Here is a 115343-nt window from a genome sequence, read left to right on the forward strand (position 1 = left end):
ATTTCCCGCCAGGCGACGCCGCGATTGGCCACGTCCATGACGCTTTGGGCCGAAGTCGCGTTTAGCGCATCCTTGGCTACGCGACCCGGTTTGGTGGAGTTTGCGCCGGGGCGCGAATTGTCTTTGTTTCGGAAGCCGCCGATCAGCTTCCGATTGGGGTTATCGATCGCGCGATCGACAATCAGATTGGCCAGCGGTGATAGTTCTTTCAGTTCGGGCTGCATATTGCTTCTGTAAAGCCAACTAAATTACAAAGACATTAATTGTAACATTTAGATGACTTTTGCTCCATGCGCGATGGGTACATGCATGCATCGGTACCGTCCGGTCATAGCCGGATGCGGCCGTTGATTACCGTCCGCATTCGGCCCGAATGACGCGAGGGCAACTCCGAGGGATAAACTGGTGATCCGTGCCCGAAGCTCCCTATCTGAAAACGCCAAACCTCTCAGATTCGGCGGGCCGCGGAAATCACTTGGGAGCGGCCGAGTCCATCAACCCCAGATCCCCAAACACAGCGCGCACGATCTTCATGCGCGCAGCGGCATCCTGTTTTTTCTTGACGTCCACGTTAAGCGCGAAATAGAAAACTTTGCCCTCCCGCTCCAGGTAGCCCACCAGCCATCCCGTCTGCTGCGCACCAGGTTCGCCAAGTCCGGCCCAACCCGTTTTGCCGCTCAGACGGTAGTCAGGCGTCTCTTCCAGGACGAGGATGTCCTTGGTCATCTGCACCGTCCGCTCGGACAGGCCGAATTGATTGACATAGAACCGGCGCAGGAATTCCACCTGCTCGTTCGCGGAGATTCTGAGCCCACCGGTTAGCCAGAATTGATCGATGCCACCAGAAATGTCTCGATTTCCGTAGTTGAACCGGTCGACATAAGCCTGCATTCGTTCGGCGCCGATGCGTCTGGCGATTTCCTGGTAATACCAGACGGCGGAGTTTTGAAGCGCCGATTCAAGCGTATGGTTTTGCGCCCATGCCGCCGGCCACCATGGCTGGCGAGGGTTGCGCTTGCTGTCCCACTCGATTTCGAAGTCCTTGCCTTTCGCGACGCCTGTTTCCAGCGCGATAAGCGAGTTGGGAATCTTGTAGGTGGATGCGGGCAGATACCGCTTGTCGGCCCTGGCCTCGTCGTAGCGCTGAAATGCGCCGGTCTGTCCGTCAAGCAGGACGAACGTGCCCTCAACTTGTTCCTCACGGAATCTCGCGCCGATATCGACCTGCGGTAATTCGGCGTGCGCGTCGGCGGACGCGAGCAACGTCATCAGCAGCGGAAAGGCGGCTTTGGCAAACCGACGAAATTTCGAATTCATGTTATCTCCGTGATTGTCATGCGGGATGCATGCGGCCGCCAGAATATGCGTGGGGTCCATGAGCGCCAATCAAGGTGCCGTAACGCCTGTAACATGGCGGCATGACTCAGAACATCCAAATCGATTTGGACCGTCCACTGCTTGTGGACGGCAAGCCTGCGCGGTATCAGTCGGTTTGGCTGCTGCTAAGGGTCTGGTACGCGCAGCAGACGGGTGAGGGGGCTGTGCCCGGGTCGTCATTGCAGGCCCGATACCCGGGGAACGCCAACTTGCGCATGTTTGTTTCCCGCGCATTTCGGGATTTCGCGGCGTGGGGCGTGGAGGTGGGGTGGGGAAGCGCCATTGACCTGCCGCCTGCGCTGCTCAATGCGTCACGGCGCAGCCAGGGACCCTTCTGGATGACGCAAGCGCAGGCAGACAGGGTGCTGTGCCGTCATGGTGCGGCGCCGGCAAGCCTGGACCTCGTGGCGAACTTTCTCGGATTGAGCGGGCAGGTGCCCCCGCGCGCAGATCTGCTGCAATATGTGACCCAGGAGGGGGATTACTGGAATCACCTTACCCAGGCCATGCGGCTGGCGCGAGATGGCATGGCGACAACGGGTATGAATTGGGCGGCGAGTTATCGGGCCGCCGACCGTACGGCGCTGGACGACTTTCAGCGAGCGTTGGCCATACTGAAGGAGAGTCTGGCATGGCGTCGTCACGGTAACGTAAGGCGTAGCGAGGCGGCGTTAAACAGGCTGGGAAAGATTCTCCAGTCGGAAGCCGTCGGTCCATCCATGCCGACCTTGGCGGCAATGGCGTCGGTTGCCACAGCCTGGAATAGCTATGCGCGCGGGGATATCAGGCAATCCCATGCCGGGCTGGACCGTCTGGCGGCAGACCAGTTTCTGGCGCCGGTCATTCGCTATAACCCCCGCGTACGATTTGAGTATCTGAATCTGCGTGCGCTGCTGCACAAAGGCAGCGCGCTTGAAGACAAAAGCGCGGATCGAGTTTTGAGAATGAACGAGGCGGAGAAGGCGATTAGCGCCTTGTCGGAAGCGCTGCAGGCCGCTTACGAGGCGGACTCTGTCGAGGCGGCTCAGGATGTGGCGGCAAACATCGGATGGACGTTGTGGCTGTTCTGGCAGCAGCGATTGCTGGCTGTCATCAACGACCAGGACGTTCATTCGGTACAAGGAACGTCGCTACGCTGGCTGGGGCTGTCGGAATGGATATGCGACCGCTTCGGCGTGGGCGGCAGTTCTGCCTGGAATACGGTATTCGTGCTCCGCATCGCGCGTGGCGGTTGCGACGACAGGAGCGGGGACGTAAAGCGCTTTCAATCGCAATCGCCCCTTCCGGTAGAAAAAATGCTGGAGGCGGTCAAGCCGTTTGAAGCCGCCTTTTCGCGTGCCAAGGGCTACGCGGACTGGTCGAATGTCGCGGCGTTTACGCTTGAGGAAAATGATGCGGGCCGGGTTTTCTATGGGGCTCATCAGGTGGCCAACCTGCTGCTTGAATTTGTGTGGTTTCGCACGCACAGCAAGGGGCTGAGTCGTGAGGTGTTTGCGGCGGTGGAGCGGCTGGCGCACATCGTCCAAGGGTTGGGTCCCGGCCAACGACGCTTTTTCAGGGAAAGCCTCAAGGCATTGCCGGAGCCGCTGCAGATCGCCGCAAAGGATGCGGCGGCTTCGCGCAACGGCAAGAAGCTGGCGTGATTGGCGTTCCTCGCGTTATACCTCGCGCAGGCACCCCAGAAATGCGGCCGTCAAACTTGACTCGGCCTGTTGCTGCGCGGCAAGGATATAGCGCGAGAACACGATCGTCGGCGAAAACGGCAAGCTGGTGACGCCGGGAATCTTCAAGGTTCGCATCACAAGCGGATTGACCACGCTTACCCCAAGCCCCATCGCCACCATGCGGCAGATCGTGGCCGCGTAGGGCGTATCCAGGATGAGCTTGCGGCGATCGGGCGCAAATGCGGCATCGATCGCGGCACGCGTGCCGTCGCCCTGGGTAAGCGAGACAAACGGTTCATCATCAAGGTCGCCGGCATTTACCCGTCGCTTGCGCGCGAGGCGATGCCCATTGGGAACGATGCACACCCCTTCATCCTCCGCCCAGAGATTCACGGCGACCCCGGGCGTATCGGCCAGATATGAGACCAGGCCCACGTCGCAATAGCGCGTTGCGGTCCACTTGGCGACGGTGGGCGAGTCGCCCGTGTGAATCGAGACCGGCACGTCGGGGTAGTGTTGCCGGAACTTGCGCATCACTTCCGGCATGACGCTCATGGCGATGGAAGGCACGGCGCCGATACGCAGCGTGCCGGGGCCCACTTGCCGAATCAGGCGCGCAGCATCGGCCAACGCATCCATGCCAAGAAATGCGCGTTGCACTTCCCGGTAGAACGCTTCGGCTTCCGGCGTGGGAATCAGTCCGCCCGGCCGGCGTTCAAACAATCGAAATCCGGTAGCCGTTTCCAGTTGCCCGATGACCCGGCTGATATTGGACTGCGAGGTGTGGAGCTCACCCGCAGCCAGCGTCATGGAACGCGTCAGCATCACCACGCGAAACGTCTCGATGTGCTTGAACTTCATTCGTGAATCCCCCGTATGTGAGTCGCAGCATATCAAAACTGCATGCGTAAGCCGAATACTGTCATTTGACGTAATGCCGGTCGATTTTCATACTCCAGCCATACATCGGATCGGGCGCCTTGCACGGGCAACAGGAGCAGGAAGATCATGGAATCGAAGGTCAGTCGCAGATTGCAGCAAGCCACCGCGCAGGAAGTCTGCGACCACATATATCTGCCGCGGTTGAATCGCGAGTTCGGTAGTGGCTTTGACTACCTGTCGGATATCAATCAAGCGCATCTGCTGATGCTGTTGCGGGCAGGCCTGATGCCGCGAGAGCCGGCCATCAGTCTTGCCCGCGCGCTGCAGCGAATGGAGCGTGATGGCGCCGCTGCGGTGCCGCTGGACCCGCAGCGGGAAGACGCGTACTTCAATTACGAAGCCCACCTCATGGGCTTGGCGGGATCGGAAGTGGGCGGCCGCCTGCATGTGGCGCGCAGCCGCAATGACATCCTTGCCACGCATGACCGGTTGCGGGCGCGCGACGCCGGTTTGAACGTGCTTGACGCGCTCAATGCAGTGCGAGAGGTAGCGATATCCCGCGCCGAGCAGTATGCCGGCGTGGTCATGCCCGGCTACACCCATCTGCAATCCGCGCAACCCATCACCTACGGCCACTATTTGGCCGCCGCGGCCGATGCCCTCGCCCGCGATGCGGCCCGCATCGAACAGGCGTTGGCGCATATCGATGCATGTCCGCTGGGCGCGGGCGCGCTGGCGGGAACAACGTTTCCCATCCAGCGCGAAGAGACGGCGCGTCTGCTGGGCTTTGACCGCTGCGTCGACAACTCACTGGATGCCGTGGCATCGCGGGATTTTGCCTGGGAACTGATGTCGGCGATGACCATCGCCTCGTTGACCTGGGGAAGAATCGCGCAGGACTTCTATGTGTGGGCCACCCCTGAGTTCGGGCTCATCAATTTTCCCGATCGCGTGGCCGGCACGTCCAGCATCATGCCGCAGAAGAAAAACCCGGTGGTGGTCGAGTATCTGAAAGGTAAAACCAGCCACCTGATCGCCCTGTTCACCGCGTCGATGACCGCGGTGAAGGGCACGCACTTCACGCATAGCGGCGATGGCAACAGGGAGAGCATGCGCAGCTTCTGGGAATCGGCCGACGAGTGCGTTCGCTGCCTGGCGCTTTTCCGGCTGGTGCTGGACGCCGCAGAGCCCGTCGAACAGACCATGCTGCGCAGAGCGAAGACCGACTTTTCCACGGCGACCGATCTGGCGGATGCGCTGGTGCGTGAATCGGGGCTGTCGTTCCGGGAAGCGCATCACGCGGTGGGCGCCGTGGTGTACCAAGCCATTGAAGCCAAGCTGTGTGCCGATGAGATTACCGTCGAGATGGTGAACGCCGCGGCGTCGGAACAGACCGGACGCGACATCCATCTTGATGCGGCAACCGTTCAACGTTGTCTGGATCCGCAGGCGAGCGTGCAGGCCCGTTCCGCCTATGGCGGCCCCGCGCCTGCGCAAGTGACAAAGCGTATTGAAGACCTGCGCCGCGCGCTGGCTGGCTCCCGGTCCCTGGCGGCATCCCGGCGCGAGGCGATTGCCGCGGCAAGGTCCACGTTGAAGAAAGAGATCGCGGTGCTGGCGATGGCGCCGCTGGACTAAGGCCGAGTCGGGATTACGGCTTTCCTATTCTTATTACACAAGGGGTTCCACCATGAAGCTTGCCATCACGATTGCCGCCGCCTCGGCGCTGGCATTTTCTTCTGCTGCGATTGCGGATGCCTATCCGACAAAGCCGATTCGGCTGATCATTCCATTCGCCGTGGGCGGCAGCACCGACAACCTGGGCCGCGTGCTGGCGGCGCGCCTGTCGGAGAAGCTTGGCCAGCAAGTGGTGGCCGACAACCGTCCGGGCGCGGGCGGCAACATTGGCACGGACCTGGTCGCCAAAGCGCCCGCCGACGGATACACGCTGTTGTTCGCCACCGAGGGCACGTTGGGGATCAATCCTTCCCTCTACAAGAAGCTGCCGTTCGACCCGGAGAAGGACTTCACGCCGATCGCGCAATTTGCCAGTGTGCCCAACATCCTGGTCGTCAATCCCAAGGTGCAGGCCAAGACAGTGCAAGAGCTTGCGGCCTACGCCAAGAGCAAGCCGGCCAGTCTGAACATGGGCTCGGCTGGCAACGGTACGACCAACCATCTGTCGGGTGAACTCTTCCAGTCGATGACGGGCACGTCCTTCACGCATGTGCCGTACAAAGGAAGCGGCCCCGCGATGGCGGACTTGTTGGCCGATCAGATCCAGTTGATGTTTGACAATCTGCCCGGCTCGTTGCCGCACGTGAAGGCCGGCAGCCTGCGAGCGTTGGCCGTGACCAGCGCCAAGCGCTCGCCGCTGCTGCCGGACGTGCCGACCATGGCCGAGGCGGGCGTGCCGGGCTATGACGTGGAAGTGTGGTTCGGCGTGGCAGCGCCCAAAGGCCTGCCGGCGCAGACGTTGGCGACGCTCTCCAAGGCCATCACCGAGATCTCGCAGGAGCCGGCGACGATAGAAAAGATCCTGAACATTGGCGCCACGCCGCTTACGTCCACGCCCGCTGAGTTCGGCAGCCGGATCCAGGAGGCCCGGCTCAAATGGGAGCCGATCGTGGCGCACTCTGGCGCCAAGATCGACTAGGACCCCTTGGCTACATCACCTTTACCGCCCGGCCGATGAACTGGATCGGACCGGTCGGCTTGCCGGTGGGCGAGCCATTGGGCGGTTCCAGCGTCAGTTCAAACAACTGGTTCGCCTCCAGCGGGGGCAGCTTGTCCAGGGGGATGCGCACCGGCTCGCCGGGTTTGATCAGGCCCAGCGACACCGGGCCGGCCCAGCCGTCCGCCTTGGTCCAGAATTCCAGCGCGCGGTCGGCCGGCACCTGCATGGCCGCAATCGGCACCAGTTGCACCTCGCGTTGACCCGCGCTGGCCTGCACCACCCAGCCTGGCGTCTGCGATTGGGGCGCTACCAGCACCACCATGTACTGCACGGGACCTGGCGTTTGCGCTGGCCGTAGCGCCAGCGTGCCGGTCAGCTTGGAGCCGTCCGCGGCCTCCCAGGTGGCGGACGGGCCGTAATAGGTGCCGACCTGCTTGCTTTGGCGGCGATCAAGTCCGGATCGCCCAACACGGCCGACCCGGCGCCCGGACTAGCGATCAGCAGCGCCCGGTATTCAAGTCTGAAATCAGGTTGTTGAAATCCTGGCGCAGGCTGTTGGCGTCGTTTTCGATCGTCGGGCGCATCATCTTGAACGCGCCGGTGCGGGCGGCGTCTTCCTTGTAGCGGCCGTTGTTGGTGTGCTCAAGAATCTGGCGGCCGGAGGCGAGGAAGCTGTTGACGTTCATCATCATGCCGCTGCAGCCCTTGGGGTCGGCTTCGCGCGTTTTCTTGTCAAAGCCCAGCGCCATTTCGTTCATCTTGTCCAACTGCTGCTTGAACGCTTCCTGGTCGGCGCCCAGCCCCTGGCCGTCGAACACGCCCGAGGCCTTGTCCATCGTGGCCTTGCCGTAATACACCATGCCGGCGCGGTAGTAGGCGACCGTGTCTTTCTTGGCCTTTTCGAAGGCTTCCTTGGTGTTCGCGGTGTCCTTGATCGAGATGCCGCGGTAGAAAATGTTTTCGGCTTTTGCGACGTCCGTCAGCGCGGCGACATAGGCCGGGCTTTTCTCGCGGGCCAGCGCGCCGTTGTCCGACAGGAAGGTCTTGGCTGCCGAATAGTTTTGCAGTTCGGTGCTCAGCGGCGCCAGCTTGCCCAGCGCGTCCGAGAACGCCTTGGCCGGTGCGTCGATTTCGGCGATGGGCGTCGGCATTGCCAGCGCGCGGTCGAGTTTTTCTTTGGTGCGCAGGATTGCCGTGTCGTTGCTGATGACAAAGTCCTTGAGCGGCTTGCCGCTCTTGAGGGCCGGGACGGCATGGGTCTCGTAGCGGTCCAGCGCCTGCGCGAACGTCGTGGAGAGGCTGTTCGCGGTATCGACGTACAGGTTGTACTTGATGATCTCTGCCTGAGCGGTGGTCGCCTCGGGCGCCTTGGCTTCCTGTTTGGCGCTATCGTCGCCGCACGCGGCAAGCGCCAGCGTGAAGATCAGAACTGCGGACATGCGCAAGGGGCGCGGCATAAACATCTTTGTTTCCTGTTGGGGGTGATTGTGAAGGGGACGGATGATATTCCCTTCGATTTCCCAACGGGCTACAAAGTCATTCAAAGCTGTCACAAGATTTTGCAGGGTTTGGCCATCGTCCGGATTCAACGCCGCCACCTCAGCGCAGATGCCCCTGCCCCTTCAGCGGCTGAACCGTTCGGCCGCTTCCACGATGCGTTGCGCGAGCAGCGCGGCCACGGGCTGGCGGATGTCGGAAGGACGTTCAACCAGTCCGATCTCGCGAAAGAAGGTAGCGTCGCCCAGCGTCTTGACGACGACTCCCCGTGGCAGCGAAAGCGCTTTGCTTAGCGGAAGCAGCGCAACGCCCACGCCCTTGCGCACGAGTTGCGCGATGGCCTGCAGCTCGTCCAGTTCAATGGCTTCCTTCGGCGTGATGCGCGAGTGCCGCAGGAACTGATCGACGAGTCTGCCGCCGAAGGAACCGCGGTCGTACCGAATGAAGGGCTCGTTTTCCAGCAGATCGAGCCACTCGCGCTGCCCGTGCTTGCGGGGGGCCAGCAGCACGAACGGCTCGCTGAACAGCACGCGCCAGCGCAAGTCGGCGGGTAGGGCGAAGGGGGGCTTGATCATCACCGCAATGTCCACTTCGCCCGAGTCGACCTGTCCCAGCAGGTTCAGCGACAGGCCCGGGACCAGCCGGATGCGATAGCCGGGGTTGATGCGCCAGAACTCGGTCAGGGCATCGGTCAAAAACGTTGTTTGCGCCGACGCGATGGAGCCGACCCGGATCAGGCCGGTCTTGGGGCTGCTTACGTTCTTGCCGAACTTGGCGTAGACGGCCATCACCTCTTCGGCAATGGCCAAGGCTTCGCGGCCATTGCTGTTCAGGTTTGCCGAACGTCCCGTGCGGTCAAAGAGCGGATAGCCCAGTTCTTCTTCCAGGCGCTGGATCTGCGCGCTGACGGCGGACTGCGTCAGACCGATGTGAGCCGCCGCATTGGCGAATGTGCCGTAACGCACAACGGCCATGAAAGTCTGGAGTTCTCGCCGCATGGTGGCCCTTGGTCGCTGGGGTTGCCCCGATCAGCGCAGGTTGTCAGGACGCTGAATCGTCTGGACGAAGGCGCGTGCGATCCGGGCGCCCGCCGCATCGGCGTCGTCCGCGTGCAGGGCGCGGTCGGCATCGGCCTGGGATTCAAGCCAGCCGGGCGCGATGCGATCGACGCGTTCCTTGTTGCTGCGGGTCCAGCGCTGTACCACATCGCCGCTGGCTTCGAAGTGAAACTGCATGCCATACGCGGCGCGGCCCACGCGAAAGCATTGATTCTTGACCAGGCGGCTCTCGGCAAGCAGCGCGGCGGAATCCGGCAGCGTGTAGGTGTCCACATGCCATTGAAAGCTGACGAAACCCGGATGCAACTCGGCAAACAACGGGTCCTTGCGCCCATCTTCCGTCACGGTAAGCGGCGTCCAGGAAAACTCCCGGGCCACCCCGAGCAGGTTGTCGGCCCCGTAAGCGCGGGCCAGCACCTGCGCCCCGAGGCAGATGCCCAGCACGGATTTGCCGGCATCGCCAAACTTGCGCATCAGCGCCACCAGTTTGGGCAGGTAGGGGTGAAGTTCGTCGTCTCGCGCGCTTGGCCAGCCGCCCGGCACGATCAACGCATCGAAGTCGTCCAGGCAGATGTCGCCCAGTCCATCGCGGTGCGCGCGGAACCAGGTGATTTCGGCATGGGCGCTTTGCAGCGCGCTCAACAGCAGCCCAAGCTGCGTGTCGTCCATGGTCTCGATGATTGCAACGCGTGGCGCCATAAGGGGGATCGAACGGTAGAGGTTGGACGCAAGGCGCCGGCAGCCCTTGCAGGTCAGACCGGCGAAAAGGGGGATAGTAACGGCACGCCTTGATATCGGGGAGGCCGCGCTGAATGGCTCAAGCCCCGCTTCGGCTCATTTCAGCGCGCTTTCTACGCATGGCAACGCCAAGGGCGGCGACGGACAGCGCCAGCGGAATGAATGACACCCACAGCACGGTGTTCCAACCGAACGCCGACAGCAGGCCCCCGGACGAGAACGAGCCGATCGCCATCAAGCCGAAGACGATGAAGTCGTTCAGGGACTGGACACGCGTTCTCTCCTCGGGACGATGGCATTCCAGCACCAGCGCGGACGCGCCCAGAAACCCGAAGTTCCATCCCACGCCGAGCAGGACCAGTGACCACCAGAAGTGCGCGACATCGATACCGCCCAGGCCCACCGCGGCCGCGACCCCAATCAACATCAGGCCCATGGTCGCGACCCGTCCCGCACCAAAGCGCGATATCAGTCTGCCGGTGAAAAAGCTTGGCGCGTACATGGCAATGACATGCCACTGCAGTCCGAGGTTGGCGGACTCCTGCGAGTGGCCGCAGAGGTGCATTGCCAGCGGTGCGGCCGTCATGAGGAAGTTCATGAGCATGTAGGAGACGGCGCCGGCGATCACTGCGGCGATGAAGCGCGGCTGCAGCGCAATCTCGGAAAGCGGCCGCCCGCCTGCGACCTCCGCGGCAGTGGGGGCGGGCAACCTGACACCGATAAGAATGAACGCCGAAATTGCTGCAACCGCCGCTTGCGCCAGAAAGGTGGCGGCAAACATGTGCGGCGGCCATAGGTTCATCGTGCCGTTGACGAGCTGTGGCCCGACGATCCCGGCCGCGACGCCGCCCGCCATGACCAGGGATAGCGCGCGCGCCCGTCGCTTGGGCTCCACGCCGTCCGCGGCGGCGAAGCGGAACGACAGGACGACCGCAGCATAGACACCGCCGAAGAACGTAGCCAGGCTGAACAGCCAGAAGCTTCCGATCAAGACCGCCAGCATCGCCAGCAGGCCGGTGAGCACGCCAGCGCCGGTGCCCAGCAGAAAGGCCGCGCGCCTGCCGTGGCGCCTGGCGACGGCGCCCATGGGCAGCGTGCACGTCGCCATGCCCACCACAAAGATGGAAATCGGCAGCGTCGCGAGCATGGGCGTCGGGGCAAGCGTATTGCCGATGATGGAGCCCGTTGCATAGACGACCACCGAATTCGCGCCCGCCAGGGCTTGGGCTGCGGTCAGTCGCCAGATGTTGCCTTGTTGAACACCCTCGGGCAGAACAGCGGGGCGGTCATGCGCGGAAGCGGCGCTATTTTTTGTCATTATGGTCAATGGCGTTACGTTGAGGTGGCATTACAACTCAAAGTTACGAAGGCGATCTATCGACAGTCTGCCAAGTTATATAGAATCGGCGACATATGAAAGCGCTCGTGCCGTGGGAAGCCATTACCGCGCCGCCAGATGTCCTGCCGCCTTTGCCAATGACCATGAGGGTGCAGTCCATCGGCGCGCGGAATTATTTCGCCATATCTCCGAATCAGGCTGCGTGGATTCCGTCAGGAACCTTGCATAGCGTTGGGACCTTCCTTGGCGCCGAATATCGCAGTGTTTGGCTTGCCTGCGCCTTCGCCCTTCAAGGTTCCGTTCCCTCTCCTGGACTTGAACCGACTTAGAATCGGTCACCAACTTTCGACTGAGGGGAGCCAGCCATGGTGGGTAGTGCCAAAAAAGCCTTGCTTGCAGGCATCTCATGTGTGTTTATCGCGGCCAGCGCATTGGCGGCGCCGCCAGAGGGAAAGGGCAAACCCGATAACGCTGGCCAGGGGCAAGGGCAGAGCAAGGGACGCGGACAGGGCAGCAACGGAAATGCTTCCGGAAAGGGCAACGCCGGTCACGGAGATGCGCCTTCCAAGTCCAACGATGCCAGCGTCACGCTGCGTTATGCGGGCATAACCGTCTCCACCGCCAGATCGTACGCGCAGGAGTATGGCCTGTCGGGCTACGGTCAGCTGCCGCCGGGTGTCCGCAAGAACCTCGCCCGTGGCAAGCCGCTGCCTCCCGGAATTGCGAAGAAAATGGTCCCCGGTCCGATGTTGGCCCGGCTCCCCGCCTATCCCGGGTATGAGTGGAGGGTGGCCGGATCGGATCTCGTCCTGGTCGCGGTTGCAACCGCCGTGGTCGCCGATATCCTGATCGACGTGTTCGATTGAGGGGCCACATGCGCCGTTGCGGCGGGCCGGTGTCCACCACGCCCGCGCCCCGGACTTGCCTGTATCATCCGCTGCAAGACATCCGTCCCCCGAGCGCCGTATACCGCCGCGCGGCCTGATTGCCAGTGACCCCGGATAGCCGCCATGCCCGACCCGCTACGTCTGCAGGCTTTGATACAGGAGTGCGCCCGCGGCCAGGAGTCCGCGCTGGCGGAACTCTATCGTCAGACCTCCCCGCATCTGTTTGCGCTTGCCGTACGTATATTGCGGCGAAGCGACTGGGCGGAAGAAGTCCTCCAGGACAGCTTCATCAATATCTGGCGCAATGCCGCCCGCTATTCCTCGGAGCAGAGCCAAGTCATGACCTGGATGACGCGCATCGTGCGCAACCGCTGCATCGACCTGCTACGCAGGCCGGACCTGGAACGCCCCGACGCCGACGGCGCGTTGACGCAGGCCTGGGCCGATGACGCGCCCGGCCCGTTCGAGCGGCTGCAACGCGACCAGGACGGCCAGCGCCTGGCGGACTGCCTGAAACAGCTCGAGGGGCAGCAACGCACCGCCATTGCGCTGTCCTTTTTCGACGACCTCAGCCACAGCGAGATCGCCCGGCGCCTCCAGGCGCCGCTGGGCACGATCAAGAGCTGGGTGCGGCGCGGCATGGACCGGCTCAAGAGGTGCCTGTCATGAACTACAGCAATCCTCAACTGCGCGAGCGGCTTGCCGCCGACTACGTGGCCGGCGCCATGCGCGGTGGCGCGCGCCGCCGTTTCGAGGGCCTGATGGCCGCCGACGCCAACCTGCGCCGCCAGGTGCGCGACTGGGAAAACGATATCTATCCGCTGTTATGGTCGCTGCCGCCGCGGGTTCCCCCGCGCCGCGTGTGGCGCGCCATCGAAGCGCGCCTGAAACCCGGCGGCAGCCACGGCTGGCAGGGCCTGACGTTCTGGCGCGTGCTTAGCGGCGCGCTGGCGGCCATGCTGGTGGCCGGCATGGTGGTCTACCCAATGCAGGTCGACCGCGCCGCGCGCACTCAATTGATGGCGGTGCTGCAAAGCCCCGAGGCGCAGGCCATGCTGGTGGTGCGCGCCGACGAGCGCGGCGGCCTGCACGTGCATACCTTGCAGGATCTGGCCTCGCGCGCCGACGGCAAGGCGCTGGAGCTCTGGGTGATTCCCCCGGGTCAGGCGCCGATATCCGTCGGGGTGGTGGCGCCCGATGGCCAGACGGCGCTGCCGCGCGCTCAAGGGCTGGAAGGGGTGCAGACCCTGGCCATCACCCTGGAGCCGCCGGGCGGCTCGCCCTCGGGCAAGCCCACCGGACCGGTCATCATGAAGGGCGACGTGCTCAAGATCTGAGCTGCATCCAAACCGGGCCTGCCCGCGTATAGAGGGTGTTCCGTTGCGGAGTGCCCCATGTCTTCCTGGATTGCCGCTGGCCCGCGTGGCCTGCTTGCCATCGTGGCCGTGGCCGCGCTGGCCCTGGGCCTGCTGGCCGCCTGTTCGCCATTGACGCTGCTAAACGGTGCGGTGCCCGAGGACGGCAGCGACGTCACGGCGGGGCTGGCTTACGGCACCTTGCCGCGTCAGCACCTGGACGTCTACCGGCCGACGGACGCCACGGGGGCGCCCGTGGTGGTTTTTTTCTACGGTGGCGGCTGGCGCAGCGGGGAACGCGCCGACTACCGGTTCGTGGGCGACGCGCTGGCGGCGCGTGGCATGGTGGCGGTTGTCGCCGACTACCGTCTTTATCCCGAAGCCGGCTTTCCGGCTTTTTTGCGCGACGCCGCCCTGGCGGTGGCGTGGACCCAACGCCATATCGGCGACTACGGCGGCGACCCGGCGCGTGTCTTCGTCGCCGGCCACAGCGCCGGCGGCTACATCGCGGCCATGCTGGCGCTGGACAAGCGCTGGCTTGCCGCCGCCGGTTCCAGCCCGGCGTCGCTGGCCGGCTGGATCGGGCTGGCCGGCCCCTATGACTTCCTGCCCATCGAGGCGCGCGGCGTGCGGCCGGTGTTCGGCTATCCGGACACGCCCGCCGATTCCCAACCCATCCATCACGTCAGCCGCCACGCGCCGCCGGGCCTGCTGCTGACGGGCGCCGCCGACACCACGGTCGACCCGCGCCGCAACAGCGTCGGCCTGGCGGACGCCTTGCGGGAGGCGGGAGCGTGCGCGCGGCTGGTGCAGTACCCCGACCTGGGTCACAAGCTGCTGGTGGGCGCGCTGTCGCGGCCGCTGCGCTGGCGTGCGCCCGTGCTCGACGACGTCAGCGCGTTCGTCAGCCGTCCGTGCCCCTCCGCCGAAGGAGAGTGACCCTGCGATCGCTGGCGATGGCAACGCCGTCGGTCGCGTGTTGCGAATAAGGGTTTCCACCTATGCATCCGATGCCGCGCCGCGCCCGTATATCCCCACACGTTTCACACAGGACAGCATGATGCGCTCCGTTCTTACCGGCTGGACCGCCTCGATACGACGCTGGGTCGATACGCAGGCGCAGGATGCGCCAGGCGGCGACCCCGATCGCATCGACTGGACCCGCGCCTTGCCTTTCGCCTTGTTGCACGCCGGCTGCCTGGGCGTGCTGTGGACCGGCGTGTCCCCGGCCGCGCTGGCGCTTGCGGCGGCGTTGTATGCCGTGCGCATGTTCGCCCTGACCGGCTTCTACCACCGCTACTTCTCGCATCGCACGTTCCGTACCTCGCGCGGCATGCAATTGGTCTTCGCCGTGCTGGGGGCGTCGTGCGCGCAGCGTGGACCGTTGTGGTGGGCGGCCCACCATCGTCATCACCATCGTCATGCCGACGACGCCCAGGACCTGCATTCGCCGCGCCGCCATGGCTTCTGGTGGAGCCACATGGGCTGGTTCCTGACCCGCCGCGCCTTCGCCACCGACATGGCGCGGGTGCCCGACCTGCGCGGCTACCCCGAACTGCGCTGGCTCGACCGCTTCGACGCGGCGGTGCCGCTGGCGCTGGCGTTGGGGTGCTACGGGCTGGGCGCGCTGCTGGCGCGCGTGGCGCCGGGCCTGGGCACCGATGGGCCGCAGATGCTGGTGTGGGGCTTTTTCATTTCCACCGTGGCGCTGTTTCACGCCACCGTCACCATCAATTCGCTGGCGCACCGGTACGGCAGGCGGCGCTACGACACCGCCGACGACAGCCGCAATAACGCCTGGCTTGCGCTGCTGACGTTCGGCGAGGGTTGGCACAACAACCATCACTTTTATCCGGGCTCGGCGCGCCAGGGCTTTCGCGCCCGCGAGATCGACATCACCTGGTACGGCCTGCGCCTGCTGGCCGCCGCCGGCCTCATCTGGGATTTGAAGGGCGTACCGGCCTGGGCGCTGGCCGCCGCCAAGGAGTGAACATGCGCATCGCCATCATCGGTTCGGGCATCTCGGGACTGGTCTGCGCCTGGAAGCTGGGCCGCGATCACGAGGTCACGCTGTACGAGGCCAACGACTACCTGGGCGGGCACACGCATACGCACACGGTCGAACAGGACGGGCAACAGTACGCGGTTGATAGCGGATTCATCGTCCATAACCCGCTCAATTACCCGCATTTCACGGCGTTGCTGACGGAACTGGGCGTGGCGTCGCAGCCCACCACCATGAGCTTTTCGGTGCACAAGGAGGCCAATGACCTGGCCTACAACGCCACCTCGCTGGACACGCTGTTCTGCCAGCGGCGCAACCTGGTATCTCCACGCTTCCTGGGCATGGTGCGCGACCTGATGCGCTTTTACCGGGAGTCGCCCGCGCTGTTGCGCGCGCCGGAGCCAGGCCCCACGCTGGGCGAATACCTGGCGCAGCACCGCTATGGCGACGCCTTTCGCACCGATCACCTGATTCCGATGGCCTCGGCGCTGTGGTCGTCGCCGGCCTCGCGCATCCTGGAATTTCCGGCGCGCTACCTGGTGCGGTTCATGGCCAACCACCAGATGCTGCGCATCAGCGGCCGTCCGCAATGGCGCGTGGTGCAGGGCGGGTCGCGATCCTATATTGACGCGATGCGCCAGCGGTGGACGGTGCGCGAGCGGCTGAACTGCGCCGTGCGCGCCGTCAGGCGTCTGCCGGGCGGCGTGCAGGTGGCGACGCGCGAGGGCCTGGAACATCACGACGAAGTGATCTTCGCCTGCCACAGCGACCAGGCGCTGTCGCTGCTGGCCGACCCGACGCCGCAGGAACGCGAGGTTCTGGGCGCGATCACCTACCAGGACAACGACGTGGTGCTGCACACCGACGCGCGCCTCCTGCCGCGCCAGCGCAAGGCGTGGGCCGCCTGGAACGCCTACGTGCCGGCCGACCCCGAGGCACCTTGTTCGGTCAGCTACTGCATGAATCTGCTGCAGGGCATCACGTCGCCGCGGCCCTTTATCGTGACGCTGAACCGCAGCGATGCGATCGATCCCGCGGCGGTGCTGGCGCGCATGCGTTATCACCACCCTGTGTACACCCACGAATCGGTGGCCGCGCAGGCGCGCCGCGCCGAGATCTCGGGACAGCGGCGCAGCTGGTATGCGGGCGCCTATTGGGGATGGGGCTTTCACGAAGACGGGGTGGCGAGCGCGCTGGACGTGGTGCGCGGCATCCAGGAACAGCCGGGGGTCTGGGCGCGGGAGGCGGCATGAACCTGCAAAGCGCCGTCTACGAAGGCCGGGTCACCCACCGGCGCCACCACCCGCATGCGCACGGCTTCGGCTACCGCATGGCGCAGCTATACCTGGACCTGGACGAGATCGGCCAGGTGTTCCAGGACCGCTGGCTGTGGTCGGTGGAGCGGCCCAATCTGGCGCAGTGGCGCCGGGCCGATTATCTTGACGCCGCCGAGGGCCTGCCGCTGGCGCAGGCGGTGCGGCAGCGCCTGCGCACGCAGTTGGGCGACGTGCCGGCCGGGCCCATCCGCCTGCTCGCGCATCCGCGCTATGCCGGCTACGTCTTCAACCCCGTGAGCTTTTATTACTGCTTTGAAGCCGACGGCCGCACGCTGGCGGCGATCGTGGCGGAGATCACCAATACCCCTTGGAAGCAGCGCCATTGCGTGGTGCTGCCCGCCGCCGCCGCCGAGCGCGAGGGCGGCGTGCTGGCCTGGCGCTTTGACAAGCGCTTTCACGTGTCGCCCTTCATGCCCATGGACTGCGCCTACGACTGGCGCTTCAACCTGCCCGCCGACGACCTGCGTGTGCATATGCAGGTCAGCCGGGAAGGCGTGACGCAGTTCGACGCGCACCTGAGCCTGCAGCGCCGCGCGCTGGACGGCGCGGCGCTGGCGCGCGTGCTGTGGCGCTATCCGCTGATGACGCTGCAGGTCGTCGGCGCGATCCATTGGCAGGCGCTGCGCCTGTGGCTCAAGCGCAATCCCGTCTACGACCATCCCCGCACGCCCAACGGAGAACCGCAATGAAACCCATGACGTCCTCGGAACATGCCTCGATCGCGGCCAGCCGCCCCGCCACGGCGCTCGACCGCCTGTTGCGCCAGCGTCTGTTCGCCAGCCTGGCGGCGCTGGACCACGGTCAACTGCTGATCGAGGACTGCCTGGGCAGCGCCACGCTGGGCCGCGGCGAGCCGCTGGTGCGCCTGACCGTCAGCGACCTGGGGTTCTACCGGCTGGTGGCCGCGCAAGGCAGCGTGGGCGCGGGCGAGGCCTATGGCGATGGCCTGTGGCGCTGCGACGACCTGGTCGGGCTGGTGCGGCTGCTGGTGCGCAACCGCGACACGCTGGACGCCATGGAGTCGGGACTGGCGCGGCTGGCCGGCTGGGCGCTTCGGCGCTGGCATGCGCGCAATGCCAACACCCGCGAGGGCAGCCGCCGCAACATCGCCGCGCATTACGACCTGGGCAATCCGTTTTTCTCGCTGTTTCTTTCCGGCGACCTGATGTATTCGTCGGCACTGTGGGCCGACGGCGACGACACGCTGGAGGCGGCGTCCCATCGCAAGCTGGACGCAATCTGCCGCAAGCTGGCGTTGCAGCCGTCGGACCGCGTGGTCGAGATTGGCAGCGGCTGGGGCGGCCTGGCCATCCACGCCGCCCGTCATTACGGCTGCCATGTCACCACCGCCACGCTGTCGCGCGAGCAGCATGACCTGGCGGTCGAGCGGGTGCGGGCCGCCGGGCTGCAGGACCGCGTCAGCGTCGTGCTGCGGGACTATCGCGACCTGCAGGGCCAGTACGACAAGGTGGTGTCGGTGGAAATGATCGAGGCTGTCGGCGCGAATTTCCTGGAAGCGTATTTCGCCAAGGTCGCCAGCCTGCTCAGTCCGCATGGCCGCGCGCTGATCCAGGCCATCACCATCGAAGACCACCGCTACGAGCAGGCGCTGGGCTCGGTGGATTTCATCAAGCGCCACATCTTTCCGGGCAGCTTCATTCCGTCCATCGAGGCGATGCTGCGCGCCAAGACCCGCGCCTGCGACCTGGCGCTGGTGCACCTGGAGGACTTCGGCCTGTCGTACGCGCGCACGCTGCAAGCCTGGCGCGAGCGCTTCCTGGCGCGGCAGCCCGAGGTGCGGGCGCAAGGTTTCGATGCGCGCTTTTGCCGCTTGTGGGAGTTCTACCTGGCGTACTGCGAAGGCGGTTTTCGCGAGCGCTCCATCGGCGTCGCGCACCTGCTGCTGACGCATCCGCAGGCGCGCCCCGAGGGCGAACGCTGGCTGCGGGAGGATGCATGATGCGCTTCTGGGCCAACCTGATCGGCTACCAGCTCGTCTGGTTCAGCGCCGTCATCGGCGCCGGCCGCGGGCTGGCCTGGCCGGGCGTGGCCGCCGCCGTGGTGTTCGTCGCGGCGCAACTGGCGGTCTCGGCGACGGCGCGTGCCGACTTCAGACTGGCGGCCGCCGCCGTGCTGTGCGGCCTGGTGCTGGAGGGCACGCTGTCCGCGTTGGAATGGGCGCGGTACGCGGCCGACGCCTGGCCCGCGCCGCTGTGGATCCTGGCGTTGTGGGCCGCCTTTGCGCTGACGCTGAACCACTCGCTCGTTTACCTGCGTTCCCGGCCGTGGCTGGCCTGCGTGTTCGGCGCGGTGGGCGCGCCGCTCGCCTATTGGGGCGCCGCCCGCGGCTGGCAATCGGTGCAATTTGAACCGCCCGCCTGGCGCGCCACCGCCGCGCTGGCGGCGGGCTGGGCGCTGGCGTTGCCCGCGCTGACGGCAGGAGCGAGGCGATGGACCCGGGAGGCATCATGACGATCTGGCAACAATGGTCCACCATCGCGATCGTGATGATCGCCGCCATGGCGCTGGCTTGGGGCTGGCAGCGCCGCCATGCCAACGCGGGCATCGTGGACGTGGTGTGGGCGCTGGGCATGGGCGCTTCGGCCTGGCTGATCGCGGCCACCGGCGAGGGCAGCGGTGCCGCGAGGCTGGCCCTTGCCGTGATGGCGGGCGTGTGGTCGCTGCGGCTGGCGTGGCACCTGTGGCGCCGCGTGCGCGAAGGCGAAGACGGCCGCTATCGCGCCTTGCGCGAACACTGGGACGGCCATCAGGGCAAGTTCTTTGGCCTCTTCATGTTCCAGGCCGGGCTGGTGATGATGTTCTGCCTGCCGTTCCTCGCGGTGGGCGTCAGTCCCGCGCAGGGCTGGCCCGTGGCGCTGGGGCTGCTGATCTGGCTGGCCGCGCTGTCGGGCGAGGTGATCGCCGACCGCCAGCTCGACCGCTTCCGCGATAACCCCGCGAATCGCGGCAACACTTGCAGGCGGGGCCTGTGGCGCTACTCGCGGCATCCGAACTACTTCTTCGAGTGGTGCCATTGGTTCGGCTACGTCGCCCTGGCGTGGGGTTCTCCGCTGGCATGGCTGTCGTGGCTGGGGCCGGTGCTGATGTTTGTGTTCCTGCGCTGGATCAGCGGCATTCCGTTCACCGAGCAACAGGCGCTGCGCACGCGCGGCGACGACTATCGCGACTATCAACGCCGCACGCCGGCGTTCTTTCCCTGGTTTCCGAAACGCTGACGAGGCATACCATGACGACCGCCATCCTGAACGACTCTCCCTTGGCCTCCGACCGTCCGGCGCCAGGCCTGCTTGGCCTGGCCGAGCGAGGCCTGCTGCCCGATGCGCTCCTGCGCCTGGGCATGCGGCGCCTGTGCGCCCAGCGCCTGGCGCAGGAATACGCCGGCGGCATCGAGGCCTGGACCGAACGCGACCGCCAGCTGATCGCCAGCCTGCGCGCCAGCGCCGTCGCCATCCATACCGACGCCGCCAACGCGCAGCACTATGAGTTGCCCACTGCGTTCTTCCAGCTGTGCCTGGGCGCGCGCATGAAGTATTCGAGTTGCTATTACCCGACGGGCCGCGAAACGCTGGACCAGGCCGAAGACGCGATGCTGCGCCTGTATGGCGAGCGCGCCGGGCTGGCCGACGGCCAGGACATCCTGGAGCTGGGTTGCGGCTGGGGCTCGTTGACGCTGTGGATGGCCGAACAGTATCCCAACGCGCGCATCACCGCGGTGTCCAATTCGGCCACGCAACGCCAGCACATCGAGGCGCAGTGCCGCGCGCGCGGCTGGAACCACGTGCGCGTGGTGACCTGCGACGTCAATGTCCTGTCACTGCCCGGCGCCGCCTTCGACCGGTGCGTCTCGGTGGAAATGTTCGAGCACATGCGCAACTACCAGGACCTGCTGGCGCGCATCTCGCAGTGGCTGCGGCCCGGCGGCAAGCTCTTCGTGCACATCTTCGCGCACCGCGAGCGCGCCTATCCGTTCGAGACCGATGGGGCCGGCAACTGGATGGGACGGCACTTCTTCACGGGCGGCATCATGCCGTCGGCCGATACGCTGCTGCATTTCCAGCAAGACCTGACGCTTGAGGAACGCTGGTTTCTCGACGGCACGCATTACGCCCGCACCGCCAATCACTGGCTGGCTAACCAGGACGCCCGTGCGGAACCCGCGCGGGCGGCGTTGGCGCAGGCTTACGGCGCACCCTTGGCCGGCTTGTGGCATCAGCGCTGGCGCATGTTCTGGATGGCGTGCGCCGAACTCTTCGGCTACGACGACGGACAGCAATGGGGCGTGGCGCACTATCGATACACGCGGCCCTGAGGAGAAACGATCATGTTGCGAACCCTGTGTATCGGCGTGACGGCCCTCTTGGCCGGCTGCGCGTCGCCGCCGCCCATGCCGCCGGTGGCGCAGGTGGACCTGGACCGTTTCATGGGCGACTGGTATGTGATCGCGCACATTCCCAGCTGGCCTGAGCGCAACGCCTATGACGCCGTGGAAAGCTACCGGCTGTTGCCGGACGGCCGGGTGCAGACGGATTTCCGCTATCGCGATGGCAGCTTCGATGCGCCCATCGACACCATGCACCCCGTGGCGACGGTGCGGCCCGGCACCGGCAACGCGGTGTGGGGCATGCAGTTCATCTGGCCCATCAAGGCCGAGTACGTGATCGCCTATCTGGACGAGTCATACCAGACCACCATCATTGGCCGGTCCAAGCGCGACTACGTCTGGATCATGGCCAGGGTGCCATGCCTGGACGACGCGGTGTACGCCGACCTGCTGCGCAGGGTGACGGCGCTGGGCTATACGGAAGCGCCGCGCAAGGTGCCGCAGCGCTGCGACCGGTGAGGTGTCCTGCGCGGGGTCAACCGTATTCCAGCTGATAGAAACTCTGGCTGGCGATGAGCGTGGCGCCGCAGGATGTGCGCATGCCTTCCAGGGCGGTCAGGCGGTCGGAGCCGACGTTCTGCACGCCTTCCACGATGGTGTGGTTGTCGCCGCATTTGGGGCAGGTGACGCGGTCGCCGACCCGTGCCATCGGTTGGCCAAAGATCACGACGGTTTCGTCGCCGGTGACGACGACGCCGCCGTGCGAGGTTTTATCGCCCTTGCGGATGACGGAACGTTGGGACATGGTGCGCGAGAGTCAGGTTTATAGATACGTGCCATCCGGCGCGAGCCGCGCGGGGCCGGCCACGAAGGTGCCGTCCGGCGCCATGCGCACCGGCCCGCCGCCGCCCTTGTAGCTGCCGTCGGGCGCGCGTTGGGGCTTGCCGGCCACATAGGTCCCGTCGGGCGCGCGGGTGATGGGGCCTTCTCCGCCCACGTACGATCCATCGGGCGCGCGGCGCGGCGTGCCGGCGATGAAGTGTCCGTCGGGCAACATACGAATGGTCTTCGACGTCATGAATGCTCCTTGGGGATGAGGGCAAATCATAACGAAGCATCGTGATGCGCCTTGTAATAGGACGTGTCATCTTTGAACGTTACACGTAAGCGGATGTGGCATGATTTGCGCCTACAACAGCCCTGACGCCTATGACCGACATCAACGCCCTGTTGCAACCCATTCCCGGCGACACGCCTTGCGGCGTGGACCTGGTGTTCTCGCCCGAGTTCGACGCGATACGCGAGGCCCGCCGGCATGACGACCCCCAGCTCGACCAAGGCGACTGGGTCATCGACCTGAAAGAGGCCGATTGGCCCGAGGTGACGCGCATCTGCACCACCGTGCTGCGCGACCGCAGCAAAGACATCCGCATCGCATCGTGGCTTGCCGAATCCTGGGCCAAGACCCGCGGCTTCGCGGGGCTGCGCGACGGCTACCTGCTGATCGACGGCCTGTGCCGCAACTATTGGGACGGGCTGCACCCGGTGCCCGAAGATGGCGATGTGCAGCAGCGCGTGGGCAATCTGGCGTGGCTGTTGTCGCGGTCGCAGCAACTGATTGGCGAGATCCCGCTGACGCAAGCCGACGGCGCCCGCTATGGCGCGGTGCTCTGGGAGGCGGCAAGCCAATTGGCCAATGCGGTCAAGCGCACGCCCGACAACGCCCACGAACTAACACGCGGCAAGCTCACGCTGGACCGCTTCGATGCCGCGCGGCGCGACACGCCGCCTTCTTTCTATTCGGAGCTGGACGCGCAGCTGCAAGGCTGCGCGCAGGCGCTGGATCAACTGGAACGCACCCTGGATGCGCAACTGGGCGATGAAAGCCCGGCGTTCTCCCGGGTGCGCGAGGCGCTGCGCAACGTGACCGAACTGGTGCACCGATTTGCGCGCGATGCGGGCCTTCTGGTCCGTAAGGACCTTGCCGCCGCACCGGCGCCGGCCGCGCCCGCCGCCCCTGTTCGTGTGGAGCCCACATTGACTGCCGCCGATCACTTCGATGACGCCGCTGCGTCGGGCGCTCCGGGCGCTGCCGCGCCGCTGCACGCCGTACCGACCGCCACCGCCCGCGGGCCCATCCAGACCCGCGAACAGGCGCTGGCGCAGTTGCGGGACGTGGCCGAGTTCTTCCGCCGCACCGAGCCGCACAGCCCGGTGGCCTACCTGGCCGACAAGGCGGCAAGCTGGGGCGAGATGTCGTTGCACCTGTGGCTGCGCACGGTGGTCAAGAACGACGAGACGCTGTCGGGCCTGGAAGAATTGCTGGGCATCAAGAAGGCCGGCGACGGCAACTGAGCGCACCGCCGCCACCCCTGACTACCGCGCCGCCCGGAACTCGATACGCCGGTTCTTGGCGCGGCCTTCCGCCGTGGCGTTCGTGGCCACCGGCTGATCCGGGCCCGCTCCCATCGCTTCGAAGCGCGACGCAGGCAACCCCTTGTCCACCAGATAGTCCCGAACCGCGTCCGCACGCGCCTGGCTGAGCGCCAGGTTGGTGCTGCGGCTGCCGGAGCTGTCGGTGTGGCCGATGATCTGGATCTTGTCGGCGCGCAGCTTGGGCACGGTGTCGGCCACGCGATCCAGCAATTCCCGGCCGCGCGTCGTCAAGCGGGTGCTGCCGGTCTCAAACTCCACCACGCGGTTGGTCAACAGGTTGTCCAGCACATCCTGCTCATCCTTGCCGGCCGACACGCGCAAGCCGTTGACGATCTTGTACGTCGGGTTCAGCGACGTGGCAAAGTTGCTGGCGATCTGTTGGCGCGAGGCTTCGTTGTCGACCTCGCCCCGCAGGCGGATCTGCGTGCCGTCGATTTCCAGCTGGCCGCGGTTGATCTGCTTGAGCGGGCTGTCCAGCAGCTTGCCCACGTGTTGGGACCAGTTCGGGGGGGCCACCACGCCGCCCACGTCGATGCGGTCGATGACGTTGCCCACGCCATAGACCTTTTGCAGCCGCGCCAGCACATCGGCCTTGGTGGCCTCGTCGGGCACCGCGCCGCTGGCCACCACCTGGCCGGGTTGGGGAATGACGTTGGCGGGCACGACCGTGGCGGCGTCCTGGGCGTGGGCCGAGAATGCCAGCGAGGCGGCCAGGACCAGAGTAAGCGTACGCATGTCCTAGGCTCCGATGAAAACTTCGCGGAACGTCTCCAGCGCCTGGCGCAAGGAGAGCCGCGGTTGATCCAGATAGCTCGCCAGCTTGGCCAGCCCGTGGCTGGCGCTGACGTGATCGCGCACCCACGGCGCGTCTTCCAGCACGATGTAATGCTGCGACAGCGCCTGCGGGGTGGATAGCAGCGTTGCCAGCGTGCGCGGCGAGGCGCCGCGAAAGCCCACCACCAGCCGATGCTTGCCGGCGATGCGCCCGATGAAAATGGCGATCTCGAAATCGGCGCGTGTCAGGAATGGCGCGATCAAGGTCATCCAGTAGCTGGCGACCAGATTGATGTAGAGCGGATCGTCCGGCAGCGGCAGCGCAAGCCCGGTGTCCAGCTGCGATGAGCCGCTGGACATCACGGGCGTGAGCAGGATGCCCAGCGCCAGGACGATGTCGTGCATGCTGGCCGCGTGTCCGTTGCCGCGCAGCATGGCCTCGACGCGTTCGATCGTCTGAAGGTCGATGAAGGCATCGAAGCCGTCGTCGGCGGCGGTGCGGATCTCGCCTTCCAGGTCGTTCAGCGTTTGCAGCGCGGGCGCGGGGTCGCCGTCGTGCATGAGCTGCGCCGCCGCCGTGCCCATGCGATTCCACATGCGGCTGAAGGCGAGCGGGCTGCGCGCGATGAAGTCCAGCGGACGGGTCACTTCCACCGACGTGGCGGTAATGAACGGAAAGCGCCGGCCCGATTGGTCGCGGCTGGGCTGCAGATGGCCGGCGATGGCCAGCTTGCCGCGCGAGCCCAGCACGGCAAAGGGAACGGGCTGCGCTTCGTCGTACAGCGTCTTCCAGTGCGGGTCCTGCGCCAGCACCTCCATGGTGTTGGCCACCCACGCATCCAGCGTCGCCATCAGCTGCGGGTGCGAGGTATTCTTGACGAAATCACCCCGGGACGGAATCTTGCCAAAGTAAGCCGTACGGAACATGGGAGACTGCGGATTGCTCATTGCTGCGCTCCGGCAGGCGTCGGGGCGACGGAGGGTTGAGGGGACGTGCCGGCCACCGTGGCGGGCAGGCGCAGGTTGCGCAGGCCCTGGCTGCCGGGCTCGGCGCCGCCGGCGCTGGCGGCTTGCGCGTTGCTGATGATGCGCAGACGGACGGGCACGGTGATGTTGGATTTGCTCCAGCTCATCTCGAAGCTGCCGTCCGGGTTGGGCTTGCGCTGCGCGCCCGAGATCAGGCGTTCCAGGCCGAAGCGGCCGGGTTCGTTGACCACTTCCACCACGGTGCCGTCAAAGGCGGTGGCCGTGATGCGCGCGCCCGGCGCGCCCTGCGCGTTGGGCCATACGAAGTTCACCCATTGCGCCGGCGTGTTGCGGTAGCGCAGCTGCTGGCCGTCGATCTCGATGGTGTATTCGGTCACGCCGCCGGCGGGCCTGGGCTGGATCTGGAACAGCGTCTGCGGCTGGCTTGCCGCGCCCGATCCGGCTGCGCCGCCGGACAGCGGCGCCACCCACTGGGCAAAGTTCGCCGTGAAGGACGGTTGCAGCTCGATGCCCATGTCGCCCCAGGTGCGCGCAGTCAGGATGTCGCCGCGACGCACGGTCAGCGGACCCAACGTCTCGTTGACGTACTTGGCGATGCTGCCCTGCGGGCCGAAGATCTGCCCGATTTCTTCACCGCTGGCCTCGATGCCGGCCTTGGTCGAGAACGGATACTTGTCGGCCAGCGTCTGCGTGAAGGGCTGGTACACCTGCGCGTTCCAGACCTTGTTCAACTCGGTCTGGGCAGGTTGCATCGCGACGGCGTAACCCTGGATCAGCGGGCGCACCAGCAGCGGACGGAGCGTCTCGCGCTGCGCGGGCGTCAATCCCGCCAGCATCTGCTCATCCACCAGCTTCAGCGCATCGGCCAGTTCCGAATCCTTGCCTTCCAGCGTCTGGCGCATCAGGAGCAGCGCGCCGGGGCCCGGATCGCCCTGGTTGTTGATGAGGTTAAAGCGCGTGCGGATCTTGGACAGCGCATTCATGTAGTTGCCCAGCAGCGACTGGTTGTCGCGCGTGACAACCAGTCGCGCCACGTCGGAGAACTCGCGGCCCACCGGTCCCATCGGCATCTGTTCGCCACCCGGCGCGACTTCCGTGGGCTTGGGCTGGCCCTGGCGCAGGATCACTCGCTTGAACCACGCGACCACGCCGGTCTGCGCCTGCGAAAGGCCGGTGTTGATCAGCGACGGGTTGTCCCAGGAGGTCTGCTCGTACGTCGTGTTGATGAGCTTGACCAGCGGCGAGTTCTGCGGATCGCCAAGGCGGTTCATGCCTTGCACCGCCTGTTCGAAGCTTGAGAAAGGCTTGATCGTGACGCCGCGCAGCATCTTCTGCCACTCCTGCGCGTACTCCGTCTTGTACATCGTGGCCAGGCTTTTCTGGATCTGCTCGGGGCTGCCTTCCAGCGTGAGGTCGTCGCGCGCGTTCACGCCCAGCACCCAATCGCTGGTCTGGACTTCCTTGCGGGCGGCTTCGCCGATGGCCGGTTCAATGTATTGCTCCCAGGCTTCCCGCGTGAACGTGCCCGGCACCGCGTAGCTGCCCGCGACCACGGCGGCGTCGGCCTCGCCCATGATGCGCGCCACCGTCATCGCGGGGAAGCGGGTCGCGGCGCGCGCCTTGAGCGTGGCGTAGGCGCGTTCGCGCGCCGGCATGCCCTGCATCACGCTGCGCAGGTTGCCGCGCGTGCGCTCGACCATGGCCAGGTTGGTTTCGATCTGCGGCCAGTCGCTGTCTGCCGCGCGCGCAACGTAGAACGAGATCAGCCGTTCGGCGCTGCGGATGAGCTGGTCGCGCGGCATCGCGCCCCGGTTGGTTTCCAGCCAGCCGCGCCAGAAACGCGTGATCTGATCCGACAGGTGCGTCGGGTCCACGTGTTCGCGGTTGGCCATCATCAGGTACGTCTTGAGCGCGTTGTAGGCGTCGTCGACGTTGGTGGGCGAGGCGTCCTGGAACAGCGTGTCGCCCGCGTTCGCGCGCACGGGTTGCGCCTGCGCGGGTGCGGTGGCGGGGCGCTCGCCGGAAGCGGCCGCCTGCGATACGTCCACGCGTCCCAGATAGTCCTCCAGGCTGGCCTTGACGGGCGCCAGCATGAATTGACGCAGGCCGTTGTAGTACTCGGCAAGCAGGCGCTGCTTGAGCACATCGCCTTGATACAGCCCCAGGCCCAGCGACAGCGGCCGGCTGGCGGCGTAGCGGTCCAGCTGTTCGATGCGGTCCTGCAGGATCTCCATCGCTTCCAGGCGGCTTTGCAGGTCCGTGCGCTCGCTCTGCAGGCGAACGACCTTGTCCAGGTCGGCCTGCACGTTGGTGGCCAGTTGCCGGTTGCCCAGGTAAGACCAGCTCCATCCGCCCAGCACCAGGCCCAGCGCCAGCACCAACCCGAAGAAGGTCAGGTAACGCATGCGGACCTTGTTCGGACTGGCGTGCTGGCGCACCAGCTTCTTGTCCGCAAAGATCACGTTGGAGAACAGGTCGCGCAGGAAGAAACCGTTGTGCGAACTGACGCCGCGCGCGGGCTCGCGGTTGGCCGGGCGCAGCGTGAAGCGTTCGGCCAGCTTGTCGGTGGACGTGCTGCGCGATGCGCCTTCCTGCAGCGCGCTGGTGAAGTAAAAGCCGCGGAACACGGGCTTGTACTGAAACGGATTGGTCTCGAACAGCGTCGACAGAAACGTGCGCAGCGCCGGCTTGATGCCCGCGAATTCCAGCGGGAACGTCAGCAGGCCCGGGGGCAGGGCGGCGCTGCGGCGCAGCGACATCTGCGCCGTGCCCATTTCCTTGAGCCCTTCGTACAGTTCGTCGAAGCGCTCGTCGAACAGCGTCAGGACGTCGCGGCTTTCATCGGCGCCATAGGGCAACGTGGCGCCCCAGACTCGATCGCGCTCGCGCGCATCCGCGTCGGCAAAGAACTCCGAAAAGCCGGCGATCAGGTCGGCCTTGGTGAAGATCACATATACCGGGGCAAACACTTCCAGCCGGTCGGTCAGTTCCTGAACGCGCTGGCGCAGATTCTTGGCCAGGTTGATCGCGAACTCGGGGCCGGCATCCGTCAGTTCACTGATGCTGGCGGCCACGATGATGCCGTTGATGGGCGCCTTGGGGCGATGGCGCTTGAGCAGGTCCAGAAAGCTCATCCATTCGTTGCGGTCTTCTTCGTGCACCGAGTAGCGGCCCGCGGTGTCCAGCAGGATGCCTTCCGTGGTGAAGAACCAGTCGCAGTTGCGCGTGCCGCCCACGCCGCGCACCGCTGCGCCGTTCTTGTCTGCAAAGGGGAACTGCAAGCCGGAATTGATCACGGCGCTGCTCTTGCCGGCGGCAGGGTTGCCGATGACGATGTACCAGGGCAGCTCGTACAGCGCTTCGTTGCCGGAGGTCTGGCCGATCTTCGATGTCTTGATGGTGCGCACGGCATGCGTCAGCCGGGTGCGCAGCGCCTCGATCTCATTGCGGTTGGCGGCGGGGCTGGCGGCCGCGCCCGTCTGCACCTGCTGTTCCAGCATGTCGCCCAGCTTCTGGTTGGCGCGCCGCGCCTTGCGGCGGCGCCACAGGTAGGTGCACAACCACAGAAACAGCAGCACGCCCAGCAAGGCCCCGGCCCACACCATGGCGATCTGCATCGTGTCGGCAAACAGGAACAGGAACACGATCAGCGCAATCAGGCCAATGGCCATGAAGGTGCGCGGGTTGGCGAACACGCGAGCGCTCCAGTAGCGGAAGTCGCTCATGGCGCTGGAAAATCGAGAAAACAATCCTGATGGGCTACGCATGGTTTTCGCTGTTGTTATGGGGTCAGGCGGTAGCGCTGGCGGCGGGCAGGGAAACCAGTGCCGCCGAGCGCAATACGGGGTCTTGCAGGGTAAGGGTCAGTACCGGCTGGGCGTACTGCATGCAGGCTTGCCCGGCCACGGCCAGCGTCAGCAGAGAGGCGGCCACGCCGGTATGGCCACAGGCAACGCCAACCGACTGGCAGTCCTTGGCGGCGTCCAGGTGACTGAAAAGTTGTGACGCGATGTTGATCGGTTCTAGCGGGCGGCTGCCCCGGTGGTCGGCATCGCTGATGACGTGGATGACGCTGTCGGGCGCGACGTCCGCGCGTTGCAGCAGGTCTTGCACGGTCTGCGCCAGCGGGGCTTCGGCCTGCGCGCCGCGCGCGTCGGCCTGCTTCTGGCGGCGCAGCACGGGCGACAGGGCCACGCGCAGTGGGGCATCGGTGCCGGCCGGGCCCAGCAGCAGGCCGGCGGCCGCTTCGCCCGGCACGCGGCCTTGCGGATTGGCGGGGGTCAGCAGTGTCGACATGCCATCCCACATTGCCACTTGCTCGGGATCGATATAGCCGTCGCCAGCCAGCACGATGCGCCAGGGCTCGGGCGTCTGCGCGTCGTGCGGGGCCGTCGCCAGGTCGCGCAGCAGGCCGTCGGCTGCCATGGTGTCGCGCGCCTGGTGTTGCGCGACGCTGATGCGGCTATCAGGCCAGACGCCGGCCGCGGCCTGAATCTCCTGGCACGCGCGTTCTCGCGCCGCGTCCGGCCAATCGGCCGGCAGGACGAGCTCCACGCGCAGCAGGGGCCAGTCCTCATCGCGGGCGGGCACATCCAGCGCGGTGACGTGGCGATGCGCCTCGTGGGTGAGCGTGCGGGCGACGTCGGCCAGCAGGGACGTCACGCGCAGGGTTGCCGTGCCCGTCGCCTCGGGCGGCGCGCCGCGCTCGCGGGCGGCGGCGTACAGCGCAAGGTCGTTCACGCCCGGCACGCGCGCGGCGAAGATTGGATAGCCCTGCGGCGTTTTCAGTTCGGCATCCAGCTCGGGACGCTTTTGTGCCGCCAGCGCCTCGGCGATGGCGGCGGTGTCGTCGCCGGCGGCGGCACGCGCCGCCACGGCGGCCACGCGCAACTGGACAAGCTGCGCGGGCGCGTGCGCCGGCATTTGCGCCGCCGGCGTGGCGGCGTCCGCGCCAGGCTTGGGCGCGCGTGCGGCACGCAACGCGCGCGCCCCGAGCCACAGGGCCGCCAGCATCGCCAGGGGCAGCGCGAAGAGATACAGCCCGATGTCCACGCCGGTCGGCAGCGTGCGGGATTCCTGCCACCAGATGATGACGGCCAGCCACACCACGGCGAACAGCACCAGGACCAACAGGCCTTTCTTGACGACGCGGGCCATCACTTGGCGCCCTCGCGAGCGCGTTGCATGACCCCGGGACGGCGCAGCTCGACGTGGCCGAAGTCCATCATCTTCCAGCGGCCGCCCCACGTCAGGCCGACCAGTTCGGCGGTTTCGCCAAAGAGTTCATAGCCGCGCATGGCCCAGGGGTCTTTTTCAGAGATGACGATCTTGCCGTCGCGGAAGAATGCGCTGTCGGCGGCCAGGCCATATTGGTGATAGCTCTGGAACGCGCCCGCGTTCGTCACGTGCGTGCCCATGCCCGCCAGCTCTTCCTGCCGCTCGGGGCTGCGATAGCCCTCGATCAGCGCCATTTCGTACCCATGCTGTTCACGCATGATGCGATACGCCAAGAGCAGGCGCTGGCGGAAATCCGCATCCAGCAGATCCCAGTTGCGGCTTGCGCCGCCCAGCTTCGGACGCACCAATTCCACTTCGCGGGTGGTGAATGCGTCGGGGGGCAGCGGGGCGGGCGGCGCCAGCCTTTCGCCCTCCAGCAAAGCCTGTATCCGGCGGTCCGGACCGGCCGTTTGGGTGCTGTAAACGAATGTGTGATTGTGTCGCATGAAGAAAGCAAAAAGTGACGGAAGCATTACAACTGTCAGCCCGATTGCAACTTGCCAGCGATACCTTCCGACCCAATCCTTCGACGCGTTCATGCTGCTGCGCAGCACGCCCGCCGTCCCGCCAACTGCCCCGCCCGCGTGGGTCGCGCCACGCGTCGCACCCCGCGCCACGCCTTGTACGCAGGCGCGCAGACCCCGGGCTGCGCCGTGGCGCAACGCGGGAAAAAAAAGGAGAGCGGAGACGCCCACCGCCAGTAAAAAATACAGGGGCAGTAGCAGCAACAAAATAGGTCCCTCATGTGAAGGCGTAATCTTTTGTTCTATTCGCGCACGAGGCAAGTGCTCGGGCGTTGCAAGTAGCGTCCGACCCTTAGGAATCGTAACAAGGAGCGATGATCGAAACGGATCGATCGGGTATTCTCGGCGGGCTTGGTTACAGGGGGGCTGCACACGCCTCCTGCTGACACGGGAATCCGCATGGCAGAAGACAAACAAGAATCTCGCCCTACGAAGACCGCGCCGAGTTTGCTCAGCGCCACGGCGTCCTCGTCACGCGAGATCGAATCGGCGCGCATTCTTGCGGCGCTAGAGGGGCGCGTACCGCAAGCCGAGGTCAAACATCTTGCGCCGCCGCGCCGCCGCGCGGGGCGGTGGCTGGCGCTGGCGCTGTTGCTGGCCTTGCTGGCTGGCGGCGTCACCTGGTTCATTCATGAAGAGGGCGCGGCGCCCATGACGGCGCAAGCGCCGGCGCCCGCCGTGGCGTCGGCCGAGCGCCCCGTCTCCGCGCCGCCGCAAGCGTCTGGCGCGGCCTCCGCGGCAGAGACGTCGCTACCCTCTGTGTTGGACACGCCGCCGGCGGTCGCCGCCATCGTTGACGAAGCGCCGCCCGCGCGCGATGCGAACATCGGCCGAGGCGACCCGGACCCGCTGGGCGAACCGACTAATCCGCTGTCTGTCCTGGCCATGACGCCGCCGCCAGCGGCCGCGCCTGCGCCTGGACCCACGCGTCAGGCAGCCGAACAGCAACGCGCGCGCCAGTCTGGCGCGCCGCAAGCGGCCAAGCCCGCCAGCAACACGCCGCGCACTGCCGCCAAGCAGTCGGATACCGACGCCGCCTTGCTCTCGGCATTGATGAGCTACGGGCTGCCGCCCGCGTCTCCGCCGGGCACGCGCGTCTACAAGTCCGACGGCGTATTCATCCGCGAGATGCCCGGCTCGCCGCTGGCCGACCGGCTGAAGGCGTGCCGCAAACTCAGTTTCATCGAAGGCGAGCAATGCCGCCTGCGCGTGTGCGCGGGGCAGTGGGGCACGGCCCCGGAATGCCCAACGCCGCAAGCCAACGTCGAACCCTGAATTCGCATCGCCCGGAGCGGGCGAGTGTCGTCAACGTCTTCCAAGAGGTTTTTGTTCCATGGCTGTCAACGCAAGCAGCGGCAGTTTCAGCGCCGAGACCCGCCTTTTCCGGCTGGACGGCGAAGGGGCGATGTCGTCCTTGCAGGTGGAAGGCTGGGCCGCGCGCGAGGGGCTGTCGACGATTGGTCAGATGCGCGTGGTGGCGCTGGCCGAAGATGCCGGGCTGGACCTGAACGACATGATCTCGCGCCCGGCCACCTTGTGGACCACGTGTGCGGACGGCACCGAAACCGGGCGCAGCGGCGTCGTGCGCGAGGCCGAGATGCTGGGCGGCAATCCGGGCATGGCGCGGTATCGCCTGACCTTGGCGCCGTGGCTGTGGCTGGCGACGCAGCGGCGCGAAAGCCGCATCTATGAAAGCCAGCCCGTATTGGACATCGTGCGGCACGTGCTGGATACCTACCCGGGCTACACATACAAGGTGTCCGCCGAGGTAGAGACGCATCTGGCCGATCTGCCCGCGCGTCCCTACACCACGCAGTATCGCGAAACCGATTACGACTTCCTGTCGCGGCTGTTGGCCGAGTCCGGCCTGGGCTGGACCACCGTCGAAGACGACAGCGCGCCTGCGCGCCACGCGGTGCTGATCTTTGCCGACAGCCGCACGCTGGCCGAGGACGCCCAGTCCGCCGGCGTGGGCGTGCGCTTTCAGCGCGCGCACGCCACCGAATCGCAGGACGGCGTGCAGGTATTCGCGCGGCGGCAACGCCGGGGCGTGGAACGCGTCACCGTGCTGGGATGGCATGCCAGCGGCAAGCATGCCATTTCGGGCCAGGCCCTGGCGGGCCCGGCCAGCGGGTCCGATGACGAGAGCGCCGGGCTGGAATGGTTCGAGCCGCTGGGCCACGGCGCCTTGCTGAATCAGGCGCATGCGCAGTTTCAGGCCACGCTGATGATGCAGGCGGTGCAGGCAAGCGCGGAAACGTTCGTGGGGCGCGGCAATGTGCGCACTTTCCGGTCGGGAACGCGGTTCACGCTGCAGGACATGTCGCCATTGGGTCCGTCCGGCGAGGCGGGTTTCGAACCGGTCTTCGTGCTGGATCTGCTGGAGCAGGTGGGCGTGAACAATCTGCCTGGCCAGGCTGATGCCGGCATGGCGGGAATGCGGGGCGCGCTGGATGATTTTCTGCGCTTTGACGACGAGACCGTCGCGCACGCCGCGGACGGGGATGCGCCTGCGCGCAGCGACGCATTCCTTGACCAGGCGCAGCCCGATGCCGCCGTGCTGGCGCGCGCGCACGACGTCGGCTATGCAAACCGGTTCCGCGCCGTGCGTTGCGACCGGCCCTGGCGCGCCGCCTTCGCCGCGGGGCGCGGCGCACGGCTGGCGGGCGCGCCGTCGGTGGTGGGCGTGCACACGGCCATCGTCACCAACGCCGAAGGTTCCACCGAGGCCCGTGGCGAGGACGAGATCTACCGCAATGCACGCGGCGATGTCCGCGTGCGCTTTCATTGGCAGGCGGACGGCGCGGGCCTGGCAAAAAGCCGATGGGCGCGCGTGGCGCAGCGCCAGGCAGGCGCGGGGATGGGCATGAGCTTCGTGCCGCGCGTCGGCCAGGAAGTGCTGGTGCGGTTTCTGGATGAAGACATCGACCAGCCCCTGGTGGTGGGCGCGCTGTACAACGGACGCGGCGAGGGCGGCATTCCCTCCACGCCCGGCGGCAGGGCCGGCGAACCGATGAACACCGACGTGTACGCCGCCGCCTTGGACGGCAAGCCCAGTGCGCAGGCCAACCTGGCCAGCGGCAATGCGCCTGCCTGGCATGGCGCGGCCGGTGGCGACGAACAGCATCGCAACGCGGCCGCGCTGAGCGGCTTCAAGAGCAAGGAATTCGGCGGCGACGGCTACAACCAGATCGTGTTCGACGACAGCGATGGCCAGCTGCGCATGCAGATCAAGACGACACAGGCCGCCACGGAGTTGAACCTGGGCCACTTGATTCACCAAAGCGGCAACTATCGCGGCAACGTGCGCGGCGTGGGCGCAGAGCTGCGCACGGATGCGTTCGGCGCGGTGCGCGGCGCAGGCGGCGTGTTGCTCACGACCTATAACGCGGGCGGCAGCGAGCCGGCGGGCGAGGCCGCGGCGCCTTTGACGCTGGCCGGGCAGGCCGACATCATGGCGCAGTCGTTCGATGGCGTGGTCGGCGCCCACCAGGGCGTGCGGCTGGCGTCCGCGCGCGGCACGACGTCCGAAGGCGCCAGCCGCCTGGATGGCGAACGCGCGCCGCTGGCCGCCATGACGCACGCCGTGTCCGGCACCGTGGCCGGCGAGGTGCTGGGCGGCGCGGCGGGCGATGCCTCGGCAAAACATACGGACGTGGTGGACGGCAAGGTGCCCCACCTGACGGACCCGCTGGTGCTGATGGCGGGCCGCGCGGGCCTGACGCAAGCGGCCGGACGCAACCTGCAGGTGGCGGCGGGCGAACTGGTGCATTGGTCTTCCGGGCAGGACCACAACCTGGCCGTCATCGGGTCGTTGCGCGTGCATACCGGGCAGGCGCTGGGAATCGTGGCCGGAGTGCAGCAGGGCGGCGCGGAATCGGGCCTGGATCTGATTGCGGGCACGGGCGATGTGGAGGTGCTGTCGCAGCACGATGTGCTGACAGTGCAGGCGCAGCAGGACCTGCGCATGGTGAGCGCCAACGCGGGCATTGAGTACGCGTCGCCCACACGAATCCGCATCGCCAACGCGGCGGGCGCCAGCATCGTGATCGAAGGCGGCAACATCACCGTCACCGCCCCGGGCCGTATCGACGTCAAGACCGGCAACAAGCAATTTGCCGGCCCGACGCAGATGCCGTATCCGCTCCCCCAATTCACCGTCTGCAAGACCTGCGTCCTGGACGCCCTGGAGAGCGTGCAGTCCATCACCGACAAGGCATGACGGCGATGCACTATTCCTGGCAGGACGCGCTGCTGTCCACATTCGCAGAATTGCCCCATCACCGGGGCCCGTATGGCGAGGCCGCGCGCGCGTATGTGATCGTCGACTTCCGCGGCCATCCGGATCTGCTGGCGCGGCTGACCGCGACCGAGGACCTGAGCTTCGGCTCGGTGTGGGCGCAGACCGGGCTGGACATATACGGCGACGTGGCGCCGCTGCTGATCGAAGTGGACGGCGCCTCGCAAGGCGTGCTGCGCGGACCGCGTCACGGGGATTTCAGCACCGTGCTTGTGCGCGTGCTGGAAGCGCTGCACGAGCGCGCCGCAGGCCGCTACGCGATGATGAGCTTCGCGTCGGCGGTGCCGCTGGAGAAGCTGATCGCGCACTTTGGCGCGTTCTGCGACTACGCCTTGCCGGATGCCAGCGAGTTCTTCCTGCATTGGTACGACAGCCGCATCCTCGCGCGCGTGGTCCAGGTCTGGACACCCGAGCAGCGCGCGCGTTTCGCGGCGCCGTTGATCACGTTGCGTTATGCGCTGCGAGATGGTTCGCAGGGCGAGCTGGCTGGCACGGGCCGGCTACCCGCGGCGCGGCCGGACGGCATCGAACGCTTCACGCCCGAGCAGCACCAGATGCTGTTCGATCTGGACTACCCGGACAAGCTGGCGGTGCAGTTGCGCCGGCTTTATCCGAACCTGCTGCCCGGCAACCCCGATCAGGACGCCCTGGTGCCGCGCGTGCAGGCGCAATTGGAACGCGCGCGCGCTCACGGCGTGGCGGGGGATAAGGACACGTTCGACTATGTTGCGTGGGGCGTGGCGATCTCGCCGCGCTTCGATGAGCATCCGGCGATCGCCGACGGGCTGCGTGCGTATCGGGCAAACGCAGAAGGCGGGCTGTCGAAAGCGCTGGAAGGCGTGCCGGACGCGGTGTGGGATGCGGTGCAGGCACGGCATCGGGCGGGCCGGGATGGCGGCGATGCGTAAAGCATTGGTCGGCATGCTGCTTTGGCTTGGCCTGTTGAGCGGGTGTAGCGCCGAACCGACTTATCGGGGGGTGAGCGTGATCACCTACAACTACACGCCCTGGGATCTGGAATCCGTTCAGATCGCTGATGCGTTTGGCGGGATGGCCGCGAGCGGGATGATTCCATCAGGTGGTGGCGAGGGAAGTGTCTCGTGTTGCTACTCGCTGAAAGGTACTGACTTCACGATCAAGTGGAAAGGTGGCGACGCAGATTTGATGCGCAAGCACATGTACGACGGAAGATTCGATGACGTGATCTTTACCAAAGAGACGCAGGCGCGCCTGCAAGATCAGGAGCTTCCTCCCGGCGATGGGCCCGTCATATTGGAATTGCACATCTATCCGGACGAGCACATGGAGTTGGCCCTCAGCCGTCAATTGTTGGGGCAAGTCAGAATTCCCATCGTTGAAACCGCGCGCTGGCTATACAAGCATCACAAAGAGGAACTGGAGAATTACAGAAGCATTCACGAGCTGAGATACGTGCTTGCGAAGGTGACAAAACAGGCTTGGATGCGTTATCGGATTGAAGACGAAGGGGACATGCGCGGCTATATGTATATGTACTTCGTCGTCGCTTCGGACTTCGACAAGGATTCGAAGCTTGCAGCGTTGTTGATGGATCCGAACAGAAAGCCGGGCGATCTGGGGCGGGCGGTGTCCAAGCTAACCATGGACAGGCTCGCGCAGATCAAGGCGGCGGGAACAGCGCCCGGAGGCAAGGGTGTCTGATGACAATTTGGGAGCAAGGAATGCGTAAGGGCTTGATCGGGGTACTGCTGTGGCTGGGCCTGTTGGCGGGGTGCAATGGCGAACCCACGTACCAGGGTGTCAGCTTCATCGCGTACAACTACACGCCCTGGAATCTGGAGCCGGTTAGGCTGAGTGACGCATCGGGCAACGTAGTCAGTTCAAGTACGTTGGTGCCGGGCGGAGGCGAGGGACGGGTTTCCTGCTGCTACACATTTAAGGGGACTGACTTTACGGTGAAGTGGAGCGGGGGGGACCCTGATTTGCTTCGCAAACATCTGTTCGACGACAAGTTCGACGATCTGTTGTTCAGGAAGGAAACAAAGGTGCATTTTCCCGCTACCAAGGCGCCCGACGGAGATGGCACGCTTTATCTCGAATTGCATATCTATCCTGACGAGCATATGGAGCTCGCGCTGAGTCGCAATCTGACCGGTCAAGTCAGAATTCCAATCGTGGAAACCACGCGATGGCTGTACGGGAAGTACGGCGCCGAGTTGACCGGCTACGAAAACGCGACCCAGTTGAAGCATGTTCTCGCAAAGGTCACCCGGCAGGCCTGGACGCGGTATCGCATTGAAGAGGCCGAGGACATGCGCGGCTACATGTATCTCTACTTTGTCGTGGCCTCGGATTTTGACAAGCAGGCCGAGATCGCGAAACTCTTGAAAGATCCGAATCGCAAACCGGGTGATTTTGGCCGTGCCGTGTTTGCCCTGCCGAGCGAAAAGATTGCACAGATCAAGGCGTCCGGCACGCCTCCTGGAGAGAAGAATGTCCAGTGATCAAATTCCTGAAGTCGACAGAACGCCCGCTTCAGTCTTGAAGGCCATGGCGGCTAATGAGGCCGCCTATCCCAAGGATTCCTGCACCGAGTGCGGTATCACTTTGCGGATGGGCTTCTTTTTCGATGGCTTCGGGCGGAACAAGGATATCGATAAGGAGAATCCGACGTTCCTGTCGAATGTGAGCAGGCTGTGGATGGCCCACTTCAGCGAAGACGACGAAAACAGGCCGAACAAGCAGCACTGGTTTCCGTTCTACTACTCGGGCCTTGGCGTCGAGCTGAACGAGAGCGCAAAGGCTGACGTCGTTGTCCGCGCGCTGACGATTGCTGGAGGAAAAGTGGCCGACAAGGCGATCTCCAGCGCGCAGGACGCGGCAAAGAACATCACGCGTCTTGATGAAATTCCGGATGTGGATGCCACGGGACGCGCAAAGAAGGCTGTCCAGCAATCCATCAAGGATGGGTCCTTCCACCCCATGGTGAAGGCATACAAGGACGTCGTGAAAGACGTCCAGTCGCTTCCCGAGAAGACGGTAAGAATCTGGAATGCGCTGGATCCCGAGCGAATCCGCAATCGCGCACAAGCCACCTTGCGCGGCTTCTGGTCGGATTTCAAGAAGAATCCGCTGAAGGTTGCCTGGACGGCGGGAAAGAACGCTGCCAAAGCTACATTGCTGGAGGGCGTGCCGGTCGTGCGGGACAATGCCGCCGTCGCCGAATTGATGGGAACCGGTGTTGACACGCGCCTGGACGCGGCCAGGCGTCAGTTCGAGGAAGCCTATCAGAAGGCAAACGCGGGTACGGAAAAGGTCGTGCGTATCGAGATCTGCGTTTTTGGCGCGGATCGTGGCGGGGTCATCGCCAAGCAATTCGTCAACGATATCGTCAAGAAGTACAAGCGCCGCCACGACACCGACCTGGCCATCATCGGAAAAGACGGTGCCCCGGACGCGAAGATTGTCATTCGATTCCTGGGACTGTTTGACAGTGTCGCTTCCATCATGGAAGAAAACTGGTTCCTTGAGTTAATTCCCTTCACGGACCTGATCAAACAGACGCACAAGGATCGCACGCTGACCATACCCGCAGCCGTGGAGAAGGCCGTGCATTTCGCCGCGGCGCATGAATTGCGCCGCAATCAGCGGCTGGACTCCCTGGAAAAGACGCGTGGCCTGCAGTATCTCTATCCGGGCTCGAGCGGTGACGTGACCGGCGTGGCCCCAATGGGATCGCTGGGCACTCGCGCGTCGCTATCCCGGGTTCCATTGCGCGAAATGATGAACCTGGCGCTCGCGCACGGCGCTGCGATGTATAGCATGGAGAGCATTGCGTCCCGGGATCAGGTGCTGTACCGGATGCTGAGCCTGGCCGGCTCGATCGAAGATGAAGGACAGACCTATCACGTCCAGGAACTGGTCGATGCCTACCGCGAGATCGTCAAATACGAACCCGGCTGCGATTTCGCACCGCACATGGAAGTTTTCCTGCGGTGGCTGGCGGTGCGTTATCAGGACCCCGTGTTTCGCGCCGGGATGTCGGATCCCGCAGAGGCGTGGATCAAGGACCGGGACTTCTTCACCCCGGAGCAGGAGCTCATCGAAGAGCGCAGGCGATTGAGCATGCTGCCGCGGGAGGAGCTTGCCAAGCCCGAGACGACGGCGCGCGCGCGCGAACTGGAGGCGCTGGCCAATGAGCGCCGCGAACGGGCCAATGCCAGCCGGGGCGAAGCGCCGCCGCAGCGCTTCCTGCCGCTGTGGGAGCGCCTGGAAGAAGAGTACAAGGGGCTGGAAGAAGCCGAGCGCCAGGATGCGGCGACGGAGCAGCGGCGTCAGGACATGGAACGCAACCAACCCGAGCAGCTTCGGGCCATGGAAAGATGGGAGCAGGAGGCGGTCGTCATGGAAAACATGCGCCTTGGCAGAAAGCCGGGCGACCCAGATTATGTGGAGAAGCTGCCGGACCCCTTCGCCGACATGAAGGCCGATCGCGCCATGCAGCGGCGTCTGCTGACCGCATGGCGCGATGCGCGGGACGGCAAAACGCAATTGCCGCCCAAGGTGATGACGCTGTTCGACTGGCTGGTGCACGACGCGATGCTGAGCAGCTGGCCAGACCATCTGCTGGCCAGCACCCGCATGTATTTCCGCGTGCGCGACAAGGATGTGTTCGCCAAGACCGACGCGAAGGCCGAGATGGAACAGCGCGCCAAGGATATGCGCAACGCTGAGAAAGTGGAGGCGATGGCTGCGCGCAACGAGCAGAACATCCGGCAGATGACGCCCGCGCGGCCCTGAGCGGCGGCTCGTTGTTGATGGAAAGACGGCCCTGCAGAGCAGGGCCGTCTTCATTTGACCGGTCCGTTCGTTTGGCAGCCGGAACTTCTGCTGGCCGGCGCTTTCCCTGGCCGGGTTTTACTTCTAGCCAAGTTTCACTTCTGGCCTTCTTCGACCTCGATGGTCACCGTGTTCGACTTCACGTCCTCGGCCTCGATGTAGACCTCATAGGTGGCCGGCGTGGCCGGCAGGTGCAGCACGCCGGCCATGTCGGTGGTGAAGCGCGTTTCCACGGTCATGCCCGGCGGCAGGGCGATCTTCGGGGGGCGGGGGCCGCCTTCCCGAGGGTCCACCGAGACATTGGGCAGCTTGGGACGCACGTAGTTGAACGCGACGCCGCGGTAGACCTTGCCGGTGCGCGTATCCTTCGCCACGAAGCGCGGCAGTTGCGGATTGTCGATGACGGGCAGGATGCCGCGTGCGCAGACCGGAATCGTCAGGGTGCTGCCGTCGCGGATCCTTACGCGCGAGGGCGCGGCGATGCGCATCTGCGCGTCGTAGCCTTGCAGCGGCGGCATGCAGGCGTGTTCCTGCTGCGAGTGCGTGGGCACCGAGGCAAAGGAGGCGGGCTCGATCCAGTCGGTAGTCATGATGGGCATGTCGATGTCGTTTCAGAGAGCGAAGGTGATCCGGGGCGCGTCGTCAGAATGAGGTCCAGCCTTCCGAGCAGTCCACCTTGCGCACGGCCTTGCTGCAACTCGGGCAGAAGTGGATGTTGGCGCAGGTGATGCCGTACATCACGCACTGCCCGATCTCATCGCTGTACTGGCCGTTCCGGTTGGGCAGGCCAAAGTAGCAGTGTCCTCCCATGTTGTAGTAGAAGTACTGCGGCGGATCCAGCTTGGAATCGTCGGCCGAGGAGTCTTCGTTGCGCAGGCCGGGCCAATCGGGGCCGCTGGGCACCATGCCGAGCAGGTGGCCCATTTCGTGGGCCAGCGTTTCCGTCAGGTACGCCTGCGAGTTAGGGACGTAGGGATCCAGGGTGGACACGAACAGCAGGTTGGTGCCGGTGATGGCCAGGCCAGCATAGCTGGCGGCGACCGTGTTGAACTGGATGTTGAGCACGCCGTTCAGGGGCGTGGACGAAATCTGGGTCAGGTCGACTTTCACGGAGAAGACGGCGCCGGAGCTTTCGCGCAGCGGCGTCATCAAATGGCGCGGAATGGGAATCGAACGTTCCGCGCCCGATGCGTCAGTGTAGAGGTACCGGGCGTGGACGAGCCAGTCGTCGCTGTCGTCGAACTCGTACCAGAGGCTGGCAAGGGTGCGGTCGTCGTTGACGATGGGCACCGTCATCACGCGTCCGCCCGGGCCGGCCGGCACGGGCAGGCGCATGTCGCCGCTGGTGCCGGGCGCGGCCAGCCGGTCGACGTGGCACACCACCAGCGTGTAAGGCTCGCGCTGCTTGCCGGGCGAGGTGGCGTACACGCGGCGCACGGCGTCCATGATGGCCTGCTGCGCGTCCACGTTGTCCGCCGCATCCACCGCCGAGCGGCCGCGGAATTGCAGGCGCGGCAGCTGGATCATGTCGATGCCGTGCAGCGCGAATTCCGCGGTGACCGGCGTCACGTCGGCCAGATGGTTCGCCGGGCGGGCGCTCATGCACATCACTTCCTGGATATACAGGCGGCGCGCGGTTTCGACGCGCTCCGTCTTGATGAGCTGGCCGCGTTCGTCGCGCACCTCGAACAGATAGACGTTGCGGCCGGCGGCGGGCAGGTCGATGTCATCGACGATGCGGGTGCCGTCGGCGTCCGTGACGTAGCTGCGCGGGTTGGCGTGCGGCTCCTGGTAGCTGGCGCGGCGGCCGCGCTCGCGGCTGGAGTAGGCGATGTTGCCGGCGTCGGCCTTGACGGTGATGGTGAAGCGGTGCGCGCCCGGACGGTTGAACTCCACGTGGATCCGCGGGCGGCGGGTCTGCCGCTCGGTGGTGGTCAACGCGTTGCCGTCGTTCCAGCGTTCGTCCGCGCGTTCCAGGTTGACGTATTGCAGGCGCGCGCCATCCTGGCGGCCGCGATACGTGGAGACGCTGGGCACCACACGCCCGGAGCCGGACGGGCCGGGCAGATTGGTGCCCTGCGTGCGGGCGACCGGGCCCAGTCCGATCGTGTCCAGCACGTCCCGCGCGATCTGCGGCAGCGGCGAGTCCGCCACGCCCGGGATCTTCATCAACACCTCGGCCACCTTGGGCAGCGTTTCGGTGGCGAGCGTGGGCGATTGCAGGATGGCGCCAATGACGCCCGGCACCGACGAGGACGACAGACCCGGCATGCTGAGAATGGCGCCGGCCACGGCGGGAATGTTGGCCTGCTTCACGTCGGGCAGCGAGAACAGCGTGTCCACGGCTGAACTCAGCGCTGCGGCGCGGTCGCCCGCCGCGTTCAGCGCTTGCGTCATGACGGGCACGATGGCTGCGCCAACGTTGGCGCTGACGCCGCCGCTGGCGAGCGTGCTGGCGCTAGATAGCACGGTGGAGGCGGTGCTGGCCTGCTGCGCGATGGCCCCCAGGGTGCCTCCGCCAGCCACGGCGGCAATGCCGGACGCCCCGGCGCCGCCACCTCCGCCTGCGGCAGCGCCGGCTGCACCGGCTGCACCGCCTGCGGCTGACAGGTCCGTCGCGCGGGTTGCCGGTGTGCTGTCGGCCATGCCCGCCGCGCGCGCGGTCTCGGCGCCGAGCACGGTGTCCGGCGGGGCGGTTGGGGCTGTGGTTCCGGCTGGCGCAAAGGGCGGCGTGGCGCTGGTGGCGCCGGCCGCTGCGCCGGTGGTGTTGCCGGCGGCGAGAGGAGGCGTTGGGCTGGCGCCGCCGCCAGAGATGGGGGCGGTGGTCTCGGCGGGTTGGGTCGAAGAGACGTCCGCCGGGGAGGGCGCGCCGGTAGTTTGCGTGGTGACGGTTGCCGGTGCGCTGCCATTGGCCGCTGCGGAACCGCCCGGCGCGGCCGCGCCATTCGCGCCGATGGGAGCGGAGGCCGCCGAGGCGTTCGTTGAACTTGCGGTCGCGTCGGCGCCGGGGATTGGCCCGGCGCCTGCATCTGCTGGGCCTACGCCCGCAGATGCTGTACCAGCTCCAGCACCTGTACCAGAACCTGCACCGGCACCTGTACCTGCTGCACCAGCAACTGCACCTGCATCGGCACCTGTACCTGCTACACCGGCAACTGCACCAGCACCTGCATCCGCTGAGCCTGTCTCTATTCTGGCGCCGGCCGCCGTGCCTTCGCTGACGCCGGCACCTGCCAAACCGGGGGAAGCCCCCGCGGAACCTGCAACCGCGTCTGTTCCTGCGAGAGGGCCCGCGCTGGCGATGCCGCCCGTGGCTGTGGGAAGGGTCGAGGTCGCGGCGCCGCTTGTCGCGGCCGCGTCAACCGCCGCTCCCGCGCCCGCCGCGCCGACGGCAACGGACGGGCTGGGAGAGGCTTCGATGTTCGGAAGTCCGAAAGTGCTGTCCCCGGTCGCACCGGGCAGCCCGGTTCCCTGCGGCAAGCTCTCGCCGGGCGCAGGCACGAAGCCGGGCGTTTGCGGCGCCGCGCCAGACAAGGGCGGCGTGGTGAAAACACCGGCCGATTCGGGCAGCGACGGCGCGCCGGCCAAGGCAGCACCCGGGTCCGTGGCGCCGGAGGAGACCGGCAACCCGCTTATCGCCGCGTCAGACGCGACCGGCACGCTCGGCGCCGCAACGGATGGCGCGCCAGTCGGCAACGCCAATGCATCGGGCAGACTGCCCGGCGCGGCGGTCGAGCCGGACGCCGCTTGCGTGACGCTGCTGGCCGCGGCAGAGGTGGCGCCCAACAGACTGCCCGCGCCCGCCGCAATGGACGCGAGCAGCGCGGCATTCGCAGCCGGGCTGCGCCCCTTGGTCGTGTCGTCCTGCTGCGCGGCGTCAGCCGCGTCATGAGCGGAGGCGTTCATCGACCCGCGCGCAGCGGCCGTGCCGGTGGCCAAGGGGGCATCGGCCCGCTGGCTTGCGTGTACGCCGGACGCTATGTCGCTGCCGCCTACGCGGTGGGCGGACGTGCCGCGCGCAAGCCAGTCGCGCGCGTCGCGAGCGGTGTGTTCCGCGTGGGTGGTCTGCTCGTCCCGTTCCGCCGTGTGATCGAGATGCGGGGCTGGGCCGGTCGAGCGATGCGCGTCAGGCGACGCGCCCGGTTGCAGCACTGTCGATCCTTGCGTGAACGCGGGCGCCAATCCCGCGGCGGCGGCGCCGATACGTGTCGGGTCGACCTGCGCGTGCTGCGTGGTGTCTTCGCCGTCATTGGCGTGCTGGGTGGCGTCGTCGCCGTCATGCGCGTGCTGCGTGTCGTCATCGCCGTCCTGGGCGTGCGTACGACGCGACGTCGTCGCGGTCACGGTTCCGGCGACGGCGGCGAGCAGGCCGATGGCGGCTCCCGATCCCTCTGTCTGACGGGCTTGGCCCGGCGCGGCCATGGACGCGGACGGCGCTGCATCGTGGGTCGAGCCCGGCGCCGTCCTGGCGTCCGCCTCGATGCGGCCGGGCGCTTCCGTGCCTGAGCTGGCGGACAGATGCGAGCGGGCGGCAGCGTCGGATTGCGTAGCGGACGTGGACGCGACCGATGAGGACGAGCCGAAAGCGGGCTCGCCTGCCTTGGACGCTTGCGAGTCAAACGCCGATCCGGACCCCGATCCCGACTCCGATCCCGATCCCGATTGGGTCGCGATGGGCATCGCTGCGGACGCCGAACTGCTGCGGCCCGCCAACGAGGCAGCCAGCGCGCCCGTGGCCGGGATGCCGACTCCCGTTGCGCCAGCAGCAAAAGCGGCGGCGCCGCCAGCAGCCGACGCGATGGACGGGACGGCCGTGCGGGTGCTTGAGGCGGCGATGGCAGACGCAACGCCAGCGTCCGCGCCGGCAACAGATGCCGGCGAGGCGATGTTCGCATCCGCGCCAGCGGCCGCAGCGCCAGATGCCAGAAGGTCGTCCGCGCTTGCTGGGGACGCGGCGGACCCAACACCGGCGTCTGTGTTTGCGAGGGACGTGCCGGAGGCAATACCTGCGTCCGCGCTTGTGAAGGACGTGCCGGAGGCAATGCCCGGGCTCGCATCTGCCAGGAACATGCCGGAGGCGATGCCGGTGTCCGCACTGGCGAGCGACGCATTGGACGCGATGCTTGTGCCTGCCAGGGCTGAGCCCGATGCGACACCCGCACCAGCGACTGAAGCGATGCCCGCGCCCGCGCCGGCGCTAGTTCCCACGCCGACGCTGGTGCTTGCTTGGGAAGGAATTGCAGACGCGGCGCTGCTGCCGGCCGCTGCCGTGGCAAGCGTGGGCGTTTGTGTTGCGGCGTCGGATGCGGACGGCGCTTGCAGGGTGCCGTTGGCCGGATGCGCAATGTTGTCAGCCATGGCGCCTGCGGGCGATGCCGCGGTCGCTGTGGCGGCGGGGGCCGCCGAAGACGGAGGCGCTGCGGCCGCCGTGGCCTGCGGGGCGGACGTCGCGGCGGATTCCGACGTCGCGGCCGATCCCGATCCCAACGCCGTTTCCGAGGCCGATTGCGAGGCCGGTGACGAGGCCTGTGCCGACGCGGACGCCGGAGTTCCTGAAGCGGCGGAGGGGGCCGCGGATGGCGGTGTTGCCGTGGTCGCGGAAGCCGTGGCCTGCGTCGATGCGCCTGCCGTTCCCGACGCACCTGCAGTAGCCGACGCACCTGCAGTAGCCGACGCACCAGCCGTTGCCGATGTCCCTGCCGTAGCCGATGCGCCTGCGCCTGCCGGGTCGGCGGCTGGCGACGAACTCGCCACGGTCGTCGGGCCTGATGCCGACGCTGTTGCCGATCCTGCTGCCGCCGATTGCGCAGCGCCGGTCCCCGTCGGCGCGAAGGACGGCGTCGCGGCCGCGCCCGTCAGTCCTCCGTCGGCACCAAGCCCCGCGCCCGAACCTACCTCTGCACCCTTGCCCAGTCCCGCGATCGACGCGGCGCTCGTGATCATCTTGGACGCGCCTTCGGGCGCGGCCGAGGCCAGCATGTCGGTTGCGGCGGGCAGGGCGGCGGTGGGGTCCTTGACCCATTCAGCGGCCTTGGAGACCGTGCCAACGGCTGCCGTCGCGCCGTCGATCATGCCGCCCGCGCCGGGCGCGACGGACGCCAGCATGCCGGAGGCGGCGGGCAGCGCGGACATCGGGTTGGCGATCATGGCTTGCGCCTGCGACACCATGCCCATCGTTTTCTTGGCCGTGTTCAGCAAGCCTCCCACGGCGGAGGGCGTCGAACCCATGCCGCCGAGCAAGCCCGGCGCCTGCGACAACGCGCCCATGGGATTTTTCGCCAGCCCGGCCAATGTGTTCGCCTGGCCGGCAAATTGCGAGAGCTTGGCCGCCGCGCCGGCGGCCGTCTTGCCCAGATCGCCCAAGCCGCTGGGCGCGAGGTCGCCCAATCCGCTCAGGCCCCCGCCCGCACCCGCCGCACCCGCCGCGCCGCCAAAACCGGCCATCAGGCTGGTTCCGGCCTTTTTGGCGGCCGAGGCCAGGGCGCCGTCCTTGTGGATAAGCTCTGCGCTGACGATCAGCGGGTCGTCCACCGTGGTGCTGGGCAGCGCCGGCAGCGCGGCGGCATCGCTGCCGGGGCCGACGAAGTTGTGCGTGGCGCCCTTAACCGAAAACAGCCCCGGTCCCTTGAAGACGATATCGGCGCCGTCGAGGATGACGCTGCCGCCCGCTGCCTGCAAGGTGACGCGCTGCTGCCCCAGGATCTCGATGCCTTCTGCCGATGACGTGACGGTGATGTCTTGCCCCGCCAGGGCTTCCAGAATGTCGGTGTGGGCGTGCAGCGACACGGGCGCGTGTGCCGACACCGCGCGTATCGCCCCTTGCTGCGCGAACACGCTGGCCGACCGTGCCGACACGGCCGCATAGGTTTGCGTGGCGGCCACATGCGCATCGGACTGCGCCGTGGCGTGCAGGTGTTCGCCCGCGTGCAACACGGCGCTGGCCGGCGTGGCCAGGTTCAGCGAGTTCGGCGAATCGATCAGCAGATGCGGGCCGTTGATGCGCTCGACGGCGGCCTCGCCGGTGCGTTTCCCGTCGGCGGCCTTGCCTGCGGCCTGTCCGTTCACCTGGGCGGCGTAGCGGCCTTCCAGCTTGGGGTCCAGCGCCTTGAGCAGGTCCTCGTAGCCTTCGGACGCCGCCAGCGGGCGCGCCTTGTGCTGGCCCGCGCTGTCGTTCAACCGGCGCGACGCGTCCTGCGCGCCGCGCAGCAGCAGCAAGGCTTCCTGTGCATCGGCTTGCGTCGACTTGCCTTGTTCACGCGCAGTGGCCGACAACAGCATGCCCTGACCGGAACGCACGACCGTCCACGCGTCCGAGCGCAGTTCAAAGCCGGTGCCGCGCCATTGGCCGCGGCTGGCGTCGTCCAGCTCCTGTTCCACCAGATAGCCCAGCCCAAGTTGCGTGGCCGCGGTGGAGCTGGCCAGCCGTGTGCGCAGTTTGCCCTTGGTGTCGTCGAACAGCCATTGGTTGCGGCCCGCGCCATCCAGGCCGTGGCTGTGCCACCCGCTCAACACGCCGGCGTGATTGGCGTCGCCGTCTTCGCCGGCGGACCAGGGCGGCAAATCCGCATCGTTGTAGAGCTGCCCCGCGACAACGGGCTGGTTGATGTCGCCGTCGATGAATTCAACGATGACTTCGGTGCCGGCGCGCGGCAGGTGATGCGCGCCCCAGTTTGGGCCCGCCTGCGCGCTGGCCACGCGCAGCCACGTGCCCGAGCGGTCATCGCCGGGCGCATTGCCGCTGGCATCGCCATGCGTGCGATGCGGCAGGCCGCCCGGCAGCGGCTTTTCGCCGCGCTGCCACGGAAACTGCACCTTGACGCGCAGATCGCGGTCGGCGGTGATGGGCGCATCGGCCGCGCTGACGACCACCGCAGCCAGGCTTTCCGGGGCCGTGGGGCGCGCGCGCCACGCGGGCATCAACGCTGCCGCGTCGGGCTGCGCAACGAAGACATTGCGATATGTGCCGCGCTCCATGTCCGGGGTGTTCAACACCTGCGCGGCCTGGCTGCCCAGGTTGTTCGTGGCTTCGTGCGTCACGTCCAGCACCACGTAACGGTTGCCGCCCAGTTCGTCGGCGGCCTGTCCGCCGCCGCCTTCGGCGTAGCGTGCGTGCTGGCTCAGCGCGAACACGTGCCCTGCCGCCAGCGAGCGGGCGGTGCCCGCGCCCTCAAAGCGCACCACCTCGGATTCATGGGCGCGCAGCGCCCGCGCCGCGCTCTGCTCGGCCGCGTCGTCATCGCCATAGCGGCCATGGCCGGCGTAGTCGTAGTCTTCAAGGACGGGCAGGGATTCCACCTGCACCTGCGACTGGCTCTGCGCGGCGTGCGCGTTCAGCGTGCGCTCGTTCCAGGCGGCGCGCGCCACGCGGTTGGGCCGCACGGCCTGCCGGGCGGCAAACCGGGTGATGCTGTCGCTTGTTTCGGTCGCGTCGCTACGGTGAAAGCGCAAGGGCGAGGCCGGGTCCTGCGGACGCGCGGCGTCGGCGTCGAAGATCACCACGCGGTGGCGCGCGCCGCCGCTGGCGGACTGGCCGTCGTCCTGTTGGTGTTCGAAGCGATAGCTCAACCCCGCCTCGGTCAGGATGCGTTCGACGAACGCCAGGTCCGACTCTCGATACTGCGTGCAGACGGCAAGCGGCTCCAGCGCCTGGCTCAATTCAAAGGCGAACGCGGCCTGGGGATAATCCGAAAACACCTCGCTGACGATGTCCTGCACCGACAGGTCCTGGTAGATGAAGCTGTCGCGCCGCAACGCCAGCGCGGCCATCCACGGCGCGGCATGCAGGCGGAAACGCGCCAGCCCGCCGTCGGCGCCCAGCGCGTCCACCCCTTCCACCACCGCGTGCCACCGCCGCATCGCGCCATCGGCCTGCAGCAGGCTGACGCTGATCTCCTTGCCCAGCAACGCGCCCACGTCCACTTCGGCGCTGGCCGCCAGGCAGTCCAGCGTCAGCGAGAACAGGCGCGACACGCCTTCGCGCAGGTTCAGGTGTTCGACCACGAGCTCGGCGTTCAGCGGGGTGTCCAGGCGCAGCAGGCGCGCCTGCTGCGACAGCGTGGCGATGTTCAATGACGAGTAGGCCGGGGCGTTCGAAGGCAAGGCGTTCATAGGACGTGGCGAATGTCGTTCGGCGGAGCCGGGGCGCGGGGCACGCGCCGGGAGGGGGCGGGTGAAAGCAGGGCCGGGAGCCGGCCCGGACGCTATGGCAGCGAAATCGTCAGGTGCGCGGCGCGCGGACCCAGCTTGACGATGTCGTGGTACGGCGCCATCGCCGTCTGCATCTCGGTGTTCAGGAAGTGGCGCATCCCCAGAAACGCCAGCAGGCCGAGCAGCGCAAAGACAGCCATGATCGACCACAGCGGCACGTCGCGTTTCAGCGTGTGCGCCACCTTGTCGGGCAGCGGCCAGTGCGGCGCGAAACCGGTGCGCTTGCCGCGCAGCAGCGCGATCTCGTCGCCCAGCCGCGCAGTCAGATAGCCGAGTTTTTCCTGGCCCTCGATCAGGTACTTGCCCTGAAAGCCGAGCAACAGGCACATGTAGTAGATCTCAAGCGATTGCAGGCGCGGCGCGCCTTGGGCGCGCAGGTCTTCCAGCCGGGCAAAGAAATTCTCGCCAGCCAGCTGTTCGCCGAACAAGGTGAGCTGCAGGGGTTGCAGCATCCACGCATCGCGAATGGCGAACTGCGAATTCAGCACGGTCTCGTCTACCGCGGCGCAGAATGCATACTTGGTGGCATACACGTCTTCCGCGGGAATATCCATTTTCTTGGCGGCGCGTTCGTAGTCCGCCAGAAACTGCTGCACCCGCGCCGAGAACGCCGCGGCGTCGGTGGGCTCTTGTCCGCTCTTGAGCAGGAACAGCATCAGGAAGCCGTCATACAGCAAGTCCAGCAAGGACCTGGCCGGACGGCTGGCGTGGAACTCGGCGGCCCGGGGCGGCAGCGTGGCGCCGGGCATCAGGGAGGGAGCGTCTGCGGTCATGGAAGTACGTGTCCTGTCAGCGGGTGACTGCAATCAAATCCAGCTTGAGCTCAGGGATGCCGGCGGGCGCGTAGATGGCGATGCTGCGCGCTTGCAGCATGCGGTCATAGAGCGAACCCCGCGCCTGTAGCGCGAAATACACCGCCCCGGGCTTGACGGGCACCGCCGGCGGCACCTGCGGCGTGTAGGCCAGCGGCACGCCGGGCATGGCCGACAGCACCAGCTTATCCACGTCTTCCGGCGCGCCCACCTTGAAGCGCATGGGTACGCTTTCGGAAAGTTCCGAGGCAGGCATGGCGGCCTGCACCGCCAGATACAGCGACGTGGTTTCGTCGAGCTTTTCCGAATCCAGCCTGCCCATGTGGAACGACGGCCGCAACTCTTCCAGCACGATGGAGAAGTAGCGTGTGGAGATCACCGTTTCCAGCAGGTCGCGCAGGATTTCGTCCATGCGGGCGAACGCCGGGCCGGGCGCGTCATGCCGGTAGACGGGCAGGTCGGCCAGCGTATGCAGCTTGGAGAACGTCATCAGCGCGCCCGCCAGCCGCGCCAGTTCCTGGAACAGCCGTTCCGGGTGGAGCTGCGGATGGTGAAACAGATGCGACAGCGTGGCGTAGGCCTCGTTGGCCGTGTGCAGCAGCCAGAACGAGGCGACGTCGCCCGAGCGGAACTCGATGATGTTCTTGCTGGGTTCGCGGTGAAAGCCGTACAGCGCATTCACCTTGGCCTGCAGCGCGTCCAGCAGTCGGCGCAGCTGTTCATGCAGGGCGCCAGAGGCCGTCAACGACAGGCTCGGCGCAACGAAGGTGGTGTCCAGCTCATAGCCCGCGCTGGCGGTGCGGCGCACGCGCGCCACCGGAATGGCCAGCAGCGCGTCGCGCGGTTCGAATTCCGAGATCAGGCGCACGTCTTTGCGCAGGAACGCCAGCTCAGCCGTGGTGGCGCCCGTGTACAGGTCGGGGGCCGGCGCATTGTTGTGCGTGTAGCGTGAGTCGAAGCTGGCTGCCGATTGGCCATCGCGGTAATTGCCGCCAATCGCCTTGAGCGGATGGATGGCCAGGTAAAAGACCGCTTCGGTGACGCCATCCAGCGCGGTCAGCGCAACCGGCGGCGGCAGTTCATCGCCATGGGGCGCGTTGTAGAGTTCACCGTCCGGAAACACCGCGCTCATCTCTGTGGCGCGCAACATGCCGTTGGCCAGTGCCGATGCATCGAAGCGCGCGGCGCGCAGGCCCCACGCATAGGGATGCAAGGCGCGGGCCATCTCGGCCAGCCGGTCTTCGTGATAGGCATCCTGCCGCTGAAAATGTTGCGGCCGCAGAAACAACCCTTCGCCCCAAAGGACTTTGGCTGAGTGACTCAAGTTGGCGCTCCCTTTGCTTGTCTTTCCATGTCTTCATATAGAAGGCGGGCCTACGCGCAATGCGCGTCAACCGGGACACTGCACGCCGGAAAGGCGTGCCGGGTCGTAGGCTGGCAGGCCCGCCGGCAACGTGGGTTTGCCAGTGGCGACGGTGAGCGCACACGCGTGCGCGCCCAGCACAATGCCACTGTCTTCCACGTCGTCGACCTTGAATACATACTTCCAACGCATCGGCGCGGGCGCGTAGAACAACCCGGCGATCGCGATGTAATCGGCTTGCTTGGGGACCTTTTCGACGGCTTCGAACCGTTGGCCGGGTGTGAGCGTCAGCTCACGTATTCCCAGCACGGATTCCCCGAGCGTGGCTTTCTCGGCAGCAGTGTCTATCAATTGCGTGAGCGGCGCACGTTGGAATTGCTCAGGATTCTTCAGGTAGTATATTTTTGTAACTACAGCCATCGACTGCCCGCTGCTGGCATTCAAATTTTCTCCGGCATGGATGGTCAAATTCACCTCGACAGGCGCGTTTTCGGGCTTTTTCAGGCCCGCCATCTCCATCGCATTTCCGGTCAAGCCGGCCACCGCGCCGATGGCTGATACGGCCGCACATCCAGTAATGACGGTGCTTGCAAGCGAGCAAGCCGCGACTGCGAAGAAGCGTGATAAATGGATATGTTTGGACATGGCCCTTTATACCGGAAGTGTGTGAAGCAATACAGATCGCAGCACGTTAGGCGCAATTTCGACGCAAGTAACATGAAGACACTTGCTGTAGCGCTGGGCTAACAAAAGGTTGTTGAAATACGGCCCCTAGTTACAACCCCGCTAGGTGCTTAAAAATGCGCTTTCCCCGCCTCGTCGTTCTCGCAGGTGTCGTTGCCGTTATGGCCGGCTGCGCGTCGGTAAAACCGCAGTCGGAATCCGAATACAAACAATCCATGGCCGAAGCGGAAAAGGCGCTTGAGCAAAAGAGCGCCGACCAGGCCGTCGCGCAATTCGAGGAGATTGCGGTCCGCAATCCGTCCAAGGGATTGCCGTGGTCCTACATCGCGAAGATTCGTTTCGACGAACAGAAATATGGTCAAGCCATCGTCGCGGCCGACGAGGCGCTGAGCCGCGACCCGGATGATTTCGTCGCCAAGAGCGTGCGCGCCGTGGGCGGCCTGCGCGTGGCCATGCAGTCGCTGGCGGACCTGCGCGCCGATGCGTTGCTGGCTGGCAATGCGCGCGCAGACGCCGTGGCCCTGGCCGCGGCAATGCGCGAGACGCTGGGGCAGGATGTGCTGTTCCCGGAAGGCCGCCGCCCGCCGCCGCGTCCGCGTCAGCCGCCGCGCAAGGCCGACCCCGCCCCGGCGAGTGCGTCGCCTTCCAGCGCCGCACCGACGGGCGTTGCACCGACGGGTGCGGCACCCGCCGCATCGACGCCTGCCGCACCCAAGGTCACTCCCAGCGCCGCGCCGGGGGCCGCCTCCAATGCGTCGCCCGCCGCAACCCAGCCCGCCCAGCAGCCCAACCGCGCGCCGAACCCGTTCGGCGACCTGCTTACCAAGTGATTCGCCCAGGCAGCGCCGGCTAGCCCGGCGCGCCTGACCGACCGCCACGATCCTTTGCACGGAGCCATCCATGGCCAAGAAAGAAAGCGTTCAGAAACGATTGCAGAAAGTCCGTCCGCCGCGCGTTCAGCTCACGTATGACGTGGAGAAGGGCGACGCCATCGAACAGAAGGAGCTTCCCTTCGTCGTGGGCGTGGTGGGGGACTTTTCGGCGCAATCCGAAGCCGAGCTGCCGCGTCTGAAGGACCGCAAGTTCGTCAACATCGACGTCGACAACTTCGACGACGTGATGCGTGGGCTGGAGCCGCGCGCCGCGTACCGCGTCAAGAATGCGCTGACCGAGGAAGGCGGCACGTTCGGCGTGGACCTGAAGTTCCGTTCGATCGAGGATTTCCGCCCGGAAGCCGTGGTCCAGCAGGTGGAGCCGCTGCGCGAATTGCTCGACATACGCACCAAGCTGGCGGACCTGCGCAACAAGCTGGCGGGCAACGACAAGCTGGAAGACCTGCTGGGCGAAGTGCTGTCCAGCACCGAGAAGCTGCAACAGTTGACCAGCGAGACCGACAAGGGAGGCCGCAATGAGTAATTCCGCCGCTGCACAGAACACCGCTGCCGCCCCGGCCGACGCGCAAGGCGGCCTGCTGGACCAGATCGTCGAGCAAAGCCGGGTCGCCAAGTCGACCGCCGAGCACGATCGCGCCAAAGACATCATCGGTGAGCTGGTGCGTGAAGTCATGAAGGGCACCGTGGTGGTGTCCGACAATCTTTCCGCAATGCTGGATGCGCGCGTGGCCGAGCTGGACCGCCTGATTTCCGCGCAACTGAGCGAGGTGATGCACGCGCCGGAATTCCAGAACCTGGAGAGCACGTGGCGCGGCCTGCACTACCTGTGCCAGGAGACCGACACCAGCCCGATGCTGAAGATCAAGGTGTTGAACACCACCAAGCGTGACCTGGTTCGCGACTTCCAGACCGCCATCGACTTCGACCAGAGCCTGATGTTCAAGAAGGTCTACGAAGAAGAATTCGGCACGTTCGGCGGCGCGCCGTTCGGCGCATTGCTGGGCAACTTCGAGATCACGCGCCAGCCCGAGGACATGTACTTCATCGAGCAGATGTCGCATGTGGCCGCGGCTTCGCACGCGCCCTTCATCGCCTCGGCCTCGCCCGAACTGCTGGGCCTGGACAGCTTTGCCGACCTGGGCCGCCCGCGCGACCTGGCCAAGGTGTTCGACACCGTGGAATACACCAAGTGGCGCAGCTTCCGCGATTCGGAAGACTCCCGCTATGTGGGCCTGACCATGCCGCGCTTTCTGGGCCGCCTGCCCTACGATCCGGTGGAAGGCACCACGGTCGAAGGCTTCAACTTCGTTGAGGACGTGGACGGCACCGACCACTCGAAGTACCTGTGGTGCAACGCGGCGTGGGCGTTCGGCGCCCGCCTGACGGCCGCGTTTGCCGACTTCGGCTGGTGCGCCGCGATCCGCGGCGTGGAAGGCGGCGGTCTGGTCGAGAACCTGCCGACGCACACGTTCAAGACGGACGACGGCGAAATCGCGCTCAAGTGCCCGACCGAAATCGCCATCACGGACCGCCGGGAAAAGGAACTGAGCGATCAGGGCCTGATCCCGCTGGTGCATTGCAAGAATTCGGACTACGCGGCCTTCTTCGGCGCACAGTCGGTGCAGAAGGCCAAGAAATACAACACGGACAGCGCTAACGCCAATGCGGTGTTGTCGGCGCAGCTGCAGTACATCTTCTCGGTGTCGCGCGTGGCGCATTACCTGAAGGCGATGATGCGCGACAAGATCGGCAGCTTCGCGTCGGCGCAGTCCGTTGAGAGTTTCCTGAATCGCTGGGTGTCGCAGTACGTGCTGCTGGACGACAACGCGACGCAGGAACAAAAAGCGCAGTTTCCGCTGCGCGAAGCTTCGGTGCAGGTGGCCGAGGTCCCGGGACGTCCGGGCGTCTTCCGCGCCGTGGCGTTTTTGCGGCCGCATTTCCAGCTTGACGAACTCTCGATCTCGTTGCGCCTGGTTGCCGAACTGCCGGCTCAGGCTCAGAAATCCTGATCGTCATTGCACTGACCACTCATCCATTGAAAGAGGTTATCAACAATGAAGGACATCTACGTCAAGTTCGGCAATCCGGCGCTCAAGGGCGAATCGCAAGACAAGGACCACCCGGATTGGATCGAAGTCAGCTCGTGGCGCCATGAAATCATCCAGCCGCGTTCGGCCACCGCGTCGACCTCGGGCGGCCATACCGCCGAGCGCACCGAACACGGCGAAATGGTCTTCACCAAGGATCTGGACGTGGTCAGCCCGCTGCTGTATCAGCACGCGTCCGGCGGCACGACGTTCGATGAAGTCACCATCGATTTTCTGCGCGCGGACGGTGAGGGCAATCGGGTCAAGTACCTGGAAATCAAGCTCAAGTACGTGATCATTGCGCGCGTGGCGCCGGAAGTGGTTGCCGAAGGCCTGCCGCACGAGTCGTTCTCGCTGAAGTACGCCGCCGTGCAGTGGAAGTACACGCAGCAGAAGGTCGGCGGCAACCAGGGCGGCAACGCCCAGGGCGCCTGGAGCCTGACCAAGAACGACAAGACCTACTCGGTCTGATCGCTGCCAGGTTGCCAAGAGACCGCGGCCCGAGCCGGGCCGCTGTTCTTTTTTTTGCTGTTTCCGGATTGATCAGGCCCCGATGAAAGGATTCGAACCGAGTCTGTTCGACAAGCTGTTCGAGGCGGAGGGCCAATCGCCCTATGCGCTGCGCCGCCTGTCGATCGAAGAGATGAAGGAAACGGTGGCGCGCGACATCGAGGCCTTGCTGAACACCCGCATGGTGTTCACCGAGGAAGACTTGCGGCGCTTCCCCAACTGCCAGCGGTCGGTGCTGACGTACGGCCTGTCGGACTTTTCCGGATTGAGTCTTGCCAGCCACTACGACCGCGAATTCATCTGCCGGTCGCTGGAGCAGGCGATCGCGCGCCACGAGCCTCGCCTGACGCACGTGCGGGTGATGCTCCAGGTGGACAGCCGCGCGACATCGGTGCTGTATTTCGCGATCACGGCGATGCTGGACGTGGGACCCGCCCACGAGCCCGTCACCTTCGACGCCACGTTGCAGCCCTCGACGCTGCAGTACTCCGTGACCAAGGGCTGGGCCAAGAGCCCGGCCACGGTCTGAGGCCCCCATTCGTAACGCAGGTGCATTGGCGCGCTGGAAGGAAAGACAACAATGGAAGAATTGCTGCCTTATTACGAGCGCGAACTGGGCTTTCTGCGCACGTCGTCGCGCGACTTCGCCGAACGCTACCCGAAGATCGCCGCGCGGCTCGGCCTCTCGGGCGAGACCTGCGAAGATCCGCACGTTGAACGCATGATCGAGTCGTTCGCCTTGTTGAGCGCCCGCATCAACAAGAAACTGGACGATGACTACCCGGAATTCACCGAAGCGCTGTTCGAGGTGATGTACCCGCATTACCTGCGGCCTTTTCCCTCTTGCAGCATCGCGCAGTTCGACCTTGGCGGCGCGGGCGCGCAACTGACCGCGCCGGTCCGGATTGCGCGCGGCACGGAACTGAAGTCGCACCCGGTCCGGGGCGTGTCGTGCCGCTTTCGCACCACTTATGACGTCACGCTGGCGCCCGTTGAAGTGCTGCGCGCCGACTTTGAGTCCAGCGCCAATGCGCCCGCCACGGCCAAGCTGCCGGCCGGCGTGACCGGGCGTTTTTCCGTCACGCTGGGTTGCCAGGGCGAGAATCAGCATTTCGGGGCCCTGGGCGTGGACCGGCTTCGGGTGTACCTGCACGGTGAACCGTCATTCGTGGCGGCCTTGCGCGACGCGCTGTTCCTGCGCGCCGCCGCGGCCTACGTCGAGCTGCAACCGGGGCGCTGGGATCGTCTGCCCGCCATTCCGGTCGGGCAGGTGGGACTGGCGGAAGAAGACGCGCTGATCGACTTTCCGGCCAGTTCGCACCCGGCGTATCGCCTCCTGGCCGAGTACTTCGTGTTCTCGGAAAAATTCAACTTCGTGGACATCGACCTGGCCGCGCTGCGCCCCTATCTGGGCACGGTGCGCCAGTTCACGCTGCACCTGCCGGTCAGCGGCCTGCGCGCGGATTCCAATACCGCGCGGCTGCTGGAATCGACGTCCGCCGACAATCTGCGGCTCGGCTGCACGCCGGTGTCAAACCTGTTTTCGCAGCGCGCGGATCCCATCCGCGTCACGCATGCGTCGGCGTCGTACCCGGTGGTGGCGGACGCGCGGCGGGCCTATGGTTACGAGGTCTATTCGATCGACCGCGTGCGCCAGGTGCGTCAGAACGCGCAGGGCGATGCGGTCGTGGAATTCAGGCCCTTCTATTCGCTGCACCATGGCGAATCGCCCGACAAGGCGGGCCACTACTGGACGATGCGGCGCGATGCGTCGATGGCGCAGCGCAGTCCGGGCTACGAGACGGAGATTTCGATCGTCGATATCGACTTCGACCCGTCGGTGCCGCAGACCGAAACGCTGAGCCTGGATCTGACCTGCACCAATCGGGACTTGCCGTCGCAGATTGCGGTGGGGCAGGCGGGCGGCGACCTGTTCCTGGAAGGCGGTTCGGTGGCGCGCACGATCCGCATGCTGCGCCGCCCGACGCATTCGCACCGGTTCCAGCAGGGCCGTGCGGCGCATTGGCGCCTGATCTCGCATCTGGCGTTGAACCATCTGTCCCTGGTGCAGAGCGGGTTGCCGGCGCTCAAGGAAACGCTGCGCCTGTACGACCTGTCCGGCTCGGCCGTGGCCGCGCGCCAGATCGAAGGGCTGGTGGGACTGGACTACAAGCCCGCCACGCACTGGATGCCGGGCGAACCGTTCGCCACCTTCGTGCGCGGCATCGAAATCCGGTTGACCGTCAATGAAGACCACTTCGTGGGCACCAGCCTGCACACGTTCGTGGCGGTCATCAATCGCTTCTTCGGCCTGTATGTGCACGCGAACAGTTTCGTGCAGTTGGTTGTGTTGTCGCGCCGCGGCGCGGAGGAACTTCTACGATGCCCCCCTTGCAACGGCGACGCCATCCTAGCGTGATGGACGCGCTGCTGGCCGAGCCGCAGCGCTTCAAGTTTTTCCAGGCGGTGCGCCTGCTGGAGCAATGCTTTGCCCGGCAGGAGCGGGGTGCGACGCGTCATCCGGTGCCGGTGCACCTGCGCTTTCCCAACGCGCCGGGCCTGGGCTTTCCGCCCAGCGAGATCGTGGATGCGGTGGCGTACGACAAGAACGGCGAAGTGCTGGCGGACGAGGCCGCGCGGCAGGCCGCCGTGGCCGAAGGCCGGCTGGGCCGCGTGGACGTGACGCCCGCGTTCTTTGGCCTCTTGGGCGGGCAGGGCGCATTGCCGCTGCATTACTCGGAAATGCTGGCCAACCGCGAAAGCCTGCGGCGCGATCGGGGCGCCCGCGCGTTCTTCGACATTTTTTCGAACCGGGCGGCGGCGCTGTTCTACGCGGCGTGGAAGAAGTACCGCATGCCGCTGCGGCACGAAACCGAACCGGACCATCATTACCTGCCGCTCTTGCTGGCCTTGGGCGGCATCGGCCATCCGGCGCTGCGGGACCGCCTGCACAACGGCGCGGGCCGCGTCCATGACGAATCGATCGCGCACTACGCGGCGGCGGCGCGTCAGCGTCCGGTGTCGGCGCCGTACCTGCAGCGCGTGCTGCAGGATTACTTTGGCGTGCCGCTGCGCGTGGAACAGTTTGTCGGCCGCTGGTATGACGTCCCGCCGCAGAACCGCACGCAGCTTGGGCATCCTGGCGCCGTGCTTGGCGTGTCGGCGCTTGCTGGAGACCGCATCTGGCAGCGCGACCTGCGCATCCGGCTCTGGATCGGCCCCTTGTCGGGCCAGGCGTTCACCGACTTCCTGCCTGGCGGCGAGCGCGCGCAGGCGCTGGAGAAACTCCTGACGATGTTCGGCGGGATGACGTTCGAATACGAGGTGCGGCTGGTGCTGGCGCGCGAGAGCGTCACCCCCAGCCAGTTGGGCGCAGGCGCCGAGGTGCGCCTGGGCTGGAATTCGTTCCTGTGCACCGAGCCCGCCCGGCAAGACCGCGACGACGCCAGTTACGAACTGCACACCATCCATTGACCCCATCACCCTCAGACACTTATGGCCACACCGCTGAAGACCTTGATCGGAAAGCTCAACCAGACCTGCCGCCAGGCCGCCGAACGCGCCGCCAGCCTGTGCATGGCGCAAGGCCACTACGAAGTGGATCTGGAGCATCTGTTTCTGGCCTTGCTGGAAAGGCCGGCCAGCGACGTGAGCGTCATCGCGCAGCGTTGCCACATCAAGACCGACGCGTTGGAGGCGGACCTGAATGCGGAGATCGGCCGCTTCAAGAACGGCAATACGCGCACGCCGGTGTTTTCGCCGCATCTGCCCAAGTTGTTTGAACATGCGTGGCTGATTGCGTCGCTTGATACCCAGACGACGCGCATCCGGTCCGGCCACCTGTTGCTGGCCCTGCTGACCGAGCCCGATCTGGCGCAATTGGCGCGGCGCGGCTCGACGCTGTTCGAGTCGTTCCGGCTGGATGCGTTAAAGCATGACTTTGCCGCCTTGACGGCCGGTTCGGAAGAGGCCGGGCAAGCCGTGGGTTTTGCCGATGGCGCGGGGCCGCAGGGCGACGCTGGCCAACCGGCGCCCGCGCTGTCGGCCACCCCGGCCCTGGACCAATACACCACGAACCTGACCGAACGCGCCCGCGAGGGAAAGATCGACCCGGTGATCGGACGGGACGCCGAAATCCGCCAGATGATCGACATCCTGACGCGGCGGCGGCAAAACAACCCCATCCTGACCGGCGAGGCGGGCGTGGGCAAGACGGCGGTGGTCGAGGGATTGGCGCTGCGGATTGTGTCGGGCGACGTGCCGCCCGCGCTGGCCGAGGTGACGCTGCGCACGCTGGACATGGGTCTGCTGCAGGCGGGCGCCAGCGTCAAGGGCGAGTTCGAGAACCGCTTGAAGAACGTCATCGACGAGGTCAAGAAGAGTCCTTCGCCCATCATCCTGTTCATCGACGAAGCCCACACCATGATCGGCGCGGGCGGGCAGGCGGGGCAGAACGACGCGGCCAACCTGCTCAAGCCGGCCCTGGCGCGCGGCGAACTGCGCACCATCGCCGCCACCACCTGGAGCGAATACAAAAAGTTCTTCGAGAAGGACGCCGCGCTGGCGCGCCGCTTCCAGGTGATCAAGGTGGAGGAACCCGACGAGACGCTGGCCGCATCGATGTTGCGCGGCATGGCGCCGTTGATGGAGCGCCATTTCGGTGTGCGCATCCTGGACGAAGCGATCAGCGCGGCGGCCAGGCTGTCGCATCGCTACATCACCGGCCGCCAGCTGCCCGACAAGGCGGTCAGTGTGCTGGATACGGCATGCGCGCGTGTGGCGTTGGGCCGCAGCGCCACGCCGGCCTTGATCGATGATGCGCGGCATCGCCTGACGCGCCTTGGCGCCGAACAGGCCGCGTTGCAGCGCGAAGCCGCCACGGGCGCGCCGCACGCGCGCCTGGACGAATTGCGCGACGAGATCGCGGCGGTCACGCAGACCTTGGCCGATGCCGAGTCGCGCCACGCGGCGGAAATGGACCTGGTGGCGCGGATACACGCCTTGCGTGCGGAGCTGGAAACCGCGCCGCAGGAAACGGCCGCGGAGGCGTCCGCGGAGAAGGCGCCGCCGCCGTCCTCGTCGCGCCGCAAGGCCGCGCAGGCCGTGCCGCTGACGCCCGCGCAGCAGCGTCTGGCGGGCTTGATGGACGAGCTGCGGGCGTTGCAAGGCGAACAGCCCTTGGTGCCGGCCTGCGTGGACGCGCAGATCGTGGCCGAGATCATCTCGGCATGGACCGGGATTCCGCTGGGCCGCATGGTCAACGACGAGATTCGCACGGTGCTGCAATTGCAGCCGCTGCTGGCCGAACGCGTGATCGGGCAGGACCACGCGCTGGAGGCCATCGCGCAGCGCGTTCGCACGGCGCGCGCCGGGCTGGAAGACCCGGACAAGCCCAAGGGCGTGTTCCTGTTCGTGGGCCCGTCGGGCGTGGGCAAGACCGAGACCGCGCTGGCGCTGGCCGACATTCTGTACGGCGGCGAGCGCAAGCTCGTCACGATCAACATGAGCGAGTACCAGGAGGCCCACAGCATTTCGGGCCTGAAGGGTTCGCCGCCGGGCTATGTGGGCTACGGCGAAGGCGGCGTGCTGACCGAGGCGGTGCGCCGCCAGCCCTATAGCGTGGTGTTGCTGGATGAAATCGAAAAGGCCCACCCCGATGTGCTGGAGCTGTTCTTCCAGGTCTTTGACAAGGGCGTGATGGACGACGCGGAGGGGCGCGAGATCGACTTCCGCAACACGCTGATCATCCTGACGTCGAACGTCGGCTCCAGCGCCATCATGCAGGCGTGCCTGAACAAGCCGGCTGCGGAGCGCCCGACGCCGGATGCCTTGTCCGAGCTGTTGATGCCGCAGCTGTACAAGGCCTTCAAGCCGGCCTTCCTGGGCCGCATGAAGACCATTCCTTATTTCCCCGTGGACGATGACGCGCTGGCGCACATCATCGAACTGAAGCTGGGCCGCATCGCACGCCGCGTGGCGGCCACGCACCGCGCGGTATTCGAGTGGGATGAGGCGCTGCTCGAGGCGGTGCTGGCCCGCTGCACCGAAGTGGACACGGGGGCGCGCAATGTCGATCACATCCTCAATGGAACGCTGCTGCCCGAGATTGCCGGGCAGGTCCTCAGCCGCATGGCGCAAGGTGAGGCGATCGCCAAGATCCGTGTCAGTGCGGGCAAGAACGGCGAATTTCGCTTCCGCATGAGCTGATTCAAGACAGAGAGGTTACGCCAACATGGCTCAGACACTTGCCGCCGCCAGCCCATTGAGCGCGGGCTTCACGCAGGCCGACCGCCTGCTCGACCTGTGCACGCCGTTGGGGCCGGACAAGCTGCTGGCCGAGCGTCTTCAGGGCACCGAGCAACTGAGCGATGGCGGCTTTGCGCTGATGGTCGATGCGCTGTCGGACGATGCGCACGTGCCGCTGAAGTCGCTGATCGGCCAGCCGGCGCAGGTAAAGCTGCAAACGGCCTTGGGCCGCGACGCGCCTCGCGTGTGGTGCGGCCTGGTGACGGAGGCGCGCTTTGAGGGAGCCAACGGCGGCTTCGCGCGCTACCGGCTGCGCATCGAGCCGTGGCTGGCGCTGCTGCGCCAGCGCCGCGACAGCTTCGCCTTCCAGGACTTGTCGGTGATCGACATCGTGGACAGCGTGTTCGGCGACTACAACGGGCAGGGCGCGGTGGCGGCGCAGTGGCGCTGGGAAGTGAAGGACCGGGACGCTTACGCCAAGCGCAGCCTGACGATTCAGTATCGCGAGACCGACTTTGCCTTTGTCGAGCGGCTGCTGGCCGAAGAAGGGCTCTTCTATTGGGTCGAGCACGAAGCCGGTGACGGCGCGCCGGGCGGCCATACCGTGGTCATTGCCGACCACAACGGCGCATTCAAGGCCGGGCCGCAGGACAGCATCAAATTTCAGCGCGCGGACGCGACCGAAACCGAAGACACCATCCAGGCGTGGCGCCAGCGCCGCGCGTGGCGCACCAACGCCGTGCGGCTGGCCACGTGGGATTACCGCGCGATGCAGACGCGGCGGGTCAGCGCGCAGGTCGAGGACAAACTGGCCAACGCCGTGGAACTGGCGGATTCGGACTACCCCGGCCAGTATCTGTTCGAAGACGGCGCCCAGGGCGAGCGGCTTGCGCACAACGCGCTGGCCGCGCAGCGGGTGCGCCAGTCGTTGCAGGAAGGCGAGGGCACCGCGCGCACGCTGGCGCCGGGGCAGCGTTTTACGCTGACGGGGCATTTCGGGCCGTCGCAGGGGGCGGGCGCCGAATTTGTGGTGCTGCGCATCGCGCACGAGGCCCGCAACAATTTCGATGAAAGCCTGGGCCGCGCGGTGGCCGACGCCCTGGGCGCGGCAGGGGAAAACCAGGGCCCGCGCAACGCCGAAGACGCCGAAGCGGATTTCTATCGCAACCGCTTCGAGGCGATTGCCGCCACGCTGGAGTACCGCCCCAGCACGGTGGATGGCCACGGCGCACGCCTGCATCCCCGTCCGACCGTGCACGGCGCGCAGACGGCGCTGGTGGTCGGGGCGAACGATCCGGTCCATACGGACCGCGACCACCGCATCAAGATCCAATTCCATTGGCAGCGCGGCAGCGCGTCCAGCAATCGCCAGGATCATCCCGCGGGCGAAGACAACGCGCCGGCCAGCGACGCGCTGGGCACGTGGGTGCGCGTGGCCGAACCGGTGGCGGGATCGGACTGGGGCGGTCACTTCGTGCCCCGCCTGGGACAGGAGGTGCTGGTGCAGTTCATGCACGGCGACATCGACCGGCCGGTGGTGGTGGGCGCGCTGTATAACGGCGCGGGCAGCGAGAACGCCGCCAACAACCAGGTGCAGGCCGGCGCGGCCAAGGCCACCGGCAACGCGCCGGCCTGGTTCGCGGGCAGCGAGGCCGGGCACGCGCACAACGTGGTGATGTCGGGCTTCAAGACACAGGCGCTGGCCGATAGCGGGCAGGGCATGGGCGGCTACAACCAGTTGGTGCAGGACGACACGCCGGGACAGTCCCGCCTGACGGCATCGACCACGCAGGCGGAGGCGCGGCTGAACCTGGGCCACCTGAAGCAGCAGCGCGACAACGAGCGTCTGTCGGACCTGGGACATGGCGCGGAACTGGCGACCAGCGAGGCCGTGGCGATGCGCGCGGGCGAGGGCCTGCTGATCAGCGCGGACAAGCGCGAGGGCGCGACGGGCGGCCTGCTGGATAGCGAGCCGGCCATCCAGCAGATGGAAAAGGCCATCGAGCAGGCCAAAGAGTTGTCGGCCACGGCGGCGCGCCAGGAAGCGAAGCTGGACGGCGACGGCGACAAGACGCGTCCACTGGATGAACTGGACGCCGTGCGCAAGATCATCGAAGGCACCCGCGCCAAGGAAGGCGTGCAGGTGCCGGCGTACAGCCTGCCGCACATCCAGGTGAGCGCCCCGAAGGGCATTGGCCAGTACACGCCGAAGCATGCGTTTGCCGTGGCGGGCGCGACCTTGTGCCAGGTGGCGCCGGACGTGAACTGGGCCGCCGGCGCGCACCTGTCCCTGTGCGTGGCGCAGGGCGTGGTCTTGTTCACCAAAGGCTTGGGCGGCGACGGCCGGGCCGTGCCGGAGAAAGGGATCCGGTTGCACGCGGCAGGCGGGCAGTTGCGGATGCAAAGCCAGAAGGCGCGCATGCGCCTGGCCGCCGAGAAGTCGGTGACGCTGGCCTCGGCCCAAGGCGCCGTGGACGTAAACGCATCGAAAAAGGTGCTGGCCACGGCGGCCGGCGCGTACATGCGGATCGAGGGCGGCGGGATTCAATTGCATGCGCCCGGCAAGGTGGAATTGAAGGCGGGTGTGCACAACTGGGTGGGACCGCAAAGCGGTACCGGCCCGGCTCAGCCGCCGCAGGGCGATATGGAAGGCTGCGCCGCGGCGCTCGAAGACGCGGCCGGCAGCGGCGCATTGGCGGCATGATGGCATCGTCAACGCCCCGCCTGGCGCAAGCGTCTCAAGCACGTTGGGAACCGCCGCGCGCCGAGGACTGTGTCGAACGCGCCATCGCGGGCTTGCGCGCCGTGCTGGATGGCCGCGCCAGCCGGCGCGTGCTGCTCTTGTGCGATTCCACGTTGGCCGATCCGCTGGCCGACGACATCGCGGCTGCGGGATTGGCGCGGCGCGAGGTCGAGCTGATCTCGCAGGGCGCGGCCGCGCCGCCGTTGTATCTGGCAGAGGTGCCGGACGAGATCCGCCATGAGCGGCTGATCAACGCCAGCCTCCGCGTGGCGGTGGACGAAGCCTTGCGCCCCGCGCCCGCCGTCAAGCGGCCTCGATCGATGGCGGCGTGGCTGGCCACGGACCTGCCGCTGGCCGAAGTGGCGCAGCGGCTCGCGCTGCGCGCCCGTTTGCGCGACGCGCAGGCGCGCGTGCGCATCCTGCGCTTCTGGGACCCGCGCACCACGCAATACCAGAGCGAGCTGTACGCGGGCACGGCGCCCGCCTCGTGGATTCCGGGCGTCACGTGGATGACGGTGGACGGCTTTGCGCGCTGGCAGGTGCTGCCGGATGTGCGGGGTCCGATGCAGACCGTGACGCCTGACTGGCCGCGCCTTGCGCGGCTGGGGCGTATCAACGCGGTGCTGCAGCGCTTGAACGCGAAAGGCCTGTGCGTGGGGCCGTCCGTGCTGGACGCGGTTCGTCGCGCGTTGGACGCGGCCGCGGATTGCGGGATTGACGACGATGAAGACGCGGCGCTGTTCGCCGCCTGGCGAGTGCGCCTGGACGCGCCGCTGGAACGTGCGCCGTCGTTTGCGGCCTTGCTGCGCGAGGTGCAAGAAGAAGGCGGCCGCCTGCGCGGCGCCGCGCAGGACATGGACGACGAGGATTGGCAGCGGTTTGCGCAAGAGGCGCAGGCGCGGGAGGATCTGCAAGCATGACGACTGACTACGACGCGTTGCCCTGCAAGGGCAAGTTCTGCGGCCGGCCGGGGCTGCCCATCCTGCCGATGCGAATTGCGTACGTGCCGGGCGGCAAGAACGATTTGCCCGACGGCGTGTACACGGATCCCGAGCTGTACTACGAGACCATGCGCCAGGGCGCCTACATGCTGCGCGCCATCACGGCTGGCTACGTGTACCTTTGGGATCCGCGCCGCAGCTACGGCTGGCGCGCGTTCGCGGCCACGGCAACGGGGCAGATGAAGGAAGTGCCGGTTGACGACGACAACCGTCCGTCCGAGCAACCGACGTTCACGTGCACGCGCGAAGGCCACGGCCTGGAATCCGCGTTGATCAACGTCGAGGCGCCCGCAAACGCGTCGCGCAGCGTGTGGGTCGGCTATTCGCGCGTGTGGTGGACGCAGGATATCCGCCGCGAGCTGACGCGCAATGATCGCTGGCGCAAGAAGGTCATGGTGGAGCTGGACGCCAAGGCTGTCTGGGCGGGGGGCTACCCCAAGCCCGAAACGGGCTTTCGCGTGGCGGAAGACGGCGCCAATCTGGCCAAGCATTCGATCGAGTTCCGGGACGCCGCCGGCGCGGCGACCTTGTTTGCCAACACGCTGACCCCCGGCGTCAGCCTGTTTGGCGGGCAGGCCGCGGCGATGGCCGGCAAGATGCGGCAGATGACCCCCAAGGGTGGCGTGGCGCTGGCGCTGCGCGATCCGGTGGGCGTGCTGGCCGACATTTCCACGTGGCGCAACAAGTGCATGGGCGAGCTGGCCGAGCATCATCTGGAGCCGACCCGGCTGCGCGAAGTGGCGGTGGCGCAGATCATCGACGGGCTGGAAAAGCAGATGGACTCGTCCAGTGATGAGCGCCAGCGCTTGCGCGAGCGCATCGACACCGGCAAGGTCACCAGGACGCTCAGCGAAAACAAGGCGGCCATTGCCCGCATGCGCGACAAGATCGAGGGCGCGGGCAAGGACTGGGCCTGGTGGTATGGCCGAGATACGTTCTGGCTGGCGTGCAAGGCGTATTCGCCCAAGGACGCCGCCGCCGGGGAGCGCCTGGAAGACGACATGGCGATGTGCGTCGATGGCGCGGGCGCCGTGGCCAGCGAGCACAAGGCCATCGACGACTCGCTGAAAGACGAGGACATGGTCGACGGCACCTACGAGGCGATATGGCGGTCGCTGGCGGGCAACGATGGCGACTTGCTGGCCTTCCTGAACCGGGAGGGCAAAGGCAAGGTGATCTCCAAGCAGGTGTCCAACCTGCGCAAGATGGTCAAGAGCTACAACGATTGGATCAAGTTGCGGGCGGCCGACGGCAAGCTGCCGCCCATGCGGGCGGCGGGCTCGGCGATTGGCCGCTTCATGGCCACGCAGCTTCTGCGCCTGACCCTGTCGGGCGACCCCATCGCCGAACGGGTGGCGGCGCGCGTCACGTTGTCCGTGTCGGCGCGCATGAACATCGTGGTGGCGGTGCGCACGCATACGACGACGCTGCCGCGAATGATCGCGGACATGCACCAGATCGTCTGGGAGCCGAATCTGACGTCGGTCACGGTCGGCGGCGGCGGCGGGATCTACGCGAACAAGCACATGCAGTCCGGCTGGATCGGCACGCAGGCCGAACGCTCCACCCCGCTGACGATCAACTACATCATTCCCGAGGAGGTCGATGCGCAGCTGAACGCGGCCGCCAACGCGCCGCCGCCTTCTCGCCCTGCGGCCTCGCCGCAGTTGTCCCTGCCGTCGCCGCCCAGGGTGCTGGCCTTGCCGGCGCCCACGATGTCGCCGCTGGCGGGGCTGGTCAAGTGGGCCAAGACGCGGGACGGGCAGAACGCCAGCGCGACGGGCGTGTTGACGCTGGTGGCCCTGTACACGTCTGTGTCGGACCTGAACAAGGCCGACGCCATCGGCGATGCGAAGGCGGCGCGCAAGGCCTGGTTCGGCATCACGTCCGGCGTGCTGGGCGTGGGCAGCGTGGCGATCGAAGCCACGGCGGGCGCGATCGGCGCGCGTGTGGGCACGAATACCGCGTATTCGATGAACCTGACCCTGAACATGCGTCTGGCCACTGTGCGCACGGCGGGCGCGGTGTTCGCGGCGGCGGCCACGTTTGTGGATGGCGCCAACAACGCGCTCAGCGCCGTGGACCAGTACGACGTCAAGAACTACGAGGCCGGCGGCGCGTATGCGACGTCCTCGATGTTCCTGTTGCTGTCCGGCCTGACCGGCGTGGCGACGGCGCTGGTCAGCCTGGGCGGCGCCTTCAGCGCGGCCGGCGTGGTGGCGGGGGCTGGCGGGTTTGGCAGCGCGATGGTCGGATTGACCAGCGGCGGCACGGTGCTGCTGGGGATTCCGGTCTGGGGCTGGATCGTGCTGGGCCTGTGCCTGCTCGCGGCCGGCCTGTACTTCAAGTTCTGGGGCGATAGTGCCAAGGACAGCGAACTGGAGATCTGGTTCACCCGATGCTGCATGCGCTCGGCGGCGTTTGAAAACGTGGAGGACCGCCCGCTGTACGAGAACCGCGAAGAGGAACTTTACGAGTTCAACCGCGCGGTGTTCGGCGTGCGTGTGACGCTGGACTGGAAGGGCCTGTGGCAAGGCGAAATTTTTGGCCGCGACCGGCTGGTGCTGGAAGTGGTGATGCCCGGCTATACCGAGCACAGCGACTACGCCTACAGCTTGAAGCTGGTGGGCGAGGGCGTGAGCGCCGTGGTGTCCAGCAAGGGGTCGATGCGTTCGAATGACCCCGAATTGCAGCCGCGCGGTCCCTCCAATGCGCAGCTCGTGCAAGGCCGGCCCAAGCCGGAAACGTGGGCCGACCGCATGGACAAGTACGTGGACAACATGGCCTCGCGCCCGGGGTGGGCCGATGCGTGGCGCTGGATACGCAAGGACCGGAGCCAAGCCATCGAGTTCACGAGCAAGCCGTGGGAAGAGGTCGTGAAATTCAACGTCAGCAATGGCTGCGCGGTGCTGCGCACCGAAGTGCTGGTCGATGACGACATCTTCCAGGAAGCGATCATCAAGATCGAATACTGGCCCGATCCGGACCGCATGCCCGACATTCGCTCGGTGCCGATGGGCGGCAACGGGTCCAATCTGATAAAAGCAAGCAATTGACCCGGCGATCTGCCGGATGATTTCGCAAACGACAGACCAGCATGGGCGGCAAGCATGAAAAGCAGTGAAGGGATCCAGGCGGCGGTGTACACGCGATGGCATCAGTTGTCGGTGCCGCTGGCGTTCGTGCTGGCGGCGGGCAGCTTCATGCTGGTGGTGCTGAACCGGGGGCCGATCGGGTTGGGCGCGGCGCTGGCCGTGCTGGGCCTCCTGGTGCCGCCGCTGGTGGCGTTCAAGGGCTTTCCCACGCGCAACGCCGTCAGGGTGACGCCGGACGGCCTGGAGTTTTCACGCCGGTCGCCCATCGCCTTTGCCGACCTGAGCAGTTGGGGCACGGACGACTACCTGAAACTGGTCCGTCCCGGCCTGCCCACGCTGCTGGTCAGCCCGGCGGACTTGCCCAGCCGCGAAAGGCTGCTGCGCGAATTTGAAACGGCGCTGGCTGCGTGGCAGGCGCGGCAGCCGGCGGGCACGGCCGCCGCGCGCCGCACGCATTTCTACGGATCGACGGGCGGGCGTCTGGTGGGCGGCGTGATCACGGCCTTGGGCGCCGGTTCGGCCATCATGGCCCTGAACTTGCGCGAACCGTCGATCTCGCTGGCGGTGGTGGGCGGGCTTGGCGCGGTTTTCGGCTTGGCCTTGCTGTTCGGCAAGCGGGGCTGAGGGCGGCGGCAGACCGTTACGCGACCCCATGGCAACGACATTCCAGCTGGACACGCTCAAGATTCGGATGAGCGAGGCGGCGCTCCAGCGATTGGACCTGCATCAGCGCATCCAGCGGGCGCTGCGCGCGCTGATCCTGGACGGCGCGCTGGGCCCGGGGGTCAAGCTGCCCGCGACGCGTGGCCTGGCCAAGTCGCTGGGCGTGTCGCGCGACACCGTCGAGAATGCCTATGTACAACTGCACCGCGACGGCTACATCGTGCGCCGCGAGGGCTCGGGCAGCTATGTGTCCGAGACGGTGGGCATCGAGCTGCGGGGCGCGACGCGCAAGCGGGCAACGCTTGCGCGCCAGCCGGGCGCGACGCAGCCCGGCACAGGCCTCAGCCTTCGCGGGCGAGCGATCCTGGAGAGCGGCGGCGTTTCCGACCAGCAGGTCATCAAGGCGTTCGCCACCGGACTGCCCGAGACGCGCACGTTTCCCACCGGCGTCTGGGAGCGCCTGCAGCGCCAGGTCATGAAGGACAACCGCGCCCACGTGCTGCTGCATGGCGACCCGCAGGGCGCCGAACCGCTGCGCCGTGCGATCGCGGCCTACCTGAACCTGGAGCGCGGCGCCAAGGTGTTGCCTGAGCAGGTGCTGGTGCTGAGCAGCACCCGGCAAGCGCTCTTTCTGTGCGCGCAACTGCTGGCGGACGCGGACACGCCCATCCTGATAGAGAATCCCGGCTACTTCGGCGCCCGCAAGGCGTTCGAAGCCGCCGAGACGCGGATCGTACCCATCGACGTCGATGCGCAGGGCATACGCACGGATCTTTTGCACGCGGACCGCAGCGGCGCCAGTTGCGTGTACGTGACGCCGTCGCACCAGTATCCGACCGGTGTGACGTTGTCGCTGGAACGCAGGCTGGCGCTGATCGGTTGGGCCGCAAGCCATGGCAAGTGGATCATCGAGGACGACTACGACAGCGAATTCCATTACGACGGGTTGCCGACCGCTTGCGTGCAGGGCCTGGACCGGCATCAACGCACCTTGTACCTGGGCACGTTCAGCAAGACGCTGTATCCCGGCCTCAGGATGGGATACATGGCGCTGCCGCTGGAACTGGTCGAGGCCTTTTCACGGGCGCGCAGCATCATGGACGGACACACGCCGCAGATACTGCAGCTGACGCTGGCCCGCTTCATGGAAGACGGTCATTACCACACGCACGTGCGGGCGATGCGCAAGCTGTACGCGGGACGCCGCGAGGTGCTGCTGGCGTCGCTGGTAAAGCGGCTGGACGGCGTCGTGCAGGCCGTGCGTCCGCCGGGCGGCTTGCAGATTCCATGCCTGCTTCAGCCAGGCTGGACCGAGGAAAAGACCCTCCGTCTGGCAGAGCGCGCCGGTCTGCGCCTGCCCGGGCTGAGCCGCCTGTATGCCGGCGAGTTCAAGCAGCCGGGCTGGCTGTTGGGCTACGCGTCGCTGACGGCCTACGAGATCGAGGATGCGGTTCTGCGTCTGTCGAACGCGTTGTCATGCGCCTGACCGGCCTTCACGGGGCAGCATGAAGGCCCGGCCGCCATGCATCAGCAGGTGCGCGGTCAGGCCGGCCACCAGCCCCCAGAATGCGCCGCCCACGCCCAGCAGGGTCACGTTCGCGGCGGTGGCCAGGAACGTGATGAGCGCCGTTTCCCGGGTGCGTGCGTCGGCCATGGCGTTGGCCAGGCTGCCGCCGATGGCGCCAAGCAGCGCAAGCCCGGCCAGCGTGGTCATGAAGGCCTTGGGCAGCACCATGAACAGCGTCGCCAACGTGACGCCGAATGTGCCCACCAGGATGTAGAACCCGCCGCAGGCCAGACCCGCGACGTATCGCTTGGCGGAATCCTCATGGGCATCCTTGCCGGTGCAGATGGCGGCGGTGATGGCCGCGACATTGAACGCGTGCGCGCCAAAGGGCGCCATGACGAGCGAACCCAGCCCGGTCACGGCCAGGATCGGATTCGCGCTGGTCCGGTAGCCGTCGTTGCGCAGCACCAGCATGCCGGGCATGTACTGGCCGGTGAGTGTGATGATGAAAAGGGGCAGGGCGACGCCCAGCAGCGCCTGCAACGAGAAGCTAGGCATTTCGAACACGGGCGCCGCCAGGCGCAGATGGACCGCCGAGAAGTCGATGCGGCCTTGCGCGATGAGCAGTCCCAAGCCGATGGCCAGGATGGCGACCACGGCAAAGCGCGAGGTAAAGCGTTTGAGCAGCGCGTAGGAGATCACCAGCGCGATCACCAGCAGGGGGTCGGCGCTGGCGCCGCCGAAGGCATTGACGCCGAACTGCAGCAGGATGCCCGCCAGCAGGCCGGCGGCAATGCCGCCCGGGATCCTGCGCACAAGCTTTTCAAAAGCGCCCGACAGCCCCAGCGCGACGAAGCCCAGCGCCGAAAGCATGTACGCGCCGATGACTTCGCCATAAGGCGTGAAAGGCATGACGGTTGCCAGGAACGCGACGCCAGGCGTGGACCACGCCGTGATGATCGGCGCCTTGTAGCGCCAGCTCAGCAGCGCGCCTGTCACGCCCACCCCGACGGATACCGCCCATACCCAGGAGGTGGTTTGCGCCGGCGACAACCGGGCCAGCTCGGCCGCCTGGAACACCAGGACGAAGGTGCCGCCGTAGTTCACCAGGACCGAGATCAGGGCGGCGACGGTGGGGGATAGGAAGTCGGCGGGTCTGAGACCCGCCCGAGGTGCTGTCATGAGTGGCTCCGCATTCAAGAGGCGCCCGGCCGCAGGCCGGACTTGAACGGGGAGTCTATGAGGAACGCGGTATGTTGATACCAGCCACATGCGGTAAGACGGGCAGACCGCTTTGGGCCGTTCGGTGGGGACTACGCTATTCTGCGGCCGGTCGTTCCCTTGCCGGTAGGGGCGTCGCTTCAGTAGCGCAAGGCCAGGCTGACCAACGTGGTGCGCCCATTCCCCAGCGCGACGGCGTTGCGCACGCCGCCTGCGTAATACTGTTTGTCGAACAGGTTGTTCATCGTCAGGGCCGCCCGCCAACGCCCCGCGTCATACGCCACGCCCGCATCCGCCACCAGATATCCGGGAATGTCGTAGCCGTAGGTATACCGGCTTCCTTCCGCGCGAAGGCCGCCCGTCAGCTCCCAGCCGGCCAGGCTGCCCTGCATCCGATAGCGCGCCGTCACGTTGAAGCTGTGCCGCGGCACGCTGTTGAGGCGGGTGTTGTTGGTGGAGGGCACCTGGCCGCCATCGTCCACGACCACGGCCGATAGATAGGCATAGCCGCCCATGAGGCTCAGGCCATTGCCCAGGTCCGACGCCCATCCTAGTTCCGCGCCGCGCGTGCGCTGCTTGCCGACCGCGATGCTGTAGCCGTCATTCACCGGGTCCGCCTGCAGGACGTTGCGCCGCTCCAGGTCGAACGCGGCCACCGTGATGCTGGTGGCGCCGTCGTCAAGATCGATCTTCACGCCGGCTTCCCATTGCCTGCCGCTTTCGGGCTTGAAGGTGTTGCCGTCGACGTTGGTGCCGCTGTTGGGATAGAACGACGTGGCGTAGCTGATATAGGGGCGCACGCCGGGTGCAATCTCGTACATCAGCGCGCCCGACCCGGTGATGGCGTTATCGCTGCTGTCCTCGCGGGATTGCGTGAGATGGTCGGTCGAATAGGTGCTGGCGGTGTCATGGCGCAGGCCGAACACCGCGTTCCACCGCTCGCCCAGCGCGATCTGATCGCGCGCATACACGCCGATCGCGCGCACGGTGGTGCTGCTGTCGGTGCGCGGATTGGCCGGGCAGTTGATGGGGCTGCCGTAAACCGGTTGGTAGACGTCCAGGTCCCGCACCGAGCAGTTGTACGACAGGCTGTTCTCGCGCGTGCGCAGGTAATCCACGCCGACCGTGATGTCGTGGGTGCCGAATCCCGTATCGAATCTGCGCTGCGCGTTGGTGTCCAGCGTGATCGTGTCGCCGTCCCAGTGCTGGTCCGTGGCGGTGCGCCGCAGCGTCCGATTGTCGGCGCGCAGCAAGCCATTGGCGACCAGTTGGCCATTGAGCGTGAACGATTGCCAACGCGCGTTCTGGTTGACCGTCCAGCCATTGTCGAAGCGGTGCGTCAGCGCGTAGCCCACCCGGCTCTGGTAGCCGCGATAGGGGTCCTGGCCGGGCTCGCCAGTGAAGCGGTCACGCGGGATGGCGCCATTGGGGTTGGACTGGACCGTCCCGACGATCGGCAGTCCCTGCTGGCGGATGTACTGACGTTCCTGGTAGCTGGTCAGGATAGTGAAATCCGTGCGCGGACCCAGATCCAGCGACAGCGAAGGGGCGATGAACCGATTCTTGAACCACACGTGGTCGGTCTCGTCATTCGAATTCATGGCCAGGGCATTGACACGAAACGCCGCTTTGCCGTTGTCCGACAGCGGGGTGCCCATGTCCAGCGTGGCCTGCCGGAATTCGTGGCTGCCCAGCGTGGTGGCCGCTTCGGCGAAGGTTTCGGCGCGCGGGCGCTTGCTGACCATGTTGACCAGGCCCCCGGGAAGGACCTGACCGTAAAGCAGCGAGGCCGGCCCCTTCAGCACTTCCACTTGTTCCACACCGAACAGCTGTTCGGCGACACGGTTGCTTGCCGCCGTGCGCAGCCCGTCCAGGAACAGGGAATCCGAGGCGACCTGCCCGCGGATGATGAGATCGTCCCAGCCGCGGCGGCCAAACTGATTGGCGACCACACCGGGCACGTTATGCAGCGCGTCGGCCAGGGTCTGCGCCTGCTGCGCGTCCAGAACCGCTCGCGGCACGACGGTGATCGACTGCGGGGTCTTGGACAGGGGTACGGACGACTTGTTGACGGCGGGCGGCGCGACCGGGTTGAAGAGTCCGTCCTGGCCGGCGTCATCGTCGCCGGTGACGCGCACGGCGGGCAGTTGCACGGGGGAATCGTCAGTCTGAGCGACAGCGGCAAAGGGGGCGGCCAGCACGATGGCGGCGGCCAGTGCCGAATAGGAATTCAAGGACATGGAAGGACGGCGGGCGCAGGAGAAGCGGTGGGTATGCATGCGCGGCGGCACGCTAGATCGATGATCAACGTGCTTTGCGAATGAGAATAACAACGATTAATTATAAGCACTACAATGCGCGTTGGGCGCGGCAATGCGCCCGAAAATTTCGTCCTTGTGTCGCTTTACATCACATTCATGTCTCATGCCGTCTTCGCTTGAATCTTCCGCCGGCTCGCTTGCCGCAGCCAAGACGCGTTCGTCCGCCCGCCGGCTTTGGTTCGATCTGCATAGCTGGATTGGCATGAAGTTGTGCATCCTGCTCAGCTTCATTTTCTGTACGGGGACGCTGGCGGTGGTGGCGACCGAGATCGATTGGCTGATCGAACCCGCCATGCGCGTGACACCCCAGGACCGCCAGGCCAGTTGGGGAGAAATGCTCGCGGCTGCGGAGCGGGCGCACCCCGGCTTGCGCCTGCGCAGCCTGGCCGCGCCGCACGGCGAGCGCTTTGCCGCCGAAGCGCTGATGCGTCAGGACAATGGTCAATTGCTGCGGGTGTGGGTGAATCCGCATACCGCGCAAGTGACCGGGCAATCGTCGTGGTGGAGCGCGCAGCGATGGCTGCGGGACACGCATCGCAACCTCATGCTGCCCCCGAAATATGGCGTGCCATTGGTCGCCCTTCTGTCGATCCCGCTCCTGTTGATGCTGGTCAGCAGCCTCTACATCTACAAGCGTTGGTGGCGCGGGTTCCTGGCCTGGCCACGCAAGGGCAAACCGCGGCTGACGTGGGGCGACGTGCATCGCCTGGCGGGCGTGTGGAGTCTCGGGTTCATGCTGCTCATCGGCGTGACCGCCTTTTGGTATCTGGCCGAGTCACTGGGGGCGAAGGCGCCCCTTCCGCCAACGATTGTGCAGCTCAAGGGCACGGCCACGCACGCGCCGCTGGCCGCCCAGGACGTGGACAGGGCGATTTCTGCCGCGCAGGCGGCCTGGCCCGATCTGAAAATCTCCAGCGTGCGGCCGAGCCCCAATGGAAAGGCGCTGCTGTTGGAAGGGCAGGCAAACGGATGGCTGTTGCGCGAGCGCGCCAACGTCATCGGCGTGGAGATCGCCTCGGGCGCCATCCTGGGACGCAACGACGGGCAGGACATGAATGTTCACCAGCGCATCGGCGAGGCGGCCGACCCCCTCCATTTCGGCACGTTTGGCGGTTGGCCGGTGCGGGCGTTGTGGTGCTGTTTCGGAATCTTGTTGACCACGCTATCCCTGACCGGCGCGTATCTCTACGGCATCCGCATCGCCGAGTCGGCGCGCGCCGCGCTCAAGCGCCGCGGTGCGCCAGCGGGCGCACCGCATTCCCGCGACCCGTCTGCCTGGGCGGCCGCGTGGCGGCGCATGGGCCGGTGGCGCTGGCTGGCCGGCGGCCTGCTCGGCATGTGGCTTGCGCTCGTGATCATCCAGGCGCTGAAATGACGCCGAGGGCCGCGCGGCAGGCCGCTCAGTAGGCGGCGCGGTAGATGTCCAGCGCCTGCGCCTCATCGATGGGCAGCGGGTTGTTCATCAGCAGGCGCTGCTGCGCCATGGCGGCGCTTGCCAGCGTGGGCAAGTCGGCTTCCGAGATGCCTACGGCGCGCAGCCCCTTCGGCAACTCGGCCTGGCTGATCAGGTCTTCCAGGAAGGCGATGAAGGCGGCTGCGCCGCTGGCGTCATCGGCGGCCGCCGGCAAGCCCACGGCCCGCCCCAGTTCGGCGTAGAGAGGCGCCGCGGCCTGCGCATTGAAGTGCAGCACGGCGGGAAGCACCAGCGCGTTCGACAGGCCGTGCGGCACATGGAATATGCCGCCGATGGGGTAGGCCAGCGCGTGCACGCCACCCACGGGCGCATTGGCGAATGCCTGGCCGGCCAGCATTGCGCCCAGCAGCATGTCCGAACGCGCCTGCAGATTGGCGCCGTCGCGGCAAACGGTGATCAGGTTGGCGGACAGCAGCTTCAACGCCAGGATGGCCAGATGATCGGACAGCGGATTCTTCAGGCGTTTGCTGGTGTAGGCCTCGATGGCGTGCACCATCGCGTCCACGCCGGTGGCGGCCGTAGCGGCGGGCGGCAGGCCGACCGTCAGTTCGGCATCCAGAAAGGCCGCGTCGGCATAGAGCTGCGTCGCGACCACGCCGCTCTTGGTGGTGGCGCCCGTGGTCACGATCGAGATCGGCGTGACTTCCGAGCCTGTGCCGGCCGTTGTCGGCACCTGAATCAGCGGCAAGCGCTGGCCTTGCACCTGGTTGACGCCGTACATGGCGGCCAGCGGCTGATCGCTCTTGCACAACAACGCCACCAGCTTGGCCACGTCCATGGACGAACCGCCGCCAAAGCCGATCACCACGTCGGCGTCGAATGCGCGGGCGCGTTCCGCGGCCGCCTGCACCACGGCTTCGGGCGGGTCGGCGACCACATCGTCGATCACCAGCGTTTGCCAGCCGCTGGCGGCCAGGCTGTCCAGCGCCGGTTGCAGCGCGCCGCTGCGGTTCAGAAAGTTGTCGGTGACGAGCACCGCGCGCGCGCCGGCATGGCGCTCGCGCAGCAGGGCGCCCAGGCGGCGTGCCAGGCCCGGTTCGACAAGAATGTGGGGGACGGTCTGAAATGAAAAGGCGGACATGGGATCAGGAGAATTCGTTGATGATGGTTTGCGCCACGTCTTCGAGCGACGATCGCGTGGCCATGGCGCGCCCCTGGATTCGGCGGTGCGCCTCGTTTTCGGTGATGCCTTCGCGCGCGATCAGCAGCGTCTTGGCGGTGGCGACCTTGCTGACCGCGGCGTATCGCCCTTCCAGCTTGCGCATGTGAGCCATCGTGGCGGCCTGCTGGCGCCAGGCGGTGCGCGCCAGCAGCAGCTGGGTCAGCAGGCCAAAAGGGCGGATCGGCCGCTCGATGACGCCGGTGCAGCCGCTATGCAGCACCAGTTGCAACGTGGCGGGGTTCTCGTACTCGACGATGCCGACTAGCGGCGGGCTCAACGCGTTCAGGCCGTCGGCCAGCTTCTGGATGGAGTCGCGATAGTCTTCTTCGATGGGCAGAACGACCACGTCGGTATCGGTGCAGAGCGTATCGGGCAGCGGCCATTGCTGGGTCGGCACGCAGCCGATGCGTTTCAGATGCGACATCAACAGACGCGATTCGGCATCCTGCGGGTGCAGGACCAGCACGCGCAGGCCGTTCAGTTCGCGCAGCGCCGTGGTGCTGCGGCCGGGCCGGGTCAGAGAGGCGGTCACGGTAGCGCCAGGGCCTCGGGGTCGAGCGCGTGGTCCACGAGGTACGGCACCGGCCGCACCGCGGCCCGCGCGGCGTAGATGATCTTGAACTGGCGTTGCGCGTCGATGCGCGCGATGCGCGGCCAGAGCGAGGTGTGCTGCGTATCGCCATCGATGGTGACCAGGCCTTGGGGCGCTTCGAACTGGGCGCCGTCCAGGGCCTGCACCAGGTCGGGCACGGCCAGACCGCCCGCGCGGCGCGCGGCGTCGGCCACGAGATGGACCTGGGAATAGGCGGCTTCGGCGCCTGCCGTGATCGGGCTGTCTTCGCCGAAGCGCGCATGGTAGGCCTGGGCGAACCGGCGGCTGGGCGCGGTGTTCAGGGACGCGAAGTAGGGCGCGGCCGTGATGTGGCCTTCGGCCTCTTCAGCGGTAAGCGCCGCCACGTCGGTCTCGTTGGTGGCAAGGCTGACGATGGGCATGCGCGCCGGGTCCAGGCCCAGCTCGCGGTAGGCGCGGTACAGCTTGACGATGTCCCGGCCGACCATGGTCGAGTAGATGGCGTCCGGACGCAACGCCACGGCGCGCTTCAGCACATCGGCCAGGTCCTCCTGGGGCGCGTTCAGCGGCAGGTAGACCTCGTCGACCACTTCGCCGCCCGCCTGCTCGTAGAGCTCGCGCATGATGCGGTTCGACTCGCGCGGGTAAACGTACTGGCCACCAATGAAGAGCACGCGGTTGCCGAAGTGGCGGATCACGTAACTGGCCAGCTGCACCGAGTTCTGGTTGGGCACCGAGCCGCCGTAGAAGCAATAGGGCGAGTACTCGAAACCCTCGTAGAGCGTGGCGTAGAACAGCAGCGCGCGGCGGCTTTCGACGACCGGCAGCACGGCCTTGCGGGTGCTGGACATGTGGGTGCCGAAGATCAGCGGCACGCGCTCGCGGTCGCAGAGCCATTCGGCGGCTTGGCGATAGTCGGCCGGCTGGGCGCCCACGCGCGCGCTGACAGGAACCAGCGGCACGCCGCCGATGCCGCCTGCGGCATTGACCTCGTCGATGGCCAGCAACGTGGCGTTTTCCTGGGTGATCTCGGTGGCCGCTGTCAGGCTCTCGTGCGAGAACAGCAGGCCGACCCGATGGCCGGTGGTGGCGGTCACAGCGATGTCCAGTCGAGCGATTGCTCGAAAGCATGGGCGGCGCGATACAGCGTCGTTTCGTCGAAATGGCGGCCCACCAGCATCATGCCGACGGGCAGGCCGTCGCGCAGGGCGCAGGGCACCGAGATGGCCGGATGGCCGGTGACGTCGAAGGGCGCGGTGTTGGCGTTCATTTCAAGGGCGCGGGTCACGAAGAGGTCCGGGGCCGCGCCGGCATCGATGAGACGGGGCGCGCGCATGGGCACGGTCGGCATCAACAGCAGGTCGACGCGGTCCAAAGCCTGATCATAGGCCTGGCGCAGGCGGCGCGCGAGGTTTTGCGCCTTGCCATAGTACTGGCCGCCGTAGCGCGCGTAGAAGTATTCACCGGCCAGCAGGCAGGTCTTGACGTCGTGCGGGAACTCGTCGGCGTGGTCGCGCCAATGGCGTTGCGCCTGCATCAGGCCGGTCACATACAGGCCCTTCCAGTTGGTGCCGTAATTGAAGCCCTTCATCTGCTGGGTGGTGCCCTCGACCGCGATCGGCGTCCAGATGGCATGGCCCTTGCGGTGCAGGGGCACCGGCAGCTCGATGACGTCGGCGCCCAGCGCGGCCATCTCCCGGGCGGCCTTGCGCACCGCTTCGTCCACCTCGCTTTCACTGTTTGCCCAGCCAAAGCCCTCGGGCACGACGCCGACGCGCAACCCCTTGAGCGGCATGTCCAACGCGTCCCGGTAGGACGGGCGCTCGGCGGGCAGGCCTTGCTGGCGCGGGTCCAGCCCGTCGGCGCCGGCGATGGCGTCCAGCAGCAAGGCGTTATCGGCCACATTGGCCGTCATGATGCCGGCGTGGTCCAGCGTCATTTCGATCGGCATGATGCCGGTATAGGGAATGAGGCCGTGGGTGGGCTTCATGCCGTAGATGCCGGAGTAGGCCGCCGGAATGCGCACCGACCCGCCCTGGTCCGTGCCGATGGCCATGTCGGCTTCTCCGGCGCCGACCAGGGCCGCCGCGCCCGAGGACGAGCCGCCGGCCGAGTGCTCGGGATTGCGCGGGTTGCGCACCGGGCCCGCGGCATTGGTATGGCTGCTGCCGGACACGCAGAAATACTCGCAATGGGCCTTGCCGACAATGCGGCCGCCGGCATCCAGAATGCGCGTGGCGACGGTGGCGTCCTGATCGGGCACGTAGCCGCGCAGCGTGGCCGCGCCGTTCATCATGGGCACGCCGGCCAGGCAGACGTTGTCCTTGAGCACCACGCGCTTGCCCGCCAGCGGACCGCCGGGGCGGCCGTCGATCTCGGTGCGCACATACCAGGCGTTCAGCGGGTTGTCTTCGGGCTGCAGGCCGGGCGTGCGCGGATAACGCACCACCGGCGGCTGATCGATCAGCGCATCGACCTGGTCATAGTCGGCAAACGTGGCCTCCAGAATGCTGCCGTAGGCGCGCAGCGTGGCATCGTCCAGATTCAGGCCGATGCGGCGCGCGGCCTGGTCCAGCGCTTCCAGGGTGGGACGGGGAAGGGACATCTTGGATTCCGTATCAGGATTGCAGACCGCCGTAACGCCGGGCGATCTCTTGGGCAGTGGTGGTGGCGGTGGGAACGTCGGCGATCAGCTCGCCTTTTTCCAGCACCAGAATGCGGTCGGACAACGCGCACAGGAAGTCGATGTCCTGTTCGACCAGCAGGATCGCGATGCCATGCGAGGCGCGCAACGTCTGCAAGGCCTCGACGATCTCATCGCAGATCGACGGCTGGATGCCTTCGGTGGGTTCGTCCAGCAGCATCAGCCTGGGTTCGCCGCACAGGCAGCGGGCCAGCGCCAGCAATTGCTGTTCGCCGCCCGACAGGCTGCCGCCGGGACGATCGAGCAGACGTTGCAGACGCGGAAAGACCTTCAACACCGAGGCGATCATGGCATCGGCGCCGCGCAGGTTCTTCACGCAGCCCATGCGCAGGTTTTCGGCCACGCTGAGCGCCGGGAAGATCTGCCGGCCTTGCGGCACGAAGCCCAGGCCCTGGCGGGCGCGCGCATGCGGGGCAAGCGCGCCGATCTTCCGGTCGGCCAGCGTCAGGTCGCCGCCGGTCAGGGGAAGCTCGCCCATCAACGTGCGCAACAACGTGGTCTTGCCCATGCCGTTGCGCCCCAGAATGCCGGTGAATTCCCCGGCGGCCATGCTGAAGCTCACGCCATGCAGCACCGGGATGCGGCCGTACCCGGCCTTCAGGTCACGCGCCTGGAGCATGTGTCTCTCCTTGCTTGCCCAGATAGGCGGCACGCACTTCGGCATGCGCCATGATGTCGTCGAAGCTGCCTTCGGCCAGCACTTCGCCCTGGTTGAAGACCGTGATGCGGCCGGCGATCAGCCGGATAAAGGCCATGTCGTGCTCGACCACGACCACGGTGCTGTGGCGGTTGATGGCGCCGATCAGGTCGGCTGTCTTGCGCACCTCCTGGTGCGTCATGCCGGCTGCCGGTTCGTCCAGGAGCACCAGCTCGGGCCGCGACGCCAGGATCATGCCAAGCTCGACCCATTGCCGTTGGCCGTGGGCCAGCGCGTTGACCGGCGTGCCGGCCACCGCGTCCAGGCCGATTTCCGCCAGCACCTGGGCGGCAATCTCGTCCGGCACGCCCTGCGCGCGCCGCGCCGCGGCCAGGCGCAGGTTCTCGCGCACGTCCAGCCCTTCGAAAACGCTGGGCACCTGGGTCTTGATGCCGATGCCCAAACGCGCCACTTCGTGCGTGGCCAGCCCGCGAAGGGGGCGTCCCTTGAAGCGGATCTCGCCGCGGCTGGGCTGCAACTGGCCCGACAGCATCTTGAAGAACGTGCTTTTGCCGGCGCCGTTGGGGCCGATCAGGCAGCGCACTTCACCGCGTTCCAGCCGGAAATCGACCTCCCTGACAGCGTGCACGCCACCGAAGCTCACGCCCAGGCCCTGGGTTTCCAACAGCAGCGTGCTCATGCTTGCTCCTTGGCCGGCCGCACCACGCGGCGGCACGCGTCGAGCACCGTCGGGGCCAGGCCGCGCGGGATCAACAGAACGAAGAGAATCAGGATGACGCCCAGCACCAGCCCGGTGTCGACGGCGTGCTGCGCGCCCAGTTGCGTGACCATGGCTTGCAGCGCCACGCAGGCGATGATGGGGCCGATCAGCGTGCCCCGGCCGCCGACGATCACCCAGATGATGATCTGCGCCGACTGCGACAGCCCGAAGACGCCGGGGCTGACGAAGGCGCCCCAGTTGGCGTAGAGCATGCCGGCAAGGCCCGCCAGCGCGCCGCCCAGCGTGAACGCGGCCAGCTTGTACAGGCTGGCGTTGTAGCCCAGCAGCAGCGCGCGCTGCTCGTTTTCACGGACGGCGGCGACCACGCGGCCAAAGCGCGAGGCCATGACGGCGCGCAGGCCGAAGTACGCCGCGATAAGAATCAGCGCGGCCAGCGTGAACGTGCCTTCGGGCGACAGGGGTTCGGCCGCGCCCGGCAGCGTCAGCGGCGGGATGGACGGAATGCCATTGAATCCGCCCAGCAGCGCCTCGCCGATGCGATAGCTGTCGCCCGAGGTCGAATTCATCAGGTTGAACAGGATCAAGGTCACGGCCAGCGTGATGACGCCCAGATAGACGTCGCTGATCTTGCCGTAGAACATGAAGTAGCCCAGCAGGGCGGCAAAGGCCGCCGGCACGGCGACCGCCACGGCCATCGCGGCGAGGCCGGGGCCGAAGTTGAAGGCGCCGATCGCCCAGGCGTAGGCGCCCAGGCCAAAGAAGGCGGCCTGCCCGAAGCACAGGATGCCGCCGTGCCCCCAGACGAACGCCAGGCTCAGGGCCAGCAACGCCATGACGAGGTAGACCGTCATGGACAAGAGGCTGAACATGTCGACGACGGTGGGCAACAGGATCGCGGCGGCGACGGCCGCGGCGCCCAGCGCCAGAGAAATCACAGGTACACGCATCAGATCGCTCGCTTGAAGAATCGGCCAGTGATGCCTTGCGGCAGCAGACGGATCAGCACGATGGCGGCCAGCAGCAAGGCCACCTGGCCGTAAACCGGCGTGGCAAGAAAGGTCACGCCCTGGCTGATGGCGCCGAAGAACCCCGATGCGCTTACCGTGCCGGCGATGACGGCGCTGCCGCCGCTGATGACGGTGATGAAGGCCTTGGCGATATAGGCCGCGCCAATGGTCGGGATGACGCCGGTCAGCGGGGCGAGCACGGCGCCCGCCAGACCGGACAGGGCGGCGCCCAGACCGAAGGTCATCTTGTAGACGCCATTGGGGTTCATGCCCAGCGCATTGGCCATCGCGGCGTTCTGCATGCAGGCGCGGGCGCGCAGGCCGAAATCGGTAAAGCGCAACAGGCACCACAGCGCCACCATGACGCCGGCGGCCAGCGCAATCAGAAAGAGCGTGTAGCCGCTTGCCTGGCGCGCGCCGATCGTGATGCCGCCCAGGGGCGACGAAATGCCGACCGTGGTGTTGCCAAAGACCATGGTGGCCAGGCCGATGACGGCCAGCGACAGTCCCCAGGTCGCCAGCATGGTGTCGATCATGCGGCCGTACAGGTGGCGCACCAGCAGGTGTTCGACCAGCACGCCGAAGACGCCGACGATCAAGGGAGCCAGCACCAGCATGGAGATCCAGATCGGCACGCCCCATTGATTGGTGGCAAGGATGGCGACATAGCCGCCCAGCATCATGAACTCGCCGTGGGCGAGGTTGATGATCTTCATCATCCCGAATACCACCGCCAACCCGACGCTCAACAGCGCCAGGATGGCGATCGCACCCAGGATATCGATGGCATAAATGGCAACGAGATCCATGGAACGCTCAGAACTTGATGGCGTATTGACGGTTGTCCGCCGGGTTCTTGATCAGGTCGCAGACGGCCGCGGTATCGCCGGGCTGCTGCTGCGGGAAGCTCTCGACCAGGTTGAGCTTGCGGTCGCGCACTTCGGCGATGTGCACGTCCAGCGTGCAGTGGTGGGTGGCCGGGTCCAGCGACACGCGGCCGCTCGGCGCATCGATGGCGATGCCGGATTCCAGCGCTTCGATGACCTTCATGCGGTCCAGCGAGCCGGCCTTGCGCACGCCTTCGGCCCACAGCATGAAGCCCTGATAGGCGCCCATGGCCAGTTCGGTGATGTAGGGATAGTCGGCGCCGTAGCGGGCATGGAAGCGCTTGACGAAGTCGGCGTTGGCCGCGCCAGGCAGCTCTTGCAGGTAGTTCTGGCAGACCAGGAAGCCGTTGCATTCCTCGGGCGACAGCACGATGTGTTCATTGCCGCCGGCAAAGGTGGTCGAGGCCAGCGGGATCTTGCCCGTCATGCCGGTGGCTTTCCATTGCCGGTAGAACGACATGTGCGCGCCGCCCACGAGACCCGACCAGATGAAGTCGGGCGAGGCGGCCTGGATCTTGGAAATGGCGGCGCCGAAATCGGTCACATCCAGCGGGAAGAATTCCGTGGCGACGGTCTTGCCGCCCACGTCGGCCGCGTATTTGCGCACCCAGTTGGACACGATCTGGCCGTAGTTGTAGTCGGCGGCCACGATGTACACCTTCTTGCCCCAGTGCTTGACGGCGTAGGGGGCGAGCTTTTGCACGGTCTGCGCAGGCGTCACGCCGGCCGCGAAGTAGTTGCGGTCGCAGACGCCGCCTTCGTACTGGTTGTTGTAGAAATACAGGGTCCGATAACGGTTGAGCACCGGGCGCACGACCTCGCGCGAGGCCGACGTGATGCCGGCGTGGACCACGGCGGCCTTGTCGCGCAGCGCGGCCTGCTGCGCGAACTGCGCATACAGCTGCATGTTCGATTGCGCGTCATAGGCGATGAAGTTGATCTGCCTGTCCAGCAGGCCGCCCTTGGCATTGATTTCCTCGGCTGCGAATCGCAGCGCGTCCATCACCGGCTTGCCGTAGATGTCCAGGCCCCCCGACAGATCGTAGATGGCGGCGACGTTGATTTTTTCCTCGCCAGCCGCAAAGGCGCGCGAGCCCGCCAGCCCCATCAGGGTGGCGGAGGCGGCGGTGGCAGCGGTGGACGAGAGGAACTGGCGGCGGTTCATGCTCATGTTGATGGCCCCTTGAGCGCTCGCGGCGCGCACGGTCTGGCGCCCGGCGCAAAGTGCAGGGACGAGCAGAGGCCGACGCCGAAAGTCGCGTAGACGTGTATAGGTGTGTGGGTATGCCGAGAACCCGGCAGGATGTCGACGCCGTTGTCGACGAGAAAAACTGAGCGGCCTTGCGGGCAGTTGCGCCTTTGGAACTTGCCGAGCCGGCCTTCAATGCGTGAAGGCAGGGCAAATTCTAGGGGAAGGGCAAAGTCCAGGCTAGCCCCGGGATTTCCCTAGGGGCTAGCGCACGTTCGGCGTTTCGCGTTGCGTTGGGCCTGGCGTTAGCGGCGTCCCGGCAGCATGCGCGCCAGCGTATTGTCCTGCAGGATGTAGTGGTGAAACAGCGCCGCGGCGGCGTGCATGCCCACCAGAAAGTAGCCGGCCGTCGCCAGGGTTTCATGCAGTTCCTTCAGCTGGCTTGCCAGCGCCTTGTCCGCGCCCACCAAGGCGGGCACCTCAAGGCCAAAGAACGGAATGGTTTTACCGCCCGCGCTAAGCGTCAGCCACCCAAGAATGGGGGTGGCGATCATGAACGCATACAGGGCGTAGTGCATCAGCCGCGCGAGCACGTCCTGCCAACGCGGCATCGGCGGCCGGACGGCAGGCGCGGCGCCAGCGGCCACGCGGATGGCCAGCCGCAAGGCAACCAGCCCGATCACGCACAGCCCCAGCGAGAAATGCAGCGCCTTGACGTTGTTGTAGAGATCGGTGCCTTTCGTGGCCAGGCCGCGCAGTTCCATACAGGCGTAGACCAGCGCCAGCACGATGAGCATGAGCCAGTGCAGCGCAATGACGAGGCCGCCAAACTGTGTATCGGTGTTCTTGATTGCCATGAGGTTTCCTTATTTTCAGGACTGCTGCTGAATAGCGGGCGTGATGCCGGACGCACCTTGATCGGAACTTGCCGGCGCGCCGGTGCGCCGCCAGGGGTCGACGTGGGTCATCAGGTTCAATACACGGTGCCGCTGCATGACCCGGTGGCGGGCCTCGACCGCGATCTTGTGGCCTTCGTCCACGGTCAACGCCGCGTCGATTTCCAGGTGGGCATCGGCCAGGATCATGTCGCCCATTTTTCGGGTCCGCAGGTCATGCACGCCTTGAACGCCGGCGGTATCCAGCAAGGTCCGGCGTATGGCTGCGGTTTCGTCTTCGTCGGCCGCACGGTCCATCAGATCGTGCAGGGCATCCCAGCCAAAATTCCAGCCCATTCTTGCCACCATGAATCCCACGATGGCGGCGGCCACGGGATCCAGGATCGGGTAGCCGAGCAGGTTGCCGACGATGCCGATGCCGACCACCAACGAGGAAGCGGCATCCGAGCGCGCGTGCCAGGCATTGGCCACCAGCATGCTGGACTTCACGCGCTTGGCCACAGCCAGCATGTAGCGGAACAGGAGTTCCTTGGCGACCAGGGCGATGCCCACCACCCACAGGGCAATGCCATGCACCTGCGGGATCGCGCCGGGCTGCTCCAGTTTGCTGATTGCCGCCCAGAGCATGCCGCCGCCCACGAGCAGCAGCAAGATGCCCAGCGCGAACGACGCCGCGGTCTCGTAGCGGTAATGCCCATAGTGATGACCGGCATCGGCTTCCTTCTGGCTATGCCGGTTGGCAAGCAGCACGATGAAGTCTGCGACCAGATCGGACAAGGAGTGGATGCCGTCGGCGATCAACCCCTGGGATTTCGAGAATATGCCCAGGATGATCTGGGCGGTCGCAAGCGCCACATTGACGCCCACGCTGACCCATGTGCTGCGGGAGGCGGCGGCAGCGCGCTCTGCCGGCGTGTGTTCGTTATCTTCGGGGGCGTCGGGCGCGGGCCGAAGGGGTGTCATGGGTACAGCTCCGATGCTTGGTGTTTGCGATGGGGTATTTGGGCGCCCAGCATAGCGGCCCGACCTTAACGCAGGATGAATGCCGCCGGAATGATTCGCGCTCTGGCGTTAAGCCAGTCTTACAGGCCTTCCAGGCGCGTCAACGTCAGCGCCGCCTGCTCGCGCAACGCGGCCTGCGCTTCCTCGGGAAGGTCCTGCCATCGCCGGTACACCATGGCAAGTCGCCGGTTGTCCTCAAGCTGCGATTGGTGGCGAGCAAAAAAATCCCAGTACAGGGCGTTGAACGGACAGGCTCGCTCGCCCGTCTTCTGCTTCTTGTCGTACGGACACGCGTGGCAGTAGTCGCTCATCTTGTCGATGTATGACGCGCTGCTGACATAGGGTTTGGTGCCCAGCAAGCCCCCGTCGGCAAACTGGCTCATCCCCACCGTGTTGGGCAGCTCGACCCATTCGAACGCGTCGATGTAGACGCCCAGATACCAACGGTGCACCTCGGCAGGGTCCAGGCCGGCCAACAGCGCGAAGTTGCCGATGACCATCAGGCGCTGGATATGGTGCGCGTAGGCGTTCTCCAGCGAATTGCCGATGGCGTCGCTCATGCAGCGCATGCGGGTCTGCCCGGTCCAGAACCAGGCCGGCAGCGGGCGCGTGTGCCCCAACGCGTTGCGCGTCTCGTACCCCGGCATGTGCGCCCAATACACGCCACGAACATACTCGCGCCATCCCAGAATCTGCCGGATGAAGCCTTCAACGGCCGCCAAGGGAGCGTGTCCCGTTTCGTAGGCGGCCTGCGCCTGACGCACCAGCTCGCCGGGGTGCAGCATCTTGGTGTTCAGGGCGAACGACAACTGCGAGTGAAAAAGGCGCGGATTGCCCGCGCTCATGGCGTCTTCGTAGGCCCCGAAGTTGGGCAGCGTGTGCTGGATGAAATGGTCCAGCCATGCAAGCGCCTGCGCGCGATTCAGCGGCCAGCGGAACTGATCGGCCTGCGGATTTCCAAAGCTCTGCACGCCTGCCTGCTGCACCGTTTCCCACAGCGCGCGATGGTCGTGCACCGGCCGGACGTCGGGCGGCAGCGGCGGGGTGCCGGGCCAGGGCTTGCGGTTGTCGTGATCAAAGTTCCATCGCCCGCCCACTGGCTCGCCAGAGGCATCCATCAATACGCCGTGACGCCGGCGCATATGGCGGTAGAACGTCTCCATGAGCCAGCGCTTGCGGGGGCCGAAGAACGTGGCCACTTCGTCACGCGTCGTATGGAAATGCTCGCTGTCGGTCTGCTGCACGGAGAATGCCTGCGTGGCACTCCAGGCGCCAAGGACTTGGCTGACCCGCCATTCGTCGGGTTGCTGGTAGCCCAGTTCGCGGGCGCCGTAGTGCGCCATCAGCGCAGTCAGATTCTGGGTGATGTCCTGCCGGTTGCTGGGGTTGTCGATCGCGACATACCTGACACGATGTCCCGCCTGGCGCAGATGGCGCGCGAAATCGCGCATGGCGGCGAATATCGCCAGGATTTTTTGCGCGTGGTGCAGCACGTAGTCCGTCTCTTGACGCACTTCCATCAGCACATACACCACGTCCGGGTCGGTCCGGGCGAACCAGCTGTGCAGCGGGTTCAGCTGGTCGCCGAGAATCAAGCGCAGGGTGTGCGCGCCAGCGCTCTTGGATGTCATGGCGCGCGACGCGGCATCAGGAAGCCGATTCCAGCGGCGGCTGTTCGCGGTCCTGGCTGACCCAGATGAACGCGTCGGTGTCCAGGCCCAACGCCTTGGCGCGGCTCAGGATGTCGTCGCGCGTCTGCGCATTCAGTGTCTTGTCGCGCGCGAGGATCCAGGCATAGCTGCGATCCGGGCCCACCACCAGGGCCCAGCGATAATCCGGATCCAATGCGGCCACATGGTAGCCGCCATAGAAGGGGCCGAAGAACGACACCTTCAGCGATGCCACCGAGGGGTCTCCCGTGAAGCGGGCCAGCCCCTCTGCCGAACGCCAATCGCCATTCGACCCCTTGGCCGGGTCGAATCCGCGGTTCACGACGCGCACGGTGCCGTCATCCTTAAGCGTGTAGTGCGCGGTGACGTCCGTCATGCCGCGTTCGAAACGGTGGTCCAGCCGCGCGATTTCGAACCAGCGGCCTTCATAACGATGCACGTCGAAGTCGCCGACGGGCGTCACGCCTTTGGGCGGCGTCGTCGCGGCACAGCCATACAACGTCAAGCCCAATAGTCCCAACGCCACCCACGGCGCGACGCGCCGCAACGGGTGGGTGAAACGACGACCGGCTTCTGCATGGCGCATGGCAAACCTCCGCTGAATTTGAGTCCTGGAAATTATATTTGCGCGGTTTTCGGGCCATGCTTGCGGTTCGGAAAAAATGGAAACAAATCTTGGTTCGCGAGTTTCGGCTCCGCTTCAGTGGGAAAGGTCGCGGCCATCGGCCGCTGAAGTTGAACGTGATTTCAGAACTGATACTCGAACCGCGCATACCCCGCTTGCGCCGACGCGTGACCGGTATTGATCAGCGCGTCGTAGCCCAACGAGATCGACGTGGCCTTTGAGGGGCGAAAACCGATGCTGGCGCCGCCCGTGACGTAGTTGCGTGGCAGCGCGACGCCGGGTGCGGCGAAGCGGGTGCCGTCCTGCGACAGGACGGTGACCTGCCGGCTTGTGCCCATCAGTTCGCGCGCATAGCCCACGCGCAACTGGGCATCGATGGCGCGTTCTCCCTCGCCGAACGTCTTGTCCAGCTTGAGCATCAGGTAGGGCTGAAGACTGCGCGCGGTGTCGGCATCGACGTCCAGGTTCTGCGCGGAGGCGCCGCTTTCGGTAAAGCTTGCGCCCCGGAAGAAGGCGTAGCGCAGCCCGGCGGCGGGCGTCAGCGTGACACTGCCTACGCGCATCGGCACGGCGGCCTGGGTGGCGGCCGAGATTTCGTGCCCGATGTGATCGCCTTGCGCGGTGCCAGACGCGCCAAACGGGCGCTTCTGCGACAGGAAGTCGAGTCCATAGCCGAGCGTTGCGGACACGATGACCGGTCCGAAGTCGCGGCCCCCATAGAGGGCCAGGCGCACGGTGTCGGTGGCGCCGGAGCTGCTTGTCTCGTCTTCGTTGATCGACGTATGCGCATAGCCGCCGGCCAGACCCACGGTGTAGTCGCCGACGCGCCGGTCGGTGCCCGCCAGAAAGCCGAACTGGTTTGCCTTGAAGCCCGGCTGCCCGTCGTCGGCGTGCAGGCGCGTGCTGGATCCGGTGGCCTCGATCCAGGCGCCGCGCGCGGCCGGCTGTGTCTGCGGCGAGGGCACGAAGCGGCCGAGCAGCGTCGCGTTGACCGATTGCGCGCGCATGATCGCCGCCGTGCCAAGCGCGGTGTAGATGCTGGTGTTGGTGGGAGCGACGACCACAGGGCCCGTGGCGTCGGGGGTGAACAACTGCAGGCCGACCTCGTTTGCGCCGTAGGTGACCGATGGCCTGAGCGTGGAAAGATCCGCGCCGGCGGACGTGGTGCTGGTTACCGTGGCAAAGGTGCCGTTGACGCCGTTGGCGGCCGAAAGCAGGGTATAGCGGCGCGCCGTGTAGGTGCCGGGCGCGTAGACGATCGATAGCCCGCCGTCCAGGGTGGCGGCGCCACCGACGCGTAGCAGCGAGCTTTCCAGCGGATTGACCTCGATGGACAGCGTGGCGTTGCTGGCCTGGGTGTAGTTGCCGCCGACGCTCAATGTGCCGACCGACCCGCCTGGCATGACGATGCCCTGGTTCAAGAGGCTGCCGGCGATCGTGCCGTGACCCTTCAACGTGCCCTGGGCGCCCACGGCCACGTTGCCGCCGAGCAGCGCGGTGTCGTGGTTGGCATCGCCCACGGCCAGCGTGCCGCCGTCCACGCGAGTGAGGCCGGCGAAACCGCTGCTGTCGCCGTTCAGGGTCAGCATGCCGGCGCCTTGTTTGGCGAAGACGCCAGAGCCGTTCAATGCGCCGTCAAACGTGCTGTCGGCCGGCGAATCCAGCGTCAACGTGCTTGTGCCGAGTTGCAGGCGCGTGCCCGTCCCGCCCGCCAACGCGGTCACCCGCTGCGCGCCGGCGCCCGACACATCCAGCGCGGCGCCCGGGCCGGCCAGCACGATGTTCGACGCGGACGACAGGCTGCCCGTGACGGCAAGCGTGCCGCTGTTGATGGTGGTGGCGCCCGTGTAGCTGTTGGCGCCCGCCAGGACCTGCGTGCCGCCGTCAAGCGTCAGGCCGCCCGTGCCGGCAATGGATCCCGAGGAATTGCCGGCGGCGTTGGTCAGCGTAAGCGTGCGCGCGCCGAGCGCCACGTTCCCCGTTCCGCTCAGGCTCGTTGCCGACGCGCCCGCCGCCGTGCCCGAGATATCCAGCGTGCCTTGGTTCGTGATCCCACTGGAGGTTGCGATGCTGCCCGCGCCGTTGATGGCGAGGGTGGCGCCCGGGCTGATCGTGGTTGCGCCGGTATAGGTGTTTGCGCCGGTGAGCGTTTGCGTGCCGCCTCCCACCGTCAGGCCGCCCGTGCCGCCAATGCTGCCGCCGAAGGCGCTCGCCGCGTTGCTGATCGTCAGGGTGCGGCTGCCCAGCGCTACCGCGCCGCTGCCCGTCAACCCCGTGACCGAGGTGCCCGCCGTGGCGCCGGAAATATCGAAGGTGCCGTTGTTGATGACGACATTGGAGGCTGCGACGCTGCCGTTGCCCGTCAGCGCCAGCGTGCCGCCATTGATCGTGGTCGCGCCGCTATACGTGTTGGTGCCGGTCAGCGTCTGCATGCCGGCGTTCAGCGTGACTCCGCCCGTCCCGCCGATGGCGCCCGCATAGGTGCCCGCCGCGTTCGTCAGCGTCAGCGTGCGCGCGCCAAGCGTGGTGGCGCCAGCGCCAGTCAGACCTTGGACGGAAACACCCGCCGTGGCGCCGGAGATATCGAACGTGCCGTTGTTGATGACGCCGCTGGAGGCCGCGAGGCTGCCGTTGCCTGCCAACGCGAGGGTCGAGCCATTGCCGATGTCGGTCGTGCCGGTATAGGTGTTGACGCCCGAAAGCGTCTGCGTGCCGCCCGCCACCGTGAAACCACCGGTGCCGCCGATCACGCCACTGAAGTCGCCAGCGGCGTCGGTCACCTGCAGGAACCGATTGCCTAGCTCGATGACGCCGGTGCCGGTCAGCGCCTTGACCGACGCGCCTGCGGCGGTGCCAGAGATATCGAACCGGCCATTGTTGACCAGCCCCGACGAGGCCGCGACGCTGCCGTTGCCCGTCAGCGCCAGCGTGCCGCCATTGATCGTGGTCGCGCCGCTGTACGTGTTGTTGCCGGTCAGCGTCTGCGTGCCGGCGTTCAGCGTGATTCCGCCCGTCCCGCCGATGGCGCCTGCATAGGTGCCCGCCGCGTTCGTCAGCGTCAGAGTGCGCGAGCCGAGGGTGGTGGCGCCAGCGCCAGTCAGGGCTTGGACGGAAGCACCCGCCGTGGTGCCGGAAATATCGAAGGTGCCGTTGTTGATGACGCCGCTGGAGGCCGCGAGGCTGCCATTGCCTGCCAGCGCGAGGGTCGCGCCATTGCCGATGTCGGTCGCGCCGGTATAGGTGTTGACGCCCGAGAGTGTCTGGGTGCCGCCCGCCACCGTGAAACCACCGGCGCCGCCGATCACGCCGCTGAAGTCGCCAGCGGCGCTGTTCACGGTCAGGGACTGGGCGCCCAGCGCGATGACGCCGGTGCCGGACAGCGCCTTGAGCGAAGCGCCCGCGGCGGTGGCCGAGATATCGAACCGGCCATTGTTGACCAGCCCCGACGAGGCCGCGATGCTGCCGTTGCCCGTCAGCGCCAGCGTGCCGCTTGTGATCGTCGTGGCGCCCGTGTAGTCGTGGACGGCCGACGTGGACAGCGTGCCGCCCATCGCGGTCATGCCGCCTAGTCCGGAAATGGTGCCTGTCAGCGTGAGGGGGGCCGTGCCGGTGTTGAAGGAGACGGCGGATGCGGCGTCGGTCAGGATTACGGCATTGCCGAGCGATAGACCCTGGTGTGCCGGGTTGATCTCGGCAGAGGCGCCGGCCTCGACGACCAGATCGCCCACCATGGTGGAGCCCGAGAGCAGCGTGAGTGTGTTCCCCGTGCCGCCAAACTGGATGGCAGCCGCGCGCGTGCCGTTGGCGACGCCGCCAACGATGGTGCCGGCATTTGTGATGTAGTTGGAACCGTGCGTGATCACGCCGGCGCCCGCCGCACCGCCGTTGCTGCCGCCGCCGGTGATGGTTCCGACGTTGGCCAGCGAGCTGAAGGCGCCCACGAGATTGACGCCGGCGCCGCCGTTGCCGCTGCTTCCGTTGCCGCTGGCGCCGGCGCCCCCGTCACCGCCCGCGCCGCCGCCTATCGTGCCGAGGTTGATGACGCTGGAGCTGATGCCAAACATCGCCAGCCCATCGCCACCGCCTCCGCCGCCTCCGCCAAAGCCGCCCGTTCCGCCCGCGCCGCCGGCGCCGCCCTGGATCAACCCGCTCGACGTGATGTTCGTGCCGGTGGTGATCGATATCATCCCGGCGCCGCCACCGCCACCGGCGCCCGCATTGCCGACGACACCATTGGACGTGGCGCCCCCGGCACCTCCGGCGCCGCCGGAGAGGGCGGCATTGACACCGATCGTCGCCGCGGTCCCGCCGTAGTACAGCCCGGTGCCCCCACCGCCGCCGCCGCCGCCGAAGTTGGTGCCGTCTGCGCCCACGTCGCCCGCGGTTCCGCCGAAGTTTGTATTTACGGAGACGTTGGTGGACGAGAGCGCCAGGCCGGTGGCACCGCCGGAAGCGTTGCCACCCGCGTCGCCCGCGGCGCCGCTGCCGCCGCTGCCGCTGGCGCCGGGCGCGCCGCCCGGAACCTGCACCGTGACGGTATTGGCATCGAGCTCGCTGGAGCCGCCGCCCTGGCCGTTGCCCGCGCCGCCGTTGCCGCTGCGTGCCGGGTAACCCGCGCCGCCGGACGCGCCGCAGGCGCTGGCATCGCTGGCGGCGCACCCGGCGGCCCACGCGGAAGGAAAGGCGCAAGTCAGGCCGAGCATCAAGGCAATCTGCCCGGCCTGGTGTGCGGCGCGGGGAAGGGAGCGCCGTGGTGTCCTGCAATGCGTCGCGCTGCCTGGGACTGAGGATCTGGATGTGGCGATTTCGGGCGCGACCTGCATCATTTGCAAGGTCTGATTCCAGACGAGCCGATAGCTGCGGTTCATCGTTGCTTTCCCTTTGCGCGCCCATTGGCCGGCCGGCCCGGAGCCGGCATTCGCTGACAACTGACGCAGCGCTTATTCAATCGTGGTGGTGGAGCCGGGCGGCGATCCTCCCGAGAGTTCGGGTACGACAGGTCGACATGCCGCCTACGGCATTCGCATGAGGCGGTCGGACTATATCACCGGGCCGCCGGCCGTCATTCGCGGAATTAAGCCGAATTCTTGAGGTAATTCCAGGCTGGCAGGTTCGCGATGGTCGCATGGCGGCGAGGCAACACGCGGGCGGACTGAAGTGCAACAGCGCTGTGCAAAGGCAAGCCTCACTGGTAAAAAACGTCCGGAGCAGAATAAATCAGAAAACTCATGCGGCCCGTTGTTACGGTTCGCGCCGAGGGGAAGACGATGGGAAAGCCGACCGCAAAGCGACCTTTGCGAGCCAGGGGCAATGTTGTTGGGGCACTGGAACCACGCCGTTCGCTGCCACGTCCCCCGGACTGGCGCGAGATGCTTTCCGTCACTGCCGTGGGGCTCGTCATGTCGCAGCCCGCCGTCGCGGCATTGAGTTGTCCTTCGGTCGACACCAATCCTTCCAACTCCACCACCTGCACCATTTCGTCCAGCCAGGGCGGGTCGGGTGCGCAGGTCAGTGTCGTCAACACTGCCAGCGCCGGCACCGGCGACAACATCGGCGGCTATGGCGGCAACTACACGGTGGTCAACAACGGCGCCGTGCTGCAGCCGAGCGTCCCGCAGGGCGGCATCTTCGTTCGCCTGACGGGCGGCATGGGGTCCAGCGACACCAGCAACAATGCGACGAACGGCGGCAACGGCGGCACCATCACCATCAACAACAACGGCGGGACGATCACCGTTCAGAACGCGCCGACCTCCAGCACCCAAGGCAGCGGACCTGGCATCTGGGCGGATTCGGGCGCGCAGTTCGGGATCTACGGCGTGTCGGTCGGGGGTATTGGCGCCAATGCCAACGAGACGGTGATTGGCGGGGGCAACGGGGGCCAGGGGGGCGATGGCTCTGCCGTCACCATCACCAATAGCGGCAACGTCAGCGTCTTGAACCTGCCCTATGGCGGCGTGGGCCTCTACGGCGCCAGCATCGGCGCGACGGGCGGAAACCAGGACAACGCGGCGACGGGCGACCAGGTCGGCGGCAATGGCGGCGGAAGCAATATCGTCAATATCTCGAATGCCGGGGCCGTGTCGGTCACCGGTTCCACGTCGCGCTATGCATGGGGCATCGGCGCGGAGTCCATCAGCGGCAGTGGCGGGCTGGACAACGGCAGCGGTTCCAGCGGCGGCGCGGTCAATTACTCGAATCCGACGATCATCACAAACACGGGCTCCGTGACGGTGAACGTCAGCGGGACGGCCCTGAGCAGCGTGCGCGGCCTGTATGTCCTGAGCCAGGGCGGCAACGGCACGACATCCGAGGACGGCAGCGACAACGGCGGCACCGGCGGCCAGTTTGGCGCCATGACGGTGGTGAACTCGGGTCAGGTGTCCGTGTCCAGCACCTCGACCGTGCAGCCCTCCGGCCTGTCGAAGGTGTCCGGCGGGATTGTCGTGATCGGCCTGGGCGGCAATGGCGGCATGGGTCCGCAGACGATCACCAACACCAGCGGCGAAATCGGCGGATACGGCGGCGGCAACGGCAATACGACCACCACGGTCACCCTGAACAGCGGGTCGTCGGTCACGACCTCGGGCGACTACCTGCCGGGCGTCAACGTGATCACGCAGGGCGGCAATGGTGGCGCGGGGCGCGAGGACAGCAACGGGGCGGCCGGCGGCAATGGCGGCACGGTGAACGTCACCCTGAGCGGCAATGCCACCATCAGCACCAATGGCGTGCAGTCCACCGGCATCTCGGCCAGCAGCCTGGGCGGCGCGGGCGGAGGGGTGGAGACCAGCAGCGGCATCATCGACTTCACGCCCGAAAACGCCGGCAGCGGCGGGGCCGGCGGCGCGGTGACGGTGACGACCACCGGCGGCTCCATCCAGACTTCCAACAACTATTCCATCGGCATCCTCGGCCAGTCGATGGGCGGCATTGGCGGCACGACCACGGCGAACTTCGAACTGTTCGGCAATGCCGGCGCGGATGCGGGGATTGGCGGGGCCAGCGGCTCGGTTTCCATCAACAGCCAGTCCTCGATCACGACCACCGGGCAGTCCTCGCACGGCATATCGGCGCAAGCCATCGGCGGCGGCGGCGGCACGGCGGGCGTCAGCAGCGGCATCGTTGCATTGGGCGGGGCGGGCGGCACGGCGGTCTCCGGCGGCACGGTCACGATCAACCAGTCCGGCACGCTGACCACGGGCGGAACGTCGGCCATCGGCATGCTGGGCCAGTCCATCGGCGGCGGCGGCGGAGATGGCGGCGCGGCAAGCGGGGTTGCCGTGATCGGCGGGCAGGGCGGCGGCGGCGGCAACGGCGGCTCGTCCACCGTTGGCCTGAACGGCTACACCTTGACCACGGGCGGCGACCATGCGTACGGCATCGTGTCCCAGTCCATCGGCGGCGGCGGGGGAACCGGCGGGGCAGCCTCTTCCTACGACGCCGGCGTGGGCTTTGCCATGTCCGTCGCGGTGGGCGGCACGGGCGGCAACGGCGGCGCGGGCGGCAGCGCCGCGGGCAACGTGTCCAACGCCACCTTGACGACCGGTTCCTCGGGCACCACGAACGGCGATGCGCACGGCGTGGTCGTGCAGTCGATTGGCGGCGGCGGCGGGGCGGGCGGCGCGTCCGTCGCCAAGGCCCTGGCGATTGCGGTGCCAGACGAGGACGCGTCTTTTGGCGTCGCGGTCACGTTTGCCATGGGCGGGTCCGGGGCCTCGGGCGGCGCGGGCGGCACCGCGTCATCGGCCATCAACAATTCCATCCTGACCACGTATGGTCCCAATTCGCAAGGCGTCCTCGTGCAATCCATCGGCGGCGGCGGCGGGCTGGGCGGCAGCGCATCGGCCCTCTCGACGGTGGTCGGCACCGGCGATTCCGTCGGCGGCACGGTTCAGTCGTCGGTGGGGGGCAGCGGCGGATCGGGCAGCTACGGCGGCAACGCCACGCTCAGCCTGGCGGGCAGTTCCATCACCACGTGGGGAGACTCCGCGAATGCGCTGGTGCTGCAAAGCATTGGCGGCGGCGGCGGGGCGGGCGGCGTGGGTTCCGCCACGGGACGCAGCCCCAATGTGGATGCCAACGTGTCGATCACGGCCAACGTGGGCGGGATCGGCGGATCGGGCGGACAGGGCGGCACGGCATCGCTGACCGTCAATCCGGCCAGCACGATCATCACGCACGGCGATGGCGCGCGCGCCGTGCTGGTGCAGTCCATCGGCGGCGGCGGCGGGGCGTCGCAAGGCGGCCAGGTCGGGCTCGCCGTCAACAGCGAAAGCGAAGACAGCACGACCGACGTCAGGGCTACCGTGTCGGTTGGCCGCGGCGGCACCGGCGGCGGCTATGGCGGCGCCATCAACCTGAACAGCGATGGCAATGTCACCACCTATGGCGCCGATGCCGACGGCCTGCTTGTGCAGAGCATCGGCGGTTCGGGCGGGCTGGGCGGCGCGGTCGGCGGCACCAGCCAGAACAATTCCTCCGACGCGCTGGACGACTCCGGCACGACCTATCAGTTCAACGTCTCGGTGGGCGGCAATGGCGGCGCGGGCGGCAATGGCGGCGCGATCGGAACGACGTCCAATGCCGCAAGCGTCGGGGCGTCCACGAATACGTACGGGGATTACGCGGACGCCGCCGTCCTGCAATCCATCGGCGGCGGCGGCGGCGCGGGTGGCGCGTCGACGGCGTCGTCCAGCATTTCGTCGTCGAACGTGTCGATTTCGGTGGGCGGCTCGGGCGGAAGCGGCGGGGCGGGCAACAGCATCGTCGCCTTCCTGAACGGCAACGGGACAAACAGCTTCAACACGGCCGGCTATGGCGCGATGGGCATCGTCTTGCAGTCGATCGGCGGCGGGGGCGGCATGGGCGCCACGGGATCGCCGCTGGCAAACGGCTCGCTGCGGGCCGGCGCGACCGGCGGCAGTGGTGGCGCGGGCGGCAGCATCACGGTCACGAGCGGCAGTTACGCGGCCATCCAGACCACCGGCGACAGCGCCTACGGCCTGGTGGCGCAGTCCATCGGCGGGGGCGGCGGCATTGCGATGGCGGGCAGCACGGCCTCGGCCGCGAATCCCGGCAGCCAGCGATTCAACCTGCATGCGGGCGGCGCGGGTGTGGCCGGCGCGGGCGGCACGGTCAATCTGTCCACCGGTCTCAATCTGAACACCCATGGCGATCGGGCCATCGGCGTCATCGCGCAATCGATCGGCGGGGGCGGCGGCATCGTGACGTCCGGCACGGCGACCGGCGTCGGCACGACGGTGCTGGGCGGCGGGAACGCCAATGCCAGCGCCGTGAACGTGGATCTGCGCTACACGCTGGCCACGCATGGCGCGGGCGCGCACGGGATCGTGGCGCAGTCCATCGCGGACGGCGGGGGCATCCTGGGCGACACGACCAAGCTGATCACCACCAGCGCGGCCGGATTCCTGCCGACCGCGTTCAGTTCAGGCACCGCCGGCAACGTGACGGTTTCCTTCGACGGCAATCTGACGACTGCGGGCGCCAACGCCTACGGCATCATCGCGCAGTCGATCGGCGGGGGCGGCGGGCTGGCTGGCGGACCGAACGCCGGCTTTGCCGGGTCGGTCAGCAGCGCCACGGGCAATTCCGGCAGCGTCACCGTGAACCAGAGCGGGACGCTCAGCGTGACGGGTCCGGATGCGACGGGCATCATGGCGCAAAGCCAGGGCGGACAAAGCGAGCAGGGCGCCACGGTCAACATCAACGGCAGCGTGTCGGGCGGCTCCAACTCCGGCAAAGGCGTGTGGATACTGAGCGGCCGGGACAACGTGGTCAACGTCAACGCAGGCGGTTCGCTCAGCGCGCTGTCCAGCACGGCGTTGACGTTCAACGGCGATTCGACCACGGCGGCGGGGTCGTTCCTCACCATCAACGACTACGGCACCATCTCCGGCAACGTCTATTGCGGCAACGGCGATTCCACCAATGCCTGCAACTACTACGTGCAGTCCGGCGGCGTGGCCAACGCGGCCACTGCGTACCAGGCCAACGTCATCAACTCGGGGCTGGTCGTGATCGGCTCGCCGGGCCAGTTCCAGACCCTGACCGTCAGCGGCAATTTCAGGCAGTCCGCCAGCGGCGTCCTGCGCGCCGACGTGGACTTCGATCAGATGCGCGCCTCGCAGATGGTGGTGCAAGGCAATGGCGACCTGAATGGCAATGTCGACGTGCTGGCCGCGACGCTGATGCCGAACCGCGAGCTGACGGTCCTGACGGTGCAGGGCGATTCGCAAGGCAGCGTGGGCGCCGTCGACAGTCCGGTCTTCGATTACGCCACGCGCCAGGTCGGCCCGTCCACGCGCATCCGCGTGGCGGGCGCCGACTTCAATGCGCCGTCGATGCAACTGAAGGCCAACCAGCGCCAGGTCGCCGATCAGCTTCAGCGTATCTGGGATGCAGGCGGCAATTCCGCCCTGGCGCCGCTTTTCGGGCAGCTGGACCAGGCTTCGCGCCAGGGGGCGGGCACGTATCGCGACCGCGTGTCCAGCCTGTCGCCGGGCGTGACGAGCGCGCCGGCGGCGCAATCGGCCGCAAACCTGGGGCATTTCACGGGCGCGATGATGTCCTGCCCCACGTTCACCGGGGTCGATGCCTTCTCGGGCGAGCAGAACTGCTACTGGGGCCAGGTCACGGGCCGCGCGACCAGCCAGGATGGCAGCAAAGGCACGGCTGGCTTTGACTACGACACGGTGACCTACCAGATTGGCGGGCAGCGCGAAGTCAGTCCAGGCTGGTTCGTCGGCGGCTCGGTGGCCTACGAAAGCAGCAAGGTGCGCGCCAACGACGGCAGCGTGCGCGGCGATGGCGACAGCGGCTACGCCGGCATGGTCGTCAAGCGCCAGGAAGGGCCGTGGGTGTTCTCGGCCGCGGTCGGCGGCGGCTATGGCGGTTATCGCATGGACCGCAACATCGACATCGCGGGATATCAGGACACCTTGACCAGCCGCCCCGACGTCTACGGCTTTAATGCACGTTTGCGCGCCGCCCGCACCTTCGCCTTCGAGAGCGTGTACGTGAAGCCGTACCTGGACTTCGACGCGAGCTATACCCGCATGCCGGGCTACAAGGAATCGGGCGCGAATCCGCTGGCCTTGTCGGTGGACGGCAGCGACCAGTTCATCCTGGGCCTGTCGCCCATGATCGAGTTCGGCGGACGCGCCAAGCTGTCCAACGGCGCGATGCTGCGGCCGTTCGTGTACGCGGGCGTGTCGTTCCTGTCCAAGGACGATTGGACGACCACCTCACGCCTTCGCGGGGCGCCCGCCGGCACGGGATCGTTCGATACGTCGCTGCCCATCGACGATGTGGTGGGCAAGGTGGGAGCGGGGCTGCACGTCATGCGCGCCGCGGGGGGCGACTTCCGGCTTCAGTACGACGGCCAGTTTTCCGAGAATGTGCGCAGCCACAGCGGCACGTTGAAGGTCATGGTGCCGTTCTGAGGCCTGTGCCAACGCCGGGCGCGGTCTGACGCCGGAAACTTCCGGGCAGAACGCGACTTGGCGCACGTTATTCCAAAAAAATAGGCCCACGCCATGGCGTGGGCCTATTTTCATTTACCGCGCTTTAGAACCGGTACGTCGCCTGCAGCTGGAACGTCTGTCCCGACACGTTGCCCGTGTCGAACAGCCGGTCGTAGCTGGCCGTCAGATCCATGGCCTTGCTGACGGGCATCGTGAGACCCATGCCGGCAGAGAACATGCCGCGCGAGGGCGACACGCCGGGCAGCGTGAAGCCGGTGCCGTCGGTCGCCGTGGCGTGGAATGCGCGATTGCTGTCCAGGGTTTCGTAGGCGTAGCCGACGCGGGCCTCGACGACGGCGGGCTTGTCCGACTTCATGCTGAAGGGCAGGCCCACGACGAGCTGCGCATACGGTTGCAGGCTGTTGAAGTCCTGCGAGCCGACATCCAGGTTCTGGCTGGTGGAGCCCGTTTCGCTGAAGCGTTCGGTGTGCAGGTACAGATAGCGCAGCCCGAGACGCGGCGTGATCGTGAGCGGGCCGGCGGCCAGCGGCAGGCTGGCTTGCAGGCCGGCCGTGATTTCCTGTGCGTCGGTGTCGCCGCGGGCCTTGCCAGGGCCGGGGAAGGACCGGCTCGTCTTGAGGAAGTCGTAGGCGGCGCCGACCGTCGCGGCGAGGGTCACGGCCCCCACGCGGCGGCTGCCATAGCCGGCGATGCGCAGGGTGTCGATTTTGCCGCTTGCCTCGTCTTCGGTCACATCGACGTGGCTATAGCCGCCCGCGACGCCCAGCGTCCAGGCGCCGACCTGCTGATCCAGGCCGGCCAGAAAGCCGTAATGGCGATCCTTGTAGCTGGGCGCGTCGTCGTTGCCGCGCACGTTGACGCTGTTGGAGACGATCTGGGCCCAGGCCTGGCGGCCGGGACGCGCGCAATTGGCGGGCGTCGCCGCGTCCGCGCAATCCTGACCCAGGCGCGCGAGCAGCGTGTCGTTCACGCGCTGGCCTTCGCGGATGGCGGCCGAGGCGACCGCGCCGAAGATCGTGGCGTTGGTGGGGGCAATGACGACAGTCCCGCCGCCAGTGTCCGTGCCGCCGCCGGTGTCGGTGCCGCCGCCGGTGTCCGTACCGCCGCCGGTATCCGTACCGCCGCCAGTATCTGTGCCGCCGCCGTTATCCGTGCCGCTGGCGGCCAGCGTGAGGGTGCTGCCGTCGGCCAGGTTCTGCACGCTTTGCGCCAGTTCGGCCGGCGCGTTGCTGGTCACGGACGCGAAACGGCCGGTGACGCTGGCCGCGTCGACGATGCGGAAGGACGTCGCGCTGTAGGTGCCCGGGCCGTACAGCACGTTCAGGGTGCCGGCCAGGGTGGCGGTGCCGCTCACCTTCAGTTGCGAAGCAGCCGTTGGGCTGACGTCGACGAACAGCGTGCCGGTCGGGGACTGCGTGTAATTGCCCAGGATCGTCAGCGTGCCGATGGAGCCGCCCGGACGCACGACGCCGTCGTTGGTCACATTGCCGCCAATGGAGCCGTGCCCGCGCAGCGTGCCGGCGCTGCCGACGGCCACGTCGCCCAGGATGCTGGCGGTGGGATGCGCGGCATCGCCGATCTCAAGCGTGCCCGCGGACACCGAGGTGCCGCCCGAGTAGGTGTTCACGCCGTTCAGTATCAGCATGCCGCTGCCGGTCTTGGCAAGCGCGCCGCTGCCGTTCAGCGTGGAATCGATGATGGCGGTGGTGTTGGCATCGACCTCGATGGCCGAGGTGGCCGCCGCCAGCCCGATGGCGTCGCCGGTGACGCGGTAGCCATCGGTGGAGAACTGCATGCCGTTCACGGCGATTGCGCCGTGGCTGGCGTCGACCGTCACGGTGCCCGCCGCGCCGCCGAACACCGGCCGCACGTCGGTCTGATCGAGCTTGCCGTTGGCGGTGCCGTCGGTCGAGGTCCAGTTCTTGCCGTTGGCCGTCCAGGTGCCGGAGCCGCCGGCAATTGTGCCGTCGGCCACGGTGTTGGCGCCGTCCCAATAGTGGGTCTGGGCATCGGGCGCGATGGTCACGGTCAGCGCGCCGTTCACGTCGCTCAGTTGGGCGAGCAGGCCGTTGTTGGTGGAAACGAAGGCCGTGTTGTTGGCATAGGTGCCGGAACCGGTTGCGCGCACGACCGTGTAGGACTGGCCATTGGCCAACCCCGTGCCGCCCAGGCTGATCGCCGCGCTGCTGATGGCCGCCGAGCCGTTCACGTCCAGGTAGCCATAGCTGCTGGTGTCGACGACATTGAAGGCCAGTCCGCCGCCGGTCTGCGAATAGTTGCCTGTGATGGTGATGGGGTTGTTGATCTGAAGGGTCGCGCCATAGTTGAGGACGGAACGGCCCACCGCAGCGATGTCGTTGTTCAGCAGCAGGTTTCCGCCCGAAAACACCAGGTTTGCGCCCGTCACCTTGATGAGGCCTTTATCGGCCACGCCCAGGCCGCCGCTCGCGCCGGTAAGGGTGCCGAAGACGTTGCCGCTGCCGCCTGCGATGGAAAGGGGGATGGCGCTGGCGGAGGTCAGGTCGCCCGCGATGAGGCCGCTGTTGGTGATCGTGCTGATATAGCTGTTGCTATCGAGCTGGATCGCCGCATTCCGGCCGGTGATGGTGCCGCTATTGGCGAGCAGGCTTACGCTGCTGGCGCGGGACAGGTAGATGCCTGCATCGAACGACCCGCCCATGGCGCTGCTGGGCGCACCCACGATCAGGCCCGTGTTGGTGATGGTGCCGGCCGTGCTGGCATCCATGAAGATGCCTGCGATGTCGCCAGAGAGGGTCCCGGAATTCGTGAGCGTGCCTAACCGGGCGTTGTCCTGAGCCAGGATGCCTAGCTGGCCGACGATGGTCCCCTCGTTTTGCAGCGTTTCGATGGCGCCATTTTCGGTGACCACACCGAACCCCGTGAGGAAACTGCCGATCTTGGCGCTTTGCAAGGTGCCGGTGTTGGTCAGGTTGGTGATCGTTCCGCCGTCGTTCCAGATGGCTGCAATCGTGCCGCCGAAGGAACTGTTGCTGCTGATCATCCCGGCATTGCTGATCGTGGCGATGCTGCCCTCATTGAAGATCCCGGCGCGTGCGCCGGCGATGGAGCCGCCCGTATTGTTGACCACGCTGGTGATGCTTCCAGACCCCGTATTCAGGATGCCGGCCACGGTGACGCCCGTTCCGGTGGACCAGATCAGGCCAGCGTTTTGCACCTGAGCCAGAACGGCGTCGTTCTGCATGCCCGCCAGTGTGCCAACGATGGTGCCGAGGTTCGTCAGCGTGCGGCCGGAAATGGTGCCGGAGGCGTGCAGACCGATGTCGGCGCCGGAGAGCGTGCCGGTCCCGGTGACCAAAAAGTTACCGCCCGTCCATTCGATGCAGTCGGTGGAGCCGAAGAGCGTCGTGTTGTTCCCAAATGTGAGGCACGCCGCGGCATGGACCACGCCGGGAAGCAGGCTGGCGGCCACGAGGGAAACACCCGACAGAATCTGCGTCGACCGGGCAAGCGCCGGCCTCGAGCCGGCTCGCGCGGATGCCACGGGGAAAGAGGGGGTACGTTTTTTTCGGTGTTTCAGCTTCAAGGCAAGCTCCCGCCTGGGGCGATGTCGGTTGGAATGTGCGGCAACCGTTGGAGCTATGGACTATCCGCGCGGCCGGTGCCAGGGTATGACGGCAGACAGGCGGCCTTTTGCTGGGGCGTACTATCTCACCCCGCACATTACTGGCGATGGCGCGGTCTCAAAGGCCGCAATAATGCCGAAATTCAGGCCTTTTTCCGGTTGACACTGGGGGCGCGCCGGCTTGGCCGCCGGCTGCGCCCGCATGTTCAGGCCTGGCCGCGCTGAAACCGGGTCGCCAGCGCCTGGCCCACGTCGTGCATGACCGGCTTCCAATCGCCCGGCGCGGGCTGGCGAAACAATTGCAGCGACGGATACCAGGGGGAGTCGGACCGCTGCAACAGCCAGCGCCAGTCAGGCAGGAAAGGCAGCAGCACCCAGGCGGGCCGATTCAATGCGCCGGCCAGATGCACGGGCGACGAATCGACCGAGACGAGCAGGTCGGCCAGGGACAGGATCGCGGCGGTGTCCTCAAAGTCGGCGATCTCGGCATCCAGCGGCACGATGTTCATGCCGGGCGGGGCCGTGGCGGCCTGGGCCGCGGCAGGGCCTTTCTGGATGGCCAGGTACGTGATGCCGGGCACGGCCAGGGGCGCCATGTCCGCCAAGGCAAGAGACCGGTTGGCGTCGTTCGAATGCGTGGGCCTGCCTGCCCAGGCCAGCGCCACCCATGGCCGTGGCAAGCCGGTCAGCCGCTTGCGCCATTTCTCGACGCGTGCCGCATCGGCTGACAGGTAGCCGACCTGGCCCGGCAGGTCGGCCATGCGCAGGCCGATCGCCATGGGCAGGGACATCAGTTCGCAGTGCTGGTCGAACGGCGGGGGGATCTGTCCGCGCGGGAAGGCGTCCGGGCCGACGAGGCGCCGGGCGAAGGACAGCAGGTCGGGATGGACTTCCAGCACGACGCGCGCGCCGCTGCGGGCACGGGCCGCGTCGATCAGGCGCATGAATTGCAGCGTGTCGCCGTACCCCTGCTCGTCATGAATGAGCAGCGTCTGACCCGCGATGCGGCTGCCGTCCCAGCGCGGCCGCTGCACCTTGCGGTCCATCGCCGCGGTATGGGAAAGGCTGTAGCGCCAACGGTATTCCGTCCAGCCGCGCTCGAAATCCCCTTGCAGCAAGCGCGTTTCGGCCAGGTCGAATCGGGCGGACAGGTTGCCGGGCATGGCGGTGGCGAGCATGGCCTGAATGTCAGCGGCTTCCTGAACGCGCCCTTGAAATTTCACTGCCAGACCGAGAAGGCGCCAAAGTACGGCGGGAGCGCCGCGCGGGTCCATGTTCTCGCGCAGTAGCCGCTCGGCTTCGGCGTTCTGTCGCTCAGTCAGCAGATCGCGGACGCGGCGTGCCAAGTCTTCCAAGTCTTGCGCTTCGGCTGTTGCAGCCTGCGAGCCGCATGCCGTCCGCAGGCGCGTGCGCAGTTCAAGCGCCTGCGGATGGCTGGGCGCGAAGGCCAGCAGCGCTTCGGTCCATTGCAGCGCTTGCGCGGGCCGCGACCGCGCCGCTTCGATTTCCGCCAGATTGATGTACGCGTTCGCCAGGCGCGGGTTGCATTCGATGGCGCGCTGCCCGGCGTTTGCCGCGGCCTCGTAATCGCCCAGTTCGCGCAGCACGAAGGCAAGGTTGCTGTGCGCCTCGGCGTAGTCGCCGCGCAATGCGAGCGCCTGGACGTAATGCTGACGCGCTTCGTCCAGGCGATTCACGCCCGTGTACGCGTTGCCGAGATTGTTGAGGGCCTCGGGGCTGTGCGGCTGAAGTTGCGCCACCCGTTCAAGACACTCGACGCTGTCGGCGTGGCGCCCGGATTCCTGCAGGATGATTCCCAGGTTGTTCCACGCCATGACCAGCCCGGGCTCTCGTTGCGTGGCATGGCGCGCGGCGGCCTCGCCTTCAGCGAGCAGGCCTTGCTGCCGGCAGATTTCAGCCAGGTTGCCGAAGTAGACCGCCGGCGCGGCGTCGGTCCGGCAAGCGTGCCGCAGCAGGTCGAGCGCCAGCGCGGGCTGGCCGTGCGTGTGCGCGATCAGGCCCAGCAGGTGGGAGGCATCGACCTGTCCTGGCGATGCGGCCAGAATGCGGCGGCACAGGATCTCTGCCTGGGCCGCCTGTCCGGCGTTCCAATGGGCGTGGGCCTGTTGCAGGGCTTCGCGCAGCGAAAGCTGCGTGCCTGTCGTTGGCGGTGGCGGTGCGGGCGTGGAGGCCATGGTCAGACCAGCGGCCGCCGTCCGGGCCGGCCTGAAGGGAAACGTGAAGCGCAGATTCTAGTGCCTTCGCGCGGGCTTGCCATCTACGCGCCGCGGCGTATCGTCACCCGCAGGCCCGGGCCGAAATCGCTTTGCGCATCGCGCATGGCGAATGCGATGCGCATGCCGTGCGCATGGGCGATGCGGCGGGCGATGGAGACGCCCAGGCCGCTGCCGGCTTCCTCGTTGCCGGCCGCGCGAAGGAACCGGTCGCCCAGCCGTGGCAGCACCTCGGGCGCAACGCCCGGCCCCTGGTCGTCGACCGATATTTGCGAGGGCGAGAACGCCAGACGCACCCGGCCATGGCGCGGGCCGTACCGGATGGCGTTGTCCAGGATGTTTTTCAGCATGATGACCAGCGCGTCGGCATCGCCGGCCATGGGCAGCGGCAGCACGCCCGGCGCGGGCCATTCCACCGCGATGTCCACGTCCCGCCGGTTGGCGATCCAGAGGCAGTCGCTGACCGCCTGCTCGGCCACGCCGCCCCAGTCGACAGCGCCGCCGAAGTCCGTGTGATTGGCATTGTCCAATCGCGCCATCGTCAGCAGCTGCGAGACCAGCCGGTCCAGCCGCTCCATCCCGCGCGTCACGCTGGTCTGCGCCTGTTGCAGCGCCTGCGGGTCTTGCGTGCGCCGCATCACGTCCCACTGCGCCCGCACGGCAGCCAGCGGCGTGCGCAGCTCGTGCGCCGCATCCGCGGTCAGCCGGCGCTCTTGTTCGATCAGCGTACCGACCCGCGCAAGCAGGCCATTCATGGACGTTATCAGCGGCGTGAGCTCGCCCGGCACGCCGGACAGCGGCAAGGGCTTGGCGTCGTCCGGGCTGCGCCGTTCCAGTTCGGACGACAGCCTGCGCACGGGGGACATCGCCTGGCGCACCGCGTAGATCAGCAGTGCGATCAGCACCGGCAGGCCCAACAGCCACGGCAGGATCTGCCCCGCCACGTAGGCGATCACGAGGTCGTCGCGTTCTCCGATGCGCTGTCCCACGCCAACCCGCGTCTGGCCCGAGGGATCGTCCAGGTAAAAGAGGCGCCAGCGTTCGCCGTTGACGATGCTTTCCGCAAACCCTACGCGGTCTTCGTTGCGGGGAAACTGCATGGCTTCGGGATCCAGCACCAGAGGGGCTTGCGCACCGCGCCATATGGCCACCGACAGATCGCCAAGGCCGGCATCGCCCGCTGTGTCCGATGCGGGCAACTGGGCGCGCGCGGGCTGTGTCTGGGCGGAAGGCGGGATCAGCGCCGATATCGCGATCGTCTGTTGCGCCAGGCGCACCATGTCGGTGTCATAGAGCTCGTTGATCTCGTGGGCGGCTCGCCAGTACGTGCCTGCGATGGTGACGAGCCACGAGAATGGCGCCGCAAGCAGCACGGCAATGATCAGGCGGCGTTGCAACGTCATGAGTCGGCTTCCACCTGGCCCAGCGCGTAACCCGACCCCCGCACGGTGCGCACGATCTTCGGATGGATCTTCTTGCGCAGATGATGCACGAACACCTCCAGCGCATTGCTTTCGAGTTCGGCTTCCCAGTCGTAGAGCTTGTCGCGGATAAAGTCGCGCGTCAGCACGCGATTCGGATGTGTCAGGAACAGTTCCAGCAGCAGCGCTTCGCGCGTCGTGAGGTCGACCTTCTGGCCTTTCCAGTGCACTTCGTGGAGAGCTGGGTGGTAGTCGAGATCGCCGTGGCGCCAGACGGGTTCGGGTTTGCCGGCCACGCGCCGCGTGACCGCCCGCAGGCGTGCCGCCAGTTCATCCAGGGTGATGGGCTTGATGAGGTAATCGTCCGCGCCGGCATCCAGGCCCGCGATGCGGCTAGAGACCGCTTCGCGCGCCGTCAGGATGACAACCGGCACGGTGCGCCCTTCGCGGCGCCAGCGGTTGAGCAGCGACACGCCGTCTTCGCCCGGCAGGCCAAGATCGAGGACTACGGCGTCGTAGTGCACAACGCTGATCGCCTGGTCGCCTTCCCGGCTGCTGGAGAACCAATCGACGGCATAGCCCAGAAGCCGTAAGCCGGATTTAATACCATCGCCAATGAGCGGGTCGTCTTCAATGATGAGAATTCTCATTTATCGTCTTCTCGCCGTGCAGGATTGAAATTAACACCGCCCGGGTGGTTAATTTCTCATTAAGGTTCCATGCCTAAGCTGCGCTCCATCGTATCGGGAAAATCAGTTCCTAAGCATGGAATACCGCATGCCCCACAACAAATGTTTCGCCCCGTCCGCCTGGACGGCGATGGCCGCGCGGCCTCGGGCCATGCCCGCCACGCTGCACATCCATCCCATCGAGGATCCGATGCGCGCGCGGATCGAGTCCTACATTCACCAACGTTATCAACAGCGCTTCGGCGCCCGGCTGACCGAGTGGCTGCCCACGCTGGTCAGCGTGCAGCGCGACGGCGAGATCCTGGCGGCGGCGGGCTATCGCAGCGCGAGCGATCCGCTTTTTCTGGAACGCTACCTGTCCGCGCCCATCGAGCAATACGTGCGCGATCAAGGCGCGCCGGTTGCGCGCAGTCTCATCGTTGAAGCCGGGCAGTTCGCCGCCGTGCGTCCCGGCGGCGGCAGGTTGCTGGTGCCGCTTCTGGCACGGCATCTGCACGCCGAGGGCTTTGATTGGGCGGTCAGCACGCTCACCATCGAACTGCACCATCTGTTCCAGCGAATGGGGTTGGCGCATCAGCCGATCTCGGCGGCCACCTCGGACCACCTGAACGAAGCCGAACGCAAGGACTGGGGCAATTACTACGCGCATGCGCCGACGGTGTTCGCGGGGCGGCTCAATGCCATTCTTGGCCGCCTTCCGGAGCTGGACGTATGAACGTGTCCCGCTTTTTCTCGCTGTTGAGGGAACCTGCCCGCGCGCGTGCCGTTGCGGTCCAGACCCAGTCAGAGGGATTGGACTACGCGGCGCTGCTCGCCCGCGTGGACTCGCTTGCCGGCGACCTCGCGGCGCGCGGGGCGACGGTCGTGGCCTCGCTGATGGACAACGGTCTTGAGTGGATCGTGTTGGATCTGGCCTGTCTTCAAGCGGACGTGGTGCACGTGCCCCTGCCGCTGTTCTTCACGCCGGGCCAGTGGCGCGAGACCCTGGACGCCGCAGGCGTGAACGCCGTCGTCGGACCTGGGTCATTGCAGCCCATGTTGCAGGCCTTCGGTTTTGAGATCGCCGCGCAATGGCAGGGTCACACAGCGCTGTTCCGGCGCGCTTTCGCCAAGGTGCCATTGCCCGCCGGCACGGCGAAGATCACCTTTACGTCCGGGTCGACCGGCAGCCCGAAGGGCGTGTGCCTGGGCGCGGACCAGATGCTCGCGGTGGCGGGGGGGCTTGCAGCCGCCACGCGGCCGCTAGGCATCGTGCGCCATTTCACGGCGCTGCCCCTGCCCGTGCTGCTGGAGAACATCGCGGGCGTCTACGCGCCCCTGATCGAGGGCGCGGCGATCTGCGTCAATCCCTTGAAGGACATCGGGCTCCAGGGATCGTCGCGCTTCGATCCGGCCGTGTTTCACCAGGCCCTCGTGGCGGGCCGCGCGCAAAGCGTCATCGTGCTGCCGCAGATGTTGCGCGCTTATGCGGGCTGGCTGCGGGCGGCGGGCCTCGCAGGCCCCGGCACGCTGCGCTTCGTTGCGGTGGGCGGGGCGGCGGTGGGAACCGACCTGCTGGAATACGCCCGCTCGCTGGGGATACCCGCCTATGAAGGCTACGGGCTGTCGGAGGCCTGCTCGGTGCAGACCCTGAACCTGCCCGCCGCGGACTGTCCCGGCTCGGCGGGCCGCCCCTTGCCGCATGCGCGCGTGCGCGTCGCTGCCGACGGTGAAATCGAGGTGGCCGGCGCGCTGGCGCTGGGCTATCTGGGGCAGCCCGCGATGCCCTCGACATGGCTGCCGACAGGCGACCTGGGCTGCATCGACGATGCCGGATTCCTGCATATCCGCGGTCGAAAGAAGAATGTGCTGATTACCGGATACGGACGCAATGTGTCGCCCGAATGGGTCGAGCTGCGCCTGGCGAACCAGCCCGTCATCGCGCACTGCGTGGTGTTGGGCGAAGGCCAGGCAGCGCTGGGCGCCGTGATCTGGCCGCTGGGCGATCCCAGCGACAGCGCCATTCAAGCGTGCGTCGACCAGGTCAACCAGGGGCTGCCGGATTATGCCCGGATCGGATCCTGGATGCGCGCGCGGGCCGAGTTCTCTGCCACCAGCGGCCTGGCAACGGTGAACGGGCGTCCGCGCCGGCAGGCCGTCGCCGAATTGCACGCCGATCTCTTTTCCGCGGGTTACCGCTCAACTATCGATGTAGACCCATCATGACCTTTTTCGAACAGTTGCTTGATCAGACGCGCGAGGCCCGGGAGTCCCTGGTGGCCACGCCCATCATCCAGGATTGCCTGCGCGGCCAGGTCGCGCGGCCCGCCTATGCGGCGTTTCTGCGCGAGGCCTATCACCACGTCAGCCACACCGTGCCGCTGATGCACGCGTGCCGCGCGCGCATGCCGGCACGACTGGCATGGATGCTGCCCGCGATCGATGAATACATCGAGGAGGAGACCGGCCACGATGCCTGGATCCTCAATGACCTGCGTGCGCTGGGACACGATGCGGACGAGGTTCGCCGCGCCGGACCCGGGCCGGCCACCGAAATCATGGTGGCTTACGCCTACGACACCATCGCGCGCAAGAATCCGGTGGGATTCTTCGGCATGGTGCACGTGCTGGAGGGCATCAGCGTCACGCTGGCCTTGAACGCCGCGGACCAGATCCAGCGCGCGCTGGCGCTGCCGCCAAGCGCCTTCAGCTATCTGCGATCCCACGGCACGCTGGACCAGGAGCACACCGCGCATTTCGCCGATCTGGTCAACCGCCTGGACGACGACGCCGACCGCGCCGCCGTGGTCCATGCCGCCAACATGTTCTACGGGCTTTATGGGGCGATCTTCCGTTCCCTGCCGCGCTCGTCTTCGCAAGGACAAGGCGCATGAGCCCGCGCGATGCCTCCGTCGTGTTGACGGGCGCCGCGGGCGGCCTCGGAAGCGCGATTGCGCGCCGGCTCTTCGACGAAGGCGCGAGTCTGCTGCTGGTCGGCCGCAGCGAAGCGCCCTTGCTGGCGCTGGCGCAGTCGCTGAGCGCCGGGGCGCGCGACCGGTCGCGTGTGGACGCGCTGGTGGTGGACGTGACCACCGACGCCGGCCGCAACGCGGTCATCGATGCCGCCGGCGCCCGCAATGCCAACGTGCTCATCAACAATGCGGCGCTGGCCGCGTTCGGACCCGCGCAGTCCCTGCAGACCGAAGCGCTGCGCCAGCTCATGGACACGAATGTCGTCGCGCCCATGATGCTGACCGCCGGCATGCTGCCGCTGTTGCTGGCGCAGCCGCGCGCACAGGTGCTGAACATCGGATCGACGCTGGGCAGCCTGGGCGTGCCGGGGTTCTCGGCCTATGCGGCAAGCAAGGCCGCGCTTCGGATGTACTCCGAAGCCTTGCGCCGCGAACTGGCCGACTCGTCCGTCCGGGTGCAGTACTACGCGCCCCGGGCCATCGACACGCCATTCAACTCGCCCGAAGTGCTGGCGTTCAACAAAGAAACCGATTCGGCCAGCGATAGCCCGGAAGAAATCGCAGAGGCGGTATCGCGCATGCTGCAAAGCGAATCGCGCCAACGCTTCGCGGGCGGAATCGAATCCGTGGCGGCACGGCTGAATGGTCTTTGCCCTGAATGGTTGGACGGCGCGTTTGCGAAGCATCGCCGCGCCTTGATGTCGTTGAAATTTCCTACTGGAGCCTAGTCATGAATCAGAATATCGGCCTGCGCAATGCGGCCGCCGGCTTGCTGGCGGGCGTGGCGTGCTTGTTTTCCACCTTTACCCTCGCGGCGCCCGCCGACATGGACCAGGGTATCCGCGAGCTGCAAAACGGCTGGGCGGACATTCAATACAAGACCCCGCCCAACGATCGCGCCAAGCGCTTCGAGGCACTGTCCAAGCAGGCCCACGACCTGACGCAGCGTTACGCCAACAAAGCCGAACCGCACATCTGGGAAGGCATCATCCTGAGCTCGTGGGCCGGCGCCAAGGGCGGCATGGGGGCGCTCAGCCTGGCGAAACAGGCCAAGGCCGAGTACGAAACCGCCATCCAGATCGACAGCAAGGCGCTGGACGGGTCCGCGCTGAACAGCCTGGGCGTGCTGTATTACAAGGTGCCCGGCTGGCCAGTGGGATTCGGCGACAACAAGCGCGCCGAGGCCTTGCTGCAGCAGGCGTTGACCATCAACCCGGACGGCATCGATCCGAACTACTTCTACGCGGATTATTTGGTGTACCGGAACCGCAAGTCCGAAGCGATTCCCTACCTGGAAAAGGCGCTGAAAGCGCCGCCCCGCCCCGGCCGCGAAGTGGCTGACGAGGGCCGGCGGGAGGAAGTCCGGACACTGATGAAGGAAGCGCGCTGAAGGCGAGGGCGGCTCACTTGCGCGGGTAGGAACCCAGCAACCGGAATTCGGGATGCGCCTTCAAAAGCCCGGCCAGGGGTTCCTGCGCGGCATGGCCCGCGACCTCGACGAGATACCGGTGCGTGTCCAGGGTCTTTTTGCTGGGACGCTCATAGATCGTCAGCACGGCAACGTTGGCCTGCACGAGGGCGCGCAGTGCATCATTCAGGTTGTCGTCCGCGGTCGAGAGCACCAGCGAGGTCTTGTCATGTCCCGTGGGCGCCGGCAGGTCGCGGCCCAGTACCCACCAGCGCGTCACATTGTGCGGTCCTTCCTCGATCCCATCGACCAGCGCGCTCAGCGCATACACGCTGGCGCCCACCTTCGGACCGAACGAGGCCTTGTCGAGGGTGGCGCTTTCCGCAACGGTCTTGGCCGCGGCGCCGCCACTTGCGGACTCGGTGCGCTTCACCGTGGGCATTTCCCGGTCCAGCCAGGGTTTCACTTCCTCGAATGCCACCGGGTGGGCGAACACTTCCTTGATGTCTTGCAGCTTCGCGCCGGGTCGCGCCAGCAGGCTGTAGCCCAGCATCTTGGGGTATTCGCCGACCACCACGGCATTGGGCAGATCCAGCACCGCGTCCAGATAGGGCGTGACGCCAACGACCGACGTCGTCACGGGGACGCACGCCCGGGTCAGCTTGCCCGATGCGTAGCCGGAAAACAGTTCATCGCGCGTGAGCGGGGCAAGCGCGTTGGGCCCGAACAGGTCCAGGCACGCCTGATGCGTCCAGGAGCCCGCGGGCCCCAGGTAACCAATGGAACCGGCAAAGCTGGGGGTCATCGTCATCATCCAGGTCATGAGGCCAACTGCCGCGCCAAGGTGTCTTTTTGCCATGGTGTCGCCTTCGAAGAGGGCCGCGCGACGGCCGCGCAATGTCATGAATCGCCAAGACGGTATGAAACACCAGGCGCGCCGATCTGTATAGAGGGATCCGCTTTCAGCGTGTGAGGTCTGGCCGCCACGCGTCGGCGGGCGCGATCCTTGGTTCAAAAAACATCAACCAAAACGCCGCTGTTACCCGATACACTGAGCCGCAAATGGGTCAAAGAAACATGTCGGATCAATAAAAGGTTGCAAGGCAAAGCCAAGCGCAACCTCGGGGGGAGACAAACGTGCTTGGTTCTGAGTTGATCATTCGCTCGCTGCGTCGGCGGGGCGTCAATACCATTTTCAGCCTCTCCGGCAACCAGATCATGCCGCTATACGATGCCTGTATCGACGCAGGCATCCGCATCATCCACGTCCGGCACGAAGCGGCCGCGGTCTTCATGGCCGATGCGTGGTCGCAGATTACCGGCGAACTCGGCGTGGCGTTGATCACCGCCGCGCCGGGCCTGACCAACGGACTCGCGCCGCTTTATTCGGCCTCGCAGGCGGAAAGCCCGGTGCTGCTCATCTCGGGCGACTCTTCGGTGTCGGAAGACGGCTCTGGCGCGTTCCAGGAACTGGACCAGGTCTCCATCACCCGTCCGCTGACCAAGTTGTCGGTCCGCCCGCGGTCCGCGGCAGCGCTTTGCCCTGCGCTCGAAGCGGCGATCTCGCAGGCGCTTGCGCCGCGTCGCGGCCCCGTCCACCTGGCGTTGCCCTTTGACCTGCTGACCGCCGAATCGGGCATGGCGGACCTTCCCGACGCGCCAGCCGTTCAGCCGGTTGCCGCGCTGGATGCTGTCAGCGGGAACCCGCTGGCTGACCTGTTGCATTCGGCCCAGCGTCCGCTGGTGCTGGCCGGGCCGGCGAGCGCGCGGCCGCAAGGACGTTCCGCGCGCGCGGCAGCCGAAGCCGCGCTGGGGCTGCGCATCATCCCGATGGAAAGCCCCCGCGGGCTGAAAGATCCGTCGCTGGGGGCCTTGGCCGGCATCATCCCAAGCGCCGATCTGATCGTGCTGGCGGGAAAGTGCCTGGACTTCACGCTGGGATTCGGCAGCACCGGCGCCCTTGGGCAAGAGGCCCGCGTCGCGGTCATCGACCCGGACCCCGCGATGCTGGAACGCGCGGGCCGGCTGCTGGGCACGCGTCTGGTCCTGGCATTGCATGCCGACCCGGCGGCGGCGCTGGCGGCGGTGGCGGCGGCGCAACCGTCGGCCGAACGCCTTGCGTGGCGCGCCCAGGTCGATGAAGCGCTGCAAAGCCGGACGGTGAAGACGCCGTCCGCACCGACGCAGGGCGCATTGGATCCGCGCGCGCTGTGCGAGACCGTGCAGGCGTTTCTGGCGTCCGCGCCCGATCCGATCCTGATCTGCGACGGCGGCGAGTTCGGCCAATGGGCGCAAGCCTTCTGCCAGGCGCCGGTCCGCATCATCAACGGCATGTC

83 protein-coding genes and 1 pseudogene (1 of these 84 running past the window's edge) are annotated in these 115343 nt (G+C 66.7%); 43 read left to right on the forward strand and 41 right to left on the reverse strand.

Annotated features, from left to right (window positions below):
• Positions 1 to 224, reverse strand: a 224-nt coding sequence (locus KVT32_RS20120) for a hypothetical protein (protein ID WP_217618779.1), incomplete at its 3' end; no start/stop codon positions are given.
• Positions 225 to 471: 247 nt separating this feature from the next.
• Positions 472 to 1317: a class D beta-lactamase gene (gene blaOXA, locus KVT32_RS20125; RefSeq protein WP_217618780.1), complete on the reverse strand. Its 846-nt coding sequence runs from the start codon at positions 1315 to 1317 to the stop codon at positions 472 to 474.
• 101 nt (positions 1318 to 1418) lie between these two features.
• Here blaOXA and KVT32_RS20130 point away from each other — a divergent pair, with 101 nt between their 5' ends.
• Entirely contained in the window at positions 1419 to 3020 is a 1602-nt protein-coding gene (locus KVT32_RS20130) for a hypothetical protein (RefSeq protein ID WP_152382552.1), read from the forward strand.
• A 15-nt stretch (positions 3021 to 3035) separates the two neighbouring features.
• On the opposite strand, the gene KVT32_RS20135 is transcribed toward KVT32_RS20130, so the two are convergent.
• Positions 3036 to 3902: a LysR family transcriptional regulator gene (locus KVT32_RS20135; protein ID WP_152382551.1), complete on the reverse strand. Its 867-nt coding sequence runs from the start codon at positions 3900 to 3902 to the stop codon at positions 3036 to 3038.
• Positions 3903 to 4049: 147 nt separating this feature from the next.
• Here KVT32_RS20135 and argH point away from each other — a divergent pair, with 147 nt between their 5' ends.
• The gene (gene argH / locus KVT32_RS20140) at positions 4050 to 5561 is read left to right on the forward strand and encodes an argininosuccinate lyase (protein WP_152382550.1); all 1512 of its coding nucleotides are present in this window, start codon (positions 4050 to 4052) and stop codon (positions 5559 to 5561) included.
• A gap of 52 nt (positions 5562 to 5613) precedes the next feature.
• Positions 5614 to 6579 carry a tripartite tricarboxylate transporter substrate binding protein gene (locus KVT32_RS20145; RefSeq protein WP_152382549.1) on the forward strand — a complete coding sequence of 322 codons (966 nt, stop codon included), beginning with the start codon at positions 5614 to 5616 and terminating at the stop codon, positions 6577 to 6579.
• 10 nt (positions 6580 to 6589) lie between these two features.
• On the opposite strand, the pseudogene KVT32_RS20150 reads toward KVT32_RS20145, so the two are convergent.
• From KVT32_RS20150 to KVT32_RS20170, 5 genes and pseudogenes are all read right to left on the reverse strand, one after another.
• A pseudogene (locus KVT32_RS20150) lies at positions 6590 to 6976 on the reverse strand (anti-sigma factor domain-containing protein); the annotation flags it as partial.
• 121 nt (positions 6977 to 7097) lie between these two features.
• Complete coding sequence (locus tag KVT32_RS20155; protein ID WP_217618781.1) at positions 7098 to 8063, reverse strand: DUF3829 domain-containing protein; 966 nt, start codon at positions 8061 to 8063, stop codon at positions 7098 to 7100.
• 159 nt (positions 8064 to 8222) lie between these two features.
• Positions 8223 to 9095 (reverse strand): LysR family transcriptional regulator, encoded by an 873-nt coding sequence (locus KVT32_RS20160; RefSeq protein ID WP_152382544.1) that lies wholly within the window; start codon positions 9093 to 9095, stop codon positions 8223 to 8225.
• Between the two features lie 30 nt (positions 9096 to 9125).
• Positions 9126 to 9854 (reverse strand): type 1 glutamine amidotransferase, encoded by a 729-nt coding sequence (locus KVT32_RS20165; protein ID WP_175155280.1) that lies wholly within the window; start codon positions 9852 to 9854, stop codon positions 9126 to 9128.
• A gap of 118 nt (positions 9855 to 9972) precedes the next feature.
• Positions 9973 to 11211: an MFS transporter gene (locus KVT32_RS20170; RefSeq protein ID WP_217618806.1), complete on the reverse strand. Its 1239-nt coding sequence runs from the start codon at positions 11209 to 11211 to the stop codon at positions 9973 to 9975.
• Between the two features lie 386 nt (positions 11212 to 11597).
• Here KVT32_RS20170 and KVT32_RS20175 point away from each other — a divergent pair, with 386 nt between their 5' ends.
• The 12 genes from KVT32_RS20175 (at position 11598) to KVT32_RS20230 (ending at position 21677) form a co-directional block, all read left to right on the forward strand.
• Positions 11598 to 12098, forward strand: a complete 501-nt coding sequence (locus tag KVT32_RS20175; RefSeq protein WP_152382541.1) for an anti-virulence regulator CigR family protein — start codon at positions 11598 to 11600, stop codon at positions 12096 to 12098.
• 144 nt (positions 12099 to 12242) lie between these two features.
• On the forward strand, positions 12243 to 12788 hold the full coding sequence (locus KVT32_RS20180; protein ID WP_056325661.1) for an RNA polymerase sigma factor: 546 nt from the start codon (positions 12243 to 12245) through the stop codon (positions 12786 to 12788).
• On the forward strand, positions 12785 to 13456 hold the full coding sequence (locus tag KVT32_RS20185) for an anti-sigma factor domain-containing protein (RefSeq protein ID WP_152382540.1): 672 nt from the start codon (positions 12785 to 12787) through the stop codon (positions 13454 to 13456). The genes KVT32_RS20180 and KVT32_RS20185 overlap by 4 nt, the downstream gene beginning before the upstream one ends.
• Before the next feature lie 57 nt (positions 13457 to 13513).
• Positions 13514 to 14413 carry an alpha/beta hydrolase gene (locus KVT32_RS20190; RefSeq protein WP_152382539.1) on the forward strand — a complete coding sequence of 300 codons (900 nt, stop codon included), beginning with the start codon at positions 13514 to 13516 and terminating at the stop codon, positions 14411 to 14413.
• A 118-nt stretch (positions 14414 to 14531) separates the two neighbouring features.
• Positions 14532 to 15464, forward strand: coding sequence for an acyl-CoA desaturase (locus tag KVT32_RS20195; RefSeq protein WP_056325670.1), 933 nt, complete (start codon positions 14532 to 14534; stop codon positions 15462 to 15464).
• Positions 15465 to 15466: 2 nt separating this feature from the next.
• A complete protein-coding gene (locus tag KVT32_RS20200; protein ID WP_152382538.1) occupies positions 15467 to 16732 on the forward strand; it encodes an NAD(P)/FAD-dependent oxidoreductase in 1266 nt (421 codons plus the stop codon).
• Positions 16729 to 17505 carry a DUF1365 domain-containing protein gene (locus KVT32_RS20205; RefSeq protein ID WP_152382537.1) on the forward strand — a complete coding sequence of 259 codons (777 nt, stop codon included), beginning with the start codon at positions 16729 to 16731 and terminating at the stop codon, positions 17503 to 17505. Before KVT32_RS20200 ends, KVT32_RS20205 begins: the two co-directional genes overlap by 4 nt.
• Positions 17502 to 18776, forward strand: coding sequence for a cyclopropane-fatty-acyl-phospholipid synthase family protein (locus tag KVT32_RS20210; protein ID WP_152382536.1), 1275 nt, complete (start codon positions 17502 to 17504; stop codon positions 18774 to 18776). Before KVT32_RS20205 ends, KVT32_RS20210 begins: the two co-directional genes overlap by 4 nt.
• The gene (locus KVT32_RS20215) at positions 18773 to 19288 is read left to right on the forward strand and encodes a DUF2878 domain-containing protein (protein WP_227741301.1); all 516 of its coding nucleotides are present in this window, start codon (positions 18773 to 18775) and stop codon (positions 19286 to 19288) included. The genes KVT32_RS20210 and KVT32_RS20215 overlap by 4 nt, the downstream gene beginning before the upstream one ends.
• Positions 19285 to 20052: a DUF1295 domain-containing protein gene (locus KVT32_RS20220; protein WP_152382535.1), complete on the forward strand. Its 768-nt coding sequence runs from the start codon at positions 19285 to 19287 to the stop codon at positions 20050 to 20052. Before KVT32_RS20215 ends, KVT32_RS20220 begins: the two co-directional genes overlap by 4 nt.
• A gap of 11 nt (positions 20053 to 20063) precedes the next feature.
• The gene (locus KVT32_RS20225) at positions 20064 to 21146 is read left to right on the forward strand and encodes a cyclopropane-fatty-acyl-phospholipid synthase family protein (RefSeq protein ID WP_152382534.1); all 1083 of its coding nucleotides are present in this window, start codon (positions 20064 to 20066) and stop codon (positions 21144 to 21146) included.
• 12 nt (positions 21147 to 21158) lie between these two features.
• Entirely contained in the window at positions 21159 to 21677 is a 519-nt protein-coding gene (locus KVT32_RS20230) for a lipocalin family protein (RefSeq protein ID WP_056325683.1), read from the forward strand.
• A 16-nt stretch (positions 21678 to 21693) separates the two neighbouring features.
• Here KVT32_RS20230 and KVT32_RS20235 read toward each other — a convergent pair whose 3' ends face one another.
• On the reverse strand, positions 21694 to 21963 hold the full coding sequence (locus KVT32_RS20235) for a PAAR domain-containing protein (protein ID WP_056325685.1): 270 nt from the start codon (positions 21961 to 21963) through the stop codon (positions 21694 to 21696).
• Between the two features lie 18 nt (positions 21964 to 21981).
• Positions 21982 to 22236 carry a hypothetical protein gene (locus tag KVT32_RS20240; RefSeq protein WP_063952630.1) on the reverse strand — a complete coding sequence of 85 codons (255 nt, stop codon included), beginning with the start codon at positions 22234 to 22236 and terminating at the stop codon, positions 21982 to 21984.
• A 131-nt stretch (positions 22237 to 22367) separates the two neighbouring features.
• On the opposite strand from KVT32_RS20240, the gene tssA reads away from it, so the two are divergent.
• Positions 22368 to 23513, forward strand: coding sequence for a type VI secretion system protein TssA (gene tssA, locus KVT32_RS20245; RefSeq protein ID WP_217618782.1), 1146 nt, complete (start codon positions 22368 to 22370; stop codon positions 23511 to 23513).
• A gap of 21 nt (positions 23514 to 23534) precedes the next feature.
• Here tssA and KVT32_RS20250 read toward each other — a convergent pair whose 3' ends face one another.
• From KVT32_RS20250 to KVT32_RS20270, 5 genes are all read right to left on the reverse strand, one after another.
• Positions 23535 to 24329, reverse strand: coding sequence for an OmpA family protein (locus KVT32_RS20250; protein WP_056325693.1), 795 nt, complete (start codon positions 24327 to 24329; stop codon positions 23535 to 23537).
• Positions 24330 to 24332: 3 nt separating this feature from the next.
• Complete coding sequence (tagF, locus tag KVT32_RS20255) at positions 24333 to 25316, reverse strand: type VI secretion system-associated protein TagF (protein WP_056325695.1); 984 nt, start codon at positions 25314 to 25316, stop codon at positions 24333 to 24335.
• Positions 25313 to 29080, reverse strand: a complete 3768-nt coding sequence (gene tssM, locus KVT32_RS20260; RefSeq protein WP_254636955.1) for a type VI secretion system membrane subunit TssM — start codon at positions 29078 to 29080, stop codon at positions 25313 to 25315. Before tssM ends, tagF begins: the two co-directional genes overlap by 4 nt.
• 64 nt (positions 29081 to 29144) lie before the next feature.
• Positions 29145 to 30512: a hypothetical protein gene (locus KVT32_RS20265; RefSeq protein ID WP_217618784.1), complete on the reverse strand. Its 1368-nt coding sequence runs from the start codon at positions 30510 to 30512 to the stop codon at positions 29145 to 29147.
• Entirely contained in the window at positions 30512 to 31366 is an 855-nt protein-coding gene (locus KVT32_RS20270) for a M15 family metallopeptidase (RefSeq protein WP_217618807.1), read from the reverse strand. Before KVT32_RS20270 ends, KVT32_RS20265 begins: the two co-directional genes overlap by 1 nt.
• Positions 31367 to 31555: 189 nt before the next feature.
• On the opposite strand from KVT32_RS20270, the gene KVT32_RS20275 reads away from it, so the two are divergent.
• The 6 genes from KVT32_RS20275 to KVT32_RS20300 are packed head-to-tail and all read left to right on the forward strand — an operon-like array spanning position 31556 to position 40235.
• Entirely contained in the window at positions 31556 to 32431 is an 876-nt protein-coding gene (locus KVT32_RS20275) for a hypothetical protein (RefSeq protein WP_146177817.1), read from the forward strand.
• Between the two features lie 58 nt (positions 32432 to 32489).
• Positions 32490 to 35378, forward strand: a complete 2889-nt coding sequence (locus KVT32_RS20280) for a type VI secretion system Vgr family protein (protein WP_217618785.1) — start codon at positions 32490 to 32492, stop codon at positions 35376 to 35378.
• Between the two features lie 5 nt (positions 35379 to 35383).
• A complete protein-coding gene (locus tag KVT32_RS20285; protein ID WP_152382530.1) occupies positions 35384 to 36364 on the forward strand; it encodes a DUF4123 domain-containing protein in 981 nt (326 codons plus the stop codon).
• Positions 36357 to 37136, forward strand: a complete 780-nt coding sequence (locus KVT32_RS20290; protein ID WP_217618786.1) for a DUF3304 domain-containing protein — start codon at positions 36357 to 36359, stop codon at positions 37134 to 37136. Before KVT32_RS20285 ends, KVT32_RS20290 begins: the two co-directional genes overlap by 8 nt.
• A 20-nt stretch (positions 37137 to 37156) precedes the next feature.
• Positions 37157 to 37939 (forward strand): hypothetical protein, encoded by a 783-nt coding sequence (locus tag KVT32_RS20295; RefSeq protein ID WP_217618787.1) that lies wholly within the window; start codon positions 37157 to 37159, stop codon positions 37937 to 37939.
• A complete protein-coding gene (locus KVT32_RS20300) occupies positions 37929 to 40235 on the forward strand; it encodes a phospholipase effector Tle1 domain-containing protein (protein ID WP_217618788.1) in 2307 nt (768 codons plus the stop codon). The genes KVT32_RS20295 and KVT32_RS20300 overlap by 11 nt, the downstream gene beginning before the upstream one ends.
• Positions 40236 to 40369: 134 nt before the next feature.
• Here KVT32_RS20300 and KVT32_RS20305 read toward each other — a convergent pair whose 3' ends face one another.
• The 5 genes from KVT32_RS20305 to tssJ form a co-directional block, all read right to left on the reverse strand.
• Entirely contained in the window at positions 40370 to 40873 is a 504-nt protein-coding gene (locus KVT32_RS20305) for a hypothetical protein (RefSeq protein WP_056325710.1), read from the reverse strand.
• 43 nt (positions 40874 to 40916) lie between these two features.
• On the reverse strand, positions 40917 to 49382 hold the full coding sequence (tssI, locus tag KVT32_RS20310) for a type VI secretion system tip protein TssI/VgrG (RefSeq protein ID WP_217618789.1): 8466 nt from the start codon (positions 49380 to 49382) through the stop codon (positions 40917 to 40919).
• 92 nt (positions 49383 to 49474) lie between these two features.
• The gene (icmH, locus tag KVT32_RS20315) at positions 49475 to 50254 is read right to left on the reverse strand and encodes a type IVB secretion system protein IcmH/DotU (RefSeq protein ID WP_056325715.1); all 780 of its coding nucleotides are present in this window, start codon (positions 50252 to 50254) and stop codon (positions 49475 to 49477) included.
• A gap of 16 nt (positions 50255 to 50270) precedes the next feature.
• Positions 50271 to 51617, reverse strand: a complete 1347-nt coding sequence (gene tssK, locus KVT32_RS20320) for a type VI secretion system baseplate subunit TssK (RefSeq protein WP_056325717.1) — start codon at positions 51615 to 51617, stop codon at positions 50271 to 50273.
• Between the two features lie 66 nt (positions 51618 to 51683).
• On the reverse strand, positions 51684 to 52301 hold the full coding sequence (gene tssJ, locus KVT32_RS20325) for a type VI secretion system lipoprotein TssJ (protein WP_081100935.1): 618 nt from the start codon (positions 52299 to 52301) through the stop codon (positions 51684 to 51686).
• A 254-nt stretch (positions 52302 to 52555) separates the two neighbouring features.
• Between tssJ and KVT32_RS20330 the strand changes: the two genes are divergently transcribed.
• The 13 genes from KVT32_RS20330 (at position 52556) to KVT32_RS20390 (ending at position 71064) form a co-directional block, all read left to right on the forward strand.
• The gene (locus KVT32_RS20330) at positions 52556 to 53170 is read left to right on the forward strand and encodes a M48 family metallopeptidase (RefSeq protein ID WP_254607094.1); all 615 of its coding nucleotides are present in this window, start codon (positions 52556 to 52558) and stop codon (positions 53168 to 53170) included.
• A gap of 70 nt (positions 53171 to 53240) precedes the next feature.
• A complete protein-coding gene (gene tssB, locus KVT32_RS20335; protein ID WP_152382523.1) occupies positions 53241 to 53756 on the forward strand; it encodes a type VI secretion system contractile sheath small subunit in 516 nt (171 codons plus the stop codon).
• Positions 53749 to 55242, forward strand: a complete 1494-nt coding sequence (tssC, locus tag KVT32_RS20340; RefSeq protein WP_056325730.1) for a type VI secretion system contractile sheath large subunit — start codon at positions 53749 to 53751, stop codon at positions 55240 to 55242. The genes tssB and tssC overlap by 8 nt, the downstream gene beginning before the upstream one ends.
• A 45-nt stretch (positions 55243 to 55287) precedes the next feature.
• The gene (locus KVT32_RS20345) at positions 55288 to 55791 is read left to right on the forward strand and encodes an Hcp family type VI secretion system effector (protein ID WP_006226591.1); all 504 of its coding nucleotides are present in this window, start codon (positions 55288 to 55290) and stop codon (positions 55789 to 55791) included.
• Between the two features lie 82 nt (positions 55792 to 55873).
• Complete coding sequence (gene tssE / locus KVT32_RS20350; protein ID WP_056325732.1) at positions 55874 to 56359, forward strand: type VI secretion system baseplate subunit TssE; 486 nt, start codon at positions 55874 to 55876, stop codon at positions 56357 to 56359.
• 51 nt (positions 56360 to 56410) lie between these two features.
• Positions 56411 to 58249, forward strand: coding sequence for a type VI secretion system baseplate subunit TssF (gene tssF / locus KVT32_RS20355; protein WP_217618790.1), 1839 nt, complete (start codon positions 56411 to 56413; stop codon positions 58247 to 58249).
• Positions 58213 to 59304, forward strand: coding sequence for a type VI secretion system baseplate subunit TssG (gene tssG, locus KVT32_RS20360; RefSeq protein ID WP_174245419.1), 1092 nt, complete (start codon positions 58213 to 58215; stop codon positions 59302 to 59304). The genes tssF and tssG overlap by 37 nt, the downstream gene beginning before the upstream one ends.
• Positions 59305 to 59325: 21 nt before the next feature.
• Complete coding sequence (tssH, locus tag KVT32_RS20365) at positions 59326 to 62037, forward strand: type VI secretion system ATPase TssH (RefSeq protein ID WP_217618791.1); 2712 nt, start codon at positions 59326 to 59328, stop codon at positions 62035 to 62037.
• 25 nt (positions 62038 to 62062) lie between these two features.
• On the forward strand, positions 62063 to 64780 hold the full coding sequence (locus KVT32_RS20370; RefSeq protein WP_217618792.1) for a type VI secretion system Vgr family protein: 2718 nt from the start codon (positions 62063 to 62065) through the stop codon (positions 64778 to 64780).
• A complete protein-coding gene (locus KVT32_RS20375; protein WP_254636956.1) occupies positions 64777 to 65739 on the forward strand; it encodes a DUF4123 domain-containing protein in 963 nt (320 codons plus the stop codon). The genes KVT32_RS20370 and KVT32_RS20375 overlap by 4 nt, the downstream gene beginning before the upstream one ends.
• Complete coding sequence (locus KVT32_RS20380; protein WP_175155262.1) at positions 65736 to 68876, forward strand: T6SS effector BTH_I2691 family protein; 3141 nt, start codon at positions 65736 to 65738, stop codon at positions 68874 to 68876. Before KVT32_RS20375 ends, KVT32_RS20380 begins: the two co-directional genes overlap by 4 nt.
• Before the next feature lie 54 nt (positions 68877 to 68930).
• The gene (locus KVT32_RS20385; protein ID WP_056325749.1) at positions 68931 to 69539 is read left to right on the forward strand and encodes a hypothetical protein; all 609 of its coding nucleotides are present in this window, start codon (positions 68931 to 68933) and stop codon (positions 69537 to 69539) included.
• Between the two features lie 28 nt (positions 69540 to 69567).
• A complete protein-coding gene (locus KVT32_RS20390; RefSeq protein WP_152382518.1) occupies positions 69568 to 71064 on the forward strand; it encodes a PLP-dependent aminotransferase family protein in 1497 nt (498 codons plus the stop codon).
• On the opposite strand, the gene KVT32_RS20395 is transcribed toward KVT32_RS20390, so the two are convergent.
• The gene (locus tag KVT32_RS20395) at positions 71053 to 72267 is read right to left on the reverse strand and encodes a benzoate/H(+) symporter BenE family transporter (RefSeq protein WP_217618793.1); all 1215 of its coding nucleotides are present in this window, start codon (positions 72265 to 72267) and stop codon (positions 71053 to 71055) included. The two genes, KVT32_RS20390 and KVT32_RS20395, sit on opposite strands and share 12 nt — an antisense overlap.
• A gap of 179 nt (positions 72268 to 72446) precedes the next feature.
• The gene (locus KVT32_RS20400; RefSeq protein ID WP_217618794.1) at positions 72447 to 74546 is read right to left on the reverse strand and encodes a TonB-dependent siderophore receptor; all 2100 of its coding nucleotides are present in this window, start codon (positions 74544 to 74546) and stop codon (positions 72447 to 72449) included.
• A 121-nt stretch (positions 74547 to 74667) separates the two neighbouring features.
• On the opposite strand from KVT32_RS20400, the gene KVT32_RS20405 reads away from it, so the two are divergent.
• Positions 74668 to 76002 (forward strand): PepSY domain-containing protein, encoded by a 1335-nt coding sequence (locus KVT32_RS20405; RefSeq protein ID WP_254636957.1) that lies wholly within the window; start codon positions 74668 to 74670, stop codon positions 76000 to 76002.
• Positions 76003 to 76027: 25 nt separating this feature from the next.
• Here the strand turns inward: KVT32_RS20405 and KVT32_RS20410 are convergent, their stop codons facing one another.
• The 14 genes from KVT32_RS20410 to KVT32_RS20475 form a co-directional block, all read right to left on the reverse strand.
• On the reverse strand, positions 76028 to 77182 hold the full coding sequence (locus KVT32_RS20410; RefSeq protein WP_175155258.1) for an iron-containing alcohol dehydrogenase: 1155 nt from the start codon (positions 77180 to 77182) through the stop codon (positions 76028 to 76030).
• Positions 77183 to 77186: 4 nt separating this feature from the next.
• Positions 77187 to 77795 carry an ANTAR domain-containing response regulator gene (locus KVT32_RS20415; RefSeq protein ID WP_152382514.1) on the reverse strand — a complete coding sequence of 203 codons (609 nt, stop codon included), beginning with the start codon at positions 77793 to 77795 and terminating at the stop codon, positions 77187 to 77189.
• A complete protein-coding gene (locus KVT32_RS20420; protein WP_062839650.1) occupies positions 77792 to 78931 on the reverse strand; it encodes a transporter substrate-binding domain-containing protein in 1140 nt (379 codons plus the stop codon). The genes KVT32_RS20415 and KVT32_RS20420 overlap by 4 nt, the downstream gene beginning before the upstream one ends.
• A complete protein-coding gene (locus tag KVT32_RS20425) occupies positions 78928 to 80439 on the reverse strand; it encodes an amidase (RefSeq protein ID WP_152382513.1) in 1512 nt (503 codons plus the stop codon). Before KVT32_RS20425 ends, KVT32_RS20420 begins: the two co-directional genes overlap by 4 nt.
• Positions 80440 to 80452: 13 nt before the next feature.
• Positions 80453 to 81157: an ABC transporter ATP-binding protein gene (locus tag KVT32_RS20430; RefSeq protein ID WP_056325774.1), complete on the reverse strand. Its 705-nt coding sequence runs from the start codon at positions 81155 to 81157 to the stop codon at positions 80453 to 80455.
• A complete protein-coding gene (locus KVT32_RS20435; protein ID WP_128830198.1) occupies positions 81141 to 81875 on the reverse strand; it encodes an ATP-binding cassette domain-containing protein in 735 nt (244 codons plus the stop codon). Before KVT32_RS20435 ends, KVT32_RS20430 begins: the two co-directional genes overlap by 17 nt.
• The gene (locus KVT32_RS20440) at positions 81872 to 82864 is read right to left on the reverse strand and encodes a branched-chain amino acid ABC transporter permease (protein WP_175155256.1); all 993 of its coding nucleotides are present in this window, start codon (positions 82862 to 82864) and stop codon (positions 81872 to 81874) included. Before KVT32_RS20440 ends, KVT32_RS20435 begins: the two co-directional genes overlap by 4 nt.
• Entirely contained in the window at positions 82864 to 83733 is an 870-nt protein-coding gene (locus tag KVT32_RS20445) for a branched-chain amino acid ABC transporter permease (RefSeq protein ID WP_056325781.1), read from the reverse strand. The genes KVT32_RS20440 and KVT32_RS20445 overlap by 1 nt, the downstream gene beginning before the upstream one ends.
• Before the next feature lie 7 nt (positions 83734 to 83740).
• Complete coding sequence (locus KVT32_RS20450) at positions 83741 to 84982, reverse strand: ABC transporter substrate-binding protein (protein WP_142053405.1); 1242 nt, start codon at positions 84980 to 84982, stop codon at positions 83741 to 83743.
• Between the two features lie 323 nt (positions 84983 to 85305).
• A complete protein-coding gene (locus tag KVT32_RS20455; RefSeq protein WP_152382511.1) occupies positions 85306 to 85857 on the reverse strand; it encodes a cytochrome b in 552 nt (183 codons plus the stop codon).
• A gap of 15 nt (positions 85858 to 85872) precedes the next feature.
• Positions 85873 to 86859 (reverse strand): cation diffusion facilitator family transporter, encoded by a 987-nt coding sequence (locus KVT32_RS20460; protein WP_063955135.1) that lies wholly within the window; start codon positions 86857 to 86859, stop codon positions 85873 to 85875.
• A gap of 119 nt (positions 86860 to 86978) precedes the next feature.
• Positions 86979 to 88529: a cryptochrome/photolyase family protein gene (locus KVT32_RS20465; protein ID WP_175155255.1), complete on the reverse strand. Its 1551-nt coding sequence runs from the start codon at positions 88527 to 88529 to the stop codon at positions 86979 to 86981.
• 16 nt (positions 88530 to 88545) lie between these two features.
• Entirely contained in the window at positions 88546 to 89154 is a 609-nt protein-coding gene (locus KVT32_RS20470; RefSeq protein ID WP_175155254.1) for a lipocalin family protein, read from the reverse strand.
• Between the two features lie 161 nt (positions 89155 to 89315).
• Positions 89316 to 94061 (reverse strand): autotransporter domain-containing protein, encoded by a 4746-nt coding sequence (locus KVT32_RS20475; protein ID WP_217618795.1) that lies wholly within the window; start codon positions 94059 to 94061, stop codon positions 89316 to 89318.
• 501 nt (positions 94062 to 94562) lie between these two features.
• Between KVT32_RS20475 and KVT32_RS20480 the strand changes: the two genes are divergently transcribed.
• Positions 94563 to 100658 (forward strand): autotransporter outer membrane beta-barrel domain-containing protein, encoded by a 6096-nt coding sequence (locus KVT32_RS20480; RefSeq protein ID WP_217618796.1) that lies wholly within the window; start codon positions 94563 to 94565, stop codon positions 100656 to 100658.
• A gap of 124 nt (positions 100659 to 100782) precedes the next feature.
• On the opposite strand, the gene KVT32_RS32630 is transcribed toward KVT32_RS20480, so the two are convergent.
• From KVT32_RS32630 to KVT32_RS20500, 4 genes are all read right to left on the reverse strand, one after another.
• Positions 100783 to 104151 (reverse strand): autotransporter domain-containing protein, encoded by a 3369-nt coding sequence (locus KVT32_RS32630; protein ID WP_217618797.1) that lies wholly within the window; start codon positions 104149 to 104151, stop codon positions 100783 to 100785.
• A 359-nt stretch (positions 104152 to 104510) separates the two neighbouring features.
• Positions 104511 to 106499 (reverse strand): tetratricopeptide repeat protein, encoded by a 1989-nt coding sequence (locus KVT32_RS20490; protein WP_217618798.1) that lies wholly within the window; start codon positions 106497 to 106499, stop codon positions 104511 to 104513.
• Between the two features lie 83 nt (positions 106500 to 106582).
• Positions 106583 to 107941 (reverse strand): ATP-binding protein, encoded by a 1359-nt coding sequence (locus tag KVT32_RS20495; protein ID WP_217618799.1) that lies wholly within the window; start codon positions 107939 to 107941, stop codon positions 106583 to 106585.
• Positions 107938 to 108609 (reverse strand): response regulator, encoded by a 672-nt coding sequence (locus KVT32_RS20500; RefSeq protein WP_063955380.1) that lies wholly within the window; start codon positions 108607 to 108609, stop codon positions 107938 to 107940. Before KVT32_RS20500 ends, KVT32_RS20495 begins: the two co-directional genes overlap by 4 nt.
• A gap of 127 nt (positions 108610 to 108736) precedes the next feature.
• Here KVT32_RS20500 and KVT32_RS20505 point away from each other — a divergent pair, with 127 nt between their 5' ends.
• Genes KVT32_RS20505 through KVT32_RS20525 form a run of 5 tightly spaced genes read left to right on the forward strand, consistent with a single transcriptional unit; the run spans position 108737 to position 112989 of the window.
• Positions 108737 to 109363: a thermostable hemolysin gene (locus KVT32_RS20505; RefSeq protein WP_175155248.1), complete on the forward strand. Its 627-nt coding sequence runs from the start codon at positions 108737 to 108739 to the stop codon at positions 109361 to 109363.
• On the forward strand, positions 109360 to 110853 hold the full coding sequence (locus KVT32_RS20510; protein ID WP_217618800.1) for an AMP-binding protein: 1494 nt from the start codon (positions 109360 to 109362) through the stop codon (positions 110851 to 110853). Before KVT32_RS20505 ends, KVT32_RS20510 begins: the two co-directional genes overlap by 4 nt.
• Positions 110850 to 111521, forward strand: coding sequence for a TenA family transcriptional regulator (locus tag KVT32_RS20515; protein ID WP_152382502.1), 672 nt, complete (start codon positions 110850 to 110852; stop codon positions 111519 to 111521). The genes KVT32_RS20510 and KVT32_RS20515 overlap by 4 nt, the downstream gene beginning before the upstream one ends.
• Positions 111518 to 112327: an SDR family oxidoreductase gene (locus KVT32_RS20520; RefSeq protein ID WP_152382501.1), complete on the forward strand. Its 810-nt coding sequence runs from the start codon at positions 111518 to 111520 to the stop codon at positions 112325 to 112327. The genes KVT32_RS20515 and KVT32_RS20520 overlap by 4 nt, the downstream gene beginning before the upstream one ends.
• A 2-nt stretch (positions 112328 to 112329) precedes the next feature.
• Entirely contained in the window at positions 112330 to 112989 is a 660-nt protein-coding gene (locus KVT32_RS20525; RefSeq protein ID WP_152382500.1) for a hypothetical protein, read from the forward strand.
• Positions 112990 to 113002: 13 nt separating this feature from the next.
• Here the strand turns inward: KVT32_RS20525 and KVT32_RS20530 are convergent, their stop codons facing one another.
• Positions 113003 to 113830 (reverse strand): prephenate dehydratase, encoded by an 828-nt coding sequence (locus KVT32_RS20530; protein ID WP_227741399.1) that lies wholly within the window; start codon positions 113828 to 113830, stop codon positions 113003 to 113005.
• 314 nt (positions 113831 to 114144) lie between these two features.
• Here KVT32_RS20530 and KVT32_RS20535 point away from each other — a divergent pair, with 314 nt between their 5' ends.
• A protein-coding gene (locus KVT32_RS20535; protein WP_217618801.1) for a thiamine pyrophosphate-binding protein crosses the window boundary here: on the forward strand, positions 114145 to 115343 show its 5' portion. 436 nt of this gene lie beyond the right edge of the window; 1199 of the gene's 1635 nt are visible here — the first part of the coding sequence; the start codon lies at positions 114145 to 114147; its stop codon lies off the right edge, out of view.

Origin of the sequence: Achromobacter sp. GbtcB20, assembly GCF_019091095.1 — a bacterium.
Lineage (GTDB): Bacteria > Pseudomonadota > Gammaproteobacteria > Burkholderiales > Burkholderiaceae_B > Achromobacter > Achromobacter mucicolens.

Bases quoted from the DNA above. Each gene is read 5' to 3' on its own strand.
- blaOXA (WP_217618780.1), bottom strand. From the start codon at position 1,317: ATGAATTCGAAATTTCGTCGGTTTGCCAAAGCCGCCTTTCCGCTGCTG.
- KVT32_RS20130 (WP_152382552.1), top strand. From the start codon at position 1,419: ATGACTCAGAACATCCAAATCGATTTGGACCGTCCACTGCTTGTGGAC.
- KVT32_RS20135 (WP_152382551.1), bottom strand. From the start codon at position 3,902: ATGAAGTTCAAGCACATCGAGACGTTTCGCGTGGTGATGCTGACGCGT.
- argH (WP_152382550.1), top strand. From the start codon at position 4,050: ATGGAATCGAAGGTCAGTCGCAGATTGCAGCAAGCCACCGCGCAGGAA.
- KVT32_RS20145 (WP_152382549.1), top strand. From the start codon at position 5,614: ATGAAGCTTGCCATCACGATTGCCGCCGCCTCGGCGCTGGCATTTTCT.
- KVT32_RS20155 (WP_217618781.1), bottom strand. From the start codon at position 8,063: ATGTTTATGCCGCGCCCCTTGCGCATGTCCGCAGTTCTGATCTTCACG.
- KVT32_RS20160 (WP_152382544.1), bottom strand. From the start codon at position 9,095: ATGCGGCGAGAACTCCAGACTTTCATGGCCGTTGTGCGTTACGGCACA.
- KVT32_RS20165 (WP_175155280.1), bottom strand. From the start codon at position 9,854: ATGGCGCCACGCGTTGCAATCATCGAGACCATGGACGACACGCAGCTT.
- KVT32_RS20170 (WP_217618806.1), bottom strand. From the start codon at position 11,211: ATGACAAAAAATAGCGCCGCTTCCGCGCATGACCGCCCCGCTGTTCTG.
- KVT32_RS20175 (WP_152382541.1), top strand. From the start codon at position 11,598: ATGGTGGGTAGTGCCAAAAAAGCCTTGCTTGCAGGCATCTCATGTGTG.
- KVT32_RS20180 (WP_056325661.1), top strand. From the start codon at position 12,243: ATGCCCGACCCGCTACGTCTGCAGGCTTTGATACAGGAGTGCGCCCGC.
- KVT32_RS20185 (WP_152382540.1), top strand. From the start codon at position 12,785: ATGAACTACAGCAATCCTCAACTGCGCGAGCGGCTTGCCGCCGACTAC.
- KVT32_RS20190 (WP_152382539.1), top strand. From the start codon at position 13,514: ATGTCTTCCTGGATTGCCGCTGGCCCGCGTGGCCTGCTTGCCATCGTG.
- KVT32_RS20195 (WP_056325670.1), top strand. From the start codon at position 14,532: ATGATGCGCTCCGTTCTTACCGGCTGGACCGCCTCGATACGACGCTGG.
- KVT32_RS20200 (WP_152382538.1), top strand. From the start codon at position 15,467: ATGCGCATCGCCATCATCGGTTCGGGCATCTCGGGACTGGTCTGCGCC.
- KVT32_RS20205 (WP_152382537.1), top strand. From the start codon at position 16,729: ATGAACCTGCAAAGCGCCGTCTACGAAGGCCGGGTCACCCACCGGCGC.
- KVT32_RS20210 (WP_152382536.1), top strand. From the start codon at position 17,502: ATGAAACCCATGACGTCCTCGGAACATGCCTCGATCGCGGCCAGCCGC.
- KVT32_RS20215 (WP_227741301.1), top strand. From the start codon at position 18,773: ATGATGCGCTTCTGGGCCAACCTGATCGGCTACCAGCTCGTCTGGTTC.
- KVT32_RS20220 (WP_152382535.1), top strand. From the start codon at position 19,285: ATGACGATCTGGCAACAATGGTCCACCATCGCGATCGTGATGATCGCC.
- KVT32_RS20225 (WP_152382534.1), top strand. From the start codon at position 20,064: ATGACGACCGCCATCCTGAACGACTCTCCCTTGGCCTCCGACCGTCCG.
- KVT32_RS20230 (WP_056325683.1), top strand. From the start codon at position 21,159: ATGTTGCGAACCCTGTGTATCGGCGTGACGGCCCTCTTGGCCGGCTGC.
- KVT32_RS20235 (WP_056325685.1), bottom strand. From the start codon at position 21,963: ATGTCCCAACGTTCCGTCATCCGCAAGGGCGATAAAACCTCGCACGGC.
- KVT32_RS20240 (WP_063952630.1), bottom strand. From the start codon at position 22,236: ATGACGTCGAAGACCATTCGTATGTTGCCCGACGGACACTTCATCGCC.
- tssA (WP_217618782.1), top strand. From the start codon at position 22,368: ATGACCGACATCAACGCCCTGTTGCAACCCATTCCCGGCGACACGCCT.
- KVT32_RS20250 (WP_056325693.1), bottom strand. From the start codon at position 24,329: ATGCGTACGCTTACTCTGGTCCTGGCCGCCTCGCTGGCATTCTCGGCC.
- tagF (WP_056325695.1), bottom strand. From the start codon at position 25,316: ATGAGCAATCCGCAGTCTCCCATGTTCCGTACGGCTTACTTTGGCAAG.
- tssM (WP_254636955.1), bottom strand. From the start codon at position 29,080: ATGAGCGACTTCCGCTACTGGAGCGCTCGCGTGTTCGCCAACCCGCGC.
- KVT32_RS20265 (WP_217618784.1), bottom strand. From the start codon at position 30,512: ATGGCCCGCGTCGTCAAGAAAGGCCTGTTGGTCCTGGTGCTGTTCGCC.
- KVT32_RS20275 (WP_146177817.1), top strand. From the start codon at position 31,556: ATGGCAGAAGACAAACAAGAATCTCGCCCTACGAAGACCGCGCCGAGT.
- KVT32_RS20280 (WP_217618785.1), top strand. From the start codon at position 32,490: ATGGCTGTCAACGCAAGCAGCGGCAGTTTCAGCGCCGAGACCCGCCTT.
- KVT32_RS20285 (WP_152382530.1), top strand. From the start codon at position 35,384: ATGCACTATTCCTGGCAGGACGCGCTGCTGTCCACATTCGCAGAATTG.
- KVT32_RS20290 (WP_217618786.1), top strand. From the start codon at position 36,357: ATGCGTAAAGCATTGGTCGGCATGCTGCTTTGGCTTGGCCTGTTGAGC.
- KVT32_RS20295 (WP_217618787.1), top strand. From the start codon at position 37,157: ATGCGTAAGGGCTTGATCGGGGTACTGCTGTGGCTGGGCCTGTTGGCG.
- KVT32_RS20300 (WP_217618788.1), top strand. From the start codon at position 37,929: ATGTCCAGTGATCAAATTCCTGAAGTCGACAGAACGCCCGCTTCAGTC.
- KVT32_RS20305 (WP_056325710.1), bottom strand. From the start codon at position 40,873: ATGCCCATCATGACTACCGACTGGATCGAGCCCGCCTCCTTTGCCTCG.
- tssI (WP_217618789.1), bottom strand. From the start codon at position 49,382: ATGAACGCCTTGCCTTCGAACGCCCCGGCCTACTCGTCATTGAACATC.
- icmH (WP_056325715.1), bottom strand. From the start codon at position 50,254: ATGACCGCAGACGCTCCCTCCCTGATGCCCGGCGCCACGCTGCCGCCC.
- tssJ (WP_081100935.1), bottom strand. From the start codon at position 52,301: ATGTCCAAACATATCCATTTATCACGCTTCTTCGCAGTCGCGGCTTGC.
- KVT32_RS20330 (WP_254607094.1), top strand. From the start codon at position 52,556: ATGGCCGAAGCGGAAAAGGCGCTTGAGCAAAAGAGCGCCGACCAGGCC.
- tssB (WP_152382523.1), top strand. From the start codon at position 53,241: ATGGCCAAGAAAGAAAGCGTTCAGAAACGATTGCAGAAAGTCCGTCCG.
- tssC (WP_056325730.1), top strand. From the start codon at position 53,749: ATGAGTAATTCCGCCGCTGCACAGAACACCGCTGCCGCCCCGGCCGAC.
- KVT32_RS20345 (WP_006226591.1), top strand. From the start codon at position 55,288: ATGAAGGACATCTACGTCAAGTTCGGCAATCCGGCGCTCAAGGGCGAA.
- tssE (WP_056325732.1), top strand. From the start codon at position 55,874: ATGAAAGGATTCGAACCGAGTCTGTTCGACAAGCTGTTCGAGGCGGAG.
- tssF (WP_217618790.1), top strand. From the start codon at position 56,411: ATGGAAGAATTGCTGCCTTATTACGAGCGCGAACTGGGCTTTCTGCGC.
- tssG (WP_174245419.1), top strand. From the start codon at position 58,213: ATGCCCCCCTTGCAACGGCGACGCCATCCTAGCGTGATGGACGCGCTG.
- tssH (WP_217618791.1), top strand. From the start codon at position 59,326: ATGGCCACACCGCTGAAGACCTTGATCGGAAAGCTCAACCAGACCTGC.
- KVT32_RS20370 (WP_217618792.1), top strand. From the start codon at position 62,063: ATGGCTCAGACACTTGCCGCCGCCAGCCCATTGAGCGCGGGCTTCACG.
- KVT32_RS20375 (WP_254636956.1), top strand. From the start codon at position 64,777: ATGATGGCATCGTCAACGCCCCGCCTGGCGCAAGCGTCTCAAGCACGT.
- KVT32_RS20380 (WP_175155262.1), top strand. From the start codon at position 65,736: ATGACGACTGACTACGACGCGTTGCCCTGCAAGGGCAAGTTCTGCGGC.
- KVT32_RS20385 (WP_056325749.1), top strand. From the start codon at position 68,931: ATGAAAAGCAGTGAAGGGATCCAGGCGGCGGTGTACACGCGATGGCAT.
- KVT32_RS20390 (WP_152382518.1), top strand. From the start codon at position 69,568: ATGGCAACGACATTCCAGCTGGACACGCTCAAGATTCGGATGAGCGAG.
- KVT32_RS20395 (WP_217618793.1), bottom strand. From the start codon at position 72,267: ATGACAGCACCTCGGGCGGGTCTCAGACCCGCCGACTTCCTATCCCCC.
- KVT32_RS20400 (WP_217618794.1), bottom strand. From the start codon at position 74,546: ATGTCCTTGAATTCCTATTCGGCACTGGCCGCCGCCATCGTGCTGGCC.
- KVT32_RS20410 (WP_175155258.1), bottom strand. From the start codon at position 77,182: ATGTCCGCCTTTTCATTTCAGACCGTCCCCCACATTCTTGTCGAACCG.
- KVT32_RS20425 (WP_152382513.1), bottom strand. From the start codon at position 80,439: ATGTCCCTTCCCCGTCCCACCCTGGAAGCGCTGGACCAGGCCGCGCGC.
- KVT32_RS20430 (WP_056325774.1), bottom strand. From the start codon at position 81,157: ATGCTCCAGGCGCGTGACCTGAAGGCCGGGTACGGCCGCATCCCGGTG.
- KVT32_RS20435 (WP_128830198.1), bottom strand. From the start codon at position 81,875: ATGAGCACGCTGCTGTTGGAAACCCAGGGCCTGGGCGTGAGCTTCGGT.
- KVT32_RS20440 (WP_175155256.1), bottom strand. From the start codon at position 82,864: ATGCGTGTACCTGTGATTTCTCTGGCGCTGGGCGCCGCGGCCGTCGCC.
- KVT32_RS20445 (WP_056325781.1), bottom strand. From the start codon at position 83,733: ATGGATCTCGTTGCCATTTATGCCATCGATATCCTGGGTGCGATCGCC.
- KVT32_RS20450 (WP_142053405.1), bottom strand. From the start codon at position 84,982: ATGAGCATGAACCGCCGCCAGTTCCTCTCGTCCACCGCTGCCACCGCC.
- KVT32_RS20455 (WP_152382511.1), bottom strand. From the start codon at position 85,857: ATGGCAATCAAGAACACCGATACACAGTTTGGCGGCCTCGTCATTGCG.
- KVT32_RS20460 (WP_063955135.1), bottom strand. From the start codon at position 86,859: ATGACACCCCTTCGGCCCGCGCCCGACGCCCCCGAAGATAACGAACAC.
- KVT32_RS20465 (WP_175155255.1), bottom strand. From the start codon at position 88,529: ATGACATCCAAGAGCGCTGGCGCGCACACCCTGCGCTTGATTCTCGGC.
- KVT32_RS20470 (WP_175155254.1), bottom strand. From the start codon at position 89,154: ATGCGCCATGCAGAAGCCGGTCGTCGTTTCACCCACCCGTTGCGGCGC.
- KVT32_RS20475 (WP_217618795.1), bottom strand. From the start codon at position 94,061: ATGAACCGCAGCTATCGGCTCGTCTGGAATCAGACCTTGCAAATGATG.
- KVT32_RS20480 (WP_217618796.1), top strand. From the start codon at position 94,563: ATGCTTTCCGTCACTGCCGTGGGGCTCGTCATGTCGCAGCCCGCCGTC.
- KVT32_RS20490 (WP_217618798.1), bottom strand. From the start codon at position 106,499: ATGGCCTCCACGCCCGCACCGCCACCGCCAACGACAGGCACGCAGCTT.
- KVT32_RS20495 (WP_217618799.1), bottom strand. From the start codon at position 107,941: ATGACGTTGCAACGCCGCCTGATCATTGCCGTGCTGCTTGCGGCGCCA.
- KVT32_RS20500 (WP_063955380.1), bottom strand. From the start codon at position 108,609: ATGAGAATTCTCATCATTGAAGACGACCCGCTCATTGGCGATGGTATT.
- KVT32_RS20505 (WP_175155248.1), top strand. From the start codon at position 108,737: ATGCCCCACAACAAATGTTTCGCCCCGTCCGCCTGGACGGCGATGGCC.
- KVT32_RS20510 (WP_217618800.1), top strand. From the start codon at position 109,360: ATGAACGTGTCCCGCTTTTTCTCGCTGTTGAGGGAACCTGCCCGCGCG.
- KVT32_RS20515 (WP_152382502.1), top strand. From the start codon at position 110,850: ATGACCTTTTTCGAACAGTTGCTTGATCAGACGCGCGAGGCCCGGGAG.
- KVT32_RS20520 (WP_152382501.1), top strand. From the start codon at position 111,518: ATGAGCCCGCGCGATGCCTCCGTCGTGTTGACGGGCGCCGCGGGCGGC.
- KVT32_RS20525 (WP_152382500.1), top strand. From the start codon at position 112,330: ATGAATCAGAATATCGGCCTGCGCAATGCGGCCGCCGGCTTGCTGGCG.
- KVT32_RS20530 (WP_227741399.1), bottom strand. From the start codon at position 113,830: ATGACCTGGATGATGACGATGACCCCCAGCTTTGCCGGTTCCATTGGT.